At 43.0% G+C, this 115,343-nt stretch carries 104 protein-coding genes, 1 tRNA gene, 1 other RNA gene and 5 pseudogenes (1 of these 111 running past the window's edge); 45 read left to right on the top strand and 66 right to left on the bottom strand.

The features are described 5' to 3' along the window. Both FTU45_RS04500 and FTU45_RS04495 read right to left on the bottom strand, forming a co-directional pair. A protein-coding gene (locus tag FTU45_RS04500; protein WP_180076017.1) for an SIR2 family protein crosses the window boundary here: on the bottom strand, window positions 1-1,377 show its 5' portion. The gene continues 126 nt to the left of window position 1, outside the view; only the first 1,377 of its 1,503 coding nucleotides appear in the window; the start codon lies at window positions 1,375-1,377; its stop codon lies off the left edge, out of view. Between the two features lie 35 nt (window positions 1,378-1,412). Beyond that, window positions 1,413-1,784 carry an endonuclease domain-containing protein gene (locus tag FTU45_RS04495; protein ID WP_180076016.1) on the bottom strand — a complete coding sequence of 124 codons (372 nt, stop codon included), beginning with the start codon at window positions 1,782-1,784 and terminating at the stop codon, window positions 1,413-1,415. 261 nt (window positions 1,785-2,045) lie between these two features. On the opposite strand from FTU45_RS04495, the gene dhaK reads away from it, so the two are divergent. After that, window positions 2,046-3,776, top strand: coding sequence for a dihydroxyacetone kinase subunit DhaK (dhaK, locus tag FTU45_RS04490; RefSeq protein WP_180076015.1), 1,731 nt, complete (start codon window positions 2,046-2,048; stop codon window positions 3,774-3,776). 89 nt (window positions 3,777-3,865) lie between these two features. Here the strand turns inward: dhaK and FTU45_RS04485 are convergent, their stop codons facing one another. The 3 genes from FTU45_RS04485 to FTU45_RS04475 form a co-directional block, all read right to left on the bottom strand. Further along, the gene (locus FTU45_RS04485) at window positions 3,866-5,140 is read right to left on the bottom strand and encodes a glutaminase (RefSeq protein WP_180075223.1); all 1,275 of its coding nucleotides are present in this window, start codon (window positions 5,138-5,140) and stop codon (window positions 3,866-3,868) included. 218 nt (window positions 5,141-5,358) lie between these two features. Continuing rightward, window positions 5,359-6,165, bottom strand: coding sequence for an SDR family oxidoreductase (locus FTU45_RS04480; RefSeq protein WP_180076014.1), 807 nt, complete (start codon window positions 6,163-6,165; stop codon window positions 5,359-5,361). Window positions 6,166-6,185: 20 nt separating this feature from the next. Beyond that, window positions 6,186-6,857, bottom strand: a complete 672-nt coding sequence (locus FTU45_RS04475; protein WP_180076013.1) for a hypothetical protein — start codon at window positions 6,855-6,857, stop codon at window positions 6,186-6,188. A 174-nt stretch (window positions 6,858-7,031) separates the two neighbouring features. On the opposite strand from FTU45_RS04475, the gene FTU45_RS04470 reads away from it, so the two are divergent. Then, entirely contained in the window at window positions 7,032-9,926 is a 2,895-nt protein-coding gene (locus tag FTU45_RS04470; RefSeq protein ID WP_180076012.1) for a valine--tRNA ligase, read from the top strand. A gap of 205 nt (window positions 9,927-10,131) precedes the next feature. On the opposite strand, the pseudogene FTU45_RS04465 reads toward FTU45_RS04470, so the two are convergent. Together FTU45_RS04465 and FTU45_RS04460 are read right to left on the bottom strand one after the other, a co-directional pair. Beyond that, window positions 10,132-10,605 (bottom strand): annotated as a pseudogene (locus FTU45_RS04465) (IS630 family transposase); the annotation flags it as partial. Window positions 10,606-10,622: 17 nt separating this feature from the next. Next, window positions 10,623-10,970, bottom strand: a complete 348-nt coding sequence (locus tag FTU45_RS04460; RefSeq protein WP_005093620.1) for an IS630 transposase-related protein — start codon at window positions 10,968-10,970, stop codon at window positions 10,623-10,625. Between FTU45_RS04460 and FTU45_RS04455 the strand changes: the two are divergent. Then, a pseudogene (locus FTU45_RS04455) lies at window positions 10,953-11,213 on the top strand (transposase); the annotation flags it as partial. The gene FTU45_RS04460 and the pseudogene FTU45_RS04455 overlap by 18 nt on opposite strands. Window positions 11,214-11,273: 60 nt before the next feature. Next, the gene (locus tag FTU45_RS04450) at window positions 11,274-12,206 is read left to right on the top strand and encodes an IS5-like element ISAba12 family transposase (protein ID WP_074384144.1); all 933 of its coding nucleotides are present in this window, start codon (window positions 11,274-11,276) and stop codon (window positions 12,204-12,206) included. Between the two features lie 152 nt (window positions 12,207-12,358). Here the strand turns inward: FTU45_RS04450 and FTU45_RS04445 are convergent, their stop codons facing one another. Both FTU45_RS04445 and FTU45_RS04440 read right to left on the bottom strand, forming a co-directional pair. Continuing rightward, a complete protein-coding gene (locus FTU45_RS04445; RefSeq protein WP_180076010.1) occupies window positions 12,359-12,733 on the bottom strand; it encodes an endonuclease domain-containing protein in 375 nt (124 codons plus the stop codon). A gap of 102 nt (window positions 12,734-12,835) precedes the next feature. Then, entirely contained in the window at window positions 12,836-13,879 is a 1,044-nt protein-coding gene (locus FTU45_RS04440; protein WP_180076009.1) for a molecular chaperone DnaJ, read from the bottom strand. 162 nt (window positions 13,880-14,041) lie between these two features. Between FTU45_RS04440 and FTU45_RS04435 the strand changes: the two genes are divergently transcribed. Further along, window positions 14,042-14,578: a hypothetical protein gene (locus FTU45_RS04435; RefSeq protein WP_100357276.1), complete on the top strand. Its 537-nt coding sequence runs from the start codon at window positions 14,042-14,044 to the stop codon at window positions 14,576-14,578. 50 nt (window positions 14,579-14,628) lie between these two features. Here the strand turns inward: FTU45_RS04435 and FTU45_RS04430 are convergent, their stop codons facing one another. After that, window positions 14,629-15,345, bottom strand: a complete 717-nt coding sequence (locus FTU45_RS04430; RefSeq protein WP_180076008.1) for a carbonic anhydrase family protein — start codon at window positions 15,343-15,345, stop codon at window positions 14,629-14,631. A 447-nt stretch (window positions 15,346-15,792) separates the two neighbouring features. Here FTU45_RS04430 and FTU45_RS04425 point away from each other — a divergent pair, with 447 nt between their 5' ends. After that, a complete protein-coding gene (locus FTU45_RS04425; protein WP_180076007.1) occupies window positions 15,793-16,470 on the top strand; it encodes a DUF421 domain-containing protein in 678 nt (225 codons plus the stop codon). Between the two features lies 1 nt (window position 16,471). On the opposite strand, the gene FTU45_RS04420 is transcribed toward FTU45_RS04425, so the two are convergent. The 5 genes and pseudogenes from FTU45_RS04420 to FTU45_RS04400 form a co-directional block, all read right to left on the bottom strand. Beyond that, window positions 16,472-17,173 (bottom strand): HAD family hydrolase, encoded by a 702-nt coding sequence (locus tag FTU45_RS04420; protein WP_180076006.1) that lies wholly within the window; start codon window positions 17,171-17,173, stop codon window positions 16,472-16,474. A 140-nt stretch (window positions 17,174-17,313) separates the two neighbouring features. After that, window positions 17,314-18,435: a porin gene (locus tag FTU45_RS04415; RefSeq protein ID WP_180076005.1), complete on the bottom strand. Its 1,122-nt coding sequence runs from the start codon at window positions 18,433-18,435 to the stop codon at window positions 17,314-17,316. 153 nt (window positions 18,436-18,588) lie between these two features. Further along, a pseudogene (locus FTU45_RS04410) lies at window positions 18,589-19,506 on the bottom strand (MFS transporter); the annotation flags it as partial. Between the two features lie 18 nt (window positions 19,507-19,524). Beyond that, window positions 19,525-20,615, bottom strand: a protein-coding gene (locus FTU45_RS04405) for an IS4-like element ISAba1 family transposase (RefSeq protein ID WP_085940648.1) whose coding sequence is annotated in 2 segments (ribosomal slippage) — window positions 19,525-20,075 and window positions 20,075-20,615 — 1,092 coding nt in all. Because the reading frame shifts where the segments join, the coding sequence is not laid out codon by codon here. Between the two features lie 68 nt (window positions 20,616-20,683). Further along, window positions 20,684-21,016 (bottom strand): annotated as a pseudogene (locus tag FTU45_RS04400) (MFS transporter); the annotation flags it as partial. Window positions 21,017-21,157: 141 nt separating this feature from the next. Between FTU45_RS04400 and FTU45_RS04395 the strand changes: the two are divergent. The 5 genes and pseudogenes from FTU45_RS04395 to putP all read left to right on the top strand — a co-directional run bounded on the left by FTU45_RS04395 (window position 21,158) and on the right by putP (window position 25,917). Further along, window positions 21,158-21,786 (top strand): annotated as a pseudogene (locus FTU45_RS04395) (1-acyl-sn-glycerol-3-phosphate acyltransferase). 63 nt (window positions 21,787-21,849) lie between these two features. After that, the gene (locus FTU45_RS04390) at window positions 21,850-22,767 is read left to right on the top strand and encodes a patatin-like phospholipase family protein (protein ID WP_180076004.1); all 918 of its coding nucleotides are present in this window, start codon (window positions 21,850-21,852) and stop codon (window positions 22,765-22,767) included. Window positions 22,768-22,869: 102 nt separating this feature from the next. Next, window positions 22,870-23,343, top strand: a complete 474-nt coding sequence (locus FTU45_RS04385; RefSeq protein ID WP_005104688.1) for an NfeD family protein — start codon at window positions 22,870-22,872, stop codon at window positions 23,341-23,343. Between the two features lie 12 nt (window positions 23,344-23,355). Then, window positions 23,356-24,213: an SPFH domain-containing protein gene (locus tag FTU45_RS04380; RefSeq protein WP_005096199.1), complete on the top strand. Its 858-nt coding sequence runs from the start codon at window positions 23,356-23,358 to the stop codon at window positions 24,211-24,213. A gap of 213 nt (window positions 24,214-24,426) precedes the next feature. Beyond that, window positions 24,427-25,917, top strand: coding sequence for a sodium/proline symporter PutP (putP, locus tag FTU45_RS04375; RefSeq protein WP_180076003.1), 1,491 nt, complete (start codon window positions 24,427-24,429; stop codon window positions 25,915-25,917). A 92-nt stretch (window positions 25,918-26,009) separates the two neighbouring features. On the opposite strand, the gene FTU45_RS04370 is transcribed toward putP, so the two are convergent. Together FTU45_RS04370 and prpF are read right to left on the bottom strand one after the other, a co-directional pair. Further along, on the bottom strand, window positions 26,010-26,918 hold the full coding sequence (locus FTU45_RS04370; protein ID WP_074383117.1) for a polyprenyl synthetase family protein: 909 nt from the start codon (window positions 26,916-26,918) through the stop codon (window positions 26,010-26,012). A gap of 522 nt (window positions 26,919-27,440) precedes the next feature. After that, on the bottom strand, window positions 27,441-28,631 hold the full coding sequence (gene prpF / locus FTU45_RS04365; protein ID WP_074383118.1) for a 2-methylaconitate cis-trans isomerase PrpF: 1,191 nt from the start codon (window positions 28,629-28,631) through the stop codon (window positions 27,441-27,443). Between the two features lie 333 nt (window positions 28,632-28,964). Here prpF and FTU45_RS04360 point away from each other — a divergent pair, with 333 nt between their 5' ends. The 11 genes from FTU45_RS04360 (at window position 28,965) to FTU45_RS04310 (ending at window position 37,679) form a co-directional block, all read left to right on the top strand. Continuing rightward, window positions 28,965-30,317, top strand: coding sequence for an amino acid permease (locus tag FTU45_RS04360; RefSeq protein WP_180076002.1), 1,353 nt, complete (start codon window positions 28,965-28,967; stop codon window positions 30,315-30,317). 92 nt (window positions 30,318-30,409) lie between these two features. Then, window positions 30,410-30,485 (top strand) — tRNA-Arg (locus FTU45_RS04355). A 167-nt stretch (window positions 30,486-30,652) separates the two neighbouring features. Next, window positions 30,653-31,978 carry an integrase arm-type DNA-binding domain-containing protein gene (locus tag FTU45_RS04350; RefSeq protein ID WP_180076001.1) on the top strand — a complete coding sequence of 442 codons (1,326 nt, stop codon included), beginning with the start codon at window positions 30,653-30,655 and terminating at the stop codon, window positions 31,976-31,978. A gap of 103 nt (window positions 31,979-32,081) precedes the next feature. Continuing rightward, on the top strand, window positions 32,082-33,032 hold the full coding sequence (locus FTU45_RS04345) for a hypothetical protein (protein ID WP_180076000.1): 951 nt from the start codon (window positions 32,082-32,084) through the stop codon (window positions 33,030-33,032). Between the two features lie 135 nt (window positions 33,033-33,167). After that, window positions 33,168-33,389, top strand: coding sequence for a transcriptional regulator (locus FTU45_RS04340; RefSeq protein ID WP_257223948.1), 222 nt, complete (start codon window positions 33,168-33,170; stop codon window positions 33,387-33,389). A gap of 2 nt (window positions 33,390-33,391) precedes the next feature. Continuing rightward, the gene (locus FTU45_RS04335) at window positions 33,392-34,099 is read left to right on the top strand and encodes a phage antirepressor KilAC domain-containing protein (RefSeq protein WP_180075999.1); all 708 of its coding nucleotides are present in this window, start codon (window positions 33,392-33,394) and stop codon (window positions 34,097-34,099) included. 307 nt (window positions 34,100-34,406) lie between these two features. After that, window positions 34,407-34,964, top strand: a complete 558-nt coding sequence (locus FTU45_RS04330) for a hypothetical protein (RefSeq protein WP_180075998.1) — start codon at window positions 34,407-34,409, stop codon at window positions 34,962-34,964. After that, window positions 34,957-35,133 carry a hypothetical protein gene (locus FTU45_RS04325; protein ID WP_180075997.1) on the top strand — a complete coding sequence of 59 codons (177 nt, stop codon included), beginning with the start codon at window positions 34,957-34,959 and terminating at the stop codon, window positions 35,131-35,133. Before FTU45_RS04330 ends, FTU45_RS04325 begins: the two co-directional genes overlap by 8 nt. Then, a complete protein-coding gene (locus FTU45_RS04320; protein WP_180075996.1) occupies window positions 35,123-35,944 on the top strand; it encodes a helix-turn-helix domain-containing protein in 822 nt (273 codons plus the stop codon). Before FTU45_RS04325 ends, FTU45_RS04320 begins: the two co-directional genes overlap by 11 nt. Continuing rightward, window positions 35,941-37,308, top strand: coding sequence for a replicative DNA helicase (dnaB, locus tag FTU45_RS04315; RefSeq protein WP_180075995.1), 1,368 nt, complete (start codon window positions 35,941-35,943; stop codon window positions 37,306-37,308). The genes FTU45_RS04320 and dnaB overlap by 4 nt, the downstream gene beginning before the upstream one ends. Beyond that, a complete protein-coding gene (locus FTU45_RS04310; protein ID WP_180075994.1) occupies window positions 37,305-37,679 on the top strand; it encodes a hypothetical protein in 375 nt (124 codons plus the stop codon). Before dnaB ends, FTU45_RS04310 begins: the two co-directional genes overlap by 4 nt. Window positions 37,680-38,021: 342 nt before the next feature. On the opposite strand, the gene FTU45_RS04305 is transcribed toward FTU45_RS04310, so the two are convergent. The 10 genes from FTU45_RS04305 to FTU45_RS04260 form a co-directional block, all read right to left on the bottom strand. Then, window positions 38,022-38,453: a hypothetical protein gene (locus tag FTU45_RS04305; RefSeq protein WP_180075993.1), complete on the bottom strand. Its 432-nt coding sequence runs from the start codon at window positions 38,451-38,453 to the stop codon at window positions 38,022-38,024. Between the two features lie 27 nt (window positions 38,454-38,480). Beyond that, a complete protein-coding gene (locus tag FTU45_RS04300; RefSeq protein WP_180057964.1) occupies window positions 38,481-38,702 on the bottom strand; it encodes a hypothetical protein in 222 nt (73 codons plus the stop codon). Window positions 38,703-38,777: 75 nt separating this feature from the next. After that, complete coding sequence (locus FTU45_RS04295; RefSeq protein WP_153370311.1) at window positions 38,778-39,242, bottom strand: hypothetical protein; 465 nt, start codon at window positions 39,240-39,242, stop codon at window positions 38,778-38,780. Window positions 39,243-39,354: 112 nt separating this feature from the next. Continuing rightward, the gene (locus FTU45_RS04290) at window positions 39,355-41,883 is read right to left on the bottom strand and encodes a hypothetical protein (RefSeq protein WP_180075992.1); all 2,529 of its coding nucleotides are present in this window, start codon (window positions 41,881-41,883) and stop codon (window positions 39,355-39,357) included. Next, window positions 41,880-44,510: a hypothetical protein gene (locus tag FTU45_RS04285; protein WP_180075991.1), complete on the bottom strand. Its 2,631-nt coding sequence runs from the start codon at window positions 44,508-44,510 to the stop codon at window positions 41,880-41,882. The genes FTU45_RS04290 and FTU45_RS04285 overlap by 4 nt, the downstream gene beginning before the upstream one ends. Window positions 44,511-44,517: 7 nt before the next feature. Then, window positions 44,518-46,524 (bottom strand): hypothetical protein, encoded by a 2,007-nt coding sequence (locus tag FTU45_RS04280; RefSeq protein WP_180075990.1) that lies wholly within the window; start codon window positions 46,522-46,524, stop codon window positions 44,518-44,520. A gap of 119 nt (window positions 46,525-46,643) precedes the next feature. Beyond that, a complete protein-coding gene (locus FTU45_RS04275; protein WP_180075989.1) occupies window positions 46,644-47,138 on the bottom strand; it encodes a hypothetical protein in 495 nt (164 codons plus the stop codon). Window positions 47,139-47,140: 2 nt separating this feature from the next. Beyond that, window positions 47,141-47,443 carry a hypothetical protein gene (locus FTU45_RS04270; protein WP_180075988.1) on the bottom strand — a complete coding sequence of 101 codons (303 nt, stop codon included), beginning with the start codon at window positions 47,441-47,443 and terminating at the stop codon, window positions 47,141-47,143. Between the two features lie 115 nt (window positions 47,444-47,558). Next, complete coding sequence (locus FTU45_RS04265; protein WP_180075987.1) at window positions 47,559-48,059, bottom strand: hypothetical protein; 501 nt, start codon at window positions 48,057-48,059, stop codon at window positions 47,559-47,561. Next, complete coding sequence (locus FTU45_RS04260) at window positions 48,056-48,559, bottom strand: hypothetical protein (RefSeq protein WP_180075986.1); 504 nt, start codon at window positions 48,557-48,559, stop codon at window positions 48,056-48,058. Before FTU45_RS04260 ends, FTU45_RS04265 begins: the two co-directional genes overlap by 4 nt. A 756-nt stretch (window positions 48,560-49,315) precedes the next feature. On the opposite strand from FTU45_RS04260, the gene FTU45_RS04255 reads away from it, so the two are divergent. Both FTU45_RS04255 and FTU45_RS04250 read left to right on the top strand, forming a co-directional pair. Next, window positions 49,316-50,866 (top strand): outer membrane protein transport protein, encoded by a 1,551-nt coding sequence (locus tag FTU45_RS04255; RefSeq protein WP_180075985.1) that lies wholly within the window; start codon window positions 49,316-49,318, stop codon window positions 50,864-50,866. A 323-nt stretch (window positions 50,867-51,189) separates the two neighbouring features. Further along, window positions 51,190-52,386: an OmpP1/FadL family transporter gene (locus FTU45_RS04250; RefSeq protein WP_180075984.1), complete on the top strand. Its 1,197-nt coding sequence runs from the start codon at window positions 51,190-51,192 to the stop codon at window positions 52,384-52,386. A gap of 59 nt (window positions 52,387-52,445) precedes the next feature. On the opposite strand, the gene thrH is transcribed toward FTU45_RS04250, so the two are convergent. Beyond that, window positions 52,446-53,063 (bottom strand): bifunctional phosphoserine phosphatase/homoserine phosphotransferase ThrH, encoded by a 618-nt coding sequence (gene thrH, locus FTU45_RS04245; protein ID WP_180075983.1) that lies wholly within the window; start codon window positions 53,061-53,063, stop codon window positions 52,446-52,448. Window positions 53,064-53,267: 204 nt separating this feature from the next. On the opposite strand from thrH, the gene FTU45_RS04240 reads away from it, so the two are divergent. Both FTU45_RS04240 and FTU45_RS04235 read left to right on the top strand, forming a co-directional pair. Then, window positions 53,268-54,002 (top strand): phosphoadenylyl-sulfate reductase, encoded by a 735-nt coding sequence (locus FTU45_RS04240; protein WP_180075982.1) that lies wholly within the window; start codon window positions 53,268-53,270, stop codon window positions 54,000-54,002. Window positions 54,003-54,174: 172 nt separating this feature from the next. Beyond that, window positions 54,175-55,557 carry a wax ester/triacylglycerol synthase family O-acyltransferase gene (locus tag FTU45_RS04235; RefSeq protein ID WP_180075981.1) on the top strand — a complete coding sequence of 461 codons (1,383 nt, stop codon included), beginning with the start codon at window positions 54,175-54,177 and terminating at the stop codon, window positions 55,555-55,557. A 208-nt stretch (window positions 55,558-55,765) separates the two neighbouring features. On the opposite strand, the gene FTU45_RS04230 is transcribed toward FTU45_RS04235, so the two are convergent. From FTU45_RS04230 to FTU45_RS04205, 6 genes are all read right to left on the bottom strand, one after another. Then, window positions 55,766-55,939 carry a PA1571 family protein gene (locus FTU45_RS04230; RefSeq protein ID WP_005096185.1) on the bottom strand — a complete coding sequence of 58 codons (174 nt, stop codon included), beginning with the start codon at window positions 55,937-55,939 and terminating at the stop codon, window positions 55,766-55,768. 132 nt (window positions 55,940-56,071) lie between these two features. Next, window positions 56,072-57,526, bottom strand: a complete 1,455-nt coding sequence (rng, locus tag FTU45_RS04225; RefSeq protein WP_005096179.1) for a ribonuclease G — start codon at window positions 57,524-57,526, stop codon at window positions 56,072-56,074. 41 nt (window positions 57,527-57,567) lie between these two features. Next, window positions 57,568-58,134 carry a Maf-like protein gene (locus FTU45_RS04220; RefSeq protein ID WP_005096178.1) on the bottom strand — a complete coding sequence of 189 codons (567 nt, stop codon included), beginning with the start codon at window positions 58,132-58,134 and terminating at the stop codon, window positions 57,568-57,570. Then, a complete protein-coding gene (mreD, locus tag FTU45_RS04215) occupies window positions 58,122-58,613 on the bottom strand; it encodes a rod shape-determining protein MreD (protein ID WP_005096176.1) in 492 nt (163 codons plus the stop codon). Before mreD ends, FTU45_RS04220 begins: the two co-directional genes overlap by 13 nt. Next, window positions 58,600-59,457 (bottom strand): rod shape-determining protein MreC, encoded by an 858-nt coding sequence (mreC, locus tag FTU45_RS04210; protein WP_005096172.1) that lies wholly within the window; start codon window positions 59,455-59,457, stop codon window positions 58,600-58,602. The genes mreD and mreC overlap by 14 nt, the downstream gene beginning before the upstream one ends. A 16-nt stretch (window positions 59,458-59,473) precedes the next feature. Next, window positions 59,474-60,520: a rod shape-determining protein gene (locus tag FTU45_RS04205; protein ID WP_004279360.1), complete on the bottom strand. Its 1,047-nt coding sequence runs from the start codon at window positions 60,518-60,520 to the stop codon at window positions 59,474-59,476. A 132-nt stretch (window positions 60,521-60,652) separates the two neighbouring features. On the opposite strand from FTU45_RS04205, the gene gatC reads away from it, so the two are divergent. From gatC to FTU45_RS04175, 6 genes are all read left to right on the top strand, one after another. Next, complete coding sequence (gatC, locus tag FTU45_RS04200; protein WP_180075980.1) at window positions 60,653-60,967, top strand: Asp-tRNA(Asn)/Glu-tRNA(Gln) amidotransferase subunit GatC; 315 nt, start codon at window positions 60,653-60,655, stop codon at window positions 60,965-60,967. 52 nt (window positions 60,968-61,019) lie between these two features. Beyond that, window positions 61,020-62,498 carry an Asp-tRNA(Asn)/Glu-tRNA(Gln) amidotransferase subunit GatA gene (gene gatA, locus FTU45_RS04195; RefSeq protein ID WP_100534443.1) on the top strand — a complete coding sequence of 493 codons (1,479 nt, stop codon included), beginning with the start codon at window positions 61,020-61,022 and terminating at the stop codon, window positions 62,496-62,498. Continuing rightward, window positions 62,498-63,991 (top strand): Asp-tRNA(Asn)/Glu-tRNA(Gln) amidotransferase subunit GatB, encoded by a 1,494-nt coding sequence (gene gatB, locus FTU45_RS04190; protein ID WP_100357575.1) that lies wholly within the window; start codon window positions 62,498-62,500, stop codon window positions 63,989-63,991. The genes gatA and gatB overlap by 1 nt, the downstream gene beginning before the upstream one ends. A 96-nt stretch (window positions 63,992-64,087) precedes the next feature. Further along, window positions 64,088-64,927, top strand: coding sequence for a DUF6236 family protein (locus FTU45_RS04185; RefSeq protein ID WP_180075979.1), 840 nt, complete (start codon window positions 64,088-64,090; stop codon window positions 64,925-64,927). Between the two features lie 14 nt (window positions 64,928-64,941). Then, window positions 64,942-65,547: a hypothetical protein gene (locus FTU45_RS04180; RefSeq protein WP_100357577.1), complete on the top strand. Its 606-nt coding sequence runs from the start codon at window positions 64,942-64,944 to the stop codon at window positions 65,545-65,547. Between the two features lie 237 nt (window positions 65,548-65,784). Beyond that, window positions 65,785-66,006, top strand: a complete 222-nt coding sequence (locus tag FTU45_RS04175; RefSeq protein WP_180041197.1) for a hypothetical protein — start codon at window positions 65,785-65,787, stop codon at window positions 66,004-66,006. A gap of 15 nt (window positions 66,007-66,021) precedes the next feature. Here FTU45_RS04175 and FTU45_RS04170 read toward each other — a convergent pair whose 3' ends face one another. The 4 genes from FTU45_RS04170 to FTU45_RS04155 all read right to left on the bottom strand — a co-directional run bounded on the left by FTU45_RS04170 (window position 66,022) and on the right by FTU45_RS04155 (window position 70,422). Then, on the bottom strand, window positions 66,022-66,510 hold the full coding sequence (locus FTU45_RS04170; protein WP_005172120.1) for a hypothetical protein: 489 nt from the start codon (window positions 66,508-66,510) through the stop codon (window positions 66,022-66,024). 464 nt (window positions 66,511-66,974) lie between these two features. Continuing rightward, complete coding sequence (locus FTU45_RS04165) at window positions 66,975-67,931, bottom strand: hypothetical protein (protein WP_180075978.1); 957 nt, start codon at window positions 67,929-67,931, stop codon at window positions 66,975-66,977. A 687-nt stretch (window positions 67,932-68,618) separates the two neighbouring features. Continuing rightward, entirely contained in the window at window positions 68,619-69,812 is a 1,194-nt protein-coding gene (sbmA, locus tag FTU45_RS04160) for a peptide antibiotic transporter SbmA (protein WP_005096155.1), read from the bottom strand. A gap of 364 nt (window positions 69,813-70,176) precedes the next feature. Beyond that, window positions 70,177-70,422 (bottom strand): hypothetical protein, encoded by a 246-nt coding sequence (locus tag FTU45_RS04155; protein ID WP_005172124.1) that lies wholly within the window; start codon window positions 70,420-70,422, stop codon window positions 70,177-70,179. A 1,153-nt stretch (window positions 70,423-71,575) separates the two neighbouring features. On the opposite strand from FTU45_RS04155, the gene otsB reads away from it, so the two are divergent. Together otsB and FTU45_RS04145 are read left to right on the top strand one after the other, a co-directional pair. Beyond that, on the top strand, window positions 71,576-72,457 hold the full coding sequence (gene otsB / locus FTU45_RS04150) for a trehalose-phosphatase (protein WP_180075977.1): 882 nt from the start codon (window positions 71,576-71,578) through the stop codon (window positions 72,455-72,457). Then, the gene (locus tag FTU45_RS04145; protein WP_100328863.1) at window positions 72,414-73,847 is read left to right on the top strand and encodes a trehalose-6-phosphate synthase; all 1,434 of its coding nucleotides are present in this window, start codon (window positions 72,414-72,416) and stop codon (window positions 73,845-73,847) included. Before otsB ends, FTU45_RS04145 begins: the two co-directional genes overlap by 44 nt. 26 nt (window positions 73,848-73,873) lie before the next feature. Here FTU45_RS04145 and FTU45_RS04140 read toward each other — a convergent pair whose 3' ends face one another. From FTU45_RS04140 to katE, 7 genes are all read right to left on the bottom strand, one after another. Beyond that, window positions 73,874-75,121 carry an MFS transporter gene (locus tag FTU45_RS04140; protein WP_074383135.1) on the bottom strand — a complete coding sequence of 416 codons (1,248 nt, stop codon included), beginning with the start codon at window positions 75,119-75,121 and terminating at the stop codon, window positions 73,874-73,876. Between the two features lie 205 nt (window positions 75,122-75,326). Continuing rightward, window positions 75,327-76,040 carry a glycosyltransferase family 2 protein gene (locus FTU45_RS04135; protein WP_005172136.1) on the bottom strand — a complete coding sequence of 238 codons (714 nt, stop codon included), beginning with the start codon at window positions 76,038-76,040 and terminating at the stop codon, window positions 75,327-75,329. Then, window positions 76,037-76,651 (bottom strand): class I SAM-dependent methyltransferase, encoded by a 615-nt coding sequence (locus FTU45_RS04130; protein ID WP_180075976.1) that lies wholly within the window; start codon window positions 76,649-76,651, stop codon window positions 76,037-76,039. Before FTU45_RS04130 ends, FTU45_RS04135 begins: the two co-directional genes overlap by 4 nt. Further along, complete coding sequence (locus tag FTU45_RS04125; protein WP_064101605.1) at window positions 76,641-77,426, bottom strand: PIG-L deacetylase family protein; 786 nt, start codon at window positions 77,424-77,426, stop codon at window positions 76,641-76,643. The genes FTU45_RS04130 and FTU45_RS04125 overlap by 11 nt, the downstream gene beginning before the upstream one ends. Beyond that, complete coding sequence (locus tag FTU45_RS04120) at window positions 77,414-78,397, bottom strand: hypothetical protein (RefSeq protein ID WP_064101606.1); 984 nt, start codon at window positions 78,395-78,397, stop codon at window positions 77,414-77,416. The genes FTU45_RS04125 and FTU45_RS04120 overlap by 13 nt, the downstream gene beginning before the upstream one ends. Window positions 78,398-78,451: 54 nt before the next feature. Continuing rightward, a complete protein-coding gene (locus FTU45_RS04115) occupies window positions 78,452-78,670 on the bottom strand; it encodes a hypothetical protein (RefSeq protein WP_064101644.1) in 219 nt (72 codons plus the stop codon). A 75-nt stretch (window positions 78,671-78,745) separates the two neighbouring features. Beyond that, window positions 78,746-80,860, bottom strand: a complete 2,115-nt coding sequence (gene katE, locus FTU45_RS04110) for a catalase HPII (RefSeq protein WP_180075975.1) — start codon at window positions 80,858-80,860, stop codon at window positions 78,746-78,748. A 781-nt stretch (window positions 80,861-81,641) separates the two neighbouring features. On the opposite strand from katE, the gene FTU45_RS04105 reads away from it, so the two are divergent. Continuing rightward, window positions 81,642-82,142 (top strand): Dps family protein, encoded by a 501-nt coding sequence (locus tag FTU45_RS04105; RefSeq protein ID WP_005096135.1) that lies wholly within the window; start codon window positions 81,642-81,644, stop codon window positions 82,140-82,142. A gap of 176 nt (window positions 82,143-82,318) precedes the next feature. Here the strand turns inward: FTU45_RS04105 and FTU45_RS04100 are convergent, their stop codons facing one another. The 8 genes from FTU45_RS04100 to FTU45_RS04065 form a co-directional block, all read right to left on the bottom strand. Then, the gene (locus FTU45_RS04100; RefSeq protein WP_180075974.1) at window positions 82,319-83,194 is read right to left on the bottom strand and encodes an MBL fold metallo-hydrolase; all 876 of its coding nucleotides are present in this window, start codon (window positions 83,192-83,194) and stop codon (window positions 82,319-82,321) included. Further along, window positions 83,191-83,613 carry a YeeE/YedE family protein gene (locus FTU45_RS04095; protein WP_005096132.1) on the bottom strand — a complete coding sequence of 141 codons (423 nt, stop codon included), beginning with the start codon at window positions 83,611-83,613 and terminating at the stop codon, window positions 83,191-83,193. The genes FTU45_RS04100 and FTU45_RS04095 overlap by 4 nt, the downstream gene beginning before the upstream one ends. A gap of 1 nt (window position 83,614) precedes the next feature. Continuing rightward, window positions 83,615-84,031, bottom strand: coding sequence for a YeeE/YedE family protein (locus tag FTU45_RS04090; RefSeq protein WP_180076058.1), 417 nt, complete (start codon window positions 84,029-84,031; stop codon window positions 83,615-83,617). A 202-nt stretch (window positions 84,032-84,233) separates the two neighbouring features. Further along, on the bottom strand, window positions 84,234-84,956 hold the full coding sequence (locus FTU45_RS04085; RefSeq protein ID WP_005172157.1) for an ABC transporter ATP-binding protein: 723 nt from the start codon (window positions 84,954-84,956) through the stop codon (window positions 84,234-84,236). After that, a complete protein-coding gene (locus FTU45_RS04080) occupies window positions 84,949-86,172 on the bottom strand; it encodes an ABC transporter permease (protein ID WP_159516389.1) in 1,224 nt (407 codons plus the stop codon). Before FTU45_RS04080 ends, FTU45_RS04085 begins: the two co-directional genes overlap by 8 nt. After that, entirely contained in the window at window positions 86,169-87,392 is a 1,224-nt protein-coding gene (locus FTU45_RS04075) for an efflux RND transporter periplasmic adaptor subunit (protein ID WP_180075973.1), read from the bottom strand. The genes FTU45_RS04080 and FTU45_RS04075 overlap by 4 nt, the downstream gene beginning before the upstream one ends. 340 nt (window positions 87,393-87,732) lie before the next feature. Further along, window positions 87,733-89,256, bottom strand: a complete 1,524-nt coding sequence (locus FTU45_RS04070) for a M81 family metallopeptidase (protein ID WP_180075972.1) — start codon at window positions 89,254-89,256, stop codon at window positions 87,733-87,735. A gap of 31 nt (window positions 89,257-89,287) precedes the next feature. After that, entirely contained in the window at window positions 89,288-90,616 is a 1,329-nt protein-coding gene (locus FTU45_RS04065) for an MFS transporter (RefSeq protein WP_180075971.1), read from the bottom strand. Window positions 90,617-90,734: 118 nt separating this feature from the next. Here FTU45_RS04065 and FTU45_RS04060 point away from each other — a divergent pair, with 118 nt between their 5' ends. Then, entirely contained in the window at window positions 90,735-91,673 is a 939-nt protein-coding gene (locus FTU45_RS04060; RefSeq protein ID WP_180075970.1) for a LysR family transcriptional regulator, read from the top strand. Window positions 91,674-91,756: 83 nt separating this feature from the next. Here the strand turns inward: FTU45_RS04060 and ssrA are convergent. Then, window positions 91,757-92,115: a transfer-messenger RNA gene (gene ssrA, locus FTU45_RS04055) on the bottom strand. A 130-nt stretch (window positions 92,116-92,245) separates the two neighbouring features. Here ssrA and glpK point away from each other — a divergent pair. Continuing rightward, complete coding sequence (glpK, locus tag FTU45_RS04050) at window positions 92,246-93,730, top strand: glycerol kinase GlpK (protein WP_180075969.1); 1,485 nt, start codon at window positions 92,246-92,248, stop codon at window positions 93,728-93,730. A 73-nt stretch (window positions 93,731-93,803) separates the two neighbouring features. Here glpK and FTU45_RS04045 read toward each other — a convergent pair whose 3' ends face one another. Continuing rightward, entirely contained in the window at window positions 93,804-94,301 is a 498-nt protein-coding gene (locus FTU45_RS04045) for a thioesterase family protein (RefSeq protein WP_005172294.1), read from the bottom strand. A gap of 105 nt (window positions 94,302-94,406) precedes the next feature. On the opposite strand from FTU45_RS04045, the gene hemB reads away from it, so the two are divergent. Then, window positions 94,407-95,420: a porphobilinogen synthase gene (gene hemB, locus FTU45_RS04040; RefSeq protein ID WP_005172298.1), complete on the top strand. Its 1,014-nt coding sequence runs from the start codon at window positions 94,407-94,409 to the stop codon at window positions 95,418-95,420. A gap of 15 nt (window positions 95,421-95,435) precedes the next feature. Continuing rightward, on the top strand, window positions 95,436-96,560 hold the full coding sequence (gene thiO / locus FTU45_RS04035) for a glycine oxidase ThiO (RefSeq protein WP_180075968.1): 1,125 nt from the start codon (window positions 95,436-95,438) through the stop codon (window positions 96,558-96,560). Here thiO and FTU45_RS04030 read toward each other — a convergent pair. Continuing rightward, window positions 96,549-97,454: a TIGR01777 family oxidoreductase gene (locus FTU45_RS04030; RefSeq protein WP_180075967.1), complete on the bottom strand. Its 906-nt coding sequence runs from the start codon at window positions 97,452-97,454 to the stop codon at window positions 96,549-96,551. The two genes, thiO and FTU45_RS04030, sit on opposite strands and share 12 nt — an antisense overlap. A gap of 156 nt (window positions 97,455-97,610) precedes the next feature. Continuing rightward, window positions 97,611-98,069: an ABZJ_00895 family protein gene (locus tag FTU45_RS04025; RefSeq protein ID WP_180075966.1), complete on the bottom strand. Its 459-nt coding sequence runs from the start codon at window positions 98,067-98,069 to the stop codon at window positions 97,611-97,613. A gap of 468 nt (window positions 98,070-98,537) precedes the next feature. Between FTU45_RS04025 and FTU45_RS04020 the strand changes: the two genes are divergently transcribed. Genes FTU45_RS04020 through FTU45_RS04010 form a run of 3 tightly spaced genes read left to right on the top strand, consistent with a single transcriptional unit; the run spans window position 98,538 to window position 104,520 of the window. Continuing rightward, complete coding sequence (locus tag FTU45_RS04020) at window positions 98,538-99,791, top strand: exonuclease SbcCD subunit D C-terminal domain-containing protein (RefSeq protein ID WP_100328913.1); 1,254 nt, start codon at window positions 98,538-98,540, stop codon at window positions 99,789-99,791. Window positions 99,792-99,799: 8 nt separating this feature from the next. Next, window positions 99,800-103,411 carry an AAA family ATPase gene (locus FTU45_RS04015; RefSeq protein WP_180075965.1) on the top strand — a complete coding sequence of 1,204 codons (3,612 nt, stop codon included), beginning with the start codon at window positions 99,800-99,802 and terminating at the stop codon, window positions 103,409-103,411. 5 nt (window positions 103,412-103,416) lie between these two features. Next, on the top strand, window positions 103,417-104,520 hold the full coding sequence (locus tag FTU45_RS04010; protein ID WP_034609103.1) for an acyltransferase: 1,104 nt from the start codon (window positions 103,417-103,419) through the stop codon (window positions 104,518-104,520). Between the two features lie 33 nt (window positions 104,521-104,553). Here the strand turns inward: FTU45_RS04010 and FTU45_RS04005 are convergent, their stop codons facing one another. Beyond that, window positions 104,554-105,240 carry a YggS family pyridoxal phosphate-dependent enzyme gene (locus tag FTU45_RS04005; RefSeq protein ID WP_074384176.1) on the bottom strand — a complete coding sequence of 229 codons (687 nt, stop codon included), beginning with the start codon at window positions 105,238-105,240 and terminating at the stop codon, window positions 104,554-104,556. Window positions 105,241-105,363: 123 nt separating this feature from the next. Here FTU45_RS04005 and FTU45_RS04000 point away from each other — a divergent pair, with 123 nt between their 5' ends. Both FTU45_RS04000 and FTU45_RS03995 read left to right on the top strand, forming a co-directional pair. Further along, window positions 105,364-106,401 carry a type IV pilus twitching motility protein PilT gene (locus tag FTU45_RS04000; RefSeq protein ID WP_004279279.1) on the top strand — a complete coding sequence of 346 codons (1,038 nt, stop codon included), beginning with the start codon at window positions 105,364-105,366 and terminating at the stop codon, window positions 106,399-106,401. A gap of 30 nt (window positions 106,402-106,431) precedes the next feature. Continuing rightward, the gene (locus FTU45_RS03995) at window positions 106,432-107,553 is read left to right on the top strand and encodes a PilT/PilU family type 4a pilus ATPase (RefSeq protein ID WP_074384137.1); all 1,122 of its coding nucleotides are present in this window, start codon (window positions 106,432-106,434) and stop codon (window positions 107,551-107,553) included. A 65-nt stretch (window positions 107,554-107,618) separates the two neighbouring features. Here FTU45_RS03995 and fur read toward each other — a convergent pair whose 3' ends face one another. Continuing rightward, on the bottom strand, window positions 107,619-108,056 hold the full coding sequence (gene fur / locus FTU45_RS03990) for a ferric iron uptake transcriptional regulator (RefSeq protein ID WP_005096051.1): 438 nt from the start codon (window positions 108,054-108,056) through the stop codon (window positions 107,619-107,621). Window positions 108,057-108,168: 112 nt separating this feature from the next. Between fur and FTU45_RS03985 the strand changes: the two genes are divergently transcribed. After that, window positions 108,169-108,567 carry an outer membrane protein assembly factor BamE gene (locus FTU45_RS03985; RefSeq protein ID WP_004279275.1) on the top strand — a complete coding sequence of 133 codons (399 nt, stop codon included), beginning with the start codon at window positions 108,169-108,171 and terminating at the stop codon, window positions 108,565-108,567. Between the two features lie 100 nt (window positions 108,568-108,667). Here FTU45_RS03985 and FTU45_RS03980 read toward each other — a convergent pair whose 3' ends face one another. From FTU45_RS03980 to FTU45_RS03950, 7 genes are all read right to left on the bottom strand, one after another. Beyond that, complete coding sequence (locus tag FTU45_RS03980) at window positions 108,668-109,000, bottom strand: RnfH family protein (RefSeq protein WP_005096050.1); 333 nt, start codon at window positions 108,998-109,000, stop codon at window positions 108,668-108,670. Then, complete coding sequence (locus FTU45_RS03975) at window positions 109,000-110,079, bottom strand: hypothetical protein (RefSeq protein ID WP_180075964.1); 1,080 nt, start codon at window positions 110,077-110,079, stop codon at window positions 109,000-109,002. Before FTU45_RS03975 ends, FTU45_RS03980 begins: the two co-directional genes overlap by 1 nt. A gap of 143 nt (window positions 110,080-110,222) precedes the next feature. After that, complete coding sequence (locus tag FTU45_RS03970) at window positions 110,223-110,678, bottom strand: bacteriohemerythrin (protein ID WP_180075963.1); 456 nt, start codon at window positions 110,676-110,678, stop codon at window positions 110,223-110,225. 281 nt (window positions 110,679-110,959) lie between these two features. Then, the gene (locus FTU45_RS03965; protein WP_005096047.1) at window positions 110,960-111,808 is read right to left on the bottom strand and encodes a class II glutamine amidotransferase; all 849 of its coding nucleotides are present in this window, start codon (window positions 111,806-111,808) and stop codon (window positions 110,960-110,962) included. 132 nt (window positions 111,809-111,940) lie between these two features. Continuing rightward, the gene (argB, locus tag FTU45_RS03960; protein WP_005096046.1) at window positions 111,941-112,849 is read right to left on the bottom strand and encodes an acetylglutamate kinase; all 909 of its coding nucleotides are present in this window, start codon (window positions 112,847-112,849) and stop codon (window positions 111,941-111,943) included. Between the two features lie 10 nt (window positions 112,850-112,859). Further along, entirely contained in the window at window positions 112,860-114,278 is a 1,419-nt protein-coding gene (locus tag FTU45_RS03955; RefSeq protein WP_074384136.1) for a phosphomannomutase/phosphoglucomutase, read from the bottom strand. Between the two features lie 163 nt (window positions 114,279-114,441). Then, window positions 114,442-115,104, bottom strand: coding sequence for an IS1595 family transposase (locus FTU45_RS03950; RefSeq protein ID WP_152875444.1), 663 nt, complete (start codon window positions 115,102-115,104; stop codon window positions 114,442-114,444). Between the last annotated feature and the right edge of the window lie 239 nt (window positions 115,105-115,343).

Genomic DNA, 115,343 nt, shown 5'->3' with positions numbered 1-115,343 from the left:
ATATGCTATAGCTTTAAGTTTATTACTAGCTACAATTTCATCTGAATCATAAATAGCCTTAATAGTCGAGATGCTATTTGGGAATTTAATCTTCCGTAAGCGTTTCATTTCATCAGCTATCTGTTTATTTAGTTGTGTGACTAATCTAGCTTTTGCCTTCAAGTTTGGAACAATCGCAACAAATCCATTGATTGGAAACCAATTACGTGAAGCAATTTTCATAGAATCAATAAGTTTGATTACATCAGTATTTTTTTCATCAATTAAATCAAAATACTCTACACATAGTTCCGTATATTCTTTAATTTCATACTTAATATTTTTAGTTGAACCTATTGCTAATACTTTATCTGAATTTTTAAGCGTTTCTATATCATCAGCCACTGTTACTTTTATTGTTCCACCCGAAATAATTTCTTTAACTACTTCTTGGACTTTACGTATATCCATTGCAGATACAGGCAGCGCTAACTCATTAATAGCTTTGTATATATCTAGGAAATTATCCGTTTTAACTTTATTAATACTTATTAAATTTCCATCTACATAAATGTCATGATCAGAGATTTCCGTACTTTTTAGGTCTTGTTCATACTCTACCAATAAGAAATTTCGTTTAATTTTCTTCGCTTGGTCTGAATTAATAGGTACATATTTAAAAATGGTATTAAGAATACTCTGTATATTTTCGTCTTGAACGCTATACCCAATAAAAATTATAGGATTATGTACAAATAATGAAATTAATTGAGCACGGATGAGATCATACCGAGCGTTGAATTGCTCATAATCTTCGCTTGTTAAAATTATAGAGTTAGGATTATTTATACAGCCATGTATTTTATAAATAGTGCCATATGGATTACTAAGAAAAATTTCGTTACCAATCAATGGTATAAAATCCACTAACTCTTCCAAAAGAAGATCATAATTTGTCGTAATTATTGATGAAATATTTTTGGACATTTGCTTAAAAAGGCTAATTTCATCTTCTATACGCTCTCTAAAAGCTATTTCTTTTAGTAATTCACATATATAAAGTTTGAAACGACTCACATTTTTGTTATTCCGACTCAATTCATAGAATTTGTCATTTATATATTCAAATTCTCCATGCCTATCATTTATTAATTGCTCATTAAATTTTCTTTCCAGTGTAGTAGCCAATTGCATTAAATTACATTGGTCTTTTTGATCATCAAAGTTAGCTTGTCTTAAATCTAAATAAAACTCATCAGAGCCTGTTAAATCAACACTAATTTTTTCCAACAAGTCAGGCCAATTGTATGAATTATTAAGATACCTAAGACTAAAACCACTGCCAATAAATAGCACAGGATGATTCTTATAACTTCCTACAAAATCAAAAATATCCATGATCGTTTTTTTGTTTCTTAATTAGCTTAAATTTATCATAACTTTATTTTTTTATAGATACTTATATATAAATATATTTTCTCCACCACATCATCAATCCGCCTCATCACCTGCCCATTATCAAATCTCAAAACTTTCAAACCAAGTTGAGCTAAAGCTTCATCTCGAATTCGATCGGCTTCTAAACCTTCATCAGTAAAATGCTGACTACCATCACATTCAATGACCAAATTGGCAGCAGGACAATAAAAGTCCACGATGTAATTCATAATTGGTTTTTGCCGATAAAACTGCAAACCTAAAATTTGTTTGCCACGGAGTTTTGACCAGAGCAGCTTTTCAGCCTCAGTCATGTTATTACGTAAATCACGAGAGACTTGTTTTAAGTTTTTATTATAGGGTTTCATTTTTATTCTCTTTTTTTGAATCTCCCCAACCCCCTCTTTTCCAAAGAGGGGGACTTCACGTAAACAAATAAATTACGTGACAGCTCCTTCCTTTTTTAAAGGGAGGTTGGGAGGAATTTAATTTATCAAATATGTGCCCCTTTTCTAACCTCTCAACCCAAAACCACCTGCTTTTACATTTTTAACTCTGCAAAAATCATTACTTTCTATAATAATAGAGCAATAAATTTATCTCCCAAATCAATCACTCTTGGTGTTCCAATGAAAAAACTCATCAACAACCCTGAAAACCTGGTTGTCGAAATGTGCAAAGGCTTTGTCCTCGCTCATCCAGAACTCGCATTTACCGAGTCACACAAAATCATTTCAAGAAAAGCAAAACATAATAATGTCGCACTGATCAGTGGTGGCGGCAGCGGTCACGAGCCGGCACATGCAGGCTTTGTCGGCGCAGGTATGTTAGACGCAGCCGTTTGTGGTGACGTATTTGCATCACCTTCACAAATTCAGGTCTACAAAGCATTGCAGCATGTTGCAACAGACAAAGGCGTGCTGATGATCATTAAAAACTATTCTGGCGATATGATGAATTTCCAGAATGGTGCAGCGCTTGCAACAGATGACGGCATTAACGTGGATTACGTCAAAGTAGCAGATGACATTGCAGTCAAAGACAGCTTATATACTGTCGGTCGTCGTGGTGTTGCCGGTACAGTATTGGTACATAAAATTACCGGTGCTGCAGCATCAAAAGGCTTAGAACTTCCTGAAGTCAAAGCTGTGGCTCAAAAAGCTGCGGACAATGTCATTAGTCTTGGTTTTGCTTATAGCTCATGTACCGTTCCTGCCAAGGGCACTCCAACCTTTACTCTTGCCGATGATGAAATGGAATACGGCGTAGGCATCCACGGTGAACCGGGAATTCGTCGTGAAAAAATATTGCCATCAAAAGAACTGGCTCAACGTATTGTTGATGACCTGTTTCTTGACCGTCCTGACCTGACTGAAGTAGCGGTATTGGTCAATGGTTTTGGTTCAACGCCAATGCAGGAGCTGTATGTCTTTAACAACGATGTTTGCGAACATTTGGTACGTAAAGGCATCAAAATTTATCGTACTTTTGTCGGTAACTACATGACCAGTATCGACATGAACGGTGCATCGGTATCTTTACTTGCTCTGGATGCTGAACTGAAAACCTATTTAGATGCAGAAGCCAATACCCCTGCATTTAAAACGGATGGTTCACCTGCACTACCTTTTGAATTTGCAGCAAAAAATGCAGCAGCTGAACGCAGCGCCAATACCGAAGTTGAAACCCAACCTGAACATGCAATAATCAGCAATGAGCAATTCACGATTGAGAATATGCGTTATGTCGTCGATGTCATGGCGGCTTGCATTATTAAAAATGAAGTGCCTTTCTGCGAGCTAGATGCGCATGCCGGCGATGGTGATTTCGGCATGAGCGTGGCCAAAGGCTTTAAACAGCTAAAACGTGAATGGCAAAGTCTGATTCAAGCACAGCATATGGATGAATTCATGCTGAACTGCTCAATGATCATTATGGAATACTGTGGCGGCGCATCAGGTCCAATCTGGGGGTCAGCCTTCCGTGCCGCGAGTAAGGCCATTCAAGATAAAACCAGTTTAACTGTCGCTGACTTTGCTGAAATGTTGCAGGCGGCAGTCAAAGGCATTCAAGTGACCGGTGAGCGTTCATTTGGTCGTGGTGCCGTGGTGGGGGATAAAACCCTGATTGATGCCCTAGTACCATGTGCAGATTCATGGTCTGCCAATACCGGCAAGACTTTTAAAGAAAACTTTGTCTTGGGTGCAGCGGCTGCGGTAAAAGGTGCAGAATCGACTCAAGAGATTGTGGCACGTATGGGGCGTGCCGGTACGGTCGGTGACCGTAGCTTAGGCTATCCGGATGCCGGTGCACATGGTTTAGGTGTGATCTTTAGCGACATTGCAGCACATATTAAATAAATCATTTATTAAAAAAGCCTCGAATCATCGGGGCTTTTTTTATTTCCGGGTATACAGCTGGTGCTCAAGCAAGACAGCAGAAAAAGCGTCTATTGAAATTTTTCTAGATACTTGTTCAGGTTTTCTTTGACCACGACTCTTTTATTACCCTTCATCTGTGCTTCACTCAAAATTCCTTCCGAGTCAACCACCACAACAGGATGACCATCCTTTTTCAAACGCGCCACGCCTTCAAATAACATGCGGGCGCCGACATTATGAATTAGGGTCAAATTGGTCAGATCCAGTACAATTCGTTTTTTGCCTTCCGGTTCATCTTCCAAAATACGCAGCAGCATTTCCGATTCAGTAAACTGCAATACGCCACGCAGTTCATACACCACCACATGATCGCGTTTTCCAGTGAGATAACGGTTTTGTAAAATGGTTTGTGCCGACGGCGTTCCTTCCATTAAATGTAGCCCCATTTCCCGGGATATACGTTCAAAGATATCGACCCCACGCGCGCTATGCCCATGTTCATCAATTCGTGGAGAAAATACGGCGATGCCCACCTGTCCAGGCAATACGCCAATAATGCCGCCTGCGACCCCACTTTTTGCCGGAATGCCCACCGTGGTCAGCCAGTCACCGGCAGCATCATACATCCCGCAAGTAAGCATCACGCTCAGGACTTGCCGCACCACAGAACGATCCAATAATTTTTTACCGGTCTGCGGCTGAATCCCACCGTTGGCGAGTACTCCGGCAATCATCGCCAGGTCTTTGACCGTCACCTTGATTGAACACTGCTTGATATAACCATTGACAATCGCTTCTGGATCTTCTTCCAATACTCCTACTGTACGCAGCATATAACCCAAGGATCTGTTACGAAACGCCGTTTTCAGTTCAGAGGTATATACATCGGTATCAAAACTCAGTTCACGTCCAGCCAAACCGCTTAAAAAACGGCGCAACTGTTCCGCCCGGGATACTGTGCGTTTATAGGGAATCAGGGAGTGGGCAGTAATAGCACCCGAATTGATCATCGGATTTTTCGGAATATTGGTGTCTTTCTCCAGTGAAATCTGGTTAAAGGCCTCGCCCGAAGGTTCCACGCCCACTTTTTCCATGACCTTGGTCAGGCCAACTTTCTGCAAGGCCAAGGCATAAGCAAAAGGCTTGGACATGGACTGCATGGTGAACTCAACCTCGTCATCACCGGTGGAATAGATCGTGCCATCTACGGTGGAGAGTGCCAAAGCAAACTTCTCTGGATCGACTGCTGCCAGCTCAGGAATATAGTCGGCCAAGGCCCCTTTATCATTGTCTTGGCAGGAAGTTAAAACATGCTTGAGATAGTCTGGCACCGGTGTTTTCATCGAATGAGCGTATTCCAATTCACTATTATTTTTAACTAACATAGCGGTTTTTGACTTAAGTACCAGAGTGAAAAGGTAATTTTCTGCATATCTGTGTGATGGGTTGTGCACACTTTGCGTCAGCTCCTCCAGAAATTAAATTGTAGGTTTGTTCATAATTTTCTTTTTGAGAGCGATTAAAAAAGGGCAACATTGCCCTTTTAATGAGTCTGAATGATTTATTTCACTTTGGTTTTGCGAATCATCTTGTACAGGACTTTTGGCGAAATACGCGACACCAGTACCCCGAGTTTTTCTTTCTTGCCGCCAATCACGATATATTCTTCGCCACTCTGCAAAGCTTGTACAGTTTGACGGGCAAAATCTTCTGCGGACAGACCATTTTCAATCGCTTCATCTGCATGCCCTTGCGGCTTCCCTTGACCATTTAAAGCGTTCAGGGACACATTGGTTTTAACAAAACCGGGGAAAATCACCGATACGCCAACCCCCTGATCTGTCACTTCAGCACGCAGGCTGTTGGCCCACATATGAATTGCTGCTTTGGCTGCGGAATAAGACGCGCGATATTGTGTACCGAGCAAACCTGCAACACTGGAAATAAACACAATACGGCCGGATTTTTGTGCCAGAAAAGTTGGCAGTACGGTTTTGGTCAAAAATACCTGCGAGAAATAATCGACTTCCATAATGGCGCGTTCAGTCTGCATGGTGGTTTCTGCAATCAGGGCACGCTGACTGAGTCCGGCATTATTGATCAGCCAGTCAATCCGGCCTTTTTGTTGCACAACCTGCTCATAGGCATGGCGAACCTGACTTTCATCGGTGATATCAGCCGTGATGGAAATATGTTGATCCGGATTGATCAGGCTTTGGCGCACATTTTCCAGTTCTTCATGACGGCGCGCAGTCAATATCACCTGCGCTCCCTGTGCGGCACATTGCTGTGCAATCGCCTTGCCTATCCCTGAAGATGCGCCAGTAATCCAGACCACTTTTCCATTTAAACTTTCAACTTTCGCCATGAAATCCTGTTTCCTTTGTTTTAATAAATATGGTGCGGCCTTTCATCTTCCAGAAATGCCAGTAAATGCTCGAAATAATAACGCATCGTATCAGCATCATAGATATTACCGAGTTTATCAAAACGTTTATAGCCGAGCTGGGTGGTTAGGTGAATCACCCCATTTAAGGTTTTATCGACCACAACATTAAACTTCAACAGGTTTTTCGGTTCACGGATCAGACAGGTCACGCCCTGATCAACGACCTGGGTAAAGGCTTTGAGTGCCGGCGAGACATATTGATGATTGCCGGTTTTCATCTGATCCACACAACCCAGTAACTCCATCACCAGCATCTTTTCCACCGGATAACGCACAAAAACATCGCCGTCATGCATATAGGTCATGCGATGCAGATAATTCACCATGGGCATGAGCCGTTCATTGCCAAATAAGGAAACCGACCAAGGCATATATTTACGTGTCGTCTCAATAATGTGCTGAATCACTTTTTCAGATTCACTGTCGGGAGATTTCGCGATCTGCACCATCTGACCAAAAATCTGGTCAATAATTTCACAGGCCATATCGGCCAGATTTTCACCGAGCGGTTTAGCCAGACTGTCTGGATCACCGGCATTTAATCTAGAATGAAGGTCGATAAAGCGCTGATGGGTTTCAGGCTGGATCTTCAGGGAAATGCTATAGCTCATCTTGTTATCCTTTTTAATCTTCTGCGATGAGTCGCGTTTTTTATCTTTGCATCATACGACGAGTTGCTCTGCATGCCAATTGTCTAAAGTTTGCATTTGGTTAAGCTGCCGCATCCACTATTTTTTTTGCTACAATAGATCCAATTTTTCATCTACTTTTGATCTGTTTAGACTATGACTGATTCAGCGCAAAATATCGCGACAACCTACGATCCGACCGAGATCGAGAAAAAATGGTACCAAACTTGGGAAGAGCGCGGCTACTTCAAGCCCTCTGAAAAAGGCGAATCATTCTGTATCATGATTCCGCCGCCAAACGTCACTGGTAACTTGCACATGGGTCATGGTTTTAACAATGCCATCATGGATGCATTGACCCGTTATAACCGTATGTCAGGTAAAAATACGCTTTGGCAACCGGGTACTGACCACGCCGGTATTGCCACCCAAATGGTGGTAGAACGTCAGCTTGGTGCAGAAGGCATTAGCCGTCATGACTTGGGCCGTGAAAAGTTCATCGAAAAAGTCTGGGAATGGAAAGAACAGTCTGGCGGTAATATTACCCGTCAAATCCGTCGTTTGGGTTCTTCTGTAGACTGGTCACGTGAACGCTTCACTATGGATGATGGTCTATCCAATGCGGTCAAAGAGGTATTTGTAAAACTGCATGAACAAGGTTTGATCTACCGTGGTAAACGCCTTGTTAACTGGGATCCAAAATTACAAACGGCGCTTTCTGACTTAGAAGTTGAGTCTGATAAAGAAGAAGCAGGTTCATTGTGGCATCTGAAATATTTCTTTGAAGATAAATCATTGCGCACGCACGATGGCAAAGATTATATCGTGGTCGCAACCACCCGTCCTGAAACCCTGCTCGGTGATACTGCCATTGCAGTTGCCCTGGATGATGAGCGTTATGCGCATCTTGTCGGCAAAAACATCATCCTGCCGATTACCGGTCGTAGCGTGGCAATTGTTAAAGATGAATATGTTGACAAAGAATTTGGTACAGGCTGTGTAAAAATCACCCCTGCGCATGATTTCAATGACTATGAAGTGGGTAAACGCTGCGAATTGCCAATCATCAACATCTTCAACAAAAATGCTGAAGTGTTGGCTGAGTTTGAATACATCGCGAAAGCGGGCGAGCAAATTTCTAAAACCATCCCTGCACCTGCGGAATATGTGGGCTTAGATCGTTTTGAAGCACGTAAAAAATTAGTTGAACAAGCTGAAGCTGAAGGCTGGTTAGAGCAAATCCAACCGTATACGCTTAAACCACCTCGCGGTGACCGTTCAGGGGTCATCGTTGAGCCGTTACTGACGGATCAATGGTATGTGAAAATTGCACCGCTTGCTGAGCCTGCAATTAAAGCGGTGAAAGATGGCGAGATTAAATTTGTACCTGAGCAATACAGCAACATGTACATGGCGTGGATGAACAACATCCAAGACTGGTGTATCTCGCGTCAATTGTGGTGGGGTCACCGCATTCCTGCTTGGTACGATGCGGAAGGCAATGTATATGTTGGCCGTGATGAAGCTGAAGTTCGGGCGAAAAACAACATCCCTGCCGATGTTCAATTAGACCAAGACGAAGACGTATTGGATACATGGTTCTCTTCAGGTCTTTGGACATTCTCAACTTTAGGTTGGACTGGCGACGAAGCGAAAGACAAAGCCAACTACTTCTTAAATACCTTCCACCCGACTGATGTGCTTGTCACTGGTTTTGACATCATCTTCTTCTGGGTGGCACGTATGATCATGCTGACCATGCACTTCATGAAGAATGAAGATGGTACGCCACAAGTGCCGTTTAAAACCGTGTACGTTCACGGTTTGGTACGTGATGGCGAAGGTCAGAAGATGTCTAAATCTAAGGGTAACGTACTTGATCCATTAGACTTGATTGATGGTGTGGATCTTGAAACCTTAGTACAAAAACGTACAACAGGTTTGATGAACCCGAAACAAGCAGCGAAGATTGAAAAATCAACCCGTAAAGAATTCCCTGAAGGTATTCAATCTTACGGTACAGACGCGGTTCGTTTCACCTTCTGTGCGCTTGCCAACACTGGTCGTGACATCAAGTTCGACATGAAACGTGTTGAAGGTTACCGTAATTTTGCCAACAAAATCTGGAACGCAACGCGTTTCGTGATGATGAATGTCGAAGGTCAAACGATTGGTTCAGAAGCACGTCAAGACCTTTGGGAATTGCCTGAACAGTGGATCGTGAGTCGTCTACAAAAAGCGGAACAAGCGGTGCAAACAGCATTTGCAACCTATCGTTTAGACTTGGCTGCACAAGCAATTTACGAGTTCATCTGGAATGAATACTGTGACTGGTATGTTGAATTAACCAAACCGGTTCTGAACGATGAAAATGTGTCTGAAGAGCGTAAAGCTGAAGTACGTCGTGTTCTTCTTGCAGTAATGGAAGCATCTCTACGTTTGGCTCATCCGTTAATGCCGTACTTGACTGAAGAAATCTGGCAAACGCTTGCACCTAAACTTGGCATTACTGGCGAAACCATCATGCTTGCGCAGTACCCTGTTGCTGATGAAGCGTTGATGAACGACCAAGCTGAAGCAGATATGCAATGGCTTCAAGGTTTGATTGGTGCGGTACGTAACATCCGTGGTGAAATGGGTCTAGGTAATGCGCGTTTATTACCAGTTCTTCTGCAAAACACCACCGAAGCTGAAAAAGCACAGATCACTCGTATTGAAGCATTGTTTAAAGCATTGGCGAAAGTAGAAAGCATCACCTTCTTGGCTGATGGCGAGCAACCACCATTGTCTTCTTCTTCTGTAGTGGGTCACGTATCTGTTTACGTTCCAATGAAGGGCTTGATTGACCCGAAAGCGGAATTGGGTCGTCTGCAAAAAGACTTAGACAAGGTTCAAAAACAGCATGATCAAATTGCTAATAAACTTTCGAATGAAGGTTTTGTGGCAAAAGCACCTGCGGCTGTGGTTGAAGGCGAGAAAGTAAAACTTGCTGAGTTTGCTGATCAGTTAGCGAAGATTAAAGCGAATATGGAGCAGATTGCGGCGCTTTAAGGTGTTGTTAGTTTGATCTAATTTATGTATAAAGGGCTGATTATTCAGCCCTTTATTATTAAATATGAAATTTGACGAAATTATTAGGGCGTGTCCTCATTTGAAAAATTGGTTTTAAATACTTAAAATCCTCCTTTAAGCTCTTTTGATTTCTATATTTTTTCAATGGCACGTACTCTTCTCACCGATGATATAGTCAAACCGCTTAATTACCCATACACTCGTTAAAGAAACGACTAAAAAGCTTATCTATTGAGTTAACCAACCATTTTTTCCTTTTTGCTTTCACCCATGCCCACATTTTTTCAATAGGATTAAGGTCAGGACTATAAGGTGGTAACCAAAGTATTTGATGCCCATGTTGGGCTAATAGATCTTGTATATCTTGTCGTTTATGGAAGGCTGCATTGTCCATGACAATTACACTATTCGAGGGTAATTCTGGTAATAAAAACTTATCTACCCAAAAATGAAATACATCTGAATTTACTTTGCTATCAAATAAGCCAACTGCAAATAACTTACCCTCATGGATTGCTCCTATTGCATTGGTTTGATTTTTTAATTGCCAATTATATGTTCCATAACAAGGAATTCCCTGTTTTGAATAACCATGAGGTCTATATTCATGAGATTTAAATCCACTTTCATCAAGATAGATGATCGGGTGTTGACACCTTAATCGGTTTAAATCTTTTAAATACTGCTCTCTGAGTTCTGTTTTTGCTTTCGGGTGCCGTAAGGTCTTTTTTTAACTGTAATATTTAGACGCTTGAGCGCATCTCCAATTGTAGAAGTACCACAACCAAAACGAGCAGCGCGTTCATATTGATAATCATCAGGATATTGCTCAACATCTGCACGTAAGGCATCATCATCAACTTTAGATGGTTTTCTTGGTCGAGTTCTTTTTATTTCGATTCGCTTTTTCCATTCGACAATTGTATTTTTATTAATTTCGAAGTGCTGAGCAACCGCTCGGATAGATTGACCTTCTTCAAGCTTGGCTAATATTTTCTTTCTAAAATGTATTGGATAACTCATATCAGTATTGTATTGGTTTTTTGGCGTGTGGACTATATCTGGCAGCAAATTCAAGATACTATGCGATTACACGGTTGTTACTGTTCAAAGAATAGTAGAAATATCATGGAAGCGATCTTATGGAAACTGCGTACAGGCGCCACATGGCGTGATATTCCCCAAGAATTTTGTCCTTGGCAAACTGCTTACAATCGCTTTAATCGTTGGGCAAGCAAGGGATTGTGGGATAAATTTTTTTTAGATTACGAGGGCTTTGTTGCACAAACCTATCTGTAAAGGCTTTTTCAGCGATATAATTTTCAAATGAAGAAGCCTACACACAAAATCTACCGCACAACCAATTGGCCCGCATATAACCGAGCACTCATGAGTCGCGGAAATATTGCCATTTGGTTTGATCCTGCTACGCAATGGTATGCGCCATCAAAAGGCAAACAAGGGCGAAATCAAACCTACTCCGACGCAGCCATCCAATGCTGCTTAATGATTAAATCCTTATTCCGTCTGTCTTTACGTATGGTCACTGGCTTTGTGCAAAGTCTGATTAAACTTTGCGGATTAAATTGGATAGCTCCAGATTACACCACGCTTTGTAGAAGACAAAAGCATATTGATATTGTAATCAGCTACCAAAAAAGTAGCGATGGGCTGCATCTACTCATGGACTCTACAGGCATGAAGTTTCTAGGTGAGGGCGAATGGAAACGCAAGAAACATGGACCTGAATATCGTCGCCAATGGCGTAAACTTCATATTGGTATAGATGCTAAAACCCTACAAATACGAGCAGTTCAGCTTACAACCAATAATGTCAGTGATTCACAGGTGCTTGGTGATTTACTTAATCAGATTCCACAAGATGAGCAGATTAACTCTGTTTATACCGATGGAGCTTATGACACCAAGCAATGCCGTCAGGTCATTGCAGATCGGCAAGGGCATGCGGTGATTCCACCTAGAAAAAATGCGAAACCATGGAAAGATACAAAGAGTAGCTCGCTAGAGCGAAATGAATTACTTCGAACAATTAAACGTTTAGGCAGGACACTATGGAAAAAATGGTCAGGCTATCATCGGCGAAGTTTGGTTGAAACTAAGATGCATTGCATCAAATTATTAGGAGATAAACTCAGTGCAAGGAGTTTTGATAGCCAAGTGAATGAGATCCATGCACGTGTAGCAGTCCTTAACAGATTTACGGAATTAGGTCGACCACTTACCCAAGTTACGCCTTAAATTTGGCTCAATTAGGGGCGCTTTGCATTTCAAATCTTTGTGCAACAAAGCCATGGAATTCCCTCTCCTCTCAGGAGAGGGTTAGGGAGAGGTGCTTTTATCCAATTAAAAAACCCTCTTCCCCCGCCTTCTCCCAAAGGGAGAAGGAGCTTTCATCCTTTATTCACTTGCAATTCAATGCACACTTGCCATAAGTGTTCTAAAACCACATCCGTCCGCCCCAACACATCATGATTCCAATACCTTACAACGGTTAAACCCAATGCCTCTAAAAACTTCGTCCGTTCATCATCATATTCCACAGCATCATCCGCTCCATGCTGACTACCATCCAACTCAATCACTAAACCAATTTCATGACAGTAAAAATCTACAATATACGGCACAATCACGTGCTGACGACGGAACTTCAGATTCATAAAACGCTTGGCACGGAGTATTTGCCACATCATATTTTCAGCATCGGTGGCGGTGTGGCGCATGGATTTGGCGAATATGAGTAGTTGGAGATCGGGTTTTTTGTTCATGTGGAATTTAATTTTTATTTTTGATGATTATAGCAAATTTCCCTCACTCCCTTGCGACTCAGAATATATTCTGAGGATGCTCATCTCCCAAAGGGAAAAATCTTAAAGCATCCCATGTCTTAAAAACATCTCCAAGCCACTCACCTTTTTGATATATCTCAAGCGTTCCTTTTCTACTTTAATCTGCTGCTTTATGGCCAAAGTATCTTCATCAATCTGCTTATACAGATCAGCAATTTGAACTTTCCCTTTCGTCTTTTTCACCGCAATTTTGGTTTTATGCGACCACACCAAAGTCTCAATTAACGCATCAATTTGAGCTTGTAATGTCTGACTCTGCGCATCTAACGCCAGTTGATAAAGCTTGATTTGCTCTGCAGTTAAACTCTTTTGTGAAGGATCTCGGTCTTGTTCAATCTGAAGCTGCATTTTCAATAAAGCAAATAAATCCTGCTTTTCATAAGCCTGATTGGCATGTTGCAACAACTCTGTCTTTTTTATTTTCTTGACATCATTCGCTTCACGGTCAGGATGAATGGCCGCCGCAATTTTTAAATACACGGTTTTCAATGACTGCTCTGCCATCGCTGCTGCCTGCGCCTGTTTTTCCTGCTGGCGTTTTAATCTGGCTTGCTCACGTACTTGTTGAAAATGTTCACTATCCCATTCTTCAAATACATCTGTGTCGGCCTGATCGAAACCATTTTGATCTTCGGAAAACTCTTCTGGTGCATTGGTCTTTTTCTGATTTTTTCTGAGTTGGACATGTTCATTGAGCTGCTGATAGTAACTATCAATTTCATTGACCTTATGCGCTTCCTGCACCGACATTGCCTGTGAATCTTTTAAGTAAGCCGCCAGGGATTGAATTTTTTCATCCAGTACGACGATCTCGGCCTTGGAAAATTCTGCCTCATGCAGATGCTGCCACAATTGTTCAAGCTGCTCGAACAAAACACCATGCAATTCATGATAGACCGGTATGAAATTTTGCTGTGTATATTGTCGAATCTCTTCTTCAGCCTGCTGCCACTGTGCCAGCTCAAGCTTCTGCTGTTCAATTCTATCAATCAGGCGATCCAGCTTTTTCTGCTGTGTCGAAAGCGCTGTGAATGGCTGAATCATGGTTTTTAAATTGAAAGACATGATATTCAAAATAAGCAGGACAGATTATTAAGTTTAACGGTTTTATGAGACAGGTGTATGCCAGTTATCGACACAAATATACACCTTATGCAAATAAATTTTGTTTAATATCAAACAATATAACAATAACTTAATTTGTCACTGTGCTGAAAGGAGATTCAGATGGCAACTCAGGCAGATTTAATCTTTAATCAGGAACTCGCTGCATGGGTACAAGCGCTAGGATCTGTGTTTGCAATTTTTGTCGCCATTAGTGTGCCCTTATATTTAAATCATTTGGCACAAAATCGTGATAATGCCTTACAAGACATGCAAAAACAAAAATTCTTTGTCACGATGCTGCCGACACTTTATCGTATTCGCCGTTATAGTGCTGACTTCATTGAACAAATGCAGTTACATCAGCAAAGTACTCAAAATATCTTACATACGCTAGAAACCGAATATCTGGAATTGATTCCGGTCTTTTCTAAAGAACTGCATATATTTGTACATAGTCAAATTTATGACCCAAACCTGAATCAATTGGCATTTGAACTGTTTCATTCCGAGGAAATTCTGCAACAACATTTATTACAGCCTAAAAACCAGAAACAGCTCAAGCATCAAGCTTTACTGACCCAACATAGCCAGTATATTCATGATGCGAGCCATCAGTTAATTAAACAGATTGAAAAGAGCCATCACCTACAACCTTAAATTGCCTTTTCAGGCCATCAATGTGTAGGCGAATGGCGCAAACAAAATGATTATTCCACAATGACACGACCATTTAATGGCTGTACCGGACGGTTATTCGGATGCCCCATTAATTTGAAAAATTCACCAATCTGTTTGGCTGAAGCCTGTTGGATCTCTTTTAAAATGAGCCAGCGCACACCCTCTGAACAAGGTGGGGTGGTCAGCGAGCCACTAAAGCGATAATAATCCAGATTTTTAGGCAGCAACTGATTGACAGGCTGTGGTGTCTTTAACACGACTTTTTCACCCTGCTTTTTCGGCAAACGTTTCCACATCTGTTTTAGCATCTGGCTGTCCTGCCCCTGCTCAAACATCATGCCAACCACTGCCAGCTCACCATCAGCATTGGCATGGACAAAATGAATCTCTAAAGGATAACTTTTACCTTGAATCAGGTTCTCACTCGGACTATGCAAATGGAACTGTTTCAGCTCAAAACGCTCCCCATCCAGCTCCAGCTCACCACCTTCGGCAAAGTCCACCTGAATGGTATGACCTTTATTTTCAATGGCGTGAATCATGGTGTTATAACTAAATTTCAGCGGTTCCAGTTGTGCTTTTACCGTCCGCTCAATATTAATTGGTGACTGATTCGCACCATCACAGGCAGTATATTTCTGGCTTAAATTCGACCATTGTTCAGGCTGCATATAGCCCCAATTGGCATCTGCATAGCCTGCCGTACTCAAACCAAGCACTGTTAAAAATGTGAATATTTTTTTCACAATAATTTTCCCTATTAGAACCGTAATCAATAATTTTTCATTTAGAAAACAAATTTTTAGGCTTATGACTGCCTCATTTTTCAGAGCACAAACTACAGATTTTTACTTAATTTGGGTGATTCATTTACAAATTTCCAAACACCCAAGCCGACAATAAGCTGCTTAATCAAAATTTATTAATTATATTTCAATGAGATAATTATTCTAATCCATCAAAAAAAATACTTAAAAAATGTGATTTTACTCACAATCAGAATGGTGAATATTTATGCAATATTTACATGAAACTTCTATCTTATTTTCGATAATCCCGGTAATAAAATAATGATTAAGATCGTTTTATTTTTTAATAATCTATTGCCTATTCATAAACTTACACAAACACAGCAGTAAATAAACCGGCTGGATTGCTAGACTCGGTGCAACGTATAAAATAGGAGCCGCCGAATGGATTGGGCCTCGATCTTTATTCAGGATACAACTTGGGCATTTGCATCAGAGATTTTGCTGCGTTGTATGTTGATGTACATCATGATTATCCTGTTTTTACGCCTGACTGGAAAACGTGGTGTACGGCAACTTTCGATCTTTGAAGTTGCGATCATTCTCGCCCTGGGCTCAATTGCCGGTGACCCGATGTTTACCGAAGATATCCCCCTGATTCAGGCAGTTCTGGTAATGTCGGTGATTATCCTGATGTATCGCCTGACCACTTGGCTGATGATGAAATACCAATGGTTTGAAGACCTACTGGAAGGCAAACCGATTTATATTGTGGAAGATGGCCTGCTGGTCATTGAGGAAATTAAAAAAGGCAAAATGTCACATGATGAATTCTTTGCCGAAATGCGCCAGCAAGGCGTAGAACATCTGGGTCAGGTGCGTACCGGTTTACTGGAAACAGACGGTAAATTCAGTGTGTTATATTTTACCGATGATCAGGTGAAATACGGCTTGCCACTATTTCCTAAAACCTGTTCGATCGTGGAGCAGGTGAAAGCAGACCGTTTATATGCCTGTATTTATTGCGGTCAGGTTCAAAACCTCTCTACAGCTGCACAACAATGTCCTCGCTGCAAATCAGCACAGTGGGCTGAAGCGATTAATTGTTTACGCATCACTTGAATTAAAGCTGATTCAGCCGTTGTAAATGCGTAAAAATTTCAGGTAGCTGCTGAATTTTATATTGAATTTCTTCGGCATCAGGATGAAAACCCTGCATCCACAAGGCATGCATGCCGGCACTCTTAGCTCCCTGTATATCATTCACCGGATGATCGCCAAGATATAAACAATATTCAGGCAGGACATCCAGGCGCGCTGCTGTAATCTGGAAAATTTCTGGTTGGGGTTTGCTGAAGCCGACTAATCCCGAACTGATGATTTCATCAAAATAACCGGCAATCCCCAAACCCCGAATGGTATTTAAACGGGTGTCGTGTCCACCATTGGAAACAATCGCCAGTTGATAGCCTTGGGATTTCAACTGCTCGAGTACCTGCTTGGCATCCGGCACTTCTACAGCGCAGCGACCAAACTGGCTAAACCAGAACTGTGCCAGCTCATCTATGCTGGGTGGATTTAACCAGGATAGCTCCTGTAATAATGCATAAGCTGCCGAAGCCCCGATGCTGCCATGCGTTAGCAATTCCTTTTTAGGATAACCGCCATTATCGATGCGTCTTACAATCTCGATAATTTTTTCTGGTTCGACCTGTGCAAATGCAGACGCATAATATTCTGCCAGATAGCAGCTATAAGCTTGGGCCGTTAGATCACGATGGGTCAAGGTGTTGTCGAGGTCAAATAATACAGCTTGAATAGGCATAATTTTCAAAACGAAATGCTGAAACTTTCATTCATGGTAACAGCCCGAAACTTATTAGATCAGACATAAAATTGCTAAGTTTTGTTGTTTTAAGCATAAAAAAAGCGATGCCGAAGCACCGCTTTTAGCTTGTTATAAAATTAGAACTTGTATTCTAGACCTGTGCCAAGTACAGGCTGTTTAGTCTCTAATGAACCTTGTTCAAGCGTTAGATAACCAGCATAACCATATGCTTTGACTTGTTTAGAGAAAGCATAGTCTGCACCAACAAGAATTTGTTGAGCTTCAAAATCTGCTTTAGCAGTAGTGAATTCAGTGGTACTTTGACTATATTGACCTTTTACTGTCCAAGCTTTTGCATTTGGAAGGTTGTATTCCGCACCAATTAACCAAGCGTGTTGATCATCAATCAATGCAGCAGCAGCGTCATTACCTGCAACGGCTTCAACTTCGGAAGTTTGATAAAGTGCTTTAAGTGCTAAACTATTATCGAGGTTGATACGGCCGATTGCACGAATTGTATTTGCTGCTGCAAATGCACTGCCTGCCGCTCCTCCTGTAACTTCTGGAGCAGAAGCATTTACAAAGCCACGACCCGCAAAGTTTGATGGGATTGCTTTATCGTAACCAATACCTGCAATCACTTTTTTATTGTCATACACTACAGAAGCAGAGAAAGCATCGCCTAAACCACGTCCAGCAACTTTTGAAGCACCCTTGCCTTTAGCAATACCGCTTGCTTCACCTGTCGCAAGAAGAGCAGTTGCCTTAAGATCACCATTGGCAACTTTAAATGCTGGAGTTTCATAAACTACGACATTATCAATACGGTTTTCACCAGTAAGAATCCCGCCTATATCTGCTTTGTTGTCCACATAGTTATTAAAGGTGTCGACTACAGATGATAGCTGTTTAACTGGAGTATCAATTTTACCCACTTTAATTGCACCTAATTGTGCATCTTTTAAGCCCACAAAAAGATTACGTGGAACAAAAGTATCTGAATCCTCTGCACCATCATCTACATTAATCGTAAATTCAGCTTGGTAAAGTGCATTTAAACGATCTGTTAATTTTTCTTCACCTTTTAAGCCCACAAATGAACTGTTCGAATTCAGTTCTACGACATCACGGTCACCATTCACATTATCTTCAGGTAAGTAATCTGCAGATACGTCAATCTCACCATAGAATGTTGGTGCTGCGAAAGTAGTCCCCGCCACAAGGCTGAATGCGATTGCTGTTGCTAACTTAGTTTTCATTAAAATATTCCCTGTTTAAAATTTATGTTTAAATCAAATTGAAACAAATGTTACAACGTGGAAACATATTACAGAATTATTAAATAAGTATTTAGATATTCTTTTTAATACTTTAGGTTAATATTTAATCAAACCATTGATTGTGTATAAGTTTTAGACTTTTTCTTGAGTTCCCGTCCATCTGAATATGGGAATCAAGCAAAAAATTGCCACGATCACGATGAGATTCAGATAGTCCTGATAGCCTAAAGCATCTCCCAAAATACCACTCAGGCTATACAATCCCCCACTTACCGTGGCCATGAGTGCCACCTGAAAGGTAAAATCTGTCCCTGCCAGATGTTTACGGCTGTATTGCATGACCAAGGTCAACATGACCACCAGAAGCATGGCAGAAATCATATCTTCAGCGGCATTGATCAGATAAATGATCCAATTTTCTACTTTGTTTTGGGTTTCATACTGGGCAGCCAGCCAGGCGTAAGCCATCACGCTGAATATTTTTAAAATCGAGAAAATAATCAAACTCCGGCGGCGAGAGCAGTATTTCAGGCACCAGCCAGCCAGCCCGGCTCCCATCAGGGCAGCCAAGGCGCCGAGCATGGTGACATACAGACCAATCTGGCTAAAACTCAGTCCGAGATCCACCATTAAGGGTTTTAACAAAGGCCCGGATAAACCATCGGCGATTTTAAAGGTCAGTAAAACTAGTAGCCACCTAGCCAAGGCCGAATCTGACCAGAAGTATCGAAAATAGGTTTTGATATTGCGGAGTGCAGGCTGTACGGTCGCTTGCATGCTGATTTTTGCGTGCTCAGGTTCTTTGTAAAATAAAATGGGTAAAGTATTCAAAAAGACCAGAGCCGCCAATAAGAGAAAGGTCGCTTGCCATTGCAGTAGATCCAGCAACCATAATATTGCCCCACCACCGACAATGAAACCCAAACGTGATCCAATCACCTGAAAGGTATTGCCCCAGTGCTGCTGTTCATTTTTCAGAATATTGACTGCCAGTGCATCGGTGGCAATATCCTGTGTCGCCCCCACCCCATTCATAAATAATAACGCAATCTCTGTACACGACAAATTTCACAGAACCCTTATCCTATCAGGATTCTGCTTTCTTAAAATTGCCAAAATTTCCTTAAACTCTTCTTTTTTCCCAAAACCAATTAAACGCTGAATCGCCATTTGAACATAGTCTAAACCATAGCGAAATAAACTCATTGAGAGTCGTCCATGCTTCTTTATTTTTATCGCTTTTTTTTGATTATGTTGCCATTCACCCGTTAAGTAACACCAACAGAAGCTTATAGCTAACACCGCAATCAATTTTTTCACTCGTCTAGGGTCTGTCAAGCGCGTATTTTCAAGATTAAACCCGCGTCCTTTGAGACAACTGAATAAGGTTTCAATTTCCCAGCGTAATGCATAATCCTGAATAGCATTGGCATTAAACTGAGGAGAAACGACGAGTAAAAGCTCTCCATTTTCTAACTGTAGTGCACTTATATATAGTTTCACCCGACCAACCAAAATCCGTCGTTTACGACATTCAATTTGACCAACTTTAAGATGGCGAAATAAATCACTAATTTTATGATTCTTTCCTAAATGATTGGTGACAATGAAGTTTTTTTAACACGAATGCAGAAGTTGATGTCTTGTTCAATTAACCATGTAAACCACTGCTCACCGATAAACTCTCTGTCTGCGAACACATTCACAATACGGTCTTTACCAAAAATGGCTATAAAGCGTTGAATCAAAGCAATACGCTCTTTCGTATCTGAATTTCCACGTTTATTAAGCAATGTCCAAAGGATAGGTATCGCTATTCCACGATAAACGATTGCGAGCATCAGGATATTAATATTTCGTTTTCCCCATTTCCAATTGGTTCTATCTAAAGTCAGTTGCACTTGGTCGAATGAAAACATATTGAAAATCAACTGAGAAATTTGACGATAATCAAAATACTGACCTGCAAAGAAGCGCTGCATACGTCGATAAAATGATTGTGGTAAACACTTGATGGGCAAGGCTTTAGATGCAGAAGAAAGATTACATGTTTGCTTTAAAATAATCACAAGCATGATGAGCGCAAAGCACTTTAAATGTGACTTGTTCCATTTTAGAGATTTGTTTAAGATAAGATATAACTCATTGAGATGTGTCATAGTATTCGTCGTTAGAAAACAATTATTGTGACATTATTTCAATGAGTTATCTATTTTTGTCGTGTACAGAGTAACGCAATAAAAAAGGCCAATAGATAAACCGGCTGATCTAAAGCCTGAATGGGCAAAAAGGACAAGGCGATCAGCACTGCCACCGAGAGCAATTGCAGCGGAATAATCCAGCTTCGATAATGCCCTGTGGCTTGAGAGCCATAACGATCGACCAATGGCGCCCAAAACACCTTGATTGACCAAGGCAGCATGAGCAGGCCAAAACCACCGATCTGTGCCAGCGACACTCCTTCTGCCCGTAAGATCACCGGCAAAGCATGAGTCATAAATCCGACCGGCAATCCTTGCGCCCAATACAGGGAAAACAACACAATGTAAGTATTCCGCATATTCGGCATGCTGGGTCCTTAATAGGCAAAAGAAGCAGAAATCATTCAACAAGCTGGACATTTTGCCAATGAAAAAACCAAAGTAAAAGCCTAATATCATTAAAAATAAAGAAAAATATGTGTCAGGAAGAGACTTTAAGCATGACCAAAAAGCACTTTCCAGAATTACCTCCCTTGGTGCCCAGTCGAGGCAATCGACTCAGCCGTTATTTTTTAAACGGATCTTTTTAGTGCAGGGGTGGCAGCTTGAAGGTGAGTTTCCCAATTTACCAAAAGCCGTTGCGATTATTTCTCCACATACGTCCAATATTGATGCCTGGCATGGTTTTATTGCACTCTTAGCTATCGGGTTAAAGGTCACTATTTTTGGTAAAAACAGCCTGTTCCATACCCCATTAAAGCCCTTACTTGAATGGGTTGGGGTGATTCCGGTGGTTCGGGATAGTCCACAAGGTCATACTCAGCAGATCGTGGAAATCATCAAGCGAAAACCCCAGATTTGGGTCGGTATGGCACCCGAAGGTTCACGTAAAGCGCCAGAAAAAATCCGCAGTGGTTTTTATCATATTGCCGATCAGGCCGGCCTGCCTATTGTCATGCTGGCTTTTGATTATGATATTAAAACCATTCATATTCTGGGTGTCTATCAGCCGACGGGCGATTATGAACATGATCTGGTGCAGATTTATGCACATTATCAAGGCAAGATTTCGGCAAAAAATCCGGACTGGATTGCCCGGCCTTTACAAAAGCTGTTGAAAAAAGACTAGGCAAAATCCTGTTTTTTTGCTCTGATAGCCTATATTTTGATGATTTAGTGATCATTTCCTACAATGAAATTAGCGTCTTATGCTCTGATTGGCTGTCTTGGCCTCAGTCTGGCTGCATGTGATAAAGCCAGTAAAACCACACCGACTCCTACACCACTTCAGGCCCGCGAACCCGTGATTGCAATTGCACTTGGCGGCGGCGGTGCGAAAGGCTTCGCCCATATTGGCGTGATTAAGGTACTGGAGTCACACGGCATTAAACCGAAAATTGTCACAGGCACAAGTGCCGGCAGTTTTGTCGGCAGTCTATATGCCAGCGGCAAATCACCGTATCAGTTGCAGCAAATTGCCTTGAACTTTAAGGAATCGGACATCCGTGATTTAACCTTAAATCGGCAAGGGATTATTGCCGGACAAAAGTTACAGGATTTCGTCAACAAAAATGTGGCAAATAAACCGATTGAACAGTTCCCGATACGGTTTGCTGCGGTGGCGACCCGCCTGGATACGGGACGCAAGGCAGACTTTATTAAAGGCAATGCCGGACAGGCGGTGCGCGCTTCTTGCAGTATTCCCAATGTATTTGTCCCGGCCACCATTGGCGGGCTGAAATATATTGATGGTGGACTGGTCAGCCCGATTCCAGTCAAAACTGCCAAGGATATGGGTGCCGATCTGGTCATTGCTGTCGATATTTCTGCCCGTCCGGATGCTAGTAAAGCCCTGAATATGTGGGGTGTGCTGGATCAAACCCTGAATATTATGGGACAGCAAAGTATTCATGAAGAACTCAGTCAGGCCAATGTAGTAATCCAGCCTAAAGTTGGCCATATTGGCACCCTGGATTTAAAGGCCAGCAATCAAACCATTCTGGAGGGTGAAAAAGCAGCACAGTTAAAAATCCGGGCCATCCAGAAAATGATTACTGATTTCAAACAGTCCCCTGCTGCATTTAAAGCACCACGTGCTGCGAAATTCTAAGGTACGAATTTTTTATATTCATCTGCTGCCGCATCTGCTACATTGAAGATCAATCATATAAAGATGATGATTAATTAAATACTTAGCGATATAGGTCACGATATGGAATTAGTTCTTGAACCTTGGCACTGGTTTGTATTAGGCATCCTTCTGATTCTGTCGGAATTACTGCTGCCCGCATTTGCTGCCCTGTGGTTCGGGATCGGTGCCATCATGGTTGGCGTCCTGTACTGGATGTTCCCGATGATGGGACTGACCACCCAGCTCCTGACCTGGATCGTTCTTTCTGTTCTGTGTACGCTGCTCTGGTTCAAGTTTATCAAGCCACTTTCCATTGACAAGACCAAAGCCGGTCTATCGCGTGAAGCGACCATTGGTCAGGTGGGCATGGTGATTCAGACTAATCTGGATCATGGGCAAATCCGGGTGCGCTTTCCGATGCCAGTTTTAGGTTCGGATGAATGGGAATGCCGAACTCTAGACCCTGTTCAGGTCGGAGACCGCGTTCGCGTCGTGGATATTCTGGGTAATGACCTGGTCGTACAACCTCACAGCACGAATTATCAAAATCAATAAGGTGAATAAGATATGTCTGGTGGAACTATAATTGTTATCGCATTTTTGGCCTTTGTGGCGATTACAATTTTTAAAGGGGTACGTATTGTCCCGCAAGGTTATAAATGGATCGCACAACGCTTGGGCAAATACCATACGACGCTGAATCCGGGTCTGAATTTTGTCATTCCGTATATTGATGAAGTGGCTTATAAAGTCACCACCAAAGATATTGTGCTGGATATTCCTTCACAGGAAGTGATTACCCGTGATAATGCCGTGTTACTCATGAATGCGGTGGCCTATATCAACCTGACCACACCTGAAAAAGCGGTCTACGGCATTGAAAACTATTCTTGGGCAATTCAAAACCTGGTACAAACCTCATTACGTTCGATTGTCGGTGAAATGGATCTGGATGATGCACTATCATCACGTGATCATATTAAAGCACGTTTAAAATCCAGTATTTCCGATGATATCTCGGACTGGGGTATCACGCTTAAAACCGTTGAAATTCAGGATATTAAACCTTCAGTCACCATGCAAACCGCGATGGAAGAACAGGCCGCTGCTGAACGTCAACGTCGTGCGACCGTGACCAAAGCTGATGGTGAAAAACAGGCTGCCATTCTGGAAGCGGATGGTCGTCTGGAAGCATCGCGCCGTGATGCAGAAGCACAGGTGGTTCTGGCTGAATCTTCACAACGTGCGATTGATATGGTGACTTCGGCAATTGGTAGTAATGAGATTCCGGTTGCCTATTTACTCGGTGAGCAATATATCAAGGCCATGCAAGATATGGCCAAATCACCGAATGCCAAAACGGTGGTCTTGCCTGCAGACGTGCTGAACACGATTCGAGGCGTGATGGGTCGTCCGCCTCAGTAAAAATTTTCATTTTCAAATCCATAGGCAGCGTATTCGCTGCCTATTTTTCGTTTAAACACGAAAATCTCAGCAAAGATTTGGAATTTATGCTTAAATTTCGCGTTATTTTTTGAAATCCTTTGGGCTTTGATGCCAGATCTGTGTTTCGCCACAGCATTTATCATCAACATAAGTCCTTATTCGATTACTGTCCAACTCGAAAATGGATACCGTATGAGCTCCCTAAATCCAACGTTAATTACCTTTCTTTTTTATATTGTCGCCATGGTGGTGATCGGCCTGATGGCTTATCGTGCGACCACAAACTTTTCCGATTACATTTTAGGGGGCCGTCGTTTAGGTAGTTTTGTTACTGCACTTTCCGCTGGGGCTTCCGATATGAGTGGCTGGCTGCTGATGGGCCTGCCCGGTGCAATTTATCTTTCCGGTTTGTCGGAAATGTGGATTGCCATTGGCCTGATTATTGGTGCCTGGTTAAACTGGTTGCTGGTGGCTGGCCGCTTACGGGTACATACGGAAGTTCAGCACAATGCCCTGACCCTTCCAGATTATTTTTCCAATCGTTTTAACGACCAGAATAAAATTTTACGTATTGTATCGGCTTTTGTGATTCTGATTTTCTTTGCGATTTACTGTGCCTCAGGCATGGTAGCAGGTGCGCGCCTGTTCGAAAGCATGTTTGAAATGTCCTACACGACGGCGCTCTGGATTAGTGCCATTGCCACCATCAGTTATGTATTTATTGGCGGTTTTCTGGCAGTCAGCTGGACCGATACCATTCAGGCCGGCCTGATGATCTTTGCGCTGTTGCTCACGCCAATTGTGACGCTGTTGACCTTCTCTGATATGTCTCAGGTCACTCTGGCGCTTGAAGCGGCACGTCCACAGGCCATGAATCTGGTCGGTGATTTAAGTACGGTGGCCATCCTGTCGCTACTGGCATGGGGCTTGGGTTATTTTGGTCAGCCACATATTCTGGTGCGCTTTATGGCGGCAGATTCAGTCAAGTCAATTCCAAATGCACGCCGTATTGGTATGACCTGGATGATCCTGAGCTTAGCTGGTGCCGTGGCTGCCGGTTTCTTTGGTATTGCTTATTTCCAGCAACATCCGGAACTGGCCAGTGTGGTGAATGCCAATCCTGAAACTGTATTTATGGAATTGACCAAAATTCTGTTCAACCCATGGATTGCCGGTATTGTCCTGGCTGCGATTTTGGCTGCGGTAATGAGTACTTTAAGCTGTCAGCTTCTGGTCTGCTCAAGTACGCTGACAGAGGATTTTTATAAATCCTTCCTGCGCAAAAATGCATCTCAAAAAGAACTGGTTTGGGTTGGCCGTTTTATGGTGCTGCTGATTGCCCTGCTGGCAATCTGGATGGCGGGTAATCCTGAATCGAAAGTGCTGGGTCTGGTCGCTTATGCCTGGGCCGGTTTTGGTGCTGCATTTGGCCCGCTGATCATTCTGTCCCTGTTCTGGAAACGCATGACTTTGAATGGTGCCTTGGCAGGTATGATTATGGGTGCAGTGATGGTGATTTTATGGAAAAACCTGTTCGCAGCAACAGGTGTCTATGAAATTATCCCGGGCTTTATCTGCTCATTCATTGCCATCATTGTAGTGAGCTTGATGGGTAAAGTACCTACGGCTGAAATTACCGATCGTTTTGAACAGGCTGAACGTCTGTATAACGAAACCAAATAAAATTAACGATCAAAAAAAGCGGACTTTAAAGTCCGCTTTTTTAATACCTGAACAATCACTCAAAATAAAAACAATGAACAGATTCAAGCATTTTAATTTTTACGCTGAAGTAAAAACTGGGTGATAGAGATCAGCTCTGCCGCCTGATCATCAAAATGAGCAAGTGCGGCTAAGGCCTGATCATGCAATTGCTGTGCATAGGCTTTGGCCTGTTCCAGCCCCATCAAGGCAGGATATGTCGATTTTTCTACCTGCTCATCCTTGCCAGCTGTTTTACCCAACACTTCGGTATCAGAAATAATATCCAGAATATCGTCCTGCACCTGGAAGGCCAGACCAATCGCCTGTCCAAACTCACGCAGCTTTGGAATCGCCAGATCTGTACCTTCAAAGATTGTGACCGCCGCCATCATAATCGCAGCACTCATCAAGGCACCGGTTTTATTACGATGAATGGTTTCTAATACTTCCTGATCAATTTTTTTGCCTTCGGACTGCAAATCCAACACCTGACCATTGACCATTTTCGAAGAGGCTGTGGCCAGAATCTGCATTTGTTTTAGCACAATCGAAGCATCTACCGCAGGGCCTTGATCAAACAGACGACTGCCTAAAATTTCAAAGGCCATCGACTGTAGAATATCACCTGCCAAAAGCGCGGTATCTTCACCATAAGCCACATGGCAGGTCGGCTGACCACGGCGCAGCAAATCATTGTCCATACACGGCAGATCATCATGTGCCAGTGAATAACAATGGATAAATTCAATCGCAACCGCCGCACGGCGTACCGCCGCGGTATTCTGATTCGGTTTCAGTGCTGCTGTGGCATAGCATAATGCTGGACGAACACGCTTCCCTCCCAGCATCACGGCATGATGCACCGCCGACTTTAAAGGTTCAGGAATGGCAAAGGCATCTAGGGCTGTCAGTAAATCTTGTTGAATACGATGTTGTGCTTGAGTCAATGCATGGATTGATACGTCAGTAATAGATGACACATTTGCCTCGAATACATAGTCCGGAAGGATGAAAATAACAAGTTTGAGCCACTTGTTCTGATAAGCACTATTGTACCTACAATCGCCTTGAATTTTCAGCTTTATCTGTGGATTGATTTAAAGCAGCAATAGATATCAAAATATGTTCCGCCGATAAAACCACTGCCGCGACAGCGCTACTGTCCCAGAGTGGAAGTGCTTGGATTTATCAAGTGCCTGTGGCAGGGATGCCACACATTACCCATCACCACAGGACGTGGTGTATGGGCAATAAGAGACTTTTGCCTACTTTGGGTCTTTCCAAAGTAGGATTTTACCTGCACAAATCCATTTAAATTTTTAAAGGAAAAATGAGACTAGACAATATCTACCTCTAAATATAAACAAGTTTAGATATTTAAACGTATTCTCTGATAGCTTTTATTACTTCCTACCATGCCAACGATAGCTGAGTCAAAATTTTGGCCAGTAATGGTCACAACAGTAATTTTCTCAGGCTAAATAATGGGTAGGTAAATCAAACTAGAGCAAAACATCTTCAGGAACGCGTACCCAACCTTCCATCAACACACGTGCACTGCGACTCATGATGGCTTTTTTCACTTTCCACTCTCCATTTTCCTGACTTGCTTGTGCGCCTACTCTTAAAGTCCCCGAAGGATGGCCAAAACGCACGGCTTCACGCTCTACACCGCCTGCCACCCGATTCACCAGAGTCCCCGGAATGGCTGCCGCCGTACCAATTGCCACCGCAGCTGTGCCCATCATGGCATGATGCAGTTTCCCCATAGACAAGGCACGAACCAGAATATCGGCATCTGCTTCGGCAACCACCTTGCCACTTGATGAGGTATAAGTTTTGGATGGCGCTACAAAAGCGATTTTTGGGGTGTGCTGACGGTTAGCTGCTTCGCTAATGTCCTGAATCAATCCCATCTGCTTCGCAGCATAAGCACGAATGGTTTCAAACTTTGCCAGCGCTGCCGCATCATTATTCATATGATCCTGAAGCTCGGTGCCGTTATAACCCAAATCTCCCGCATTCAAAAACACGGTGGGAATGCCGGCATTAATCATGGTGACTTCAAAACTGCCAATATTGGGAACTTCCAGCGTATCGACCAGATTGCCTGTCGGAAACATCGAACCGCCTTCGCCATCATCATCGGCAGGATCTAAAAACTCGATCTGTACTTCGGCTGCCGGAAAAGTCACGCCATCCAGTTCAAAATCGCCCAACTCCTGAACTTGACCATTTCGCATTGGCACATGCGCAATAATGGTTTTTTGAATATTGGCCTGCCAGATGCGGACTGTACACAGCCCATTTTCCGGAATACGTGATCTATCAATCAGAGCATTAGAAATGGCAAAAGCTCCCACTGCTGCGGTGAGATTACCGCAATTACCACTCCAGTCCACAAAAGGACGGTCAATTGCCACCTGACCAAATAAATAATCTACATCATGATCGGCCTGCTGGCTTTTTGACAGAATCACAGTCTTGCTGGTACTGGAACTGGCGCCGCCCATACCATCGATCTGTTTAGCATAAGGATCTGGGCTACCAATCACGCGTAGCAGAAGCTGATCACGAATCCGGCCGGCCTGTTGTGCTTCTGCGGGCAAATCATCCAGCTTAAAAAAAACGCCTTTACTGGTGCCTCCACGCATATAGGTTGCAGGAATCTTGATTTGGGCTGCAAAACTCATGAATTGTTTCATCCTTTGGCTTGTCTTTGTTTTGGTAAAAGTTATGGAATACTTATGAGAAGAGTATAATCGCTTTAAAGCCAAGGAAGTTCAGTGCTCCGACCTAAGTATAAAAAATCAGCATTCGTATCAGAGCAAAAAAACAGGAAACTCATCAGTTACAATGTCAATAAAATTAATATATTGATTCAGTTATCTTTTATTTAATTTATTTTTATAATTTTTTATTATAAATCTGATAATAATATTTCATTCAAAGTCTTGCACTAGGTTTCTGAACTTTGTTCCATTACAATCTTTATACTTATTTTTTCCATTGTCGGGCTGAACACTTTGAATAACGAGTCTTCACAACTTCAGCGTGGCTTAAAGAACCGTCATATTCAGTTGATCGCCATGGGCGGTGCAATTGGCACAGGCTTATTCTTAGGTTCCGCACAGGTGATCCAATCTGCGGGTCCTTCTATTATTTTGGGCTATGCCATTGGTGGCTTGATTGCATTTTTAATCATGCGTCAATTGGGTGAGATGATTGTTCATGAACCTGTCGCAGGTTCATTCAGCCATTTTGCTTATAAATACTGGGGCAAGTTCCCCGGTTTCCTTGCGGGCTGGAACTACTGGATTTTATATATCCTGGTGGCCATGACCGAACTTACTGCCGTTGCGAAATATATTAACTATTGGTGGCCTTTTATTCCAGCTTGGGCATCGGTACTGTTTTTCTTTATCGTGATTACCCTGGTCAACCTCGGCAATGTGAAATTCTACGGTGAATCAGAATTCTGGCTTTCAATCATTAAAGTGACTGCGGTTATCTCGATGATTGTCTTCGGTTTATATCTAATCTTGACTGCAGATGCTTCCTCGACTGCGTCTTTCAGTAATTTATGGACAGCGGGCGGTTTCTTCCCGAATGGCTTTGAAGGTCTGTTCTATATGCTGGCCTTCCTCATGTTCGCCTTTGGCGGGATTGAGCTGATTGGTATGGCTGCGGCAGAAGCTGAAAATCCAGAAAAGACTATTCCGAAAGCGATTAACCAGGTTGTGTTCCGTATCCTGATTTTCTATGTCGGTGCATTAACAATCTTGTTATCACTTGTGCCTTGGAATCAGCTGGAACTCGGTGGTCTGGATAAGAGTCCATTCGTGATGATCTTTAGCCAACTAGGGATTGATTGGGCAGCACATTTGCTGAACTTCATTATTTTAACTGCTGCACTGTCTGTATATAACAGCGGTATGTATGCCAATAGCCGTATGCTGTTCGGTCTGGCTAAACAAGGTAATGCACCGAAGCTTTTCCTGAAAGTAAATAAACAAGGTACACCAATTCCAGCAGTACTCTTCTCTGCTGTATTGATCTTTGGCTGTGTATTATTGAACTACTTTGTACCGGAAGATGCTTTAAGCCACCTGATCTATGTAGTTGTTGGCGCTCTAGTGTTGAACTGGGCCATGATTTCACTAACCCATTTCAAGTTTATTCAAGCAATGAAAAAAATGGGTGAAAAAACGAAGTTTCCAGCACTCTGGTCTCCAGCAGGTAACGTGCTTGTACTGGGCTTTATTGCGACAATTCTTTATATCATGTGGACTCAGGGCTTCCAGGAATCAGTATATATGCTTCCGATTTGGGTAGTAGTGATGTTTGTTTTGTTTAAACTTCTACAGTCTAAAAATTGATTAAAAGCGTTTTAATTGATGATTTTTTAAAGTTATTGCTTCGGCAATAACTTTTTTTTTCGTCCTTTTTGGAGTAGATTAGGGATCGTTTTGCGCCCTTAGCTTAACTGGATAGAGCAGTTGCCTCCTAAGCGACCGACGTGGGTTCGAGTCCCGCAGGGCGCACCACCCCAATAACAGAATATAAAACATTTTAGTTAAAAGACATTTATATTCAATCATATATAATAAAAACATAGAAGAATATAGGTAAATATATAAGGATATAGTTGCAAAATATAAGGATATGATTGAGGATATATATAGTTCTACTCAATATGTATCCTTATTTGATCATGGCCAAAAAGACTATTCCGCTATCTGACTCCAAGTGCACTGGGGCAAAACCACAGGAAAAAGACTACTCCCTATATGATGGTCATGGCCTTATTTTGTTCATTCGAAAGAGTGGTTCAAAGGTATGGCGATTTAAATATAAAAGGGCCAATGGTAAAGATGGATTGATGACTTTAGGCAACTTCCCTGCATTAAGCTTAAAAGCGGCCAGAGAAAAACGCCGTGAATTAGAAGAACTAATAGCTAATGGCATAGATCCAATTGAATACAGCGAAGTAAAAAAAGCTAAATTGAATAATGCATATAGTTTTGAGGTTATAGCTCGAGACTGGCATAAGGAATATAGCAATACTGGTCGCTGGATTGCACATACAGCCGAAAGAGCATTAAAGAACTTAGAAGACTATGTTTTCCCCATCATCGGGCAACAGTCGATAGATGCAGTGAAACCTAGAGACCTGGTTAAGGTTTTACGCTCTATTGAAGAATCTGGATATGCTGAAGTATTAAAGAAAACTCGCCAAAGATTTAGCAGCATATTTTCTTATGCGATATCACGCGGCCTCATAGAAGAAAATCCTGCTTACTTTCTAAAAGATGTTTTTGTAAAAACAAAGAAATCCAAACATCACCCTCAGCTGCCATTAGAGCAACTGCCTGAACTCTTGCAAAAATTAGAAAATGACAAGGGCTACCCTATAACGAAATTATGTACGGCGTTTGCTCTTCATACCTTTGTACGTTCCAGTGAATTCCGTTTTGCACGTTGGAGTGAGTTTGATCTTCAAAAAGGTATATGGACCATCCCAGGAGAAAGAGAGTTCATTCCGGGACAAAAATTTTCTAATCGCGGTGCCAAAATGAAGATGGATCATTTGATTCCACTATCCCCCCAGGTTGTCGATATTCTGAGAGAAATCCATACGTACAGTGGCATTACTAAAAATGTCTTCCCAAAAAATGGCGACCCACAAGGATTTATTAGTGAATCTACTATCAACAAGACACTACGCCGTATCGGCTATGACACTAATAAAGATATATGCGGACATGGATTCAGGGGCATGGCTTGTTCTGCGTTGGTGCAAAGCACCTTATTTCAAAAAGAAGCGGTAGAGAAGCAAATGAGTCACCAAGAGCGTGATCAAGTACGTCTTGCTTACACTCACCAAGCCGAATATTTAGAGGAACGTAAAGCTATGCTCAACTGGTGGAGCGACTATCTAGAAGCTAACCTAGTTGGGTATATCAGCCCGTATGACTTTACTCAGCAATTACTTAATGATGATGTAATCAATTTCAAATTTGCAAAACTGGCGAAATAACCGGTTTTAACAGTTTGCTAAGCCTAGGTTGATCCCCGAACATCAGAGACCCAATCTGACCGGCTTAGCTCCTATCCTATTGGGCGTGCCGTGGGAGGCAAAAATGCAAGATAATTTAAAATCGAAATGGAATACTAAGTTACTTCCATTATTAATGGAGCAAGACGAAGTTTCACTTTACGATATTGTGAAATTAATATCGACAGAATACATTTCAGCAATTAAATATTTAGCCGATTTTTTAGATTACTTTATCTATCAGCCAGATAATTCATTAACTCAAGAGCAAAATAATCTTGTTTTAAAATTTATCGAAACTCTTGCAAATCCCTATAATTTTAAAGATGATAGCTCAAAATCAATTAAAGCTTTTCACAAGTTTAACATCAAAGAAAATTTAAGCTCTGAAAATTATACAGCACTACATGGGGTTTATTGGGCTAAAGCAAATCTAATTGAATTATTTGTTGGACAGGATTCATCAATACACGAGTTTGAAAGTTGCTTCATATTTGGAAAGAATCCCACAGTTACCGCATACACCCCAACTTATTTCTTCCAAGATCAATTTTCTTATTTTGAGGCTGCCTGTCTTATAGTGGGATGCGTAGATGCAATTGAAGCCAAGAATCTATATGAAAACGATGCGGATCGCTTTCATAGAGAAAGCCCACAATTTAGAAGTTGCTTTAATTTGCTTAAAAAGGCCAAAGAGGCATCTTTATTACCAGCAGATGTCATCCCAACAAAGGTGCTCAAAGAATATCTAAAACCTAAGTTTCATATCCCTGGGTATACTGATCGTGAAATAATTGAATCACAAACATCTTACGCTTCCCCGCCTACACACCCATCAATTAATCCGACACACCCTCATTTTGCACCCGAACTTGAACTGGCGATTAAAGTTTGGGAGAAGAAATATTTAGAGAACTATTCAACAAAATATGAAGACCACTCACCAGCAATCAAGCAAATTTTAGAAGAGATGGGATATACAAATAATCGCCTCATTCAAAGAATTACCGTCATAACAAATAATAAAAAGCTATAAATTTCATAAATATAAAATAAGTGTCACCTCAGGTGTCACCTCAGGTGACAGTAAATATTTTAATATTGTCACTTGTATGACACCAAACTTCATTTGCTTAGATATAGCCATATTCATCTAAATATGGTTGTATTTATGCTTCAAGCAACTCCTATTCGAATTCAATTCAGTACTGCATGCAAGCTACTTGATGTGACCCGTGAATCACTTCGACACACTATTCGCAGAGACCCTTCATTCCCTCGCCCATTAAAAATGGGTACATCAAAACAATCCCCAGTTTTCTTTGATTATCAAGAGCTTGTTGAGTGGCATAACAGTAAGAAAGAAGCTGCAACAGCTGAAATGGAGGCATAATTATGAATGCTTCCAATCTTTTATTAACAGCTCATCAAATGCTGAGCCTTGATATAGCCGAGCTTGTCCAGTCTGAATTACGGGCCGTTAATTTATCTATTGAACGACTTGCTAAACGTGGAGTTATTCAACTTCCACCACTGATGAAAGTTGAAAATAAACAGTTAGTTAGCCCTAATAGATTTTCAAATGTATACGTATTTTCAGGTGAACAAGGAAAGCTCGACTCAATCACAGTTGTTGCTCAACTTTGTCCAGAGTTCACTGCCGCCATAGTAAAACGTTGGTATGAGCTTGAGCAGCAGACTCCAGCATTCGATATCAGCAATCCCCAGCATCTCCTACAAGCGATTGAAGTCCAGGCAAAACAGAATTTACAGCTGACCTCAGAAAACCAAACATTATCCAAAGCAATAGAAACGATTACCCACACTGAATACGGCGTTAAATTCCAACAGGCTTGCAAAATCCTAAATGTGAAGCAGCAAGAACTAGCTGAATGGCTTCGTAAGCATAACTGGGACCGATATTTGAATAACTCCAGAGCCTCGACTTACTACTCTGAAAGCCGCGGCTACTGTGAAACTAAATACTCACTTAAAGAAGGCGTAAAAGCTTCTGGCCAGCCATATAGCTATACACAGACTGAGTTCTTCATATTGCCCAAAGGCATGCAGATCTTAGCTAAAAGGTTTGGGGAGCGACCATGAGATTTAAAATTATTTTTTTAATAGCACTTCTCAAACTAAAGCGATTCGGCTATATTGATCGTGTTCAGTGCAAAATCACTGAATCAGTTTTGACAGGCTGCAATGTAAAAGGCGCATATAGTCCGCTTCGGGCTTTTTTTATGCGTAATTTCTCTATGCGTCCGCATCGTTATGTGGAGCTTGGGAGGGACACTTTCGAGTGTGCCGGTTACCTTTTACGCCGGCCTGTCAACCCTTTCAAGCTTCACACCAATCATTTGACAGTGATTTGTGAAGCTCCTAGCTTAGTAAAAGGAGCGCATTCATCATGAACGCTAAAGTACAAATTCAATTTTCAGAACACTCAATTCCTTTTTACAGTGCCGCAGATATTATCAGTGCTTACTCACTTGCATCTGAAACTGCCACACAGCTTCGAACTTTGGCTAATCAGATCAGCAAAGCAACGGCTTTCGTTAAAACATTTGTACAAGAAAGTGAAAGAGCCGACCCTTCTATTTTTGCTGAACTAGAAAATCTAATAATAATTTCCCAGCAGCTTGCCGATAGCCAGGCAGACACTTACATGCGTGAACTTAACAGACATACGCATAAGCCTGATGATCAGTACAGTGCTGGGGATCTGTTCGATGCTTACTCTCTTACTCATGAAAATACATCATGGCTTGAGACGATGTTTTATCAAGTTAAAGATGAAGTCGAAGTAGTAAAAGAAGCCATCAAACAAGGTACTCATGGCGCCGTCTTTGGGACTCTTGAGCACTTAATTCATATTGCTGCTTATTTAGCAGAGAGTCATAGCAACACTTTCGATGTTGAACGCGAAAAGTATGAAGCAGAATGGGAGGCTACTAAAAATGGATAAGCCTTCTATTTCATCAAAACAAACTCAAGAACAGCCAGAACCTGTTGTCGAGCAGACAACACCGTCCCCATCTGCTGCATATGTTGAATCAGTACGTATTACTCCAGAACGTCTTTGGAATACGGTACTGAAAAACTACCATCAGCAAGGAGGGCCTAGTGAGCATTGATGCAACACGCTGGGCTTGGACTGCTCCGGTAAATAACTCATCACAACGTCTCGTTCTGCTTTCATTAGCAGATCGAGCTGGTGAAGAACATACAGCTTGGCCAAGTATGGAAAGATTAGCATCGGATACGGTGTTAAACCTTAAAACTGTTAAAAAAGTAGTCACTGAATTAATAGAACTTGGCCTAATTTTAGATACTGGAAAAAGAACGGGACCTACTGGGCGAGTTCGAATTTTAGAATTAGTTGGGGTTCAATCGAGAGAACAAACTAAAAATTGGGCTCATTCAAACAAACCCAATATTGGGTCTATTAAGGATAATAACGAACCCAAAAATGGGACTATTAAACAGACCCAAAAACGGGGTTATTCACCTGATCTAATGAACCCAATTTTGGATGGTAACGAACCCAAAAACGGTACTTTGAATGAACCCATTATTGGGTCGCTGAATCTACCAATGAATCTACCAATGAATCTCTCTCAAGAACATGACTGGATTCCTAATGTGGATCAGTTGGTAACAAAGATAAAGATGGCAGGTCATGGCAACAATATAGACCTAATCTTTGGCCTACCTAGCTTTGAATTCGAGCTGAGTGCATTCAACTCTTATTTTGATAACAGCGGACTATCTGACAGTAAAAAACTTCATAAGTTCACGGCTTGGATCGTAGACAAGTTTGATCGCTACAAAAAGCAGAATCCTGAATATGGCATTCAGTCTCCGACCGGACAGCAAGCTAATACTGCTCAACCATTTCTTAATTTACCGACTAAGCCTAAGAGCCTATTAGGAGGTACTCAATGAATACACCTATTCATAATCTACAAATTGAACAAGCTGTGCTTGCTGCACTGATGACAGTCTCAAATTCATACAATCGAGTTGAAAATTTACTGACTGAAGAGGATTTCTACGCTACACGCCACAAGCTGATTTTTCAGGCCATAGTAGATCTTGATTCTAAAAATTCACCATATGACGCCGTCTTAGTTAATCAGTGGTTAGAAATGCGTAACTATTCTGAAGCTGCCGGTGGCGAGCAATACATCATGCAGATTCTGGGCGATGCGCCGTCAAGTTTTTACAATCTGGTGTCTTATGCTGAGAAATTGAAGGATCTTACGACATGCAGGCAAGTTGAAGCTGAAGCAATGAAAGTGATTAATCATGCTCGGAACTTAACGGTGAGCCGTGGTGAACTAGTCCAGAATGCACAAGCTGCTTTCGCCGATCTGAATACTGAATCAGGAAGTGAATCTCTCTTTCATATTCATGATGCTGCTGCTAATACCTTTCATGAGATGCACCGTAAGATTGAAGCTGCAATTGCTGGTAATTCGATGATCAAAGGAATCCAGACTGGCATCTATGACCTCGACAAGAAACTAGGCGATGTTGAACCTGGTTGCCTAATGGTGGTGGCTGCACGGCCAGCAATGGGTAAGACGACTATGCTTCAGCTCATTGCAAATAATGTAGCAGTGATACAGAAAAAGCCGGCCCTCATCATGTCAGGAGAAATGCCCAAAGAACAGATCGCCATGCGTCTCTGTTGCGCGATTGCACCAGCAGATATTGGAGTAGTGCGTAATTCCCCACACCTATTACCTAAAAATGAATTTACGGCGTATACAGACGCCGTGGTGATGCTGAAAGAAGTACCAATGCAGATCAATGATACTTCCCGTCCATCTATTGCAAATATCAGGGAGTCTATTCGTAAAGTAAAACATCAGTATGGCTCTGTTGGTGTGGTCCTTGTTGATTACCTTCAGATTATGAAGACAACAAAGCAATTCGCCCGGGAGGATTTAAAGATTGCTTATTTTACCGGTGAGCTGAAAGCCATGGCCAAAGAGTTTGATTGCGTCATTGTTCTTTTATCTCAGCTCAATCGTGAGTTAGAGAAACGACCAAATAAAAGACCTATGATGTCAGATCTACGTGAGTCTGGAGCGATTGAACAAGATGCTGATCAAATCATTTTCCTATATCGAGATGAAATTTATAACAAGGAGTCTCAATACAAAGGGATTGCTGAAGCTATTGTTGGGAAAAACAGACACGGCGAAGCTGGTACTGCGTACATGCATGCCCAGCTGAAGTACTGCCAATTCACCAATCTAGATCATGATGCGCTTAATCAAATCCAGGGGAATACAATATGATGTTTATTCAAGGTGATCGCGTAGATTCTACTGCATCAGGTAAATCATTGACCGAAAGATTCAAAAACTTAAGAACTAAAAAAAAGGTAAAGGAGTTCATCGTTAAACGCCGTGGCTATAAACGTCCAGACTTCAACCGCATAATTCTAGATCTTAGCCGTCTCGGTTGGACACATGAAAAAATAGCCTTTGTATTGCCTGTCTCTGGTGCTTCTACAGTTAGCGAATGGGCACGAGGGAGCATACCCAATTATGAAAATGGCGAAGCACTTATTGAGCTATGGCGAGCTGAAACGGGTATTAGCCGCGAACCTCGTGAAGGTGAATGGGGAACGTATCAATATAAGATTGGACAGCTGGATCTTCTCTGATACCGCTTTAATTAAAGCATTTCATCAAATTTAATAATGACTTTTCTTATGTAACGAGTCATTAAATTATACGAACCACCCAATTCTCATACATGAAAACACACTGTTTTCATGTATGTAATCTATAGTTTTTATGCTGTGTAACGCACAGTTTTTATGCTGTGTAACGCACAGTTTTTATGCTGTGTAACGCACAGTTTTTTGCTCTGTAACGCACGGTTTTTTGGCATGTAACAGAGGTGAATTTCATCAATTTTTGTTTGAAACGCACATTTTGGGGCTGTGTAACGGTAGACATGAGTAAAATTTAATCTATGTATTCAAGAATTATTAATCAGTCTGTTATTTAGCTACTATTCTCATGGGCTGAAAGTCATCAATATGAACTTTTTTAGCCTTTAGCAAATCCTCTCTTTTACCATCTATAACCAAGACGGCGCGCTTAACCTGAACTGTCCAAGTACGATCTGCTCCACACATTGTTTCCGATTCAAGAAAAATATTTCCAAATGCTTTACCTTGAAGGTTTTGTATATCGCCGTAGGTTATTACATTCTCAGAAGTCCCTTGCACTCTACCGGCTTTATCCTTTGCCACCAGGTCTAAATACAGTTTGTCATAGGTCCCAAGAAAATCATGGATCGTCACATCCACCACGGCGGAACAGATCCCTGAGTTCACATAGCTGGTCTTGGAATGCTGAAGTGTAATTGGGGTAGCCAAAGCCACTGAGCTTATAAGACTCATTAGAGAGAAAGCTATTATCTTCTTCATGATGTGAAATTCCTTTTTCTACTAAAATTATGTATGCGGTGTTATCAGAGGCTGTATTTCAAGTGAGTCAAGCAAGCCACTTTCTCTTTCCCAGGTATCGACAGCTTTGATCCCGTAACGACTACTGGAACGTCCATGCGCTTTAATCACTGGTTCAGGAAAGTTCTTTTTATTTCGCCAGCTGATCAAAGTACCTTTAGTAATTCCATAGCGCTTTAATAACTCAGGTGTTGAGATATATAAGGTCATCAATTATTCCTCAAAGTGTAGTCATACTAATCAAGCTATTCAGCAATAACTGCAACTTTGAATTGTATTTCACATTCATTCTTCACATGTTCTTAGTGGGAATGTATAGCTGTAAAGTTCCATAAAATCACTATTAATCACTTTAAAGGAAAAATGAGTGCCATTTACCCTATAAACTTGAGAAGTGCCAATAGCTGAGGAACAAGCGTAATTTCTAATTAATTGACTAAACTTTTCCAAATCTATTTTTTCCGATAAATCCTTTTTAGTTTCAATATCTCTTAGCGCATAAGTCTGAGAAATTAAAGGTCTGCTTAACACCATGGTTAATAGCTCTGTATCAGCATCAACTTTTCTAGGTAACGTCGAAACTACTTCATTGGTGATTTGACGAGTAAGATCGTTAAAGCTATCAATATCAATAATTTCATATTTCTCATTGATTATCTTGGCATTGATTAACGAGCGATCAAATCCATTTTCTGCTAAAGCTACTGTTGAATACCCTAAAAGTAATATGGGTAAAACTCTACCAATCATATTTCCCCCTTAATTGTCTCATCACATCATTTGATGTTGAATTTTGGCTATTTATAAATATCAATACAACATAGTAATCTAAAAATTAAAAAAGGAGCCGAAGCTCCTAATTTTATTCTTCTGATAAATCCCACCAGTAACTATTACCTAAGTTCTCCAGGCGCTGCTGTGTTCTCGGTAAATAATCAGGATCAATCATATTCTGCATTTTGGAATACAGCATTCGATCTACGACCAGCTTACTGTACCAAAGATTCTGCAATGGAATATTACTCTTCAGGGTATTGGCCACCTCCATCATCCGGGTAGATTCTTTCCCCTCAATGATGTTGTTGCCCATACCTGTTAGCAGCATACCCAACTTCATGCTTTGGCCTAATAATGGGCCACTGATAAAGTCTGATGCACTTCGACCGGTTGGATCTGAAAGTGCAGACATGATGTCCCCCAGGAAGGAAAGCCCGCCACCTTTAAGAAGTGACTTACCAAAGAAGTCGATCGTGAATACAGGTTCTGGATTCTTACCATTGGCCAAGTTCTGGGTCTGAACGATCAATGCACCTGCTAAAGTTTGATAAGCCAGTAGCGAAGCCAGGAACGTCACTCTGCTCTTAATATCTCCCTGGGCAAAGGCACGATGACCAATACGGAACATATAAGCCAATGGGAAGCCTTTAAACTGGAATAAGGTACGACCCAATTCCCCTTGGATAGTTCCGGCTTCACCTAAGTTAATGATGCTGCGCTCACGTACACCGGCCTCAATGATAGCGACTGACTCCTCATTGAAGATATGAGTCTGATACTTCATTGCAGCCTTATAGCGGAAGTCAGCAATGGCGTTCGCACTATCCTGCTTGTCCAATGGCAAAAACTGCTTAATCACATCATCTGGTGCATTAAAAAAATCATTCTGCGAAAGTACCGCCGTCCCATCTTCACGTTTACTTGGCTCCAACTGCTGCCATAACTGCCAATCACGTTCGGTAATACCGTTCCCCTGTAGGATCTTAAGATCATCCGCACCAAGATCCTTCCAATCCGTTTTACGGGTCATTTCAGCAAGCTTATTCATATGCACCAGATTAAGCGCTCGTTTAGCACTGGCTGTCACGGCATTTAATCCTGACACTTTCATAGTCATTGCAGCAAAGGCCTGCATACGCGCATTAAAGCGGCCTGATTTAGTGGCACTACTCACCACATCAGCATCTCCAAAGCGAGACATACCGCCTACCATCTCAGTGATACCAAGCCCAAAACGTAGGGCTTCATCACGTGTAGCACCCTGTTTCAGTTGCTTCATGTATTCAGGGAGGATGGATTTGGTATAAGACAGGCCCAGCATATTAGCCACTTTCTTCATGCTGGCATGATCACCAAAGGTTGTTAATGTGGTGCCACCTAATTTAGATGAAACCATTAGGGCACGCAGACCACCCATAACATTTCCCAGTGTTGAATCAATCGCCCGGGTATTGGCATCCAGGGTGTTATACATCGACATGGCTCGATGAGCCTGCTTATCAATTTCGCCATGTTTCAATCCATTCTGTGGATCTGCTTTCAGTTTGATCTTGGCTTCATCCAATAGAGATTCAAACGTATGACGAGGATTGGATCCAAGGTTCTGCATCATTGCCACTTCCGTACTCATGCGCTGAGTATGGTTTTTCAGAATTTCATGAAACCCTGCTTCATCATAAGTTCCATATTTCTTCTGATACGCCAGCCACGCGTCACCATCCTTGAAATGCAAAGCACGTGATTCCTGGTGACGATTTGCCATCTTTGAACGACCACCTACAGGTGATGCACCTGCTTTGGCCTGTTTATTCAGTATCAGTAAGTCTTTGTTGGCGCCGTTGGTTGAGATAGTTTTATAAATCTCCTCGAGCATGGATTTAATCTCCAGCTCATCCATCAACTCACCAGTCTCTTTGAAATACTGATTACGATCCAAGCCAGCCAAGGCATCATTCACCCATTCAGCTTGATCTGTTAAGGCCACCTTCTTTTGATCATGCGAAGTCATAAAGCCGAAATTATCGAGCTTTTTGATATTCCCTCCAGCCCGATTGAAGGCTAAACGCATCTCCTCCAAAACGGCGCTTACCTCTTTGGCCATAGCCGTAATTTCTGGATTATCAGACTTACCACCAAACATGACCCGGATAATGTCATCGGTCATTTCTTTATTGACGGACATACCGAAGCGCTCTTGTGTTTTGGTAAACACATCGGCAACTAAAGACATCCAGCGGCTATGTAAAGATTGGGATAGTTTTTCTATTGACTGGATACCGCTCTGATCAGAGAAATATGCAATCTTCCGCATTAATACCTGGAGTGGATTTAGTTTAGGATGGTTATAGATTTCATTCTGCACCTGGGCCTTGATAATCGCGTCCCGGGCAATGTTCTGATTATTTTTAGCAATCTGCACGGCGAGATCCGTGGCAGTTTTCTGCGCAATAGCTTCCGCACGCTCAGCATGACTTTTAAAAATCCAGTCTGGATCTGTTCTGGCTAGAGTATTTTGTGCCCGGATATACAGTGATGAAATACGATTACTATCAGCTGCACTTAATTTTCTTTTACCTAATGCCTTTGCAACTTGTTCTCTACATTCAGCTCTCATGCTGCTTCACTCCCAAATCTTAATGCGCAGCTTGCCAATGCTTTCACTGCCTGAATTTCATCTTTTGCGATTTCTTCTTGCTCTTTGACATAGTCCAATAGATCTCGGGATGACATCGTCACAATTTCCTCATCCCCGTTTTCATCCAGACGCGTAAAGGTCACTTCCATATCGGGATCTGCTTCCAGAATTGAAACTGCTTCCCTGCCGTCTGCCGTGTCAGTGAATGCACCGTATTCCCCTTTACTAGACTTGGTTAAGTCCGGTGCACCATCAACCTTAGATTTACCTGGCTTCCAAAACTCCCGTTCCAATGCCTGAGTAGCTTTATGCTGTACCGCAGTTAATTCAGGACTATCGGCTTTACCATTAGCAGGATGGGCAAATAGGTCATTTCCATTACGTGTAGCCTTTACCGGGCTAATGGTGCCATCTTGATTAACTTGGCGCTGGAATGTCGTATTAGAAGTACTATTGTGTAGCTCTTGAATAACTCCCCCATCATCCATTGACCGCTCTCGTTTAAGGTAGTTTTGCGATCTGGTTGGAGTCCAATTATCAACCCCTGCGATAATTGAGTTTTGCTGAATATTTGAATCTGATGTTCTGGTATTGATATCTAAAGTGTTCGATTCTGGACCTGGAAGAATAACGCGTTGTTGTTCTGGCTCAAGCTGGTAAAGATCAGAGTCCAATGTATCCAAATTACGGTTAGCGCTATTACCGGGACCAGATAAATCGACTTGAGGTTCAACATACGGCGTTAGGTAAGCACCACCTTCAGAATACTGATAATGCGCCGTAGCCTTGAGGTATTCCAGATCCTCCTTGGTCAATGGAGAAGATAGGGCTTCAAACTCTTCCTGGAGTGACTTAACACTATGCTCATCTGCACTGAGTACAAAAGGCATTGCTTCAACTTCAGCATCAGATTGGGACTTGTAAGCAGGTGGTGCAGTTATATCAGACTCAAACTGTGGGAACTCTGATTCGCTCCCTCGGACTTCGGTAGGATGTGCTGCACTTTGTGAACCGACATCACCATAAAGTTTAGCTATATCGTTCCAGCGCTTTTCGTATTTGGCCTTTACCTGCCCTACGGTCATACCATTGAATTGATGACTTGAAGTGATACCTTCTGCAATCTGTCTTGCAGTCTTTTTCTGATTGCCTTTACTCCAGCGTGTGGCCACATCAACAAAAAGCTCATTATCCTTAGCCTTTAAAAATGCTGGTCCACCACCCTCACCAAAGAAATGCAGGTAGTAAAGCTCTAGGCCATTCGGATCTCGATTAAAGTGACTACGAAAAACCTTGGAGTTATGTTCGTAGTAGTTCAGGCCCGCTTTAATTTGATCATTGCCATCAAACTTGTTCTTACCTCCCATACGGGCAAAGGTGCTATCCAAAGTCTGGAATAAGCCGGTAGCTGACGATAGTAACTTACCGTTTCTGTCCTTTGGCTGGATTGAAGTGCTGAAGGTGCCACCAGTTTCCAAATGGGAAATGATTAAGGCATCCACTGGATTGATACCCCGTTTAGAGGCTTCCTGGACAATCGTTTTTGTCCACGGTTTTTTATCAAATACAGGGTTAGTCAAGACATCGGCTATTACTGGTGCTTTATGTTCATCAGTATTGATAGCGCTTGGTCTTACGAGGGCCTTCGGTGTACCTGTTATTGGTACCACTGGTGTACTGGTTACGATTGCTTTGGGTGTTCCGCTCACTGGTGCTTTTAAGCTGACCAGCTCATCATTCAATGCACTCTCCATTGCACTATCCAATGCATCAAAGTGTGAATTGGCCTCTTTTGCATTAGTTGGACTAAATGGGTTCGTGCCTTCTGCATGCTCGATGTTGGCCTGAATATGAGCCGCATCATTCATGGTATCTACATTACTATGGTCTTTGATCTGCTCTGGCCGTAAACGCCCTTTGTTCGCCCACAAGTTGAGTAGTAAAGCCATCCCGCCGTTTGCTGCCAATGTGGACGGACTTAATGCATTTTCCTTTAATGCTTCACCGTATTGAGCGACTTTCTTATTTTCATTGTTTTCAAGAAATGAACCTTCAAGATAATCACCAGCTACGCCAGCTCCAGTAGCCAGCGCAGTAGTAGCCACAGCATCAGCCACTACAGATTTAGCAACACCATGGGTAGGAATAGCAAAGCCCAGAGCATCTGTAACCCCTTTAATAGCCCCACCGGTGCGAGCCGTTTTTATATCCGCCCCTTTGTTAAGTAAGTCTGATTTCTCTGCTTCAAAGGTCTGGTACCCGAATAATCCAGAATTCAATGCCAAGCCAGGTACACCGCCTGCACCTAGTGTAGTGACGGCGTTCCAGCCAATACGTGTAAAGTCTTTGGTGAGGCCATAGGTAAACTCACCTATGCCACCTAAATCATCAGGCTTAAAAATCTCGAGGTTTTGCGCTCTTAGAGCTGCTGCTTTCTTGTCACCACGTACTAAAGCATCTGGGGCGGTAGCTGCCTCAATGGTACCCATAGCAACACCGGAAACAGTACCTAATACGCCGTCAGCAAGTCCACCGCGCTCACTTTTAGGTTTAAAGCGAGGGTCGTCCTGATTTAACGTTAATTCATCATCTGCTAAAAAATCCATCTCTACCTCATCTCACTTTAAAAGTTAAACGTGTTTGACGCTTCTTATCGGTGGCATCCATGATGTACTTGGTACCATTCTTGAAGTAATAGACGTATGGATTTTTAGGGTCTTGCTCTAAAGGGAGATCCAAGAAGAAGTCTTTGTCAGATCCGCCATAGTTGCGGGCATTGCGAGAGTTGAAGCTCTCCAGCTGCTCACGGAATGCTTTTTCACCTACCGTATGCGGCCGTAGCACAACTGATTTGCTTCCGAAGAATCCCCCTGAGGTGAACTTGCCCCCTGTGACATTCTTAGCAGCTCTATTAAAAAGCTCTTCATCAATAGTTTTATTTAAAATATTGCCCTTTGTATCAGTCACCTTCTCAGCTTTTTGAACCAAATAAGCATAGTTGGCTTTGATTGAATCCAGATAGATTTGAAAGTCAGGTTTACCTGGTGAAGTAATACCGGCTAAATACGTTTCTGTTTGCTTTGTTAAACCGTTTTCATCTACTTTGACCAAGCCTTTTTCAATCAGATCCTGACCGGTAATAATCTGGCCAGCAATATCTTGTAGACCCCTGTTATTGAGTGAAGCGGATAAACGATATGAGCCACTTTCACCAGCAATACTGTTGATCATGTCTCTAGATGCATTGGCATTGCCAGCACTAGATTTATAGAGGCTAGTCACTAAATTCAACTTATCGCCTGGTCTAGCTTTTTCCCAGAACTGCTTTAATTCAGATTGTTGTTGAGTAGAGAAAGGATTTAACGACCCTACTGTGCCGTTCAATACATTGTTCGCGTGAATAGATTTAATATTCTTGGATAGAGCTGTAATCGCTTCGGGATTGCCACTTAAAATTGCATGAGTAGGTACTACTGTCAGCTCTTGGCCAGTCTTGATTGAGTACGCCAAGGTAGAGTTATTCTTCTCATAGCCCAGCATATTTTCATGCGTTTTAGACAGAAGGTTTAACTTCCAGCTCACGTCAGTAGCGTTATCTTGCGCCGTATTTTGAGCTTCTGAGCGCTTTTTACTGAGATAGGCTTCACGCTCATCTGCACCTAAACGCATGAACTGTTGTACTTCAACCAAAGCCCCGCTGTACTGAACAAACTCAGATTCTTTCCCTGTGCCCTTAACACGTGCTAAACGGGATTTAATCACGTCTTCACTTGGGATCAAGCCTGTTTCAATATCTGCCTTCATCTCAGTGACAGCATCTTTTGCATCATCTTCTAACTGCTTTTGCTGTAAGGCAACTGCCCGGTTATTCTGATCGATTTGACTTGATACCCGTCCACTCCAGTAGACGGCCTGCTCTTGAGTTAAATTAGGGTGTTTTGCTATTACAGCCTCAGGAGTGGATAGTTCAGTCAGCTTTTCGTTGTCTGACTTATTTCCCAAATAAAATGTGGATACATCATTGCCGGCCCGACTATTTTTGTACTCGTTAAAAGTATCTTGGACATGCGCTAAGGGTAAATTTTTGGACTGTGCATACAAAGCCATACCACTCCAAACATCCTGCTCAGAAGCATCTGGATTTTTGAGATAGTTTTCTCGCATATCCTTTAATTTTACAATAGCCTGTTGCTGCTCCGACTTCTGCGCGATCGGCAAATACTTCGATGCACTCTGGTAGGAATGCTGCTCAAAATAATTATTAAAGTTCTGCTCAAACTGTTTAGGTATTAGGTCTTTGTACTGACCCTTGATTGTTTCTAAGCTCTTTTGGCGTTGAACTACGGCGTCATCATAGGCAATTGCACCACTTTGCATTTTAAGCAAAAGATCATCATCCACTACACTGATGTCCGCCCCAACCTTAGAGGATTGCAATGCAAAATCAGCTTTAGCTTTTTTGTCCTGCTCTTGTTGCTGTTGTGCAGCATATTGCACTGCAACCTGGGAGACATTCTGTAATGCACCTGCGATCATCTGGCCGGATTGATCTTGAGGCATTTGGATGCGACCAGCTTGTGGCATCGCATTACCAAAATTACCCATTGGGATTTTAGCCATTTTATTTCTCGAAGTAATTTACTCAATACTTCAAAATTAAATGGTTATGTGTCCTCAAAAAATGGGTATATTTAGTCCAGAAAAAAGGAGCCTAAATAGCTCCTATCTCTCGACTAAAATCAGGCTGTACGCTTCGTTTGATGAAAGCAACGATTGATATTTTTCACTCCAGACTTACGACCAATAAAAAGCGATTCCAGCACACGTTTTATAAACTGGATCTTCTTCACGATCTGTCCTAACTCAAACTCGAATGTATTCCGGTTAAGGAGGCGTTTAAATTCTTGATCAGGATCCAAATAATGTGCCGTAATAATTAAAGTATTCGGACAGCTATTCAAGTTAATTAAAATTGTATAGAGATGATTATAGTAAAAAGCTCTATTGTTCTTAGCTGTTAAGTAAGTGAGGCGATGGATCAGTTCTTCCAAGTGAGAAGCAACTTTTAGTAAATGATCTTTATACTCAACATTGAACAACTGTGCTGGTTCCTTGCCATTAATCTCTCTTCGAAACTCATCAATCAAGTATTCAATCCCATTACATAGCTGGATTGATCTTTCCATATCATCACAGTCTAAAGGCTTAAAGGCCGGAACTGTTGGTCGTTGCATGCTTATATGCTCCAGTTATTAATTCTTGGGATATCTTGGTTTGTTTTATCAGTGAGAGCTTTCCAAAGCTCAATAAATGCTTCTCCTACTTCATAGTGAGGAGTGGCACCACGTGCCCAGTCGGCCACACCAGCAGATCCAGCCATTGGTAATAGATACGCAATCTTTTCGTTAGTCATTTCATGATGTTTTTTTAGCTCATCAATCATGTTTTTATAATTAGGTGCGCCGTACTTCACTTCTGCTTTGAGAAAAAGAAGATTTTTGGATACTTCAAAATTACTAAGCTCAATATAAATCCCCATACTTCCGCCTATTACGTTTAATACATTTAGATAAATAAGATCACTTAGTGGCCTGGTATAAATGGACTTATTCAGGCCACTGAATTGGATTCCTACGTCTTAACTTTTAGCTTAATCACTTCCAGCCACCAGTAGTATTTGATGATGCTGCACTCGTAATTGCAGCTTGCTGTTGTGCAGTAGCTTTTGCTTTTCTAACATCGACGACCCCATTCGCACCTGCAGCAACCATGTTAATTGGTGTCGTAATTCCTGCCATCATCGCGTTACGCCCATACACACTGGCTTCCGCCTGTAACCGCTGAGAATTGTTATAACCGGTGATCTCGGCCATATTTGCATCATAGTTACCATCAAGTTCAATCTGGTCGTTGATTACTACGGCGGTACCTTCGTGCACATCAAGGCCATTTTCTGCAGCTGCCGCACGCGCACGTGACTGCACTTTATCCTTTTCCTTGCGAATCCGTTCAGCTTCCAGTCGACCACGTGCAAGCTGTGCTTTCCCGTCCGCTTCAGCCTGCTCTGATGCATGCTTGTTACTTTGATAACTTGAATACCCTGTAAGTGCGGTACCTGCCACTGCTGCTACTGCTGCTACTGCTGCCCAGGTCATGATATGAACTCCTCAATGCTGCGACCTATAGAAATTAAGAATTCTTCTTCCTTCCCTTCCGGAACAATTACTTCTTTTTCAATTTCTTCTAAATCTATGCTTTCAGTCGGGTGGATCGTCATGCAGGTGGAATCTTCATGAAAGTAAGCTACTCGCTTTGTTCCTGGCATGGTTCGCTGAATACATGGTGCTTGAATGTGCTCTACGCCGTTTTCAGTTAGTACACTTAAGCTACCTGTTAAAAATAGAATGAAGTGTTCAGTACGGTGCATTTTGCTTACAACTAAAGTCCCTGCTTTGGCCTTAAATTCCCTTACATAAACCTTGTTGCCAAAATGATGAACTAACCCTGTGTCTGCCTTTTCAAGGTCTCCAGATTCAATCTTTTGCTCTAGTTCATTCTGCAAGCTAATGGCAGCGCCTACATAAGATTGCTTGTAAGCCCCACCCATTACGTAAGCTAAGAAATCTGTATCCCCTGGTGAGATAATTTCACTCATATCTATTCATCCAATTTCTAATCATTAATGGCAATTTAGAACGCTTAAAGTCCTCAAAAAATGGGTGAATTTGGATTTAAATTTCTGCGGAGTGAGATTTCGTAAGAGTACCAAGATCGACAAAACGCGCGCGCGCGCGAGGGAGACCGCAAAACACTATATTTTTAGCCTTCAACTCCACCTAGTAATCAATGCCATCCTTCAATCTCCGTTTATCAATACGGCGTATCCAAGCAGGTCAAATCATACTTTCAGTTCGAATCCCTGTTTAGGATTCGAACCCACGTCCCTCTCAATTTTCATCAACACAAAGTACTTCTATAAATAAGGATACAAATAGGGATACTAATCAAAAACAGAAACAATCAAACCCAATAATACAAATACATACAGCTTATAGTTCTATTCGCGCAGGGCGCACATATTTTAAATATGTGAACTAATTAACAAAAAATTTAAGCAATAATTCAATATATTTATATTTTTTTAACTTAATCACTATCTTATTTAATTTAAATATTTTCAATTACTTATATCATTAAATTACTTTTCAATTAGTATTTTTACTCTAATTTGATGTTTTTTTGAACTACTCATTCAAAGTAGAGCATTTACTCTTTTTTTTATTGTGTTATTTTTGTCACATGGAGTAACAAATCAGCCATTGAAGGCATAGGAATGACTCCAAAAACAATACCAAGCAAATACCGAATAAATGTTTGAAACCCAAATTTGTACCTCAAGGGAAGATGAAGAATGAAATTAAAAACGCTTAGTACAGCAATGATTTTAGCAACGTTACCAATGACAGGTGCATTTGCTGCTGCTATGGATCGTTCAGGCCAGTCAATGGCTGCTTTTTTACAGCCTGGTAATTATTTCGAAGCGGGGATTTCTGTTTTAGATGCAGATGTATCGGGTAAAGAAGCTGGTGAAACAGCTACCCGCCGTGATATTGATGACATGGCAGAAAGTTATTATTTCCCGAATGCAGCGCTCAAAATTCAAGCGACTGATAAATTCTCAATAGGTTTACTATACGATCAACCTTTTGGCGCAAAAGCTAAATACACAGGTGATAATGCTTTTGTATCAAACTATGGTACAGATACAGTTCTTCCAAGAGCATTATTAAATGGATTGATTAATCAGCGTATCGTGGATGGTGCTAATGCTCAAGTTCCAGGAAGTGGAATTCCAACACTCGAAGGTACCCAAGCAACTATAGATGGCTTAATTAACAACATACCCGGTTTTCAAAGTACATCTAACAATCTTCTAGATGTATATGAAGAGCTTGTAACACTACGAGATAGTGGATCATTATCAGCCCCATTGCAAGCTGGCGTAGAAACCACTATTAGTAACTTAGAAGCTAATGGTATAGGTGCAGTATCTAACAGCAGATTCTTATTAGGTGAAGGAAATACAGTTGTCGATTTAAAATCACAAAATCTTTCATTAGTATTTGGTTTCCAACCGACAGCAAATTGGAATTTGTATGCAGGTGCTGTATATCAAACTATTGAAGGTGATTTAAGCTTACGCGGACAAGCTTATAGTATTTATAATGGTTATGATGCAACGCTTCCTGAAACTGATGCTTGGGGTTGGTTAGCAGGCTTTGCATATCAAATTCCAGAAATCGCATTAAAAGCGTCTGTAACTTATCGCTCTGAAATCGAACATGAAGCAAACGCTAAAGAATCTTTACCTTCTCTAGCTGCATTATCACTAATTGGTGCTGAAGAAAGTATTGAGGTAATTGAAAATGCAAGTGGTAAATCTAAATTTACCACTCCTCAATCTGTAAACATCGATTTGCAATCAGGGATTATGCAAGATACGGTTGCATTCTTAAATGTTCGTTGGGTCGATTGGTCTGAATTTGCACTTCGCCCACTTAAATTTGGTATGTTAAGTGAAGTCGTAGGTCAATTAGATTCCGTAAATCGTCCTAATGGTTTTGATATTGTTAAATACGATAAGGATCAATGGACTGCTACTGCAGGTGTAGGCCGTAAACTTTCAGAAAAATGGGCTGGGAATGTATCTGTAGGTTGGGACTCAGGTGCTGGCAATCCAATCACTACACTTGGTCCAACTGATGGCTACTGGAATGTTGGTTTAGGCGTTCAATACAGCCCTGCACCAAATTACTTTATTGCCGGTGGTGTTAAATACTTCTGGTTAGGTGATGCAGAATCACAAACTGCAGCTCAAGTAGGTGAAGACAACCGTATCGTAGGTGATTTTAAAGATAATAACGCAATTGCTTATGGTCTAAAAATTGGTTACCGCTTCTAATATCTAGAACTTTAAAAAACCACCTTCGGGTGGTTTTTTTATTGTTTAAAATTTATTTTTATACACTTGTAAACTATCTGATGATTTAAACATCAATTAATTTTTAATTAATTTATGTGTCATTTCAGTCAATCCATATAAATAAAATATTATTTAATTCACATATTTAACCTTATATTTTTAGTACAAAAACTCTAACCCCTCCTATTTTAATTACTGATCAGTTCAAATCTTCATCAAAGCCTAGCATTTACTCTTTTTAATTTTATGTTATTTTTCCACAACTTTTTAATATGTTTATGCAACATTATCAGGGAAGAGCCATGAAGCTTAAGCCAATCTCTACTGCAATATTACTTGCAACACTCCCAACTTCAGCAGTGTTTGCTGGCGGTTTAGACCGTTCTGGTCAGTCTATCCAGGCATTTTTACAGCCGGGCAACTATGCAGAAGCGGGTATTTCAATTTTAGATCCTGATGTTTCAGGAACTTCTAAAACTTCCGGTTTTGAAGGCGAGAAAATCAGTGATATGGCTGATGATTACTCTTTCATTAATGCGGCAATCAAAGTTCAAGCAACTGATAAAATTTCCTTAGGTCTGATTTATGACCAACCTTTTGGTGCAGATGCACAATATGATGCAGCTACTAATTCATTTGGAAATGGCTCAGAAGGTACATCAGTTGAAGTTAAAACTCAGAATTTAACAGCCCTTATAGGATATCAACCTACAGAAAACTGGAATTTTTATGCTGGTCCAGTTTGGCAAACGGTAGAAGCGGATATTAAATTACGTGGTCAAGCTTATAGTGTTCTTAGTGGCTATAACATTAAGCTAGAAGAAGAGGAAGCATTTGGCTGGTTAGCTGGTTTTGCTTATCAAATTCCTGAAATTGCGTTAAAAACGTCTATAACTTATCGTTCAGAAATTAAACATGATGCAAGTTCTCATGAAACATCTTTACTTCCTCAAGTTGCACAAGATCCTCGCGTATCTCCTGGACTTACAGCAGAACAAAAATATGCATTCCCACTGTTAGGTCATATTGATTCCAAAGTTAATGCAACAACTCCTCAGTCGGTAAATATTGATTTCCAAACTGGCGTCGCGCCAAATACACTTGCGTTCGCAAATGTGCGCTGGGTACATTGGGATCAGTTTACCGTCAGCCCGCAACTACTTAACACATTAGGCCAAGATCTAATTTCATATTCAGATGACCAATGGTCTGCAAATGTCGGTGTAGGCCATAAATTCTCAGATAAATGGTCTGCTTCTACTTCAATCGGTTGGGACTCTGGTGCAGGAAACCCAGTAACAACACTTGGTCCAACAGAAGGCTTTTGGAGTCTTGGCTTAGGTGCACAATATAGCCCTGCTGCAAATTACTTTATTCAAGCCGGTGTTAAGCATCTTTGGTTAGGTGATGCGCAAGCACAAACTGGCGGAAATCCAGTTGGTGAATTTGAAGATAATAATGCTTGGGCATATGGCATGAAAATCGGTTACCGTTTCTAATCAATTGATTCAATAAAGAAAGGGCGCTTAAAGCGCCCTTTCTTATGCACTTAAATTATTTAAGCTGGAATATCACGAACTGAAGCCTTACGAATCGCTTCTTTCAATGCTTCATAACCATGAATTGGTGGGAATTGCGGAAATTCAGCAATGACGTTTTCAGGTGCATCAAATAGGAAACCTGCATCCGCTTCACTGAGCATGGTCGTGTCATTATATGAATCGCCTGCTGCAATCACTCGAAAGTTCAAACCATGCAGTGCTTTAACAGCTTGACGTTTTTGATCGGGCTGACGAAGTTTATAGGCAGAGATCATGCCGGCTTCATCTGTTTCTAATTTGTGACAGAAAATAGTCGGCCAATCCAACTGTTTCATGAGTGGGTGTGCAAATTCATAAAAGGTATCTGATAAAATAATTAATTGAAAATGCGTATTGACCCATTTTATAAATTCTTTTGCACCTGGGAATGGCCCCATTTCTGCAATCACAGCCTGAATATCATTTAAGCCTAAACCGTGCTGTTTGAGAATATTTAAGCGTTGTGTCATCAGCACATCATAGTCAGGAATATCACGAGTCGTTGCTTCAAGCTCTTTAATCCCGGTTTTTTTAGCAAAATTAATCCAGATTTCTGGAACCAACACACCTTCTAAATCTAGACATACGACTTCCATGAACATTCCCTCTAAGTTGTATTGAAAAAATTTTGCACTATCATAGCTGAAGAAACAGATTTTGCACTGTACTTTTTTAAATCTATTTTTTTAATAAGTATTTATTTTTTAGTGATAAGTCAATTAAATCAATTCTATTAAAATAGATGTGAAATTAACTAATATAGGCCATGTCCTTTCTAAGCCTATATCGCCAGGACTCTCATGACCATCATTCCTACTATTGATCGTATTGATGCACTTGCATCTGAATATGCAGATAAATTGCCCAATGAAATTTTGGCACTTGCACTGAGCCAGCAAGGTGAAATTGCGATTTCATTTTCTGGTGCTGAAGATGTTGTATTGATTGATATGGCGTCACATCTCGGTAAACCATTCCGGGTATTCAGTCTGGATACTGGACGTTTACATGCAGAGACCTATCAGTTTATTGAGCGGGTGCGTAAGCATTACAATATCGAGATTGAAATCTGCTTCCCCGAAACTGCAGACGTGCAAAATCTAGTGACGACAAAAGGTTTATTCAGTTTCTTTGAAGATGGCCATCAGGAATGTTGCGGTATACGCAAGGTTCAACCACTGCGTAAAAAACTGGCCACGCTGGATGGCTGGATCACCGGTCAGCGTAAAGACCAAAGCCCGGGTACCCGTAATGAAATTCCTGTGGTTCAGGCAGATCCAGGTTTTTCCGGTCCGGGTAAGCAGCTGATCAAATACAATCCTCTGGCCAACTGGTCCAGTGCAGATGTCTGGAGTTATATCCGCATGATGGAAGTCCCTTATAATGCCCTGCATGAGAAAGGTTTTGTTTCAATCGGCTGTGAACCCTGTACCCGCCCTGTCCTGCCGAATCAGCATGAACGTGAAGGCCGCTGGTGGTGGGAAGAAGCCACGCATAAAGAATGTGGTCTGCATGCCGGCAACTTGCAAAAATGATCTAGCATAACCATCGACTCGTCGGTGGTTTTTTCATAAACCAATCATCTACAGAAAAATCAGTACCTTTCCGTGGCAAAATCGCTATACTTTGTAATGTCAATATTAATAATTCTAACAAGGTTGTTCGGATCAGAGCAGCTGAAGAAAGTGCAGTGAGGCAATCTACGCTATGCGTCCATTACATCCAATTGATTTTATTTTCTTAACTTTAGAGAAACGGCAGCAACCTATGCATGTAGGTGGGCTATTTTTATTCCAAATTCCCGAAAATGCACCAGCTTCCTTTATTCAGGATCTCGTCACTGATATTCAAAACTCCAAATCATCGCCGATTCCACCTTTTAATAATTATTTAAATGGCCTGTTTTGGGATGAAGACCAAGAATTTGATTTAGATCATCATTTTCGTCATATTGCCCTGCCGAAACCGGGTCGTATCCGTGAATTGCTCACTTATATTTCACAAGAACATAGTGCGCTGATTGATCGTGCCAAGCCTTTATGGACCTGTCATATTATTGAAGGAATTGAAGGTAATCGTTTTGCCATGTATTTCAAGATCCATCATGCGATGGTGGACGGAATCGCCGGCATGCGTCTGGTCGAAAAATCGCTGTCGCATGATCCGGATGCCAAAAGTATTGTGCCACCGTGGTGTGTTGAAGGGCCACGCGCCAAACGCCTTAAAGCACCTAAGGTCAATGCTTTTAAAAATGTCCTGCAAACCATTAAAGGCCAACTAGAATGCGCACCACGCGTCGCTTATGAGCTGTCTCAGACCGTTATGAAGGATATGGGGCGCAATCCGGATTATGTGTCCAGTTTTCAGGCACCAAGTTGTATTCTGAACCAACGTGTCAGTGCTTCGCGTCGTTTTGCGGCACAATCCTTTGAATTTTCACGTTTACGGCATATTTCTAAAGCATTGGGCGTCACGATTAATGACATGGTACTGGCCATCTGTTCAGGTGCACTACGTGAATATTTACTATCACAAAACGCTTTACCGAAAAAACCATTAATTGCTATGGTTCCGGCCTCGGTTCGAAGTGATGATTCGGATGTTTCCAATCGCATTACCATGATTCTGGCCAATCTGGGCACCCATAAAGAAAATCCTCTGGAACGTCTCAAAATTGTACGTGGCAGTGTACTGAGTGCCAAGGAACGTTTTAAACGCATGAATGCCAATCAGATTTTAAATTATAGTGCCTTTGTCTATGGTGCAGCCGGTCTGAACATTGTATCCGGTTTAATGCCAACGCGCCAGGCATTTAATGTGATTATTTCCAATGTACCCGGCCCTCAGGAACCGCTATATTGGAATGGTGCACGTCTCGAAGCGCTTTATCCAGCCTCAATTGTACTAGATGGGCAGGCTTTAAACATTACCATGACCAGCTATCTGGACAAACTGGAAGTCGGCTTAACCGCATGCCGTAATGCCCTGCCGAAAATGCAGAATCTGCTGACGCATCTTGAAGAAGAAATCCAGCGTTTTGAACGAATTGTAGATGGTGAACCTGTCCCAAAGTTACAGGCGGTGAGCTAGCCGCAGATCAATAAATAGAATATATAAACTGAAAAAAGTGTTGATCATTTTTGCCAGTCTTTGAGCACAGAATGAAGGGACCGATCTGGTCCCTTTTCTTTGTTTTTGGAAATCTTTTTAAATTATTTTAGAACTTTTGGATGACTTCTCGATTTAAACGTCTATCCAAATCATTTTTTGACAAGTTAGAAACCCTGCACAAATGCAATCAGCTTTTGATGGTACGACACTGTTGTAATAATTGATGGCAGGCATTGCGAATCATGCTGGCGGTAATCTGGACTTCATTACCGCGCTCATCGACGATATATCCTGCATGTACAGTCTTTGGTTCTAATACGTGTTTTAGGCCTTTATTAATTACTGCTTTACTCATATTCATAACACACTCCTTTTGCTAAGCCTGAAACTGGGAGAAACGGCTTTGGCTAATTCATGCATCTAGTATTGTAAATAACAGCACCAATGTAAAATTTCAGATGTAACAAGTGTTTAACGATATTCTGTTACAATTTCAGCTGAGAATGATATCGTATTGCTCTTGCGTATACAGATTTTCTACTTGGAACTTAATCACGCGATTAATGAAATGCTCTAGATCAGCGACTGCTGGGGCCTCTACTGTTAGTAAACGATCAATTACAGCGGGATGCGCGACAACAGTAAAGCCACTCTGCGACTCATAAGCACGTGCATAACGCAGAATTTCTCTGAATATTTCGTAACATACTGACTCGGCTGTTTTGACATAACCACGTCCCTGACAAGTCGGACAGGATTCACAGAGTAAATGTTCCAGTGACTCACGGGTGCGTTTTCGGGTCATTTCCACCAGACCCAGTTCAGATACCTGAGTAATCTTGGTTTTAGCATGGTCACGTTCCAACATGCGCTCAAACTGTTTCATCACTTCTTCACGATGCTGCGCTTCCTGCATATCAATGAAATCAATGATGATAATTCCACCCAGATTACGCAGACGCAACTGACGTGCAATGACCTGAGTCGCTTCCATATTGGTTTTAAAAACAGTGTCTTCCAGTGAGCGACCACCCACATAAGAGCCGGTATTGACGTCAATGGTGGCCATCGCTTCGGTCTGATCAATCATCAGATAACCGCCCGACTTCAACGCAACACGAGTTTGCAGCGCCTTTTGCAGATCTTCTTCAACATTATATAAGTCAAAAATTGGACGCTCGCCCGGGTAGTGCAGTAAGCGGTCTCGCATATTCGGCACGAATTCTTCGACAAACTCTTGCAGCTTGGCATGAATTTCACGTGAATCGACGTAGATTTTTGCAGTTTCTTCATTGGCCAGATCACGAATGATCCGTTGTGGTAAAGGCAATTCTTCAAAGATCAGCGAGGGAACTGCAATAATCTTCTGCTTACGCTGGATATATTCCCAAAGCTTGGCCAGATAAGCCATATCTTGGGCAATGGCTGCTTCTTCAATACCTTCAGCAGCGGTACGTACAATCACTGAGCCTGGCAGCTTATGCTCGGCCTGAATCCGCTCAATAATCGAACGCAAACGATTGCGCTCTTCCTCAGATTCAATTCGCTGCGACACCCCAATATGATTGCCATAAGGCATCAGCACCAGATAACGCGAAGGAATAGACAAATCCGTGGAAAGACGGGCACCTTTGGTACCCAGCATATCTTTCATCACCTGAACCGTGAGGATTTGACCGGGCTGAAGCAGTTCAAAGACATTTGGGGTGGGCTGCTGGCGCGGCCAGACCATATCATTGATATGCAAAAATGCCGTTCTGGACAGACCAATATCCACAAACGCAGCCTGCATACCCGGCAAGACCCGTACCACTTTGCCTTTATAGACATTACCGACCAAGCCACGCTTGGCCGTACGCTCGACAAACAGTTCATTGACCGTGCCGTTTTCAATCAACGCGACCCGACATTCCATCGGCGTGACGTTAATCAATAACTCGTCAGACATAATTACACTCAAAACATTATAAAAATTCTTTTTATCAGCAGTTAATTTAGTGCCTTAACTGTCTGTAATAACTGTACGGTTTCATAGAGCGGCAAGCCGACCACATTGGAATAGCTGCCTTGTATTTTTGGAATATAACGTGCTGCAATTCCTTGAATCGCATAAGCCCCGGCTTTCCCCAGCGGCTCACCTGTGGCCCAGTAACTTTCCATGTCTGCGGCACTCAGGATTTGAAATTCGACCTGCGTACGTACCACTATACTGTATTTTTCATCTTTTGTACGAACACAGACACCGCTATAGACATCATGCCACCGACCGGAGATTTTTGTCCACATTTCAATGGCATGTTGCTTGGATTCTGGTTTACCCAAAATCTCACTATCGACCCCCAGACTGGTATCCGCAGCAATGATGATTGCATCTGGATAACGCTCGGCCACTGCATCAGCCTTGGCTCGTGCCAGACGTTCAACATAAGCCGCGACGGATTCACCTTCACGCACAGATTCATCGATATCCGGACTGTAGATATCAAAGCTCAGTCCGAGCTGCTGTAATAACTCACAACGCCGAGGTGAGCTGGAAGCGAGAATTATATGCGCCATTTTTTCAACATATAATAGAGGACAGGCCAAACCAGAATACTGGTCAGCATTGGAATCCAGTGCCTGGCAAAAGAAAATTGCACGCCTGCCACAATCTGGGCAAAAAAGATCATCAGCAAATGTGCAACAATTGCCAGCCCCGTAATCACCCAGAGATTATTAAAGGTCAGGATACGGCGTTCACGCGTCAGAAAACGGGCTAAAAAGGCAATAATAATAAAGCTGAGGGCATTCAGACCTAAAGGTGCGTCCAGCAGCAAATCAATAAAAATACCGGTACCAAAGGCAAACCAGATCCCGCACCAGGTCGGCTGACACAACACCCAGAACAGCATCACCATCAGCATGAACAGCGGACGCCAGCCCGAGAGGGTATAAGAAAGTGGATAGACCATCAAAATCGAAGCCACGATCACCGAAATGACGATGGCAAATAAGGGATCACGATGCTTTCTGGATTTCATCTTAGCGATTGACATGCGGTTGCTCCATCGCCAATGAATCGGAAAATAACACCACCACATGATGACCACCGGCCAACTGCGCGGCTGGCGTTACATCAATCTGGGCAAATTCACCTGAATTATGTCGTTGTACTTTGGACACCTGCCCCACCAGATAACCTGCCGGAAAATGTTGGCCCAAGCCTGAACTATAGACTTTTTCCCCGACCTTGATATTGGCACTGGTAGGTACATATTCCATTTTCAAACGTCCCAGATCACCCGTCCCCGAGACAATGGCACGCATTCCAGTATGTTCCAGACGCACTGACAATGAATGTTCTTTATCAGACAACAGCATGACCCGGCTACTATGCGGATAGACATTAATAATCTGTCCCATAATCCCCTTGTCATCCAGTACCGTTTGCCCGACTTTCAGCTCGTTATTTGAACCCCGGTTGATCACAATGATATGTCTTAAAGGATCGGCATCGGTGCCAATCACTTCCGCAATTTCAATACGCCCGTCAATGATCAGTGGTGTATCGAGCAGACCGCGCAAACGGGTATTTTCAGCAGAAAGTTCAGAGATTTTTTGTAAGCGAACTTGCGCCTGCAACAACTCAGCCTGCATCGCGGTATTTTCCCGACGCAACTGAACTTCAGACTTGGTTTGTTGATTCAACCACTCTCGCGACAATACCGGATAACTGGCCACAGCATAAATAGGATTATAGGCCGCGTACAGGACATCCCTTGCAGGTTGTACAACATGTGGCATGCGCCAATCAAAGAAAAGCACCACCAAGCATGTTACCAATGCAATGATAAAAGAGCGAAAAGATGGCGGTTGTCGAGAAAACAGATGTGCTTGCACCCGCCGAATCCTTTTCTTAGCCTACGAATAACATGTCATGATTTGGATTGTCGAAAAATTCGAGTACCTTGCCACCACCACGGGTTACACATGAGAGTGGATCTTCTGCCACCACAACCGGCAGGCCGGTTTCTTTGGCCAGCAGCTTGTCCAGATTACGCAGCAATGCACCACCACCGGTTAACACGATACCGCGTTCAGCAATGTCCGAAGAAAGCTCAGGAGGTGTGTGTTCTAGTGCTGATTTCACCGCAGAGACAATGTTTTGCAAAGGATCTGAAATGGCTTGAGTCACTTCGTCTGAGTTAACCACAATCGCACGTGGTACACCTTCTGCAAGATTACGGCCACGAACTTCAATTTCAAGCGGTTTAGCACCTTCATCTGGCAAGGCCATGCCCACTTCTTTTTTGATCACTTCTGCCGTGGTTTCACCAATCACACAGCCATGCGCCTTACGCACATAGTTAATGATCTGCTCATCAAAGACATCACCGCCAATCCGTAAAGAATCTGCATAGACACAACCCTGCAGGGAAATGATCGCAATTTCAGTGGTACCACCACCGACATCAACCACCATCGAACCACAAGCCTGCTCGACTGGCATCCCTGCACCAATCGCTGCTGCCATTGGCTCTTCGATTAAACGTACGTCACGTGCGCCCGCATTAAACACGGCTTCACGAATGGCACGGCGCTCAACAAGGGTCGATTTACATGGCACACAAACCACGACACGCGGTGCCGGAGTAAATAAACGGTTTTCATGTACTTTGCGAATAAATTGATTCAGCATGGTCTCAGTGACTTCAAAATCCGCAATCACACCGTCTTTCATAGGACGGATCGCTGAGATATTGGCTGGGGTACGACCTAGCATTTGCTTCGCTTCAAGACCGACTGCCGCAACAATTTTATGTGAACCACTATGACGGATGGCTACAACCGTTGGTTCATTTAATATAATGCCTCGTCCTGGCGCATAAATAAGTGTATTTGCTGTACCTAAATCAATGGCAAGATCGGGCGAAAACAAGCCTATTAGTCGTTTTAGAATCACGGGGACGTTCTCAGTTAAACTTTATATGGACGCAAGGTGGCCACTTTAACTAAATGTGATGATTTGGACAAGTCAATCGCTTATCATAACGCATGATAATTTGAATTTTTTTAATACTGATTAGGTAATATTATGTCTACATCGGATGCACAGCATTCTGCAGATTTAAGTGCAGAAACAGTTTCAGCTATTGCCAACCTTGCAAGGTTATCTCTCAATGATACGCAATCTGCTGAATATGCTCAAAGTTTAAATAAGATTTTAGGCATGATGGACACATTGAAAGGCATCAATACCGACGGAATTGAACCGCTGAAGAGCCCTTTCGACCATCCTCAGCCACTACGTGAAGATGTGGTCTCAGAAAGCAATCATCGCGAGCAATACCAAGCAGTTGCACCTGCTGTTCAGGATGGTTTATACCTCGTACCGCGCGTGATTGAGTAATTACTACCCAGTTCATTCTTTTTATTAAATTAAACGTAAAGAATTATTTCTCATGACAGATTTACATCGCTTATCCATTCGTGAACTCAGTGAAGGTCTGGCAAATGCCCAGTTTTCATCTCGCGAATTGACTGAACATTACTTAAAGCGTATTGCAAAAATTGATGCTCAAGTAAAATCATATGTAACCGTTACGCCTGAATTGGCATTGGCAGAAGCTGATGCGGCTGACACACTGCGTAAGGCAGGTGGTGCAAATGTGTTAACAGGCGTACCAATCGCGCATAAAGACATTTTCTGTACTCAAGGCATCAAAACCACTGCCGGTTCCAAAATACTGGACAATTTTATCTCTCCTTATGACGCCACCGTTGTTGCGAAAGGCAAAGCTTCGGGCCTGGTGACTTTGGGTAAATTGAACATGGACGAATTCGCCATGGGTTCGACCTCTGAAAACTCATATTACGGCGCAACGGCTAACCCTTGGAATTTAAACCATGTTCCTGGCGGTTCTTCAGGTGGTTCAGCAGCAGCTGTTGCAGCGGATCTGGCACCCTTCGCTACCGGTACTGACACCGGTGGCTCTATTCGTCAACCTGCGTCATTCTGTGGCCTGACTGGACTTAAACCGACCTATGGCCGTGTGTCGCGCTTCGGTATGATTGCCTATGCATCATCCCTCGACCAAGGCGGCCCGATGGCACGCTCAGCAGAAGACTGTGCCTACCTGATGAACGTGATGGCCGGTCATGATGCCAAAGATTCAACGTCAATGAATCAAGTGGTTGATAACTATGTGGCGAACCTGAATGATACATCCGTCAAAGGTTTACGCATTGGTATTCCAAAACAGTACTTTAATGTTTCCGGCCTAGCTGAAGATGTTAAAGCACGTGTCGAAGAATCATTGAAAAAGTTAGAAGACATGGGCGCTACGCTGGTTGAGATCGACCTCAACATGACCGAAAGCTACGTTCCGACCTACTACCTGATCGCACCTGCTGAAGCATCTTCTAACTTACAACGCTTTGACGGTGTGCGTTATGGCTACCGCTGTGAAAATCCAGTGGACTTGATGGACTTGTACAAACGTTCACGTTCAGAAGGTTTTGGTGCGGAAGTGCAACGTCGTATCCTGATTGGCACATATGCGTTATCCGCGGGTTACTACGATGCATATTATGTGAAAGCACAAAAAGTACGTCGCCTGATCCAGCAAGATTTCCTTAAAGCCTTTGAATCTGTCGATGTGATTGCTGCGCCATCTGCGCCAACCACAGCCTATAAAATTGGTGCGGATTTGACTCCGGTTGAAATGTACCTAGGCGATATTTATACACTTGCAGTGAACCTGGCAGGTCTTCCTGCGATTAATGCACCTGTTGGTTTTGACCAGAACAACTTGCCAGTTGGCTTACAGTTGATTGGGAATTACTGGTCAGAATCGCAATTGTTGTCTGTGGTGCATCAGTATCAGCAAGCAACCGATTGGCATACACAACGCGCGGCAATTGCTGAGGAGAATGCATAATGGCTCAAGCTCAAAACAATTCTACAAAAGCGGCTAAACCAAAATCTAACCTGATTGAGGGTTGGGAAGTCGTTATTGGTATCGAGATTCACACCCAGCTTGCCACCAATACCAAAATTTTCTCGGGTTCATCGACTGTATTCGGTAATGATCCAAACACCCAAGCCAGCCTTGTAGATTTGGCCATGCCGGGCGTATTGCCGGTATTGAATAAAGAAGTGGTGGATCTTGCGATTCGCTTTGGTTTGGGTATCGATGCCTATATTGATCAGGCCTCCGTATTTGCGCGTAAAAACTATTTCTACCCGGATTCACCAAAAGGCTACCAGATTAGCCAGATGGACAACCCGATTGTGGGCTTGGGTCATATCGACATCCAGCTTGAAGATGGCACGGTTAAACGGATTGGCGTAACCCGTGCGCACCTTGAGGAAGATGCAGGTAAATCGATTCATGACCAGTTCGAAGGTATGTCAGGCATTGACTTGAACCGTGCCGGTACGCCGCTGCTTGAAATTGTTTCTGAACCAGATATGCGTTCGGTTGAAGAAGCGGTTGCTTATATTAAAGCGATTCATACGCTGGTGCGCTGGTTAGGCATTTCTGACGGCAACATGGCAGAAGGTTCGTTCCGTTGTGACTGTAACGTGTCTTTACGTCGTCCGGGTCAACCGTTTGGCACACGTTGTGAATTGAAAAACCTCAACTCATTCCGTTTTATTGAACAAGCGATCAATGTTGAAATTGAACGTCAAATGGAAATTCTGGAATGGGACGGCACCATTGATCAGGAAACGCGTTTATTCGATCCTGTGAAGATGGAAACGCGTTCAATGCGTTCAAAAGAAGAAGCCAACGATTACCGTTACTTCCCTGACCCTGACTTGTTGCCTGTGGTGATTGCGGATGAACAAATCGAAGCAATCAAAGCCACCATGCCTGAGCTGCCTGCGGCACGTCGTGCGCGTTTTGTGGCGGACTTTGGCGTGACTGAGTACGATGCTCACGTTCTAACGCTTACTCGTGAAATGTCAGAGTTTTATGAAGAAGTCGTGAAAGCTGCTGGCGGCGCTGCACAAGGTAAGATTGCTGCAAACTGGGTGATGGGCGAATTCTCAGGGGCGCTCAACAAAGCAGGCCTAGATCTTCAAGATTCTCCTGTTTCTGCGGAAAAACTTGGCGGCATGATCGCACGTATTGTCGATAACACCATTAGCGGTAAGATCGCGAAACAAGTGTTCGGCTTTATGTGGGATGAAGGCAAAACTGCGGACGAAATTATTGCTGAGAAAGGCTTGAAACAGGAAACTGATACAGGCGCGATTGAAGCAATTATTAAGGAAGTGCTTGCCGCCAACGAGAAGATGGTTGAAGAGTACAAATCTGGTAAAGAAAAAGCTTTCAACGGTCTGGTTGGTCAAGTGATGAAAGCGTCTAAGGGTAAAGCCAACCCTGCTCAAGTGAATGAATTGATGAAGAAATTGATTGGTTGATCTGATCTTTCTTTAAAAGAAAACCCGCTTTAGAGCGGGTTTTCTTTTTATTTATCACTTATAATTAAGGTAATAATTTTTTCGAGAACTAAAATAATGCAAAGAGGTATTATTATTCCTCCAGCCTTAATGAAATGTGATGTAGAAAAAAATAGTGTCTTTATTGAAAGGTCATATAACACTCAAGAATTACAATACTTTTCTTTGTATTGGGACAAAATAGCGATACCTGAACAACGAGCTATAAAATTAGGACTTCCTTTCGAACAGGATTATGTTGAAGCAGGGATTTTAGAGCTTGTTAAGTCCCCATTTAACTCAGGCGAAATGGCAAATATACTTCAAAAATCTCATACATATGTGGCTAATATAAAACTTCAAGATCCTGAAAATGATTGGACTCTCGTAAATATGCTCGACTCCAAAGACAATGATCCAATTCAATATAGTAATAAAGATGTTTTAAAAGTTGAGCTAAGAAAATTATTACCTGTTCCGCGAAAAGATATAGCTATTCACGATTTATTAGATTTCAAAACACAAAGAAATGCTGAATTGATAGCATTACATAATTCTTTAGATGAGATATATGAAAAAATATTAAATAGCGAAGATAAAGACTTAAGAAGGAAAAAAGAATTTTATGATCTAAAAGTAGCAATTCATAACTTAGACAGAACTCTCACTGAACGTTTTCGCTTTACCTCTCGAGTCGATCATTCAGTAAGTTTAGAATTTAATGAAAGTGTATTAGCTGAAATGATAAAAACTGGGATTATTGATATTGCTTCAACTACATTTCCTGTTTTAACTATTGCTAATACATTAAGATCAATGCTCAAGTTTAAATTTTCAAAAGAATGGACTTTAAAATCTGCTAAAGGCAATTTAAAACTCGATTACTTAGTTAGAGCTAAGCAAAATAATATTATTTGAGTTGGGTAATTTTTATGGCCATCAAAAAAGTAACCTCAATCGCCAAACTCGAAGACTTAGGACGCATTCAGCTGTCTAAATCCTTTTTCATGCGTGATTTCCTTTATAGCGAAATCGCCAATTGGTACGGTGTACCCAACTTCCCAGATCATCCTGACATCGCCATTCGTACAGGAACAGAACTCTGCCAACAACTGCTCGAGCCACTACAACAAAAGTTTGGACGTATTGCCATTCGTTCAGCTTATCGCTCACCAAGCGTGAATCAACTCGGCAATGAAAAAGGACATAACTGCGCAACTAATGAGAAAAACTTTGCCAGTCATATTTGGGACTATCCCGATGTAAAAGGCTATGGTGCGACGGCGTGTATCGTTATTCCATCATTCTTAGAATTGTATGAAAAAGACCAAAGTAATTGGCAACAACTTGCTTATTGGATTCATAACAATTTGAACTATAGCCATCTACAATTTTTCCCAAAACTCTGTGCATTTAACATTGGTTGGCATGAACAGTCTGCACGGGACATTTATAGTTATATCCAGCCAAAAGGCTATTTATTACGGGGTAAAGCGGTGAATAAAGAATTTGAAAAGTTTTATCCTGATTTGATTTAATCCCCCTAAATCCCCCTTTGAAAAGGGGGACTTTGTCACGTAATCAAATTGATACACGTAGTTCCCTCTCCTTTTTTAAAGGATGAGCGTTATAACGCGCAAGAGGGAGAGGATTATTAAAAGACTCCCTCTCCTGAGTAAGTTTTAAAGCACTACTTTAAAATGCAGCGCAAGCGGTTACTAGCAAGATTTTTATTATTTATACTATAAAATCAGAAATATCCAAGCAAAACAAAAATGACACCTGAACTATTACTTACCATCATTCAAACCCTCATCGGATTATTTGCTCTGGTCATTATCATTTTACTGATAATGATCAAATGGCGTAAACGACTATCCGCAGCTCAGCCTGTACCATATAGAAAACAGCGCGGTTTGGGCTTAGCAGATGGGCTTGAATTTATTTTCTATCCTATTTACTGGCTGATTAAAATCATTATCGCTATTTTCAAATAAAACCAGCTTACCCTCTTACAACCCCAACTTATTCAGCAAATCTGGTGTCAAAAAAGTCTGTGCCACACGATTTAAATCGATATAACGCAGCACACCTTTAAGCTGATTATTGATTTCAGGATTCTTTAAAATTTCCTCACCTGTGGTTTTACCCAAAGCCTGAAAACTATCGCCCACAGCCTGTAAACCTTCAGCTTGAATCACCGCCTTGGTCTGTGCTGAACATTGCTCCACTAAAATGCGCTGCAACACCGTCGCCAGATTCTTGTCTAATGCTTCCTTTTGAGTCGCAGTCACATTGCTAAAAGCCTTTAAATCGGGATGATTGCCCAATGCCACAAATGTCCATTGCAAGACCGTGGTTTTATCAGTGGCTGTAGTGGACTTCATCAAACAGTCACTCAGCTGATCGACCGTTGGGCCCGCCATCGTAACCTGTGCTGCTCCCAATAATGCTGCACCTAGAAAAAATGAACGAATACGAGAAGAACTTTTTAAACCCATCACCACTTCCTTTTAATATGACATCAGCATTTTGGCGCTGAAAATAGTTTCTTTGTATCATGTAAAAAGGAAATATACTGATAGAGCTCTGTAAAACCTGAACTGGATTTAAAATTAATTCAGATAAAAAATTTCATCCCATCATGCTATTCATCAGATGATGATATTGATCGAGTAAACTTAGCGTTATTATTCAAATTAAAACAATAAAAATAATCATGATGACTGCAAACACCTTTAACAGCATCCTTCCTTGGAGACTGGTTGTGTTCTTTAGCTTGACCGTATTGTTATTGATCCATCCTGTTTTTCGAAGATGGATGTTCGAATCGCGCGACCTGCCCAGCAAACGCAGTCGGATCTCATCCTCTATATCCGACCTGATTGAACTGATTTTTTATCCCATCTTCTGGTGAATCAAAATCATCATACGGATTCTGGATTAAATGCGTTTAATTCAGTGCTTATTTGATCTGTCTCAACATATTCTTCGCACCACTATGATTATAGTTATTAGACAGATTCTGTAGCACACGCTTGGCCTGAGTTTTAGCATTCGGGAAACGGTTGGCATAGGCCGGAATCCCGTTCAAACAGCGAGCAACCAGCATACCAGATTCGGTATAAACCCGAGTTCCCTCAGTCCCCTGCAATTTGCCATAATTGTAGGCACGCTGCGCATTATTGCAGGCATTATTCAGGTTCTTGCCACTATTAATATCACGGCGTGCTGCCACATAGAGCTTCATCTGCTGCTGTTGGGGTGTTTCTACCACTGAAGCTCTCACGGGGACTACCCTCGTCGCGATCTGTTTTTTCTCTAACTCTTTTCTTTCTAATTCCTTTCTCTCTAATTCTTTCCTTTCCTGCTCTTTACGCGCTGATTCTTTAAGTTCATTCGTGCTCTTCGTTACAGGCGTTTTTATCGATGCAGCAGTCTTTTTCTGGGTAGCGACAGTGTTCTTATTTGCAGCAAGGTAAAAGTTTCTTGCCTCAGTCGCACTCATCAGCTTGGTCAGCAATCGAACACTACGGTTCTGGCTGGTTTTATCGACCTGTCGTTCAGAAACCGGCTCGATCGAGACGATCCAGCTTTCAGCCAGGCCATCCATACGACACTGATAGGCGCCGCTGCCCTGTATCACACCTCGGTTTGTACTCAGGCGTTTACGTTGGGCAAGATCTGCCACGGCATTAAAATTACTTCTATACAATAGGGAAAATTTACCGCCTTGTTCATGACAATATTGCGTCAGGATCGAACGCGGATACATGGCCTGAGTGCTGTTATTTTTCTGTGCTTGCCCCCAAAGATAAATATAATCTTTTGCACTGCCATCACGTTGATTCAAAGCCCGCTTGGCGATTAGCTCTTCCGGACTGGCAAAAGGATGTAAAACCCCTGATTTCAGCCGACTCACGCTATTACATCCCGCCAAGCCTATTGCCCCTATTATTAGAATTATTACGTTTAGCTTCACAGCAAATATCTCAACCCCAAATTCCCGTATAACATAGCCTAAATAGCAGCAAACAACAAACACAAGATGTTGATAAGTATCAAATTTAAAAGATAAAAAGGAGGCACATCATTCACAACCCTATACATTATGCCAAGCCTCAGCCTATAAAAATTGAGATAAGCATCCTTCTGGCGCGTAGTTAAAGGATAAATAACAGCGGGATTGAATCAGAAATAAATAGAACACCACATAAAAAGCCGAAGAAAGATAGCAATCTTTCTTCGGCAGCTTATTCAGGATAACGGTACAGATCTTTATTATCATGTGTAAAAAATTACTTTTTACCCTCTATAGCATTGTCTGAACAAGATCAGCATCAGAATAATTTCCTCAACGTACACTTCTTATTTTTATACGTTAAACCGCTGGAAATTAAACTCCATCTTCGCTGGTCATTAAGATTCTAATCAGGAAAACCAGACCTGAATACCCCTATATTGGGATGTTTTGCTCCTATTTGATCTGATCTGATCTAACCAACGGTCAGATCAAGCTTTTCGATTAGATATTAACGTCGATTTAGATATAAAAAGCCAAAGATAAAATCATTTGGCTTTTACAATCTAATGGGTAACTTAGAAAAAATTAATCCAGATGGGATTCAAATGCTTTTAAACGTTTATAGATCGACATCAGCTCAATAATGGTCGGCCACGATAAAATCAGATATTGGAAGGACTCACGTACTTTTCCAAATACATTCAGGATTTGCATCATCAAACCCAGGGTGATCGTTCCTGCTGCAATACTCGGAAACAGGATAAATAATCCATAGATATTGTCTAACTGTAAGTACCAGATCCGGACCAGGTTGAAATAGGCATAGTGAAAATACAGACGGAAATAATTCCAGCGTACCCGGCTAAACAGTTCTTGCAGTGTCAGCGGATGAGCCCGATCAGCATGATCCTCTCCGTACACCAGTTCTTTACGGTAAGCAGCCTCGACTTTCTGGTTATTAAACTCCAGTCCTGGCAGTTTCATCCCGACCACCATCAAAATGACGGTACCCAATACGGCCCATCCAATAGAAGCCCACATTAAAGCATGCGGTATTTCTCCCACAATTGGCAGAACCTTTACATGACTTGAAAGCTGGTACAGGATAGGCAGAAACGCCATCAATAACATCAATGCTTCAATCAGGGAAACACTCAGCTGTTCCGTGGTTTTGGCAAAGCGCATGGTATCTTCCTGAATACGCTGGGATGCGCCTTCAATATGACGCAATTGTTCCCAATGTGCCGTGTAATAGTTATTCATCGCGGTACGCCAGCGGAACACATAATGGCTGACGAAAAACATATTAAATACGGCCAAAGTGACGTAAATCATGGCGATATAGATAAAGGTTAAAGCTTCTTGATAGAGAAGTGAAACATCTCCGCCACCGCTGCCTAGCATTTTCTGGATCTGGTCATAAAACGGGCTATACCATTCATTTAAAACGACATTGACCTGTACTCCAAACCAGATATTAAACAGGATAAAAGCCGAGCCCCAGACTGACCAACGCTGCCATGGATGTTGTGCTTTCCACGTCCAGAAGAGAGCAAATATGGCAGTGGCAAGAAAAAACCAAAGGTAGAACCAGAGAAACTTGGCTGACCAGAAACGACTGATACCGATAGCGAGACTTTCCTCAGAATAGCCTTCAGGGAAACCCAAATAGACTCCCCATCCTGATCCGCCAGTATGCCAAAGCACAAGATTAAGGATAAACCACAAAATCAGGCTGCTAAAAAACCAGACAGGTTGCGGAAAAAATGACTTGAACATGCTGACCGAGTTCTCCTTCTATATTTGGGTCATCCAAATGACGCCTAGTTTATTCTTATTTTAGACTTTTACTGTTATAAAGCATTAATTTTCAATTTAGTTTAAAAAATAACATAGCGATGCATAGTCCCTTATAAAATTTATTTTTATAGATTTTCAAAACGTATTTTTCTCTTAATGAGTCTTTTTATTCTTGATCAGCCTATCTAAAGCTCCAGAGGCAATCAGGTGCATGAATCATCAAGTTTTTGCCTTATGTATTTTTAAATCCTGTACATCAGTACGGCCTGTCTGTTTTATTAAAAACGAATATAGCTTCTTAAAATTCTATAAATAGAATGAAATCAAATACTCAATAAGGCCTTTATAGATGTTTAGATAAAGGTTTTGCTGCTACTGAAGTAAATAAATCATTGACCCAGTTCTCATTTTTTGGAGAAATAGTTAAATTTTCAAAAATCATGCTATGATTTAACTCTCGAAAAGTAATCTTATTTTGGAATAAAACTATGGAAAGTTCGGTAATTGAATTACTTAAACCATTGACCTTAGAAAAGGAAAATTGTACCCCGATTATTTTTGAGGCAGGCACTGTTTTGAAAGTGGTCATGCAAACTCCCACCAGTCTTTTGGTCAGTAATGATGATGACTTTAACTTCACAATTCCTTTAAAAGATGAAAATGAGCTGTGGAGAGAGCTCTAAGCACTTTCTCTATTTTGAACAGACGGGTTGTATCTGTGCCAGCTGCTGAATTGATATGATACGGCCCTCAACTAAGCTTCCTTTTGAATGTAAGTTATCGTTATTTTATTCCCTGCTCAAAATTCATTTACTCTTTTTTTCTGAGAAGTCCTTGGCAGTCTAAGCGGGATATGATTCGTGCAAAAAACACCTTTATAGTTGAAAATCCACCTATTTTTGGCCGGGACTAAATAATTTGCACCCTATTTTCCCTTTTTATGTAAGTTCCAATACTTAAAGGATCTTCTTTCCTTACACACCTTTTCTTTAGCTTAACTTCATCTAAGCTCAACGTCTTGATTTTGAAACCTGAATATTCTAGCTATTTATGACCAGTAAATTAAAAAAACCTCAGTCTATATGAGTGACTTTTTATACCAAATGATAAAATTAAAAATCTAATAATGAGAAAAATTTAAATCTGTAAAACTAATTTAAAAAATCCTTAAACATCGTCAAATTTTTATATCCGATCTAAAGAAAATTATAGAGCAATAAGTTCTTATCCTGTAACATTCTAATAGCCCCCATATCTTCATGACCTTTTATATATTTAAAAAATAATAATTTTCAACAGCTTCTCTTCTATTTTTTTCACTCCAAGAATAGGGTTAATTATTTTCATCCAAAAAATTCATTTTAAATAAAATTAACTTATATTATCTACATTTAAAATATATCAAATTTTAAAAATAAAATACCAAATTATAGCGATTAAAATTTCAAACAACTCAAGCAATCACATTGAATATTATGGCTTAAATAAAAAATAATCCTAAATAAAAATCAATTAATAAAAAACAGTCAGAGCATTATCTTTAAAGTTTATTAAGAATAATATCTTTTACATGAAAAATATTTCCAAATTTTACAAAGTAACTGTACTTGTTAAAAATGTTTCTTTTCTGCACTTAAATCCAGTCTGTTAAATGAAATATGCTATAAATTTATTAGATTAAAAATTAATCAGGCAGTTTTAGATTTTAAATTAATTTTATTTCAAATACTTAGGTAGAGTTTATGTCCGCTCAACACTCTGATCAAGATGTAGAAGATTCACTTATAGTGCCTTCTCCTCTATTAGCTCAAGTGATTTTAACTCAACTCAATCCAGTTATTTATTCTCATAAACTTATTTTATTTCTTGATATTGATGGAACTATTTCTGAATTCCATCCTGATCCAACAAAAAATATAATTAAAGATGAAACCTTAAATACCTTGAAAGAGCTACAACAATATATTGAGTTGGTATTAATCACTGGTCGTTCTATTGTACAAGCTCAAAAACTTATTTATCCCTTTGACTGGAATATTGCCGGCTCACATGGTCTGGAATTAAACTATCAATCGCGTTTAAGTCATTTAATTGATTTAAATTCTGAGCAATTTGAATTATTAAAAAATTATATTACTGAACATAGCGCTCAGCTTGCTCAGATTCGAATAGAAAAGAAAGACTATTCGATCGCACTGCATTTTCGTGAACATCCACATTTAGAAGATCTGGTGCATACATTTGCATTGGATTGTCTGACCCACTTTCAAGCATTTGAACTGAAGGCCGGGAAGTTTGTATTTGAGCTGGTACCCAAAGGTGCAAACAAAGGTTCAGCCATTCAACACATTCACCAGCAAGCTCATTTAAGTGATCATTACCCTATTTTTATCGGTGATGACCTGACCGATGAAGCTGGCTTTCAGGTGATTAATAGCTTAAAAGGCTGCTCCATTAAAGTCGGCACGGGCAACACCGTAGCACAACATCGGCTCGAAAACGTAACACAAGTACAAGCTTTTTTAACGGAGCTTTTAGCATTATTTAAAGCACAACAACAACAATTATTGGAGAAATCACATGTCAAAACTCATTGTGTTATCAAATCGTGTGAATCTACCTAACCCAGACAATACACAGGCAGGTGGATTAGCGGTGGCTTTGCAGGATGCTTTGCAGGATATTGGCGGCATTTGGGTCGGCTGGAATGGTTCCAGAGTCGATCATGGCAAAGAGCAGAAGTTTCAAATCCTCAAACATCAGAATGTTGAATATCATACGAGTCCTTTGACTGAGCCCCAATATCAGGGTTTTTATTGTGGTTTTGCCAATAATGCCTTATGGCCGCTGATGCATGATCAGCATCAACTTGTGGATTATCAGCCGCAGGATTTCAAAACCTATAAAGATGTCAATTTACGCTTTGCCAAGCATCTGAAACAGGTCGCCTCTCCCCATGACATCATCTGGATTCATGATTACCATTTTTTAAGTGTGGCGCATTACTGTCGAAAACTGGGTATGCGTAACCGTATTGGTTTCTTCCTGCATATTCCTTTTCCTGAACTGAAACTCTGGCAGACGTTACCGGCCTATCAGGATCTGGCGCATCATCTGGCTCACTTTGATGTACTCGGATTTCAAACCCCACGCGATCAGAAAAACTGTATCCAGTTTCTGGAACAGACCTTAAAAATCAAGCATCGTCATGATGAAATCCTGAATTATCAGTCAAGACGGATTTATGTGAAATGTTATCCAATTGGCGTGCATCCGGTTCAACTGAAAAATCAGGCGGCTGATAGCCAGCTTAACAAATTGCCTTTTGATCTCGAGACAGTCCGTCCTTATAAACGCATTATTTCGGTCGACCGGATTGATTATAGTAAGGGTTTACTGGAGAAAATCGGATCCTTGCAAAGCTTGCTGGAAGATCAGCCCGAATTTAAACATCAGTTTCAGCAACTGCAAATTGCCTGCCCATGCCGACTGGATGTCAAAACCTATAAAAACCTGTATGAGCAATTCCAGTCTGCCGTGCAGGAACTCAATACCCAGCATGGCACAGCAGACTGGCAACCTTTCGATTGCAGTTATGAAACCTTAGGTCATGAAGCCTTAATGCAGCTTTATCGCAAGGCAGATATTTGCTGGGTCAATTCGATCCGGGACGGTATGAATCTGGTGGCGAAAGAATATATTGCGGCGCAGAATCCACTCGATCCGGGTGTTTTAATTCTGTCTAAATATGCCGGTGCTGCCGAACAAATGAAAGAAGCCTTGCTGGTCGATCCTTATGAGCATGACAGTATGTCCAAAGCCTTGAAAAAAGCGCTGCGCATGTCTAAATCGGAGCGTTTAGAACGTTATCGTTATTTAAGCCAAGGCTTGAAAAACTTCGATATTATTCGCTGGCGAGATCAGTTTATTACTGACTTAAAAAAATCACAGAGTGTACGAATCTATCGTCCAGTGGCTAGCGGAATTTCCACCCAGTTCAGTGTGCATGCTTAAATACACACCTGAAAAAAACACCAGCATTATGCTGGTGTTTCGTTTTGCAAAGGAGAAATAAGCTCTTCGGCTGCTTGTGCATCTTTTGGATCTGCAGTCAGATGATTCAAAATCACAATACTGAATAGACCTATCGCAATCACACTAAACACCAGACTCAAGCCAATAATTTCACTGCCGAAACCGACCAATGCCGGTCCGATCAGTGAACCTGTGTATGCAAATACCGATACATAGGATAATGCCACATGTGAAGCCAAGGTTTTTTGACGGCCTGCACGTGAAAACATTAACGGTACAATATTAGCACTGCCCAGACCGAGAATGGCATAGCCCAGCAACACTACTTGCCAGACTGGTGCAAAGACCACAGTCAATAAACCGGTTGCAGCCAAAATTGCACTCAGTAGAATGGTATTTTTTTCACCAAACTGTTGAATAATGAGATGTCCGCTGAAACGACCCAATACCATCAAGGCCGCAAAGAAGCTATAAGCCAAACCAGTTTGAGCCGCTGGCAAATTGAACTGGCTGGCAAGATAAATCCCGCTCCAGTCCATCGCTGCGCCTTCGGACAGGAACGCCACAAAACAGATCAAACCGATGCCTAGAATCGCCAAGGTGGGTGCTGCTTTTGTCGCTGACTGTTCTGATGAGGAGGTTTCCTCTAGCACTGTTTTTGGCTCAGTCCCCAAGCTAAAAGGAATAGCCAATATTGCAATCAATAGCAAAATCGCACTGACAATAACTGCGCCAGTTAAAGGCGCTAGACCGAATCCCATTAACGTGGTCATTCCCAGCACACCGGCCAGACCACCGAGGCTACATACGCCATGGAAACCCGACATTAAACTTTTAGCAAGTTTTTTCTCAACCTGTGCGGCCTGAATATTGACCGTCACCCCCAAAGCACCAGCACTGGCCCCAAAGAAAAACAGGCTGATCGCCATCATCAAATGATTCGGGCTATACGCCAAAGCAGGCAAAATAAACAAAAATGCTGTTAACACCACAGCCAGAACAGCACGGCAACCTAATGTATTGGTGAGTCGGCCTGCCAGTGGCATCGCCAGCATGGATCCAATTCCGGCACAGAGTAATAACAGACCAAAGTCTGCATGATTGAGTAACAGGCGCTGCTGTGCATAGGGAATTAAAGGTGCCCAAGCTGCGGTACTAAAACCCAAGCTAAAGAAGCACAATGCAGTCGCTATTTTCTGCCATAGATGGGGTGATGGAGACTGAATTCGAGAAAGCAGAGTTTGATTAAACATTGTATTACCTAAAAAGAAGGCTCAGGCATCCATTACCGATCATCCATAGAAAAACCCCACTGACTTATAGCTGAAATGTATAAGTAGGCGGGGCTTAATTTGCGTGAATTATAAACAGAATAATTTTAAATGGAATAGCTTTTAGGCGCTAATTTCAAGATTTTTTACAAGTGGCTGATTGTATAAAATTTATAATTTTGTAATTTTATTTGCATAGGCTGATCGGTTTTTCAGCGGCTTGTTTAAGCTCCAGATTTTGCAGAAAATGTGCAAAACCGGCTGCAATTTTTGAGCTAAGCCGACTGCTGGTGGTCACTCTGAGCTGATTCGACCAGATAATCTTTGCCCCGACATGTTCTAGGCGATGGATGAAATCGACATCTTCATGACAGTCCAGTTGCTGAAAGCCGTTTACCTGTAGATAAGACGCGGCCTTAAAACATAGATTTGCCCCATGAATATGACGGTGATCCATCTTGTCCTGATAATGACTCAGATAAGTCTGACGGGCTAATGTGCTTAAATGCCCCCATTCATCCAGATCGACCACCCCACAAATCACATCCGCCGGTTGGTGCTGCAACATGACCTGAAACCAGTCACGCTGTACAAAAGAATCGGCATCGGTACAACAAATCCAGTCACAACCCTGCTCGATCATGTGCTGAACGCCCAAATGACGTGCCTTTCCTACATTTTTAAAATGACAACTGATCGTCTGAATTCCCGACTGCTGAACTTTGCTTGCAGTAGAATCGGTGCAACTGTCTAAAACCACCAGAATCTTGATCTCGGGCAGAACTGCTAATTTTCCCACATGCTGAAAGAAGTAAAGTCGTGCAGATTTTAATGCCTTCAGGCAACGTTCGATATAGGCTTCTTCATTACAGGCCGGAATCACCACCGCAATTTTCTTCATTTCAAGCCCTCCTGCTCAGCTACGGATTGCGCAGAATTCAGCCACAGATCGACCAGAAAGTCTGAATCCTGTACGCTGAGATTATGCTTATATTTTAACTGGGCTTTTAATTGTCGATGTACCTCTTCACCATTTAAGCTAAATCCTGCAATCGGCGCGCGCCAATGACAACTCAAGATACATCCACCCGGTTCCAGTGCAGTATGCAACCATGCCAGCACCTGTTGCAGTGCAATCGGGTTCAGATAATATAGAATCTCACTGATCACAATGAGCTGAAATTTCTGTTGCGGCAAGTGATCTGGCACAATCCGCTGTAGCACCTGTACATGCGGATAAGCATGTAAACGCTGCCGAGCCAATTGAATAGCAGTTTCGTTGGCATCCAGACACATTAAAGTTGCTGTCCGCTGTGCCAGTTCCTGACTGAAGATGCCATTACTACAACCAATTTCAATCGCGGAGTCAAACTGCAAACGCGGCAAGACCGCCAGACAAATCTGCCGTTTGCGCTGTTCATACCAGCGTTGTTCATAGTGCCAGGGATTTCCCTGATTCAGTGCATATAAGGCATCGAAATATTCCTGATCATAGGCTGCGTTACTGTTCATACAGATACACCTCCCAGGGTTGTAAAAGACGTTGTAATGCCTGTTCTGGCAGAATAGCTGCTTGTTCTGTGGTAGGATCAAGCTCGAGCTGACTCTTAAAACATCGCGCAGCTATAGACTTATATTGCAGTTCTTCTTCAGTTAATCTGAGTTGATGAGCGACGCTCCAGGGAATTCTGGTATCTCCAGGTGTGGCCCAGTGCCACGCCCAAATCAGGACCTGAATACAGGCCAAATTAAGCTCAGTCGCCAGCTGCTGGGTGACCTGCCCTGTAATTTCATGATCTGGATGCCCATCATGAACAAATGTGGTAATTAACACATCATTCGGCTGCAGATAAGATTGCAGGTGCTGCTGCAACAAATCACGCTGTTCTGCCACCTTGCCATCCTGAATGTCTAAAGCGATCCGCAGAATATTCTGTTTTAAAGGCAACCCTTCTAAAGCTGCTCGCGTTTCAGCAGGACGAATCTGGTTCAACTCTTCGGGAGTATACAGACTAGAGCCCGGATGACTGGCTGTCCCGTTGGTAACGGCAAAAAGTACAATTTGATATCCAAGTTTGTCCAGGCGCTGAATCAGACCTCCACAGCCCAAAATTTCATCATCGGGATGAGGGGCAATAATGCAGATCCTGGCATCCGTTGGAATAACCTGAGGAATATCGAATTCCGGCATCTGTTGCAAAATCTCACAGGTACGCCATTCTTCCAGCCTTGTACCTTCACCATGGATGACACGATCACCCACAATCTCATGTCTTATAATGTCCATAGTGCTTCCTCCTGTGCGCTTAATTCACCAATTCGCTCCAAATCAAATGCGGCATGACTTTGACGAATAAATACCGGCAGATCTGCTGCAAGCCGGGCAAAATGCGGATGCTCACAATACGGCGCAGCACCTAGGGCCTTCCCCACATGAGTGAGCACGTTTAAAGCCGTTGCTTCAACCTGAGCACGCAGACTGCGAATGTTTAATTCATGTGAGTATTGTGGCTGCTGATCAATTAATTCAGCAACTTGATAAAATAAGGCTTGTGTTGCTAGAAGCTCCCGACTGATTTCACCAAGATACATGGCTTTATAGGCATGCGGTTTGACCAAGAACGTCTGCCTTAAATACTCAGCCAAACGGACAGTTGCACCATACCAGCACGCAGCCACGCCGGCGGCACCATGCCAGAATCCAGGCCGATCCAGATAGGCATCCGGAGCAGCGACTTTTTCCACCTCTACCCGATCCAATTCTAGCCTGGCAGTTAAAGTATGCTGCATGCCCACTGCCTGCCATGCATCCTGATAATGCTGAATGCCTTCTTGCTGCAGATCCAGAATCAGTAACTGGGATTGTTGCTGCTCATCACGATAAGTGAGCAGGCCGTGTTGCACCCAGACCGATGCAGAACACCAAGGCTTAATTCCGGTGAGATTTCCTGCTTCCAGCTTTAAAGGTCGGGGGCCACCTTCTGCTGCCCATACTGCCCATAAGCCATTTTTCATGACTGGAATATTCAGTTCATGCAAAATGGCCAAAGCATCTAAATGCGATTCAAACAGTTTTCCTAAGCTCAGATTACTGGCTGAGACCTGGCTGAGTATCTGCCAGCGTTTTAAGGTAGCTCCAGAAGCGGGGTATGGCACCTGAGCGGAAATCTCCACCAGCTCCATTAAAGTGTGGTGAATTTTTTCTTGTAGCTCCAGAGGAGAAGTTTCAAATCTTTGTAATATTGAACCGAGGTTCATGCATGCGGTTCCTCATAAAATTTGGAGAATACTTTTGTGTTTTTTTAAAGTCAGTTATTTCAGTGAGTGAGAAAGCTTACGCATTTGTTTTAAACGTGTAGTTAATCCTAATACCTTACGCCTTGCATTAATCTCCTCTTCATTGAAACAGAGTTGCTGCATGAGTTCATCTAAAGGCAAATGATTATGCTCAATGAGATAAATGTCCTGTTCTCTGCTCCATTTGGCTTGCTGTACTTGTGCCAACAACTTTTTGACATCCGGTTTCACCATCTCTTCGTCCATATAAAAACCGGGAGGATAGAAGCCGGAGCCTCTATCCTCCAACATAATAGGATGGGTGGTTTATTAAGCAGGAATCGCTTCCGCAATTGCTTCACGCGCCCAGACACGATGATTCAGGATCAAAGTCTTAAAGCTATCTTGTACTGCTTCAAACTGTCCGTTTGCCAAGGTTCCTTCATCACTAACCAAGCGTAAATGTTCAATCAGCTTGCCTTTATCGCCCAAGAACACGATTGGTTTTAAATGCTTGTAGGCTTCCAGCAGATAATGAGTCGCCACACCGTCTTTCATCACCACATCGTAATTATCACCGTCAGCAATCACCACGGCATCATAGGCGATGGATGGCTCGGCTTTTTGCATACCATCGGAAGGAATCACATCACCTTGCAGACCCAGTACCAGACCCGGTTTTGGAGTCAGTACATCGACTACAGCCCCTTCTGATTCTGCCCAGGCTTGAACAGCCTTGATACTGGCCTCATTGGCTTTATCGTGTACCAACAGGGCAATTTTTCGTGCTTTAATATCTTCAGGTTTAAAGGCCTCGAAAGATAAACGCGGTGAAACCTGTACCTCTGGCAATGTTGCCGCTTTTTTCTCTGCCGGAATTTCAATGCCCAATTGATCCGCGACTTGTTGTGCCAAGTCCAAGTCGATGTTACACAGTACTTCACGCTCACGAATATATTTGCGTTCTACCTTGCTCAGTTCGAAGACATAGGCATCGACAATATGTTTTTGCTCATGGGGTGCCTGGCTGCGATAGAAAAGACGAGGCTGACTAAAATGATCACTAAAAGATTCACTGCGCTGACGGATCTTGTGACCATCAATACGTTCCTGATAGCTTTCAAAACCACCATCTTGTGCTGCTGGCGGAGCTTCAGCCGGCCAGTGATCATCAATCGAGTTTGGTTCATAACTGGCTTGACCGGTATGTACAATACGCTGATGTAACCCGTCACGCTGATTATTGTGGAACGGACAAACCGGCTTGTTGATTGGAATCTGGTGGAAATTTGGACCACCTAAACGGCTGAGCTGGGTATCGGTATAGGAGAACAGACGTGCTTGTAATAAGGGATCATTGGTAAAATCTAGTCCCGGCACAATATGTCCCGGACAGAATGCTACCTGCTCGGTTTCACCAAAGAAATAATCGACATTACGGTTCAGCACCATTCTGCCAATCGGCGTCACCGGCACCAGTTCTTCCGGAATAATTTTGGTTGGATCCAGCAAATCGAAGTCATATTTCATTTCATCTTCTTCTGGAACGACCTGTACACCGAGCTCCCATTCTGGATAATTCCCGGATGCAATCGCTTCGTATAAGTCACGACGATGGAAATCCGGGTCTTTACCCGCCAGTTTTTGTGCTTCATCCCAGACCAGTTGGGCGAGACCCTGTTTTGGCGTCCAGTGAAATTTCACAAAAACCGCTTTATTTTCGGCATTGATCAACCGGAAGCTATGCACCCCAAAGCCTTGAATGGCTCTTAAATTACGCGGAATACCCCGGTCCGACATGGCCCACATCACCGCATGCGCTGATTCAGGCACTAAAGAAACAAAATCCCAGAACGTATCATGTGCTGATGCACCGGTTGGAATTTCAGTTTGTGGCTCAGGCTTCACCGCATGTACAAAATCCGGGAACTTGATCCCGTCCTGAATAAAGAATACCGGCGCATCATTCGCCACCAGGTCAAAATTACCTTCTTCAGTATAGAATTTGGTCGCAAAACCGCGAATATCGCGTACAGTATCTGCCGAACCACGCGGCCCCTGTACCGTAGAAAAACGTACAAATACCGGCGTTTGTACACTGGTATTGGTCAGAAAGCCTGCTTTGGTCAGTTTTTCATTCCCCGGATAAGCCTCAAAATAACCATGTGCGCCGACACCGCGGGCATGCACAATACGCTCCGGAATACGTTCGTGGTCAAAATGTGTGATCTTTTCACGCAGAATAAAATCTTCCATTAAGGTCGCACCACGAACACCTGCTTTAAGACTGTTCTGGTTATCTGAGATTTTAACGCCCTGATTGGTGGTGAGTGTCTGCTCGGTTGCATCGCTACGATATACGTCAAGCTGCTCACTCTTTTTATTGGTATTTTGCTTATCTAAACCATTTTTGCCTGTGGCTGGACTATTCGCCTTAATTTTCATGATGTTTCCCTTGCTGAGATTGAGTTTAGTGCAGATATTTTTGCCTATCTCAAAGTCGCTTGAGCTTATATGTCTCGCATGGGTTGGCCAATAACATGATTCCCGCAAACCCAGTTGCTACAGCCAATTCTGTCTCAAGTCAGCACTTCATCTCTGTGTTCTGTCTCGTAGGATTTTGCTTTCTGGGATATTGTTATTGACCGCGCCTGTGTCCTAACATAACTGCATTTAGGAAAGAGGTTTATTATTCTTTGTTGTGCCTTGTTTAATTAAGGCAGCGTTGTGTTATTTTTTTATAAACCCCCTCTTTTTTTATGATCTTTGCACACAGCCATCTCATTCATTTAAAAGAGATATAAAATTTTAGTCATGCTATGTTGCAATAAAAGTTCTTCAGGCAAGATGTGATAGTGCATACAAATCCGTCATCATGAATCAGTGCAATATTTCCATTCTGAAATAGCTAAGGCTTTTTTCAACGTTCTAAATCTGTTGGGATAATTATCGCTAGGTTGATAAAGAGAAATAAAGTTTATTAAATTGAAAAGTTACAATCCTCTCTGCATGCTATACATAATGACTAAACTTCCTGCCTGTCTATTGATCTAATATCTATAACTTATAAACACTTAAATCTTTCAGCTTGTTCATATTGATAATGGAAATTAAGTTTCAATTCGGGAGTCATCATCAAGATCGAACCCTCGTTTGACTCAGACTTCGAATACATCTGACTTTATTTTAATACACAGCATGTTGTTAAATTTTAAGGAGTAAGAGCATGGCCTCTTCTAAAAAAGAATCTAAAGCAATGAAAATTGATATCGGAATTTCGCATGATGATCGTGCCAAGATTGTCGATGGTTTATCCCGACTATTGGCAGACAGCTATACCCTGTATTTGATGACCCATAATTTCCACTGGAATGTCACCGGCCCCCAGTTCAATAGCCTGCATAATATGTTTATGACCCAATACACCGAGCAGTGGAATGCGCTGGATGTGATTGCTGAACGTATCCGGGCCTTGGGTTTTGCAGCACCTGGCACCTATAAACAGTTTGTAAAACTGACCTCTATTAAAGAGGTTGAAGGGGTGCCAAAAGCTGAAGAAATGCTGCGCCTACTGGTCGATGCCCATGAGACCGTAGCACGTACCGCCAGAAGTATTTTTGCAGTGATTGAAGACGCCAATGATCAACCAACAGCGGATATTTTGACCCAGCGACTAGATGTACATGAAAAAACTGCCTGGATGCTCAGAAGTAGTCTGGATCAATAAAGCTTGATTAATCGCATTTAAGAGCAAGCGGATGAGCGGGATGACACGAGGGTGTTGCTTAGCCGATTAGAACAATCCCAAAGATATGACCTTTAAAATGAAGCACTAAAAACTTGGAGGATGTATGCAGTCGTGTACATCCTCTTCTCATCACCAGGTTTTAAGAATTGAGGTATTCAGGCATGAAAATAATTCAGCGGCAGTTTTAAATAGGAAATACCATTGGCCTCTGCTTCAGGAAATTGACCGGCACGTATATTGATTTGAATCGCCGGTAAAATCAGTTTTGGCATACCTAATTGGGCATCGCGTTGCTGGCGCATTTCAATAAATTCAGCTTTGGCCATCCCCCTGTGAATATGGATATTATGCTGCTTCTGGGTCTGAATATCGGTTTCACAGACAAAGTGATCACGGCTTTCCGGTAAATAGTCATGGCACAGAAATACCCGGGTATCATCCGGCAATTGATACAGTTTTTGCACCGAATCGAATAGCGTTGCCGCACTGCCTTTGGGAAAATCACAACGTGCAGTGCCATAATCTGGCATAAACAAGGTATCACCGATAAAGACTGCATTCCCGACCACATAACTCAGACAGGCCGGTGTATGTCCCGGCGTCGGAATGTTATAGGCCTGTAGTGAACCAATATTGAATTTTTCATGATCCGCAAACAGATAATCAAAAGGCTGAGCCAGATTGAACTGTTTCATATCCAGATGATAGATCGCGCCAAAGACTTCCTGCACAATAGAAATATGCTGGCTCATGGCAATCTTGCCGCCCAACTGTGAATGCAGATATTGCGCTGCGGTCAAATGATCTGCATGCACATGGGTTTCCAGAATCCACTCAACCTCAAAGTTCTGCTGTCGTATATAGGCAATAATTCGATCCGCATGTCTGGTCGATGTACTGGCAGAAGCGGCATCATAATCCAGCACACTATCAATCACCGCACATTTTCCAGTGGCCGGATCACCCACCACATAGCTAAAAGTATGGCTATCTTCATGAAAAAAATCTTGAATTACGGCGCTATGACTCATGATGATGCTCCTGACCATTGACGATGTAGATAAACCCCTGCCAGCATGGCCATAATAAAATAAGTAGCCTGATAGTGGCCTAAACCAATGAGTGTCAGACTGGGCGCTGGACAGATACCGGCAATTCCCCAGCCGATACCAAATAAAAGACTGCCGCTCATCAGTTTAGAATCAATTTTCTGATTAGTCGGTAACTGGATCGGTTCATGAAATACAGTTTTAGCTACCGGATTTCGCGTGGCTTTCTGAAAAGGAATAAAGGCGACCATAATCGCGCCCAGCATCACAAAGGCCAGACTCGGATCCCAGTCGCCAAAAACATCCAGAAAATCCAGAACCTTTTCAGGATTGGCCATACCGGAAATCATCAAGCCAACTGAGAATAAACCACCCCATAAAAATGCCAGCAGATTTTTCATTTTAGCGCACTCCAATCAGGTGACGAATCACATAAACTGTCATAAATCCAGCCCACATAAATACGGCTGTAGCCAAGATTGAACGTCTAGATAAACGGCTGATGCCACAAATCCCATGGCTACTGGTACATCCCGAGCCTAAACGGGTGCCAAAACCGACCAGTAAACCTGCAATGATCATCATCCAGGGACTGGTATTCAGTTCGATTTCAGGTTGTATACATCGTCCATAAGCAAATGGAATGATGATGAGACCCAATAAAAACCACAGAGCTGGCGTCTTGAAAATGCTTTTAGGATTAAGTACCTGTCCAATCAGACCACTAATGCCCGCGATCCGGCCATGAATATACAGATAGCCGACCACTGAAACACCAATAAGTAAACCACCGAGAAAAGCGCTCAGGAAGTCATGCATCATATTTCACTTTCACCACTATATATTTTGATATTATATTTAATTAAATATTATTCAAGTTCTAGTCTGTTTAACTTATTTGATGGAAGATGATTATAGGCTCAAATCCAATGCATGCTAAGCTCTCTGGTTTCAGCCCTAGTCAGCTGTGACTAATAAAGAAATAATCTGGATCGGATCAATCTAATATTTGAAATATTGTCTAAGTTTCAATTGGATGAACCGTATGGGAATCACTTTCAATCCGGCCATCGACCAGATTAATGGTTCGATCACAGGTGGCGGATAGGCGCGGGTCATGCGTCACCAGCAGAACGGCGCAGTCGCGTTCACGATGCACTTTACGAAACAGCTCAAACATGTCGGCGGCGGTCTGCGTATCCAGATTACCGGTAGGCTCATCGGCCAGAAGTAAGGCTGGCTCTGTAATCAAAGCCCGCGCAATCGCAATCCGCTGTTGCTGCCCACCGGAAAGCTCGTTCGGTTTACGATCAGCAAACTTTTCCAGCCCCACTGCAGCCAGCAAATCCCGTGCCCGTTGTAAGCCTTGCTGTCCGGGTTTGCCTCGCGTCATCATCAAGGGCATTAAAATATTATCCAGTGCAGTAAATGCCTGAATCAGGTGATGGAACTGAAATACAAATCCAATACTATTGCCACGTAACGCAGTCCGGCCACGATCATCCATGGCACTGGTCGGCTGTCCCAGCAAATACAGCTCGCCACTACTCGGCTGATCCAGCAATCCCAGAATATTCAATAGCGTACTTTTTCCGGAGCCAGAAGGCCCAATCAAAGCAGCAAAATCCTGGCGTTCAATACACAGATCAATACCATGCAAGACCTCAATTTCATTGGGCTGACCAATATTATAAGATTTGCGCAGCGCTTCTAAACGCAGGACTTCTTGAGATGGTTCAGACATGACGAATCGCCTCCACCGGATCGAGTGCCGCTGCCCGGCGTGATGGCACTGCAGCGGCCAATACCCCTGTTAATGTCGCCAACAATAAAGCCAGAAGTACCAGCTCGATCGAAATCGGGATATAAAATAATCCCGGGCCAAAATTATTAAATACCCAGACCAGACCATAACTGGCTGCACTGCCAACGACCGAACCCAGCAGACCAAATATGGCCCCCTGAAACAGGAAAATTCTTAAAATTTGTGACTGGGTGGCGCCTGTCGCACGCAAAATACCAATTTCCCGAGTACGCTGTACCACGCTGACGGACATGACACTGGCAATGCCAAAAGCCACTGAAATGGCGACAAAAACAATAATCATATTGGTAGACAGGCTCTGTGCAGTAATCGCATTCATCAGCTGTGCATTGGTTGAAATCCAGCTTTCAGCCTTTAATGAGGTCAGGCGCCCCACTTGGGTCGCAATGTCATCAGCCTCAAAAATATCGTTAATGGTCAGATCAATGACAGTTACACCACCGGGCAGACCGAGTAAAGACTGTGCCTGTTTCAAGTCCAGATAAACATAACGCGCATCCAGTTCACGCACGCCCAGTTCAAATATGCCGGCAATATTTACCAAGGCACTGTTTTGCTGACCGGTATCCAGTCGCAATTTGCTACCGACCTGAACCCCCAGATCTTTGGCCAACTGACTGCCGATCAGTACATCATCCGCGCCAACACGTAACTGACCACTGGTTAAATATTCTTTCAATGGAATGATCTGCTGATAACGCTCCAGATCCATTCCGACCAAGGCCACGGATTCAATCGCATCACCGCGTTGTACAAAGGCCGGCCCGGAGACCACAGGCGACACAGCAGTTAATATCGGCAACTGATCCAGTGTTTCGGTAATCTGCTGCCAATTATTGATGGAACGCAGTCGTTGTGCGCGTTTATCTTCCTGTAACAATTGCACCGTCCCGGCAGGCGGCGGCACAATCCGGTTGACTTCATCGGGTGAGAGCAGACGGATATGTGCCTGTGTACCTAATGTACGTTCGACAATATTGGCCTGTAGCCCCTGAATCAGGGCCGTGATAAACACAATCACCGCCACACCAACGGCGACGCCCACCGTGATCATAATGGACTGCGCGCGACCTTCGCGCAAAAAACTGATCGCGATTTTCCATTCGATCCAAAGCCGCTCGAAAAAATTTTTCAATCGAATTTCACCGGTAATTCATTCTTGCTATCAGTCGCGTCAGTCGAGCTCATCAATGAGCTATCTTGTGGCTTGAGACGGACTCGCGCACCCTCTTCCAGTAACGATTCGGCATTGGCCAGCACCTGATCACCCTCACTCAAACCTGAAGTTACTTCTGACATGGCCAGACCCCGTAAACCTAAAGTCACCGGTTGGCGCTGGATTTTTCTATCACGTACCAACACGACCACTGCCTTATTGCCTTTAATATTGCTAAGCGCATCGTTCGGAATAGCCAGTGCCCGCTCCCGTTTATCTGTCTCGACATTGACCGATACGGTCATGTCCTGACGCAGAAAATCTGGCACCGGGTTGACGGTTAATCTGACCTCTACCGTGCCCCGCTGCGGATCAATGCTCGGTGCAATAAAGTTAATGCGGGCCGGAAAAGACTGATCCGGATAAGCATCGCTAATCACGGTGGCATTTTGCCCTAAGGCCAGTTGCGGTAAATTCCGTTCATCGAGTGGCACCCGGATTTCTGTATTGCCCGTTAAGGCAATGGTAAATAAGGTTTGTCCTGGTTGAACCAGATCGCCTGGCTCGACATCCCGTGTCAGTACTGTACCTGCGACCGCAGCCCGAATTCTGGTTTTTGCCAGTTGCGCCTGCGCCACTGCCAGCTGTTCCCGAAGCGATGCTTCTTCAACTTGTCCCGTAGACAATGCCGCTGCTTTTAGACGAACGGTTTCATAATTGTTGCGGGCAACTCTTTCTGCCTCTAAGGCCTGTTCTATTTCTTCAGCCGACAGGATACCCGCTTCGGCATTACGTCTCCGTGCTGCTTCTCGGCTGGCCTGCTCCAGCTGGGCTTTGGCACTGGCCAGTTCTGCTGCAGCCTGTGGCCGTCGGCTGCTTGCCAATTCGTTTAGTGCCAGCTCAGCCTGTCTGACTTGGGCCAGCAATTCATCCGACTTCAATACTACCAGCAGATCACCCGGTTTAACCTGATCGCCTTCCTGCACCAGACGTTGCAGAACCACACCACTAATTTCACTGCCTACCTGGGCACGTGAGACTGTCGCAACACGCCCGGTCGCAACAACATTTTGTACCAGCGGCATAGCACTCAGCGTATAACTAGGCACCACAGGCCCCTGCCACCAGCGAAATAGAGCAAACCCTACTGCCAGTAGCAATACGATGATGAGCAAAATTTTATAGCGGGCAGCGCGCAATGAGAATCTCCAATTGATTCGTCTAATTTGAAATAAGAAAGTCAAAACTGTATTTGTTTTTTCCTAAGGTTTAATTTACAACAAGTTTCTAATTGGAATTATAGGTATTTTGTTGAGTTTGAAAAGAATGTTGAGTTCCTGTCCACTTTTTTGAGCCAGCTTAAGTCGGTGTCAGTGAATTTAATCAATAACAGATCCAGATGCGGGATCAGGTAATAGAAAATTGTATTGAATTTATCTTGAGTTCAAGGAATGGGAGCTTTCATTAAAAAAACAGGCTGGATCGTAATGGATCTAGCCTGTTCAATCGTTTGGGTGTTAATTGGATGTTAGTTAAATATTAGACCGTACGACGTAATGGCTGATCACGTTGCGCCAGACTTTCACCCATCGGCACGAGTCGTCTATCAAGATCAATCTTTTGCCAAGGCAAGTCATTCGGGTCTGCTTTCATGGCCCCAGGCGCTTTCGCGACCAAAATGGCAGCAGCCATGTCCTGAAAATCTGCACGAAAATGTACCGAACTTTTCACCACGATAATCGTTTTATCTTCAGGCACAAGACCAAAAATTCTAAACATATTACGATCGAGCAACTGGGCTTTGTAGGAACTGACTGCAATTTCAATACCGTCTATTTCCAGCAACACACTTGGGCCAATATCCGCCTCAACGCCATGCATCATAGGCCCGCCATAGCTGAATTTTCCATCGCTATAGGCTTTGATTTTAAATTCAGCGCTAAATGGGGAATCCCCGGCAATACCCGATGTTCCACCCAGTTGCGCATAAAAATTCTGACCAAGCTCAAGCTGATAGGCTTGCTGCGCCACCGCAGGATCTACAATGAGGCCAATCAATGCATTTTTAACCTGATGTCGATGTAGCGCCGATAGCATCCCGGTCGTATTCGAATCACCACCGGCTCCCGGATTATCCTGAGTATCGGCAATCACTACGGGTCTGGTCGAATGATGCTGTTGATAAAGTTGAAGTGCCTGCTGCACGGCATGATCCGGTGATAAGAAATCCATATTCCAATGCGCTTCTTGTTGCAGCACATGGGCGATATAGCCTTGCATAGCCTGATCTAACTGCATAGCGTTTTCACTATAGCCCCAGATACAACCACCACATTCGGCAAAGTCTGCCGCCGGAAAACCCGGCGTGAAATTCATCTGGACAGGATTATTTTGCTCTAACTTTTCCAGTAAATTCATACAAGACTGGGTAGGTTCCAGCTCGGTACATTGTGCATTCAGCGCAATCAAAAATGGCAGCTTATACATTTGCTTGTGCAGCTTTTTACCCCGGAATATTTGATCCAGCAGTTGGGCACAGCGTTGTCCGGTTTGAGCCATATCTACATGCGGATAGGTCCGATAGCAAATCAACACGTCACTATGGGCAAACATCGCTTGCGTGACATTGGCATGGAAATCCAGACTAGCAATCACCGGAATGTCCGGACCAATGGCCTCGCGAACCCGTCTTAATAATTCTCCTTCGCCATCATCCACCTGTTCACTGACCATGGCACCATGCAGATCCAGATACACTGCATCTGCCGGATGCTGCTGGATGCTGGAAATAATTTCATCACAGATGCGCTGGTAAGTGTCCTGCTCTATATGCGCTGAAGGTGAAGTGCCAGCCCAGATCACTGGCAAAAGTTGATAACCGAATTGTTCTGCTTGTTGAATAAAACCGCCAATCGGAATGTTCTGTTCCCGAAATTTCAGGATATCTGCGCCACGACTAAGTGGAGGAAATCCCCCACCCTGGACAAAATCGGCGTAGCTTGCTTTGGTCGGGGCAAAGGTATTGGTTTCATGTTGAAAGCCCGCAATGATGATTTTTTTCATATCTTGAATCCTTCCTATGCTGCATGATTGATTATTTATCAACGATTAAAGCGGCGCGTGTTGTTTGCTGAGGAGCAGCTTGCTTTTTCAGTCTGAAGGCATAAATCAGGAAAGCGCCACCGAGCATCATGATCACAGCAATCGTGAACCAGCCTGCCAACATGGAACCGGTCATTGACTGCGCCATGCCCATAATATTTGGACTGACAAAACCACCGAGTAATCCAATACTGTTAATTAAGGCAATTCCGCCTGCTGCTGCACTACCGCTTAAGTATTTCGATGGAATCGACCAGAAAATGGTATAGGCACTAAACATAAAGGCCGTTGCGGTACAGATCGCAATAAAGGAAAGCAGGAAATTTGCACTGATCACCGACAACATCAAGCTAACTCCGGCCAATACCGTCGGCACTACACAATGCCATTTCCGTTCCTGCCATTTGTCCGAGCTACGGGCAAAGATGATCATGAAAATTGCGCCGCATAAATACGGGATTGCCACCAACCAGCCAATCATCTGCAAATTCTGGATACCGCCCGATTTCAATAAAGATGGTAGCCAAAAGCCAATCGCATAGATGCCACAGATAATGGTGAAATAGGCCAAGGCCATGAAATAAATCCAGGGATCCTTTAATACTGCTTTAAAATTGCTATGACCGCTTGCAGACTGATGCTGTGAAATTTCTTTCACCAATAAGGCTTTATCCTCTTGAGACAGCCATTTTGCTTGTGAGGGATGATCGGTTAAATAAAAGTACGCTACGCAGCCCAATAGCACGGTTGGTACAGCTTCCAATAAAAATAACCATTGCCAGCCAGAAAGATTATAAATCTGATGAAAAGTACTCATGATTTGTGTGGATAAAGGTGCACCTAACATGCCAGCCAGTGGTCCGGCTAGCATGACAATCGCCATGACACGTGCCATGCGTGCACCGGAATACCAATAGGTCAGATAGAAAATCATGCCTGGGGCAAAACCGGCTTCGAATACACCTAGTAAAAAGCGCAAGATATAAAACATTTGTGGGGTGGTGACAAATAGCATCGACATGGAGGTCAGGCCCCACAAAATCATGATGCGGGTAATGGTTTTTCTGGCGCCGACTTTTTCAAAATACAGATTGGTTGGCACTTCAAACAGGACATAACCTAAAAAGAATATGCCGGCTGCCATGCCATAAATCGCATCGTTAAAGCCCAACTCCTGCTGCATTTGTAACTTGGCAAATCCGATATTGATCCGGTCCAGATAAGCAAAGAAATAACACAGCAATAAAAATGGCAGCAGGCGCCAGCTTACTTTCTTGTAAATCTGGTCTAACCGTTGTTGACGGGAGGTGATTAAATCCATCTAAAACTCCTTTTTATCTAGATCTTCTTATTGTTCAAAATCCATGTAATCATGCTCCTGACTTGATAACAATGTAATTTTTTAGGCATACTGATGCTTTTAAGGCATCAGAGTTTTTATGGACAGAAACTTGCAATTCCTTGCGCCACTGAACGGAATCAATGAAAAACGTTTGCGTTATTTCTATACGGTGATGATGTTTGGCTCGATGCGCAAAGCGGCAGATATCCTGAATATTGAACAGTCTGCCATGAGCCGACAAATTCAACTCTTTGAATCAGAATTAAAAATAAACCTGTTCAAACGCAAGGGTCGGCATATTATTCCGACTGAAGCTGCCTATCTGGTACTTGAGTATTTTAAGGAAAATAAAAATCGTGAAAATGAATTATTTGACAGTTTATTTCAGCTGCAATCCTCTCAACTCGGCAAAGTGAACATTGTTTCAAGTGAAAGTTATATGCAACATATGATTTATGATGTACTTCGACATGTGCATCATAAATATCCAAATCTTGAAATCCAGTTAGAATTAATGAGTGCCCAGCATGTGGTACGACATATCGTGGACAGCCTGGCGCATATTGGACTGGCGTATAACCCTCCATTTCATACAGACATCAGCACCATTGCTCATAAGACAGAACCTTTTATTCTGGCTGTTCCTGCCGGTCATCCTCTTGCCAAGCTCAAACATCGCATTTGTCTTTCCGAAATTTCAGCCTATAAATTTGCTTTAATGCCCGTAGGGCACGGTTTCCGTCAGTTACTCGACAGTGAAATGGTGCGCTTACAAGTGAACCTGAATATTGGCCTGACCACCAATTCTATTTATGCCTTAAAAAATTATGTGGTGGCTGGACATGGGATTTCGGCCATGCGCTATGCAGATATCGCAGATGCAGTAAAAGAAGGTCAGGCCGTCGCCTTAACTATTGATTCCGAACTGTGCAACACAGCTCAAACCCAACTGATGGTCCGTAAAAACACCCATTTGTCAGAGTCGAAGCATTTATTGATTGAGCGTATTCGTTCTAGTTTTGATTTGATCTTTTAGATAATTTGATTTTTTAAATTGCTTATAAAATTTAGGCAATAAAAAAGCCACTTATATAAGTGGCTGATTTATAACAATAATTTTGGTGGAGGTGGCGGGAGTTGAACCCGCGTCCGCCAGCATTACGCTCGAGAATACTACATGCTTAGATATCGTCTATTGTTTTAACTCTTTGTGACCCGACGAACAGGATACAAATCGCGATCCTCTTAGTTTAGTACAAAGCCCCGAGGCTTGGCTTTATACGGACTTGTGTGCGTGCGCTTCAGTCGGACTCTCTAACCACAAGTATTCGGAGAGGCGGACAAGCTGCCCTTAGGCAGCTAGAGCGTATGATTCGTCGTTTGCGACTAAAAAATGCAAATTTGATTTACGAGAGAAAATGCGCTCTCGGCATGCATCTATGAGTTTCATCACCAGCGTCGAAGCCAGAAACACCCCCAAAGTACAAGGCAATCATAACATAGATGTCAAAAATTACGATGCATTTTCTAAACATTTACACAACTTGATGCGCTTAATTACATTATTGCGCTAATATTTTACTTTTCAAGCCGAATAACAGAAAAATTATGAGCTATTTACTGGCCCTAGATCAAGGAACCACATCGAGTCGGGCTATTATTTTTAATGAACATGGACAAATCCAGGCAACGGCTCAACGTGAAACCCATATTCAGACGCCACATTCGGGTTGGGTCGAACAGGATGCTCAGGAAATCTGGAGCACGCAGATTGCGGTGGTACAGCAAGCGCTCGCTACCGCAAGAATTCTCGCCAAAGATATTAAAGCCATTGGTCTGACCAATCAGCGCGAAACCACGGTGGTTTGGGATCGAAGAAATGGTAAACCGCTCGCGCCGGCCATCGTCTGGCAAGACCGTCGAACGTCTGACTGGTGTAACCAGCTGATTGAACAGGGCTGGATAACCAAAATTCAGCAAAAAACCGGTCTACGGATTGATCCTTATTTTAGTGCAGGAAAATTGGTCTGGTTTCTGGAGCATGTAGAAGGCGTACGTGAACTGGCTGAACAGGGTCATGTCGCTTTTGGTACTATCGATAGCTGGCTGATCTGGAACCTGACTCAAGGCGCAGAACATGTGATTGAAGCCAGCAATGCTTCCCGTACCATGCTGATGAATCTACATCAACAAACTTGGGACGAAGAACTACTGGAGCTGTTTCATATTCCTGCTTTGGTCTTACCAAAAATTATTTCCTCGGATAGTTATATCGCTGACACCGCTTCAGGTTTACTCGGTGCCAATATCCCCATTACTGGGATTCTAGGTGATCAGCAATCTGCACTGTTTGGTCAATCCTGTTTTGACGTGGGGAGCGCAAAAAATACCTATGGCACCGGTTGTTTTATGCTGTTCAATACCGGTCAAGACATCCAGCTCAGTCAGAATAAACTGCTTTCTACTCTTGCCTGGCAAGCGCAGGGTCAAACCACCTATGCACTGGAAGGCAGCGTGTTTATGGCGGGTGCGGTAGTGCAATGGCTACGTGATGGTCTCGGGATTATTCAAAAAAGCAGTGATGTCGAAAAACTGGCCTGTAAAGTTGAGGATACCGACGGCGTGGTTTTGGTTCCGGCCTTTACCGGACTTGGCGCGCCGCATTGGGACAGTGAAGCGCGTGCCCTGCTCTGCGGCATGTCTCGTGGCACAACTCAAGCGCATATCGCCCGAGCAGCCTTAGAATCAATCGCTTTTCAGGTATCGGATGTCCTCAGTGCAATGCAATCCGATATTGCCCACCCTTTAAAAGAATTACGGGTCGATGGCGGTGCCAGTAGCAATGACATGCTGATGCAGTTTCAGGCAGATATTCTCAATGTGCCGGTGCTGCGTCCAAAAATGCTGGAGTCTACCGCTTGGGGAGCAGCAGCGATGGCCGGATTAAAAGCTGGCGTATTTTCAAACCTGGAGGAAATTTCGCAGTCTTGGCAACTTGAACATGCCTTTGAACCGAAAATGCAAAATGATGAGCGTGAAGCTCATTTAGCCAAATGGCAGAAGGCCTTAAATCGGGCCAAATCAGATCTATAACCTGTATCAATCTGAAGGTCGAAAGCTAAAAAAGCACTGTTCAACAGTGCTTTTTATTTTCTATCTCTTACCCTCAATAAGCATAAGATGCAATCGCTGTAGCAATTGGCTTATCTTCATCATTGATCATGGTCATACGCATGGTGCAGCCCTTACGCCCCAAACGTAAGGTTTCTGCCCGCGCGATAAAATATTTACCGCGCCCGGGTGCCAGATAATCCACCCGCATATCCACTGTCGCCAAACGCGAGACTTTTTTAATGGTGTCGGCAATGGTTTCAGGTTCGGCTTTTTTATATAACTCCCCCATCGCTACAATTCCACCGACACTATCGAGTACCGTGGCCGCAAGACCGCCATGCAAAATTTGAAACGCGACATTACCAATCATAAAATCCTGCATTTCGACATAGGCTTCGATCTGGCCTTCCACCACCCGCATGCTCATACCATTATGCTTAAAAAAAGGAGAGCTATTAAAAGCATGTACCAACTGATTTAAGACCACATCAATATCCACCTTTGCCCCCAAGTGTATATTACCTGTCCAGCTTTTCTCTGTCTTAGTCATCACTCTGCTCAAATCCACCGCAATAAAAAACCGCTAATTTATGCCCAAAAATTTCAGTTAGGGCTACAATAGGTGCCTAGTTTAATACTGATTGCTGAGATTTTTATGACCTATACGTTCAATCGTCCCGCGTTTCCTGCAACTCGCATGCGTCGTATTCGTAAAAATGAGCATTTACGTTCTATGGTACGTGAGACGCATCTCAGTGCAGATCACCTGATTTATCCAGTATTTGTACTGCCGGGACAAAACCAGAGCCAAGATATTCCCAGTATGCCGAATATCCAGCGCCTGTCAGCAGACTTGCTGTTAAAAAAATCAGAGCGTCTGCTGGAACTGGGCGTCAACAAACTGGCACTGTTTCCAGTCACACCACAAGAAGATAAAAGCCTGACCGCCGAAGCGGCTTGGCGCGAAGATGGTCTGGTCCAACGCACTTTGCGTTTATTAAAAAAGGAACTGCCAGAAATGGTGCTGATTACTGATGGTGCACTGGACCCATATACCACGCATGGTCAGGATGGCATTATTGATGAGACCGGTTATGTCTTAAATGATGAAACGGTCGAATGTCTGATTAAACAGGGTCTCAGCCATGCCGAAGCAGGCGCAGATGTATTTGCCCCAAGTGACATGATGGATGGCCGGATCGGTGCAATTCGTCAGGCCTTTGAACAAAATGGGCATATCTATACCTCAATCATGGCTTATTCAGCCAAATATGCATCCAGCTTCTATGGTCCATTCCGTGATGCAGTCGGTTCTGCCAGCAATTTAAAAGGTGGCAATAAATACAATTACCAGATGGATGTCGGTAACCGTGCCGAAGCACTGCATGAAATTGCGCTGGATATTCAGGAAGGCGCAGACATGGTGATTGTCAAACCGGGCATGCCTTATCTGGATATCGTCCGTGAAGTTAAAGACACTTTTGGTGTACCAACCTTTGTCTATCAGGTCAGTGGTGAATATGCGATGCTGGCCGCTGCCATTCAAAATGGCTGGTTATCTGACAGCGTGATTATTGAATCGCTGATGAGCTGCCGCCGCGCCGGTGCCGATGGCATCTGGACTTACTTTGCCGAAGAAGCTGCGCTTAAACTGAAAGACATGAAGTAAAAGGATTTCGGCGCAATGCATATCGCCATTATCGGCGCTGGCATCACCGGGTTGATGTCGGCGCTGGAACTGCTTGAACAGGGATGTTCTGTCACGATTTTTGATCAGCAAGTTACCGGGAAGGCTGCGTCCTGGGCCGGAGGCGGGATTCTTTCTCCGATGTATCCCTGGCGCTACCCCGCTGCAGTCAATACGTTGGCCCGGCATGCCAAACCGCTCTATCAGGACTGGAATCAAAAACTACAGCCAGTGACCGGTATCGATTTCCAGATTCATGAAAGTGGTATGCTGATTTTTGATGAAGCTGATTTTGAGATTGGCTTGTGCTATGCAGGAAAATATCAGGATCCTCAGCAACAGGCCGAATTGCTTGATCAGACTCAGCTACAACAAATCAATCCCCGAATTGATCAGCGCAAGTTCAAACAGGCGATTTACTTTCCGGAACTGGCCAATATCCGCAATCCGCGACTATTACAGTCGGTCATCAGCTATTTAAAACAGCATCCGCATGTCACCTGGCAAGAGCACTGTAAAATCACTCAGCTCAATATTCAGCAAGGCTGGGTAACGAGTGTGTCCAGTGAAAGTGGTCAACACTTTCAGGCAGATCAGTTTGTAATCGCCACAGGCGCATGGTCTGCAGGCTGGTCAGAACAGCTTGGCTGTGAAATTCCGGTACAACCGGTGCAAGGACAAATGCTGCTGTTTAAAACCCCAGAAAACTGGCTACCGAGCATGTGCATGAACAAGGTCATGTATCTGATTCCACGGCGCGACGGACATGTTGTATGTGGTTCCAGTATGCGTCAGGTCGGTTTTGACACCTCGCCTTCTGCTGAAATCCGGCAAGATATTCTACAGGCTTGTCTGGGGATGGTACCGGAACTGGCGGATTTTCCGCTGGTCAAGCAATGGGCCGGATTAAGACCTAGCTCACCCGATGGTATTCCTTATATTGGCAAAATTCCCAAGCTACAAAATGCCTGGGCCAATTTTGGACATTTCCGGAATGGTTTATGTATGGGGCCGGCCTCAGGCAAACTGCTCGCTCAACTCATCCTTGAACAAACGCCAATCGTTGATCCAGATCCTTATGATCCACTCCGTTTATTAGAGCCCAGTCGCTTAGCGCTTTAGGATATTATCCAGCGCCTCTTTCAGGGTTGGATAATGAAACTGGAATCCAGCCTCCTGCAAGGCTTTGGGCTGTACATACTGACCGTTTAATACCAGTTGGGATTGTTCTCCCAGCATCATTTTCAGACTGCATGCCGGCAGTGGCAGTAAGGATTTACGCTGCAGAATCTGGGCCGCGGTTCGCGCAAACTGGGCCTGACTGCTCTTTTCTGGCGCGACCACATTAAAGATCTGCTCTGTTGTATCCTCGAGCATCAAGAATTCAATCGCTCGCAGTACATCCTCTAGATGCACCCAGGTCACTGGCTGACGTCCATGACCAATCCGCCCGAACAGATTCAGTTTAATCGGCAATAACATCTGCGGCAGAATTCCACCACCTTTGCCGAAGACCACAGCAAAGCGAACAATTTTGGTGTCCTGACTGCTATAGGACAAAGCCAGTTGTTCCCACTTCGCACAGAGCTCAGACATAAAAATATCTTGTGGCGGGCTTTGTTCCGTACAGACCTGCTCCCAGCGCTCGCTCGGGTCAATACCATAATAACCAACGGCTGAGGTTGAAATAATCCGTTTCGGTTTGATCTGGTATTTTTCTAAATAGTCAAATAACTGTTTGGTGGTGTCTAAACGGCTATCCAGCAATTTCTTTTTACGCGCTGCCGTCCAGCGTCCCTGACCGATGCTTTCGCCAGCCAGATTAATCACATAATCAATCTGAGGCTGTTTTAATTCATCCAGCTGGTTAATCCAGTGAAAATCTGGATGCGGTTCAGATTGATTCTTGCGGCGGGTCAGCCCAATCACCCGATAATCACGTTCCAATAAAAACCGTACGAGATGACTGCCAATAAAACCACTCGCTCCCGTCACCAGCACTACAGGTTTATACATCAGTCATTCTTCACTTTATTATTTTCTGGTTTTAAATTATACGCCACTCATCTTCAGCTTTTTTAAAGCAGGAATATTTTTGTAGTGGAGAATATGTATCTTTCATCATTCAATTAATTTATAAAGATCGGCCGTCACACAATGATTCATTTATACTCACCGAGGCGAATGGCCAAACATTTTCTCTGCCATACGCTGTGCCTGCTTGCCATAGAACCAGTAAGTCAATAGATACAACGGAATCGCGATCAGCAAGAACATGATCAGCACAATACTTATAAATTGTGGCTGTTGTAGATATAGCAAAAAGTCCTGCCAGGCATTTGGATTAGAGCGCGTTGCAATCAGAATACCAAGTAACAGAAATAGCAGGTTATAGCCCCAATAGATCAGGCTAAACCCCAAGGTGAATTTTTTACGTTCCGACTGCGTTGGGGCACGTTTTTGCTGTTTTAAAAACTTAAATAAGATCCAGATCATGGCTACCAGATAAGGAACAACCGTCAGTACGGCGCCCATCCCCGTTGGCATCAGTGCTGCCAGCACCCCGCAAATGCAGGTAAAAATAAAGCAGATAATAAAAAACCAGATAAAATAACGGGTTAAAGGCAACATAGGAATCACTCGGTGATATTCAGCAAGCTAGTATAAAAAAAAACAGGTTTTTTTTCATTTTATTGTCAACCATCGGCCAGAAGGTGACGTTATATAGGGTACAAGGTACAAAAATTTGGACTGGCATCCACGAATTTTTGCTGACCTTAGAGCTAAAGCAATAAGTCCAGTGTACAGGGAAATTTTGAATAGCAGCCAAAATCTTCATGTAACACAAATTTGACCGACGATTTCACATCACTCGAATCGTCGGTTTTTATTTTTTAAAATTCCGATTTTTCAGCCTGATGAATTGCATGACTGTTCAAGACTGGGTGATTTAGACATGACTATCCTGCTATTTTGCCTACTGATTAAAATAAATTCAGCCTGACATCAGCAACAATTCGCTGAAATATCTTTTTTAAGTAGATTTTCCCCTCAGCTTTTTCCTATAGTAGCAAGGCAGACATTTCAGGGTTCATCTACATGGCAGTTCATTTTCTTCACACTTCCGATTGGCATCTGGGGCAATTTTTCCATAACCATGACCGTGAATTTGAACATGCCCAGTTTTTGACTTGGTTGCTCGATCAAATTAAAACAAAACAACCGCATGCTTTGTTGATTGCCGGTGATATTTTTGATGTGATCAATCCAGCCTCAAGTGCGCAAAAGCAACTGTATCAGTTTCTGGCCGATGCACATGATCTGGCCCCGCACATGCAGACTTTGATGATTGCCGGCAACCATGATTCCGGTTACCGGATTGAGCAGGTTGAACCTTTTCTGTCTAAATTCAATGCCAAAGCTGTGGGAATTGTGGGCCGAACCGCAGAAAACACCCTGAATCTGGATCGCTTGCTGATTCCGATTTATGATCAGGATAAAAATATCATCGCCTGGTGTCTGACCCTGCCCTATTTACGCAGTGCCGAAATTACCGGGCTGAATGAACATACCAGCAATAGCCAGAATGCGATTAGCTATCTGCATCAACAACTGATTGCCGAAGCCAAGGCCCGTAAACAGCCGCATCAAGCTCTGATTCTAATGTCGCATGCACATATGCAAGGTGGCGAAACTTCCGACTCGGAACGGCCAATTATTGTCGGTAATGAAGAAGCGCTGTCGACGGCGCTGTTTGATGAAGTGATTGATTATGTGGCACTCGGTCATCTGCATAAACCACAAAAAGTTGGTCAGCCACATATCCGTTATAGTGGCTCACCGATTCCGCTGTCATTTAGTGAAATCAACTATCAACATCAGGTGGTCGAGGTCAGGATTGATCCTGAGCAAAGCAACGAACAGCGCTTTCAATACGATGTTTTAAAAGTGCCACGCACCGTCGAGCTGTGCCGGATTCGGGAAGAACTGGAAGATTTAATTGCTAAACTTCAGGCCTTGCCTGCCGGAGAAATCGAACAACTGTCGGCACGACATTTTCTGGAAATAGAATACACCACCGATGCCCCGCCACCAGTCGATTTACGCCAGCAAATTGAACTGGCTTTACCCGCCAACCGTTACCGCTTGCTGCGCATCAGCCGGATTTATCAGCAACAGACCGAACATACGCAAGGAGATTCAAAAATTGATCTGGCACCACCGACACCGGAATCGCTGTTTTTGAATATCTGGAAAAAAATGGGCTATGAACATGATCATTCTGTACAACAGGATTTTCAGCAACTTCTGGTTGAAGCCCAGCACGAACTTGCTCAGAAACAACAAGCCTAGGATCGGCCATGAAAATTTTACGTTTGAGTCTCAACAATCTGGCCTCCCTCACCGGCACCCATCATATTGATTTTGAATCCAGCCCTTTGACACATGCCGGCCTGATTGCAATCACTGGAAAAACCGGGGCTGGAAAATCGACCCTGCTCGATGCCATGTGTCTGGCGCTCTATAACGAAATTCCACGTCTAAAAGGTGCGACCGGCAGCCTGAAAGATGCCGGTGGTCAGGATGTTTCGATTAAAGATTCCAAGAATATTCTACGCCGTGGCTGCGTGCATGGTTTTGCCGAGCTGGAGTTTATTGCCCTGGATAGCAAACGCTATACAGCACGCTGGGAGATTCGCCGGGCACGTCAGAAAGTCGATGGCAATCTAAAAGTAGATCGTTTTATCAAGTGCATCGATGATGATACGACGCTAACGCAAAAAATATCTGAAGTTACCCCCTTAATTGAAAAACTGCTGGGCCTGAGCTTTGAACAGTTTACCCGCGCGGTACTGCTGGCGCAGTCGGAAGTTGGCGCATTTTTAAAAGCCAAAGATCATGAACGTGCAGACTTGCTGGAATATCTGACCAATTCGCAGATTTTCAGTGAGGTCAGTAAAAAAGCAGCGGAAAAGCATAGTCAGGTTCGACAAAAGCGCCATGAACTGGAAAACTGGCTCGGTCATCTGGAATTATTATCCGAAGACGATATTACTCAGCTTCAACAGCAACATACTGCCTTCAACCAGATACTTGAGCATTTTAACCAGAGTGAAAAATTACTAGAAAATGACCTGAAATGGTATCGGCAGAAACATGCTTTATATACTGAAATTCAGGCCAAAAAAGAAATTTACGATGTACAGCTGGATGCCGATCAGAAGCTGACCGCACAAAAGCAGTTGCTGGTTCATTTGGATGAGTTTCAGGGCATTCGAGAACAGTTTATCCAGCAGAATCAAATGCTCACGCAGCAACAGCAGCTTACGATACAACAACAATCATTCGAACAGCAGCTGCAACAGGTACAACAGCAACGTGATGCTGAATTTACGCAACTTGCTCAGATCCAGCAACAACAGCAGGCCCATGTTCAACATATGCATGCCATGCAGCCGCATCTGGAACAAGGTCTAAAACTGGATCATGAGATGCATCTGGTCGGCAATGACTATAAGAAAAAATCAGCAGATTTATTGGACTATGCACAGCAGTATATCCAACCCTTGCAACAACAGATTGAATCATCGAAACAGCAACTCGCATCTGCTGCCGAGCAGCAACAGCAACGCCTGACGCAACTTGAACAGCAGGCTGATCTTGCCGTGTTTGATCTGGAACCACAAAGTACACTGCAACGACTGCAAGACTATCAGAAGCTGTATCAACAGATGCAGCAACAGGCGCCGGCAGTACTCTCTCAATCGCGTACTGAACTGGAACATTCCCGGCAGCAGCTGGCTCAACAAATCGAAAGTTTGCAGCAACAATTTGGCAATCAAGCCCAATTGGAACAACAACTTCAGCAGCATCAGACCGTACAGCAACAGAGCTCGACCCGGCTGCTTAAACTGGAAGGCTTGATCCAGCACGTGGCACGTCTAGCGGAACAGGAAGCCGAACAACAGCAACTCAAACAAGACGTAGCGCATGCACAGACAGAATTAACCCAGCTTGAACATACGGAAATTCAACTGCAGCAAACAGTCAGCAACACCGAACAGGAATTTGAACAACTACAAAATATGCTGCAGCAACAGCGCCTACTGCAAACCCAAAGCGTGCAGGAACTGCGCGCGCAGCTCAAACCTGATGAAGCCTGTATGGTCTGTGGCAGCCAACAGCATCCGTTTGTCCAACATCAAGCATTATTAGACACAGCGCTAAACCAGCTGCAAGATCAACAGCTGCAACAGGCACAACAACAACTGAATCAGCTTAAAGATGATTTAAAAGCAACCCAGATTCAACAATCCAAAATCAAGATGCTCCTTGAGCAAAAACAACAGCGTTTAATCCACATTGAACGGATACTGAATGAACAGCACCAGACATTACAACAAAACTTAAAAGAGTTAGGACTTGAGCCAGCCAATCCTGATCATTCAGCCCAGTTGCTCCATCCCCTGCAAACACAGCTTGGCCAGTGGCAACAGCAACACACTCAGGCAAACGAACAGTTCAAAATCCTGCAACAGACTTGGCAAAACTGGCGACAACAGCAACAGCAACTCGACAGCTTGCAACTGAGTCTGCAAAAAATGCTGCAACTGGATCAACTGATTGAGCCAGTTCTTACAGTACTGCCCGAAGCACAGCAGCTCGCTTGGCACAAGAATGCGCCTGCTGCCTGTACCCAGCTGCAACAACATTTGCAGCAGCGATTACATCTTGTCAATCAAGTCAAAACTGCGGAACAGGAGCTACAAGGTTTCAAGCAGCAACTGAATCAGGCTCAACAGCAACTACAGATGCATGAGCAGCGGCATACGCAAATACAGGCCGAGACCCATTATTTGCTTGAACAAGGCAAAGACTTACGTCAGCAACTCAATCAGCTGACCGAACAACATGCCGGTCAGACCTATAAGCTGGCAGCAGAATGGCGACAGCAACTGGATACCCAGTTAAAAGCGCTTAATAGCCAGCTTCAAGCACAACGCCAGGTATATGAACAGCATGAGCAAGCTTTGCATCAGGCTTTACTTAAACAACAGGCTTTGCTGACCCAAATGCAACAGCTAACTCAACAGCAGGCACAATCTGATCAGGCCATCCGTACATGGCAAAATCTGCATCGACATTTTAATGCGGAACTGATCCAACAATGTCTGACCATTGGTCTGAGTGAACATCAGCAAATCCGGCAGCAATTACAGGCACAACATCAAGCACTGGAAAATGCCAAAATTGCCTGGCAAACGCTGGAAGATCAATACCAGAAGCATCTCCAGCAACAGCCTGAACTTGCTTTTGAGGAAGTGGAAGCACATTTAAATAGTTTGGCACAGGAAAAAACCGAGCAACAAAACAGCTTCAATGAGATTGATACCAAACTGCGTATGAATGCCAATAATCAAAATACCTATGCCAAATATCAGCAACAGATTGAACAGGTCAAAGCCGAAGAATATCGCTGGGGCCGTATCTACGATTTAATCGGACATAAGGAAGGTACCAAGTTCCAGAAAATTGCTCAGGAACATCATCTGGATATCTTGGTGGAATACGCCAACCAACAACTGCAACCGCTGGCACCGCGCTATCAGTTGCACCGTATTCCAGACAGCCTGAGTCTGGCGATTATTGATCTGGACATGAACAGCGAAGTACGTCCGGTCTTGTCTTTATCTGGCGGAGAAACCTTTCTGGTTTCTCTGGCCTTGGCACTGGCGATTGCCAATATGGCTTCCGGTTCGATGAAACTGGAATCGCTATTTATTGATGAAGGCTTTGGTACTTTAGATCCAGCCTCATTACATATGGTGATGAATGCACTGGATCATTTACAAAGTCAGGGTCGTAAAGTGGTCTTAATCTCGCATGTGCAGGAAATGCATGAACGGATTCCAGTACAGATTCAGGTCAAGCCAGTCGGTGCTGGCGCCAGTACCATTCAGATTATAGGTTGACAATGATGCACCCTGCCCCAGACAAGCTCTCGCCCTATTTCAGCTTACAGCTCGAGAGCCTACGGGGCATCAGTGCCATTGTTGTACTGTTCACGCATTGCTTTCAGGCCTTTATCGCCCCTTTTGACCTCAGCCTGTATTCATGGGTGCGCCTGCTTGGTCAGGCCGCGGTCATGATTTTCTTTGTTCTGAGTGGTTATCTGATTGGCTATTCGATCCAGCACAATATTCATCAGCATGGTCAGTTCAATCTGCGCCGTTATACCCAACAGCGTTATCGCAGGATTTTGCCACCCTTTCTGTTTGCCATGGCTCTGAGCCTGTTGTTGTATCTGTTGGCACCACTACTCTTTGCCACTCAAAGCCATGCCTTTCAAAACAGTTTTGGCATGATGATCCGGACTGACTATGGTCTCGATTCAGGTGATTTTATTGGCGCTCTGCTGTTTTTGAATGGCTTCATCACGCCTACAGTTTCAGCCAATGCCCCGCTCTGGAGCCTGAGTTATGAAGTCTGGTTCTATGTCTTGGCCGGATTTCTACCTTTTTTCAAAGATTCAGAAATAGCCAAAATCGGCTTTTTTAGTGTTTTAATCGTTTTATCCATCCTGAATATTCAGTTTTTTATTTATTTTCTGGTCTGGCTGATGGCCTTTGCCTGTTCATTTCGTCATATCCAGCGACATTTTCTAAACCGGTTACAAGTGCTTAAACTGGGGTTATTTGGCTTGGCATTTCTAATCGCCTGCATTGATGCTTACCAGTTTCATATCGTCGATCAAGCCCGACAATATCGCGCTGCAAATTTTACTCTCTTTAATTTCTGTATCGGCCTAGCATTTAGCTGCTGGCTGGTACAACTCCAGCAGCAGCGCAGTCACTACAATCCGGTCTGGGTACAATCCGCTGATTTTTCCTATACCTTGTATGTAACCCATTTCCCTTTGCTGCTGTTTATTCTGGGCTGTGTTCCGGCAACCTTGGCTTATGGTCTGGGCGGCGCTGTTTTAGCCTTGCTCGGCAGTATGGGCAGCCTGATTGTCTTTGCCTGGCTCATGGCAAAATGGCTGGAGCCACAAAGAAAAAAAGCGTTATCGAATAACGCTTAATCATACTTTTTCAAAATAACCCGACAACGCCTGTTAATCCTTTTGAGGACGTGCACCAAATAATGCCGTGCCGACACGCACCATGCTGGAACCGGCAGCAATTGCAGCCTGCATATCGGCCGACATGCCCATACTTAAAGTATCCCAATCTTCAGGATGCGCATGCTGAGCTTTCACCCTATCAAATAAAGCTTTAGCCTCGATGAAAGCTTGAGGATTCCCCGGCGCTGGAATCACCATCAAGCCACGTAAGCGCACATTTGGCAGTTGGCTGATTTGTCTAACTAAATCCGCAACTTCTTCCGGTTGGCAACCATCTTTCGTATCCTGAGCATCAATATTGACCTGAAGACAGATATTCAGCGCGAGCTGATCTTCTCTACGCTGATTGGATAAACGCTCGGCAATAATCAAACGATCCACCCCATGCACCCAGGCAAAATTTTCTGCCAGATGCTTGGTCTTGTTACGCTGTACATGGCCAATAAAATGCCATTCAATTTCCAAGTCTTTTAGAGCCGTAATTTTCTCTAGCGCTTCCTGCAAATAGTTTTCGCCAAAGGCACGTTGTCCCGCCTGATACATATCAGCCAGTACTGCACTCGGCTGGGTCTTGGAAACGGCCAGCAGTTGCACCGAATCTGGCTCACGACCGGCCTGAGCACAGGCTGTTTCAATTTGCGCTAAAACCTGATTTCGTGACTGTTGCAACATATTCATTGATGGGGTTCTCATTTCATTCATCTTTTTTTCCCTTGCCCATAAACTAAGGGTTGGTTAAGCTGTGGGAAAGCCTTATTATTCTATCAAAATAATTAACATTTTAATGAACTCGGGGACCTTATGGATATCACAGAATTGTTGGCATTTTCTGCTAAAAATGGTGCGTCGGATTTACACTTGTCTGCAGGCTTACCGCCAATGATTCGTGTCGATGGGGAAGTTCGTCGTATCAACCTGCCAGCATTAGAACATAAAGAAGTACATAAACTTGTTTATGACATCATGAACGATAAACAGCGCCGTGATTTTGAAGAAAATCTGGAAACTGACTTTTCTTTTGAAGTACCCGGTGTGGCCCGTTTCCGTGTCAACGCATTTAACCAGAACCGTGGTGCCGGTGCAGTATTCCGTACCATTCCATCCAAAGTTCTGACCCTTGAAGATCTGGGCATGGGACAGATTTTTAAAGATATCTGTGAATATCCGCGTGGTCTGGTACTGGTCACAGGGCCAACCGGTTCGGGTAAATCAACCACCTTGGCGGCGATGCTGGATTATATTAACGACAACCGCTATGACCATATTCTGACCGTCGAAGATCCAATCGAATTTGTGCATCAATCCAAGAAATGCCTGATCAACCAGCGTGAAGTGCATCGTGATACGCACGGCTTTAATGAAGCCCTGCGTTCCGCACTGCGTGAAGACCCGGATATTATTCTGGTTGGTGAGATGCGTGACCTTGAAACCATCCGTCTGGCCTTAACTGCGGCAGAAACTGGTCACCTAGTGTTTGGCACCCTGCATACCACCTCTGCGGCCAAAACCATTGACCGTGTGATTGACGTATTCCCTGCCGAAGAAAAAGATATGGTTCGTGCCATGTTATCGGAATCATTGCAGGCTGTGGTTTCACAGGCCCTGTTAAAGAAAAATGGCGGCGGACGTGTTGCGGCACATGAGATCATGATTGGTATTCCTGCAATCCGTAACCTGATTCGTGAAAATAAAGTGGCACAAATGTATTCTGCGATTCAGACCGGTGCCAACTATGGCATGACCACACTGGATCAGACCCTGAAAACGCTGGTATCTAAAGGCCTCATCAGCCCGCAAGTGGCACGTACTGCAGCCAAACAGCCAGAAGCATTCTTATAAGAAAAATTAATTGTATTGGGGTTTTTATACATGGATTTTAACGGCTTACTCGATTATATGGTGGAGAAAAAAGCATCGGATCTGTTCATTACAGCCGATGTCGAACCTTCAATCAAGATTAACGGGCAGATTTTACCGATTGGTTCGATAAAATTACCCGGCGCGGCAGTGGGGCAACTGCTTCACTCCATCATGAGCGACAAGCAGCGTAAAGAATTTGCAGACACGCGTGAATGTAACTTTGCCATCAGTACACCGGATAAAAGTGCCCGCTTCCGTGTCAGTGCCTTTCAGCAGCGTGATCAGCCGGGTATGGTTTTGCGTCGGATTGAAACCGTGATTCCAACCATGGATGAACTCAAATTACCGCCGATTCTAAAAGAACTGGCGATGACCAAACGCGGCATCATTATTTTTGTCGGGGCAACCGGTACCGGTAAATCAACCTCGCTGGCCTCGCTGGTCGGTTATCGCAATGAAAATTCCAAAGGTCATATCATTACTATTGAAGATCCGATCGAATTCGTTCACCAGCATAAAGGCTGTATCATCACCCAGCGTGAAGTCGGGATTGATACCGATTCCTTTGAAATTGCCCTGAAAAACACCTTACGTCAGGCGCCGGACGTGATTCTGATTGGTGAGATTCGTTCGCGTGAAACCATGGATTATGCGATTGCCTTTGCCGAAACCGGCCATCTGGTCTTTGCGACCCTGCATGCCAACAACGCCAACCAGGCCATTGACCGGATCATTCATTTCTTTGAAGCAGACCGGCATAACCAGCTGTTCATGGATTTGTCGCTGAACATGAAAGCCATTGTGGCACAGCAACTGATCCCAACCATCGATGGCAATGGTCGTCGTGCCGCGATTGAGATTCTGATTAACTCCCCCCTGATTGCTGACCTGATCCGTAAAGGTGATGTGCATGAGATCAAGGACCTGATGAAGCGTTCCCGTGAACTGGGCATGCAAACCTTCGATCAGGCACTGTATGACCTGTATAAGGCCAAGCAGATCAGCTATAAAGATGCGCTGAAACATGCGGATTCACCCAATGACTTACGTCTGCAAATCAAACTGGCAGAAGAAGGCGGCAGTCATTTATTACGTGCACATTCCAATATCACCTTTGATGGCCAGTCCTGATCAGATTGAGCACATAAAAAAACAGGCTTCAAGAAGCCTGTTTTTTGTTTCAACCGGAGTGCAAATTATTTTTTACGAAACACTTCCTGACAGGCCGGCGCATCGCAGTAGCCATACAGATTCAGAGAGTGACCGGTTAATTCAAAACCAAATTTTTCAGCAACATCATGCTGCTCTTTTTCAATCGTATCATTGATGAATTCAACGACTTTGCTGCAATTCAAACAGACCAGGTGATCGTGGTGATCTTCCTGCATGATCTCGAAAACGGAATGATTGTTTTCAAAATTATGACGCTCAATAATACCCGCGGCTTCAAACTGTGTTAACACACGATACACAGTTGCTAAACCTACATCTTCACCCTGATCGAGTAAAGTCTTGTAAATATCTTCCGCACTTAAATGATGTTGTCTTGAATTTTCTAGTAATTCTAATATTTTAATTCGTGGAAGGGTAACTTTCAGTCCAGCTTTTCGTAAATCTTGGTTTGAAATAGTCATGTAAAAAGGTCTCTCAACAAAATCAAAGTTGGAATATGCAACAAACTTTAGATGCAGTATGATCTATCCTTGGATCAAATGCATCATAATTAATTTGGGATAGTTTAGCAAAATGCAAAAAATCATGTTGACGTTATTCGTCACTTCCTTGCTCGTCGGCTGTTCGACATTAGGTGTTTATAAAGTAGATATTCCACAAGGAACCCCTTTAACCCAAGCTCAAGCCGCTAAAATTCAAGTGGGAATGAGTCATCAACAGGTGCGTTTCTTACTGGGCAGTCCAACGGTAAGCGATCCGCTGAATCCTTTACGCTGGGACTACATCTATAACTATACCCCAGGAACCTACGCTAAAAAAGCCAAGATCCCGGCAGCCCAAGGCCAGCATTTGAAAATTTACTTTAACCAGTCTGGTATCGTGGAACGTGTTGAAGGTCTGGAAACCATTCCAGAATCTCAACCCGGCTTACCAGGTTCAAAAGAAGCAATTTTAAATGCGCCTCCACTATAGTCGCTTTCTCATGAAAAAGCCCCTGAATCATCAGGGGCTTTTTTGATTAAGTCGATTGATTGAGCAGATCATTGAAACTAATGCTCATTCAAGCCGCTTTCTATTCGGAAGATGGTTTCAGCTTTCTTAAAAGATTGCCTCTGGCATAACGACCCACCGGATTTTTCTCAGCACGTTTACGTCGGATATCTTTAGGATTGATAGTCAGTGCTCGGTAAATTTCGACTCGATCACCTGCTGCCAGTGGCTGCTGATGATCTTGCAAGCGTACACCGAAGATACCCAAAGACAAAGGTTCAGGTAGGGTAACCTGCTCTACTATGCCACTTTGCTGGATGGCATCCAATGCTGTCATGCCGGGCTGAAATGGTACAGCCAGATGAAACTGTTGCTCCGGAGTCGCATAGGCCACCCAGATCAGTGCATTATTCATCAGAACAGTTGTCCTAGAACAGCGACCATCGCCACGATAATCGAAACAGGCAATACCACACGGACAGCAATACGCCACAGGTTATAGAACCCTTCAGAGCTAAAATTCATTGATTTACGTAAATGGCTGATCTTCATGATCCAGCCCGCAAAGAGCGCGTAAATCAAACAAATCAATAAGCCCCAAAGCAGTAAGACTACGTTGAACATTGGTGTCACATTTGGAATGGCCCAGATCAGGGTGACGACAGCCATAATCGCCCATTGAATCGCAGGGTGAAGCTGACGTTGCTGTAACTGCTCTCGTGCCATCTGCAGGATGAATGCAGCAGTCGCTACAATCGCGGCCACCAACGTAAATGCAGGGATTTGTGCTTGTACAGCAAAGAAGGCAAATACAATCACAGCAAGCAATTGTGCGATCCAGATCGGCAAGACCATCTTGCTGGCGACATCCTGCTGTTGTACAGCACTCAGGCTAGACTGCCAGTACAAGCCCATGCCTAGGCCACTTGCAACCAGTGCCAATACGGTGGCATTGCCCCATTCCGAGAATTCAACTGGCGTGACTTGCCATGCAGGTAGCGCAGTTCCCATCACATTTGCCAAGATCAGAGATGCCAGTACGCCAATCGCCGTAATGACTAACAAAATTTGACGCGGCAGCAGTGACAAGACCAGAGCGGCAATTACCAGACCTATAAACAAAAGATTCGGTGCAAGATCAAGAGCAGCAAGCGCCAGAACATTGCTGGCATTGTTCAGCATGGCACCGGCCAGAAAAGGAATAAAGATCACACTGAGCCAGCCGACTATACGCCATTTTTGTGAGGCATCTGCTTCACGGGTCAGCGTTGACAGTGCCTGTAATGCCGTTGTTTTAGAGCGCTTGGCCAAAGCAATTTCCAAGTAGCAGATGGGAAGCGCCAGAATCAGCATAGTGGCTAACCAGAGCATCCAGAAATCCAGCTGACGATCAATCTGTATACCCGTTATCGGTGCGAGCGTCGCGATGATAATAAACGATAAACAGAAAGCCATCAGCGGTGATAACCATTTTGACATAGCATTGTCCTGCATGATGCATTCCTATAAAAATCTAGCGCTATTTTGCCTTGTGAAGCGGTGAAAATCAAAAACAAAAAGCAAACCACCATGACAGTGATTTGCTGCGCAAAATTTATTATTAAATTGTAATTCTTGTTATCTCGTTACGTCTTTTATTATGAGAAGAAACGAGCGAACCAGTTTTTACCTTTTTTCTGTTCTTTTTCTTTGATAATGCCCATCATATTTTCTTTCACTGCGCCGACATAATCAGCGTCATCGTGCTGAATATGGTTGATTAACCATTTAGATAATACTTCATGCAGTTCTGATTCAATCGACTGCCCCAGTTCAAAACGATCACGATAAGACTCGATTTTCTTGATAAACAGGTCATGTACACGTTTATGTGGAACTCGGTATTTATAACCCGCTTCTTCCTGAAGAGATTCTTCAAAAGTAAAATGCGACTGGGTATAATCGATAATATTTTCGAGGATCTGTTTAATACGGGCACGGTCGATATTTACATTGATCTCATCAATTTCATTGATATAATCGAGAATTCGTTTGTGCTGATCGTCAATCACATCGATACCAGTATTATAGTCTGGAACCCATTTCATTTTCATTACGACCACCTATAAATATTAAGGACTTATCACATAAAAATCATCATATAACGTATTGATTTGAATAAAAATGAAGTAAATTAGTCGGCTTTCGGCTTAATTTAAGAGAAACCTTGCAATTAACTGTTTTCATTAGGAATATATTTTAAACCCGAGTATAAGAATCAGATATTTTTTAATCAATCTACTATTTCTAATAATATGGTTTCTCTTTAATTTAAATAAAAAAGATATTAAAAAATAGGAATTAAATCCCATCTTTAAAATAAAAAAATCTATTTTTAATATAAATCTGCTTTGGTCACACGTTTTAAGGATGGATCTAGACGTTCCCGTTCCAATCGATCTACCCGAGTCAGTTGCGAACGGAACTTGGCACCCTCTTTAAACAGAATCATTTCACCCGGCTGAAAAGCGGTCCATTCCTCATTTTGTGTCAATGGCTCGGTGGTAATAACCGCAACCCTGTCCTTCGGCGTAGTGACCTGACTAAAGTCCACCTCGACATCAATATCAATCAGCTGTGCCGGTCTAAATGGGTATTCACGCACCAGCCAGTGCAATTTGGTAATGGCATAGCTAAACAGCGCCTGCCCATTGGAAAGGCAGAAATTAAAAGTGCCGTGCTCTGCAATCGCAGGTGAAACCTCAGCAAGCAGTTCAAAGACCTGATCCAGACTCGGTTCATCATAACCAAAGCGTTTGACCAGCTGATCGAGCAAATAGCAAAAAGCGCGCTCACTATCAGTATTGCCGACTGGGGTAAAACGGCCACTCAGCACCGGAAAATACTCATGCAAATCGCCATTATGGGCAAAAATCCACTGCCGGCCCCACAGTTCGCGGCTAAATGGATGCGAATTTTCCAGATTGATTTTGCCTTGGGTGGCTTTACGGATATGCGCAATCACATTACGGGATTTGATCGGATAGTTACGCACCAGCTCGGCAATCGGAGATTCAACCGCAGACTGGTTATCGACAAATAGGCGACAGGCTTTATCCTCAAAAAAAGCAATCCCAAAACCGTCGGCATGATCCGAGGTAATTCCGGCCCGCTGGGAAAACCCACGAAATGAAAAGGTAATATCCGTCGGGGTGGCACAATTCATTCCGAGCAGTTGGCACATGGTCTGGTTTCAGCTTTCTATTTTCTTAGATGCTTATTGTGCATGACTACCCGAGTTATTTCAAATAGCTATCAGTTATAAATAGAGATAAAAAAGAGCCTCAATTGAGGCTCTTTTCCGCAAAAAAACAACTTATGGACGAGGTGGATGGGCACGGTTGGTAATCAGTGTACCAACGCCATGATCGGTAAAAATTTCCAATAAGCTGGCATGTGGCACACGACCATCTACAATATGCGCGCTCACTACGCCGCCTTTGACCGCATCCAGTGCACAGCCGACTTTAGGAATCATGCCACCATAGATCACGCCTGTTTCAATCAGACGGTCAACTTCCTGAGTGCTTAAACCCGTCAGCAGGTTTTTATTTTCATCCAGAACACCTGTAATATTGGTCAGCAGAATCAGCTTCTCTGCACCTAGGGCTTCTGCGACTTTACCTGCCACCAAGTCTGCATTGATGTTATAGGTATTGCCTTCTTCATCCACGCCCAGCGGTGCAATCACGGGAATGAAATCGCTGTTGGTGAACATTTCCAGCACATCGGTTTTTACGCCAACGACTTCACCGACCAGACCCAAATCAATTTGCTGAACCGAACCATCTTCAGCCACTTTTTCCATCAGCAGTTTTTGTGCACGAATCAGGTTGCCGTCTTTACCGGTCAAGCCAATGGCACGACCACCATGCTGGTTGATCAGGTTCACAATCGATTTATTGACACTACCGCCAAGTACCATTTCCACGACTTCCATCGTGGCAGGATCAGTCACGCGCATCCCGTCGATACGGTCTGATTCACGGCCCAACTGTTTCAGCATGGAATCGACTTGTGGCCCCCCACCATGCACCACAATCGGATTAATACCAACCGTTTTTAATAATACGATATCACGTGCAAATGAACTTTCCAGCTCAGGATCGGTCATCGCATTACCGCCGTATTTTACTACCAGGGTTTTACCCGCAAAGCGTTGAATATACGGCAAAGCTTCTGTCAAAATCTGTGCTTTGTCGATGCCTGTTTGTTGATTTGGCATTCGCCTCTCCTTATTGAGCATCTAAAATATCTTGAGCGATCTGTGGATAACGGTCACGCAACATGGCTACAAACAGCTGACGAATTTCATTCAGGCCCTGAGCATCATTGGCATCAAAGCGCACTGTGAAATACTCACCTGTATTGGATGCTCGAATGATGCCAAAACCATCCTCAAAATCAAGACGTATCCCATCAATTTTACTGATTTGCGCACGAATTCTTTCAGATTGCTGTTCAACAAAGTCTAAAAGTTCAACCGGATGCACATGATGCGTTGCAATATAAAGATCTTCGGTCCCATGCCGTTTCGGATAAGCCGCTAAAGCTTGTGCAAGACTTTGACCAGTTTGATCCAGATATTCCATGACTCTGAGCGCTGCATAGAGTCCATCATCATAGCCCCAGCCACGGCCATCATTAAAGACATAATGCCCGGCATATTCTCCACCAAAAATCGCCTGCTGCTGAGATTGTGCCAGATAAGTTCTCAGAAATGAGCTTCCGGTACGAATCATCACCGGCTCACCGCCCAAACGTTGCACGGTGTCTCGCACCAGGGTTGAACATTTGACATCATAAACAAACTTGCGTGGTGCTGAGTCAGTGAGGCAAATTTCGGCAAACAGGCACAGTAACTGATCCGCCGTGATAATCTGGCCCTGTGCATCAATCAAGACCACGCGATCGCCATCGCCATCCAGGGCAATGCCCAGATCAGCCTGCTGTTGCATGATGCTTTGGCGTAAAGTCTCCAGATGTTTGTCTTGCGAAGGATCTGGTGCATGGTCTGGAAAATGCCCATTGGCATCACAACGCAAAGCCATCACCGCACAACCCATTTTTTGAAGCACCAGATTGGCACAGCGCCCGGCTGAACCATTCAGACCATCCAGAACCACTTTAAATGAGCGCTTCAACTGGATATCTTTTAATATACCATGCTGATATTTTAGACAAAATTCTGGAATAACTTGATGAGTCTGTTCGTCTAGGCAAAGCTGCTGATTGCTATAATGTGGTTTGGCCAGATGAGCCACCTGCTGGATCATCTCTGGGCAAGGCGGCTCACCAGAGACAATCCATTTAATACCATTATCTTCTTTGGGATTGTGACTGGCCGTGACCATGATGCCATTGCCATCAAATTGCCGTGCGGTGAAATACAGCATCGGACTGGAACAACAACCGACAATGGTGGCTTCAATCGAATAAGCTTGAAAAATACGGCGAATGGTTTCTGCAAAAGCCGGACTGCTAAGCCGTGCATCATAGCCAATTGCGACACGTGTCTGTCGCGCAGCCTGATATTGCTGTGCTAAACCGTGAGCAATTGCATCGATAATCCCAGCACCCAGTACACTGACTTTACCGCGTATGTCATAGGCTCGAAAAATGTGCATAGGGAATAGATGATTCATAGATCCCATAAAACTGTTCTTTTCACTAAATATAAGGAGATATAAAATGACTTATTTCATCATCATGACTTTAAACATTTGTTTTTGTTTTAAGACCCGCTACTTTTAAACCATTTCAATGTAACAATCAATTATAAAAATAGGCTCTAGACTAGCAGATTTGCACTTAGTTTTACCTAATGAGGTCCCACAACTCTGTTGCTAGCTCATTAGGCTCCCTCATCCAACGCCATTCTGTTTCTTTAAGATGATAATCAAAATACTCTTTTGATATACCGTTGAACTTTGCTAGCCTTCTTTTACAAAAGCTCCAGAATGATTCTATTCCATTTATATGACATTGTCCTCTGGCAAATTCATTCGCTCCATGATTTACTCTAAAATGCTTTGAGTAACCAACATCTACCAAACCATTGTATCCACGCCAACCATCACTATAAATTACACTTTCAAGTGCAACTTTACCTAAGATAACTTGTTGTAATGTAGTCTTTTTACAATCAGGGACTATTTCTGTATAAACTCGACCATTCCTTTCAAATATTCCAAATACAGGTTGTTTTAAAGTACCTCGACCTCGCTTCAATTTCCCATGAAAACCACGTTGTCTTTTTGCTCCAAAATAGCTCTCATCAACTTCAATAGAACCTACAAACTTTGCTCTTAAATCTGTTTGATGATCGTAGATTGCTTCTCTAAAAAGCATGTACCAATAGTTGATGGTATTACGGTTCAAGTTAAGCAATAAGGCTGTTTTAGAAGCAGGAATATCAATGCAAAAGCACTGAATAATTTTTTTAATCTTATAGTGACTTAATTTACTGTTTTCTATCATGATTCTAGACTAACATATCTATTCTGCTAGTCTAGAGCCTAAAAATATTACCGTTAACTGAATAATCAGAAAATTTCTGTGATGAAATAGTCCTTATTTAATTATATTTATTCGCAGATTCAAATCTCAAGTGCGACACATTTGTAGTTAGTTGAAAAAGTTAGGTGTATTCGTAGAATCATTGGACTTTTTCAACTCGCAATTGGAAAGCACACAATGAAGAAATACACCCAACTTTC

It is taken from the genome of Acinetobacter sp. YH12106, assembly GCF_013418995.1.
Taxonomy (GTDB): domain Bacteria; phylum Pseudomonadota; class Gammaproteobacteria; order Pseudomonadales; family Moraxellaceae; genus Acinetobacter; species Acinetobacter pseudolwoffii.
This window is presented reverse-complemented; position numbering and strand designations above follow the sequence as displayed.

Excerpts from the sequence above, each read along its gene's own strand:
- glpK (WP_180075969.1), top strand. The coding sequence starts at position 92,246 with ATGAGCTATTTACTGGCCCTAGATCAAGGAACCACATCGAGTCGGGCT.
- FTU45_RS04135 (WP_005172136.1), bottom strand. The coding sequence starts at position 76,040 with ATGAAGAAAATTGCGGTGGTGATTCCGGCCTGTAATGAAGAAGCCTAT.
- FTU45_RS04460 (WP_005093620.1), bottom strand. The coding sequence starts at position 10,970 with ATGAGTTATCCAATACATTTTAGAAAGAAAATATTAGCCAAGCTTGAA.
- FTU45_RS04255 (WP_180075985.1), top strand. The coding sequence starts at position 49,316 with ATGAAATTAAAAACGCTTAGTACAGCAATGATTTTAGCAACGTTACCA.
- FTU45_RS03950 (WP_152875444.1), bottom strand. The coding sequence starts at position 115,104 with ATGATAGAAAACAGTAAATTAAGTCACTATAAGATTAAAAAAATTATT.
- FTU45_RS04440 (WP_180076009.1), bottom strand. The coding sequence starts at position 13,879 with ATGTCTTTCAATTTAAAAACCATGATTCAGCCATTCACAGCGCTTTCG.
- FTU45_RS04230 (WP_005096185.1), bottom strand. The coding sequence starts at position 55,939 with ATGAATATGAGTAAAGCAGTAATTAATAAAGGCCTAAAACACGTATTA.
- katE (WP_180075975.1), bottom strand. The coding sequence starts at position 80,860 with ATGAAAATTAAGGCGAATAGTCCAGCCACAGGCAAAAATGGTTTAGAT.
- FTU45_RS04275 (WP_180075989.1), bottom strand. The coding sequence starts at position 47,138 with ATGCAACGACCAACAGTTCCGGCCTTTAAGCCTTTAGACTGTGATGAT.
- FTU45_RS04145 (WP_100328863.1), top strand. The coding sequence starts at position 72,414 with ATGTCAAAACTCATTGTGTTATCAAATCGTGTGAATCTACCTAACCCA.
- FTU45_RS04350 (WP_180076001.1), top strand. The coding sequence starts at position 30,653 with ATGGCCAAAAAGACTATTCCGCTATCTGACTCCAAGTGCACTGGGGCA.
- FTU45_RS04270 (WP_180075988.1), bottom strand. The coding sequence starts at position 47,443 with ATGGGGATTTATATTGAGCTTAGTAATTTTGAAGTATCCAAAAATCTT.
- FTU45_RS04020 (WP_100328913.1), top strand. The coding sequence starts at position 98,538 with ATGGCAGTTCATTTTCTTCACACTTCCGATTGGCATCTGGGGCAATTT.
- FTU45_RS04260 (WP_180075986.1), bottom strand. The coding sequence starts at position 48,559 with ATGAGTGAAATTATCTCACCAGGGGATACAGATTTCTTAGCTTACGTA.
- FTU45_RS04380 (WP_005096199.1), top strand. The coding sequence starts at position 23,356 with ATGTCTGGTGGAACTATAATTGTTATCGCATTTTTGGCCTTTGTGGCG.
- FTU45_RS04095 (WP_005096132.1), bottom strand. The coding sequence starts at position 83,613 with ATGAAAAATCTGCTGGCATTTTTATGGGGTGGTTTATTCTCAGTTGGC.
- FTU45_RS04005 (WP_074384176.1), bottom strand. The coding sequence starts at position 105,240 with ATGAATATGTTGCAACAGTCACGAAATCAGGTTTTAGCGCAAATTGAA.
- FTU45_RS04290 (WP_180075992.1), bottom strand. The coding sequence starts at position 41,883 with ATGAGAGCTGAATGTAGAGAACAAGTTGCAAAGGCATTAGGTAAAAGA.
- FTU45_RS03985 (WP_004279275.1), top strand. The coding sequence starts at position 108,169 with ATGCAAAAAATCATGTTGACGTTATTCGTCACTTCCTTGCTCGTCGGC.
- FTU45_RS04015 (WP_180075965.1), top strand. The coding sequence starts at position 99,800 with ATGAAAATTTTACGTTTGAGTCTCAACAATCTGGCCTCCCTCACCGGC.
- FTU45_RS04180 (WP_100357577.1), top strand. The coding sequence starts at position 64,942 with ATGGCCATCAAAAAAGTAACCTCAATCGCCAAACTCGAAGACTTAGGA.
- thrH (WP_180075983.1), bottom strand. The coding sequence starts at position 53,063 with ATGGAAGTCGTATGTCTAGATTTAGAAGGTGTGTTGGTTCCAGAAATC.
- FTU45_RS04025 (WP_180075966.1), bottom strand. The coding sequence starts at position 98,069 with ATGTTGCCTTTAACCCGTTATTTTATCTGGTTTTTTATTATCTGCTTT.
- FTU45_RS04330 (WP_180075998.1), top strand. The coding sequence starts at position 34,407 with ATGAACGCTAAAGTACAAATTCAATTTTCAGAACACTCAATTCCTTTT.
- FTU45_RS04265 (WP_180075987.1), bottom strand. The coding sequence starts at position 48,059 with ATGACCTGGGCAGCAGTAGCAGCAGTAGCAGCAGTGGCAGGTACCGCA.
- FTU45_RS04250 (WP_180075984.1), top strand. The coding sequence starts at position 51,190 with ATGAAGCTTAAGCCAATCTCTACTGCAATATTACTTGCAACACTCCCA.
- FTU45_RS04130 (WP_180075976.1), bottom strand. The coding sequence starts at position 76,651 with ATGAACAGTAACGCAGCCTATGATCAGGAATATTTCGATGCCTTATAT.
- FTU45_RS04140 (WP_074383135.1), bottom strand. The coding sequence starts at position 75,121 with ATGTTTAATCAAACTCTGCTTTCTCGAATTCAGTCTCCATCACCCCAT.
- gatA (WP_100534443.1), top strand. The coding sequence starts at position 61,020 with ATGACAGATTTACATCGCTTATCCATTCGTGAACTCAGTGAAGGTCTG.
- FTU45_RS04475 (WP_180076013.1), bottom strand. The coding sequence starts at position 6,857 with ATGAGCTATAGCATTTCCCTGAAGATCCAGCCTGAAACCCATCAGCGC.
- FTU45_RS03995 (WP_074384137.1), top strand. The coding sequence starts at position 106,432 with ATGGATTTTAACGGCTTACTCGATTATATGGTGGAGAAAAAAGCATCG.
- FTU45_RS04090 (WP_180076058.1), bottom strand. The coding sequence starts at position 84,031 with ATGCATGACTTCCTGAGCGCTTTTCTCGGTGGTTTACTTATTGGTGTT.
- FTU45_RS04485 (WP_180075223.1), bottom strand. The coding sequence starts at position 5,140 with ATGAAAACACCGGTGCCAGACTATCTCAAGCATGTTTTAACTTCCTGC.
- FTU45_RS04010 (WP_034609103.1), top strand. The coding sequence starts at position 103,417 with ATGCACCCTGCCCCAGACAAGCTCTCGCCCTATTTCAGCTTACAGCTC.
- FTU45_RS04325 (WP_180075997.1), top strand. The coding sequence starts at position 34,957 with ATGGATAAGCCTTCTATTTCATCAAAACAAACTCAAGAACAGCCAGAA.
- FTU45_RS04295 (WP_153370311.1), bottom strand. The coding sequence starts at position 39,242 with ATGATTGGTAGAGTTTTACCCATATTACTTTTAGGGTATTCAACAGTA.
- FTU45_RS04335 (WP_180075999.1), top strand. The coding sequence starts at position 33,392 with ATGAATGCTTCCAATCTTTTATTAACAGCTCATCAAATGCTGAGCCTT.
- FTU45_RS04125 (WP_064101605.1), bottom strand. The coding sequence starts at position 77,426 with ATGGACATTATAAGACATGAGATTGTGGGTGATCGTGTCATCCATGGT.
- FTU45_RS03975 (WP_180075964.1), bottom strand. The coding sequence starts at position 110,079 with ATGCAGGACAATGCTATGTCAAAATGGTTATCACCGCTGATGGCTTTC.
- mreD (WP_005096176.1), bottom strand. The coding sequence starts at position 58,613 with ATGTCAATCGCTAAGATGAAATCCAGAAAGCATCGTGATCCCTTATTT.
- FTU45_RS04220 (WP_005096178.1), bottom strand. The coding sequence starts at position 58,134 with ATGGCGCATATAATTCTCGCTTCCAGCTCACCTCGGCGTTGTGAGTTA.
- FTU45_RS04450 (WP_074384144.1), top strand. The coding sequence starts at position 11,274 with ATGAAGAAGCCTACACACAAAATCTACCGCACAACCAATTGGCCCGCA.
- FTU45_RS04445 (WP_180076010.1), bottom strand. The coding sequence starts at position 12,733 with ATGAACAAAAAACCCGATCTCCAACTACTCATATTCGCCAAATCCATG.
- rng (WP_005096179.1), bottom strand. The coding sequence starts at position 57,526 with ATGTCTGACGAGTTATTGATTAACGTCACGCCGATGGAATGTCGGGTC.
- FTU45_RS04385 (WP_005104688.1), top strand. The coding sequence starts at position 22,870 with ATGGAATTAGTTCTTGAACCTTGGCACTGGTTTGTATTAGGCATCCTT.
- dnaB (WP_180075995.1), top strand. The coding sequence starts at position 35,941 with ATGAATACACCTATTCATAATCTACAAATTGAACAAGCTGTGCTTGCT.
- FTU45_RS04240 (WP_180075982.1), top strand. The coding sequence starts at position 53,268 with ATGACCATCATTCCTACTATTGATCGTATTGATGCACTTGCATCTGAA.
- FTU45_RS04175 (WP_180041197.1), top strand. The coding sequence starts at position 65,785 with ATGACACCTGAACTATTACTTACCATCATTCAAACCCTCATCGGATTA.
- hemB (WP_005172298.1), top strand. The coding sequence starts at position 94,407 with ATGACCTATACGTTCAATCGTCCCGCGTTTCCTGCAACTCGCATGCGT.
- FTU45_RS04105 (WP_005096135.1), top strand. The coding sequence starts at position 81,642 with ATGGCCTCTTCTAAAAAAGAATCTAAAGCAATGAAAATTGATATCGGA.
- dhaK (WP_180076015.1), top strand. The coding sequence starts at position 2,046 with ATGAAAAAACTCATCAACAACCCTGAAAACCTGGTTGTCGAAATGTGC.
- thiO (WP_180075968.1), top strand. The coding sequence starts at position 95,436 with ATGCATATCGCCATTATCGGCGCTGGCATCACCGGGTTGATGTCGGCG.
- FTU45_RS04340 (WP_257223948.1), top strand. The coding sequence starts at position 33,168 with ATGCTTCAAGCAACTCCTATTCGAATTCAATTCAGTACTGCATGCAAG.
- FTU45_RS04495 (WP_180076016.1), bottom strand. The coding sequence starts at position 1,784 with ATGAAACCCTATAATAAAAACTTAAAACAAGTCTCTCGTGATTTACGT.
- FTU45_RS04185 (WP_180075979.1), top strand. The coding sequence starts at position 64,088 with ATGCAAAGAGGTATTATTATTCCTCCAGCCTTAATGAAATGTGATGTA.
- FTU45_RS04155 (WP_005172124.1), bottom strand. The coding sequence starts at position 70,422 with ATGACCACTTTCAAAACAGTGCCTGCCTCAAAAATAATCGGGGTACAA.
- FTU45_RS04415 (WP_180076005.1), bottom strand. The coding sequence starts at position 18,435 with ATGAAAACTAAGTTAGCAACAGCAATCGCATTCAGCCTTGTGGCGGGG.
- FTU45_RS04000 (WP_004279279.1), top strand. The coding sequence starts at position 105,364 with ATGGATATCACAGAATTGTTGGCATTTTCTGCTAAAAATGGTGCGTCG.
- FTU45_RS03970 (WP_180075963.1), bottom strand. The coding sequence starts at position 110,678 with ATGAAAATGAAATGGGTTCCAGACTATAATACTGGTATCGATGTGATT.
- FTU45_RS04480 (WP_180076014.1), bottom strand. The coding sequence starts at position 6,165 with ATGGCGAAAGTTGAAAGTTTAAATGGAAAAGTGGTCTGGATTACTGGC.
- FTU45_RS04420 (WP_180076006.1), bottom strand. The coding sequence starts at position 17,173 with ATGCCTATTCAAGCTGTATTATTTGACCTCGACAACACCTTGACCCAT.
- FTU45_RS04285 (WP_180075991.1), bottom strand. The coding sequence starts at position 44,510 with ATGGATTTTTTAGCAGATGATGAATTAACGTTAAATCAGGACGACCCT.
- FTU45_RS04310 (WP_180075994.1), top strand. The coding sequence starts at position 37,305 with ATGATGTTTATTCAAGGTGATCGCGTAGATTCTACTGCATCAGGTAAA.
- FTU45_RS04120 (WP_064101606.1), bottom strand. The coding sequence starts at position 78,397 with ATGAACCTCGGTTCAATATTACAAAGATTTGAAACTTCTCCTCTGGAG.
- FTU45_RS04470 (WP_180076012.1), top strand. The coding sequence starts at position 7,032 with ATGACTGATTCAGCGCAAAATATCGCGACAACCTACGATCCGACCGAG.
- fur (WP_005096051.1), bottom strand. The coding sequence starts at position 108,056 with ATGACTATTTCAAACCAAGATTTACGAAAAGCTGGACTGAAAGTTACC.
- FTU45_RS04305 (WP_180075993.1), bottom strand. The coding sequence starts at position 38,453 with ATGAAGAAGATAATAGCTTTCTCTCTAATGAGTCTTATAAGCTCAGTG.
- FTU45_RS03955 (WP_074384136.1), bottom strand. The coding sequence starts at position 114,278 with ATGGGATCTATGAATCATCTATTCCCTATGCACATTTTTCGAGCCTAT.
- FTU45_RS04435 (WP_100357276.1), top strand. The coding sequence starts at position 14,042 with ATGGCAACTCAGGCAGATTTAATCTTTAATCAGGAACTCGCTGCATGG.
- FTU45_RS04115 (WP_064101644.1), bottom strand. The coding sequence starts at position 78,670 with ATGGTGAAACCGGATGTCAAAAAGTTGTTGGCACAAGTACAGCAAGCC.
- FTU45_RS04100 (WP_180075974.1), bottom strand. The coding sequence starts at position 83,194 with ATGAGTCATAGCGCCGTAATTCAAGATTTTTTTCATGAAGATAGCCAT.
- FTU45_RS04030 (WP_180075967.1), bottom strand. The coding sequence starts at position 97,454 with ATGTATAAACCTGTAGTGCTGGTGACGGGAGCGAGTGGTTTTATTGGC.
- FTU45_RS04170 (WP_005172120.1), bottom strand. The coding sequence starts at position 66,510 with ATGGGTTTAAAAAGTTCTTCTCGTATTCGTTCATTTTTTCTAGGTGCA.
- FTU45_RS04065 (WP_180075971.1), bottom strand. The coding sequence starts at position 90,616 with ATGGATTTAATCACCTCCCGTCAACAACGGTTAGACCAGATTTACAAG.
- FTU45_RS04045 (WP_005172294.1), bottom strand. The coding sequence starts at position 94,301 with ATGACTAAGACAGAGAAAAGCTGGACAGGTAATATACACTTGGGGGCA.
- FTU45_RS03965 (WP_005096047.1), bottom strand. The coding sequence starts at position 111,808 with ATGTGCCAACTGCTCGGAATGAATTGTGCCACCCCGACGGATATTACC.
- sbmA (WP_005096155.1), bottom strand. The coding sequence starts at position 69,812 with ATGTTCAAGTCATTTTTTCCGCAACCTGTCTGGTTTTTTAGCAGCCTG.
- argB (WP_005096046.1), bottom strand. The coding sequence starts at position 112,849 with ATGCCAAATCAACAAACAGGCATCGACAAAGCACAGATTTTGACAGAA.
- prpF (WP_074383118.1), bottom strand. The coding sequence starts at position 28,631 with ATGAGTTTTGCAGCCCAAATCAAGATTCCTGCAACCTATATGCGTGGA.
- FTU45_RS04085 (WP_005172157.1), bottom strand. The coding sequence starts at position 84,956 with ATGTCTGAACCATCTCAAGAAGTCCTGCGTTTAGAAGCGCTGCGCAAA.
- FTU45_RS04070 (WP_180075972.1), bottom strand. The coding sequence starts at position 89,256 with ATGAAAAAAATCATCATTGCGGGCTTTCAACATGAAACCAATACCTTT.
- FTU45_RS04390 (WP_180076004.1), top strand. The coding sequence starts at position 21,850 with ATGAAATTAGCGTCTTATGCTCTGATTGGCTGTCTTGGCCTCAGTCTG.
- FTU45_RS04235 (WP_180075981.1), top strand. The coding sequence starts at position 54,175 with ATGCGTCCATTACATCCAATTGATTTTATTTTCTTAACTTTAGAGAAA.
- FTU45_RS04060 (WP_180075970.1), top strand. The coding sequence starts at position 90,735 with ATGGACAGAAACTTGCAATTCCTTGCGCCACTGAACGGAATCAATGAA.
- gatB (WP_100357575.1), top strand. The coding sequence starts at position 62,498 with ATGGCTCAAGCTCAAAACAATTCTACAAAAGCGGCTAAACCAAAATCT.
- putP (WP_180076003.1), top strand. The coding sequence starts at position 24,427 with ATGAGCTCCCTAAATCCAACGTTAATTACCTTTCTTTTTTATATTGTC.
- FTU45_RS04300 (WP_180057964.1), bottom strand. The coding sequence starts at position 38,702 with ATGACCTTATATATCTCAACACCTGAGTTATTAAAGCGCTATGGAATT.
- otsB (WP_180075977.1), top strand. The coding sequence starts at position 71,576 with ATGTCCGCTCAACACTCTGATCAAGATGTAGAAGATTCACTTATAGTG.
- FTU45_RS03980 (WP_005096050.1), bottom strand. The coding sequence starts at position 109,000 with ATGAATAATGCACTGATCTGGGTGGCCTATGCGACTCCGGAGCAACAG.
- FTU45_RS04280 (WP_180075990.1), bottom strand. The coding sequence starts at position 46,524 with ATGGCTAAAATCCCAATGGGTAATTTTGGTAATGCGATGCCACAAGCT.
- gatC (WP_180075980.1), top strand. The coding sequence starts at position 60,653 with ATGTCTACATCGGATGCACAGCATTCTGCAGATTTAAGTGCAGAAACA.
- FTU45_RS04425 (WP_180076007.1), top strand. The coding sequence starts at position 15,793 with ATGGATTGGGCCTCGATCTTTATTCAGGATACAACTTGGGCATTTGCA.
- FTU45_RS04345 (WP_180076000.1), top strand. The coding sequence starts at position 32,082 with ATGCAAGATAATTTAAAATCGAAATGGAATACTAAGTTACTTCCATTA.